The sequence below is a fragment of the Romboutsia sp. genome (assembly GCF_056995035.1).
Window position 1 is genome coordinate 1 of the sequence record NZ_JBXKIW010000074.1, and the last position, 115343, is coordinate 115343.

The window sequence follows — 115343 nt, forward strand, 5'->3', positions numbered from 1 at the left end:
CACATTTCTCAGCTATACAAACTGATGGATTCAAATCATTAGAAGAAGGACAAAGAGTAAGCTTTAATATAGTTAAAGGTGCTAGAGGACCTCAAGCAGAAAACATAACTGTATTATAATATATAGACTGTTTTAAAAAGACCTTCGGGTCTTTTTTTTGATACAAGGATATTATATTGTTTAATATATATTTCTATTTAATATAATGTTAAACTTAATAAATATAATGTTTTATAGAATAGACTGCATAATCTTAGAGGTGTAAATCTAAATTATGCGGTTTTTATATGGTTGAATCAAATATTATAAAATGTATTTGATAAAATATTACAAGTAGAAATGAATAAACCTCCAATTGCTTAAATTTTAATAATATATCTAAAAATTGAAATATTTAATTTAAATTGAATCATATTGTAATATAAATTTAACAATGTTATTCTTAAAACGGGATATATAAAAGAATAGCAAGAAATTAGGTATATTACTAACAAGGGGGATTCAAAATGTCACAAAACAGCAGTAATGCAAAAAAATTAACGTTAGGACCATTAATACTTATGATATTCACATCAGTATTTGGTTTTTCTAACATGCCAAGAGCATTCTATTTAATGGGGTATTCAGCAATACCTTGGTATGTATTCAGTGCAATATTCTTCTTCATACCATATGCATTTATGATGGCAGAATATGGTTCAGCTTTTAAGAAAGAAAAAGGTGGAATGTATTCATGGATGGAAAAATCAGTAGGTGCTAAATATGCATTTATAGGAACTTTCATGTGGTACGCTTCTTATTTAATATGGATGGTAAGTGTATCTTCAAGTATATGGATACCTTTATCAAATGCAATAATGGGTTCTGACGTAACTGGAACATGGTCAATATTTGGATTAGGTTCAGTTAAGACATTAGGTTTATTAGGGGTAATTTGGATTGCAATAGTTACATATGTATCAACAAAGGGTATAGATAAGATAAGTAAAATAACTTCAATAGGTGGTACTGCTGTTACATTGCTTAACGTAGTATTATTAGGTGGAGGTATTTTAGTAGTGGCTTTAACTGGAGGATTAGCAGAACCTATAACAAATATAGCTGCTTCATTCACAACTTCACCAAGTCCATCATATCAAGGTTCATTAGCAGTTTTATCATTCTTAACATTTGCAGTATTTGCATTTGGAGGATTAGAAGTGTTGGGAGGTCTTGTTGACCAAACTGAAAATGCTGAGAAAACGTTCCCTAAAGGATTGGTTATATCAGCAATAGTAATATCTTTAGGATATGCATTTGGTATATTCGCTTGTGGAATGTTTACTAACTGGAATGAAGTTTTATCTGGAGATAATGTTAATATGGCAAATGCTACTTACCTATTAATGAGTAACTTAGGACTTCAAATAGGACATGGATTAGGATTAAGCGAAGCGATATCTTTAACAATGGGTGCATGGGCAGCGAGATTTGTAGGTTTATCAATGTTCTTAGCATTAACAGGAGCATTCTTCGCATTAACTTATTCACCACTTAAGACATTAATCCAAGGTGCACCAAAAGAACTATGGCCTGGAAAATTAGGTGAAGTAAAAGATGGAATGCCAATAAATGCTATGAAAGTACAAGCAGGTATAGTTATATTTATGATACTTTTAGTGTCATTTGGAGGAAAAAATGCAGCTGAATTCTTCGCTATATTAACTCTTATGACTAACGTTGCAATGACAATACCATATATGTTCTTATCAGCAGCTTTCCCAGCGTTTAAGAAAAAACAATTAAATGGTGAGTTAGATAAGCCGTTTGTTGTTTATAAGTCTTACGGTTTATCTTTAACAATAGCGATAGTAGTAACGTCAGTAATAGGAGTTGCAAATGTATTTACAATAATAGAGCCAGCATTATCATCAGCAGATGGAATATCTAAGACTTTAACAATGGTAGGTGGACCACTAGCATTCTCTATAATAGGATTTATACTATATACAGTATATGAAAATAAGTATGGTAAAAAGAAAAATAATGAAGGTAAAGCTATAAGTTAAATATGATTTAAATTAAATATAGAAATATATATAGAAAAAATAGGTAGTCTAAAAAATAGATTACCTATTTTTTCTATATATATTTAAAAGTTCTGTGCCACGTGTATTGTAAAATAACGAACAAATATGTAAAATTTTAATAAAAAATATGTTAAAAAAATACTTTATATAGTAAAAAAATATTTTATATAGTATAATTTATTTTGCGACAATAAAGAAAAGGGAGAGAGCGTTATGTTAAAAGCACTTTTAGGTTTATTAGCAATTATAACAGTAGCATTTACTAAAGTCTATGCAATCGATTTCAAAAATAATAAGAATAGCAAAAAGAAAGGTATGTTTGGTGCAGGAATAATTATAGGATTTATAACGGATTTCTTAGACGCAATAGGCGTTGGTTCATTTGCAACAACTACAGGAATACTAAAGTTGAATAATAAAATAAATATATCCGATAAATTATTACCAGGAACATTAAATGTAGCACATACGCTACCAATGATAGTGGAAGCATTCATGTCATTAACTGTAATAAGTGTAGATATGACAACACTTATATGTATGATAGTAGCAGCAGTATTAGGTTCATGGATAGGGGCAGGAGTAATATCCAAGTTACCAGAAAAGAAAGTACAAATAACTATGGGGATAGCTCTTATTGGAACAGCTATATTAATACTACTTGGTCAATTTAAGTTAATGCCAGCAGGTGGAGATGCAATAGCTCTTACAGGCGTTAAATTAATAGTAGGTATGGTAGGAAACTTTATACTAGGAGCATTAATGACAGCAGGAATAGGTTTATATGCACCATGTATGGCTATGGTAGCATTGCTTGGAATGGACCCTAAAGCAGCATTTCCTATAATGATGGGAGCATGTGCATTTCTTGGACCAATAGCAAGTATAAAGTTTGTTAAAGAAGGTGCTTACGAAAGAGAGATATCTATGGGTATAACTATAGGTGGAGTAGTAGGTGCTGTATTAGCATTATCATTTGTTACTAGTATGCCAACATACTGGTTAAAGTGGTTAGTAGTAGCGGTTGTAATTTATACAGCTGTAACTATGTTAGCTGCAGGTTTAAAGAAAGATGATGCTAACCTAGGAGAAAGTGATAAGGTATCCGCTTAAAATAAGTTTAATATAAAAAAAATTATAATGTAACCTATAGAATAGACTCTTTAAAAGAGTTTAATTTATAGGTCATTTTTAATAAGTTACATAGATCCTATATCATATATATTCTTTAGAGTAATATTTTTAAGTGAACCACATTTATTAGCCAAAACAAAGAAAAGAAGAATTATGTATTTAAGTGTAGTCATAGAAGTATTAATGTATAATATATATATAATGAAAGAAAGAAGGATAATATTTTGAGTGATTTACTAATACTATTAGACAAAGATATAAAAAGATGTGAAGATGTACTAAAATTAAATAACTATTTAGAAATAGTTATAGCGGTTGAAGAGTTAATGGATAAGTATAGAGACCATATTGAAGGTTTGGGAAGTGATAATGACAGAGTTTGGAATTATTCTAAAAAAGACCTTGAAAATATAATGGAAAAGTTAAAGTTACATAGAGATAATTTAATAGAAGATTACAATGAAACTAGAATTAATAATATTAGCATTGATATAGAAACAATAATTAAAAATACTAAAGATGAAGTACAGCACAGTGAAGAATTGAGTATAGATAAAAGAAGAGAAATTATAGAGATACTAAATGGTATAGGTGAAATTATAAATGAGAAAATAAGTGCAAATGAAAAATGGGTTAAGTTAAGAATATATATGAATTATTTAAGTACAGAAGATATAAATATTGCCACTAAGATTATTTATATTATAAATATAGTATTACAAAATAAATAATAAAAGATAAAGAGCATTATTTAGTAAATAAATACTAAATGATAGAAAATTAGTAGATTAAGACAAATTTAATATAAAAAATATGTTTTATTATAACCTATAAAATGAACAAGGTAAAAAAATTCATTCTATAGGTTATTTTTGTATTAAAAATAAACTTATGTAAATTGAATAAATAAAAATTGGATGTCGAAAATATTAATAAGTAAAATGTTTATGGAGGAGTTTTTATGAACTTAAACAGGATAATATTAATAGGAGCCATGTTATTTATGATTTTAACAATAGGATATATAAACAACAGTAAAGCTGATGATACTTATGAAAATCAACATGAAAATAATATAGCAGTTTTATTTAACGATGAAAAAAATAAGAAAATAAATGAAAAAGAAGCTGTACAAAAAGTTAAAGAGTATATGCATCAAACAGGAGCATATTTGCCACCTATTATAGAAGTAGACAGTATAAATGGAAACTATTACGTAGTTCATGCGTATGAAATAGTAACCAATGGAGATGAAAATCATACAGCTACAACTGGGTGGTTTCATGTAAATATAAATACAGGTGAAGTTAGTGACATAATGAATTGATAATAAATAATATAATAACAGACAATTATATGAAAAATATAAAAAAATTTATAGTAGTAAAACTATTATATATGGACAAATTAAATATAGAGCAAAATAAAAAAGAAAGGAAACAATTATGAAAAATAACAGAGAAGATTTAGACAATAATAAAGAAATGAAAAAATTATTAAAAGAAAATGCTAATAAAATGGAGATAGCTAAGGAAATACAATCAAATAAAAAAATAAGTGATATAGTTGGAGATAGACTATCTAAAAAGCATCGTTTTCCGCCTTGCTAAAATTATAATAAAATGCTAGAGGAGTGAATTAAATGAGCGATAGCAGATTTTCACATGGACACTATGAAGACGCCCTACAATATACGAAAGAAGTACTTTCGAGTAGTTCCTCTATTGACGAAATAATTACTAATGCAAATATAATTGAAGAAAGTGACGAAGAAATGGAAGAAAGAAAAATTCAAAATAAATAGTTATAAATAGAAAAGAGATGATAATTAAATCATCTCTTTTCTATTTATAACTATTTAAGAGAATATATAATAGAAAAGAAAATTTTATAACAAAAATTTAAAGAAAATACTATAATTAAATCAAGGTGTAAATGAATTCACGAGTAAAGGGGGGATTAATATGAAGAATTTACTGAGTCCATATAAAGGGCTACCTAGAGAAATATATATATTATTCATAGGTAAAATAGTCAATAGCATAGGTGCATTTGTACATCCGCTGATGTCCTTAATTTTAACTCAAAAAATAGGTATGTCAGCATCGCAGGCAGGTCAATTTGTTACTATATTAGCAATTTGCCAAGTGCCATGTATGATATTAGGAGGGAAATTAAGTGATAGTATTGGACGTAGGAAAGTTATAATAATTTTTCAAGTATTAGGTGCTAGTATGTTTGTAATTTGTGGCCTCATTCCAACTACAATATTAACTGCTATAATAATGATATTATCATCATGTTTTTATTCTATATCATCTCCATCCTATGATGCGTTAAATGCAGATTTAACACATGAAGGTAATAGAAAAGAAGCTTATTCACTATTATATATGGGAATGAATATAGGATTTGCTATAGGCCCTATTTTAGGAGGTTTCTTATATAAAAATTATTTACCTTTAATATTTATAGGAGATGCATTAACGACTACTATAGCTTTAGTATTGTTTATTGCATATGTAAAACCATCTAAAGAAAATATAAGTACAGAAGTAGTTAATGAAAAAGAATATAAGATAGATAAATATGCAAGTACTTCGACAGCTAAAGTTTTATTTAAAATTCCAATTCTTATTTTATTTCCAATAATGATGCTTTTAGAGCAATTTGCATATTCACAATGGGGATTTTCTCTTCCACTTCAAATGGCAGAGTTATTTGGAGATAATGGTGCTAAATTATATGGATTTTTAGGAGCATTTAATGCGATTATAGTTATAACATTAACTCCATTATTAACTCATAAAACTAGAAAACATAATTCTTTAAATATTATGTCCTTAGGTGGAGTACTATATGGTCTTTGTTTTTTAGTTATAGGTTTTTCAAAAGCTATGCCTTTATTTTTCATAGCTGTATTTTTATTGACGCTAGGAGAAATTTTACTTGCTATAAATAGTTCTGCTTTCATAGCTAATAATACACCTCCTTCTCATAGAGGAAGAATTAGTTCTATAGTGCCAATAATATCAGGAGCAGGATATGCCCTAGGGCCTATGATAATGGGAAATATTATAGATTCAAATGGTATTTTTATGGCATGGATGATAGTTACGGGTGTATCTTTTATTGGAGCAGGAGGGTTAATTTTACTTAAAAAGGTAAAAATTAATGAAATTAAATATGAGACAGCTTTAAACAGAACAGATAATGTAAAATAAAGAAAATGTCTTAGAGATTCTACCTATTTATACTTAATATGTTTTCTATTTGTATTTTAATATACTCTGGGATATCTTGTATTTTATATAACATCATAGTAGAGTATTAAAAAGTATATAAAAATGGCATGAGTCCAGTTGAATACCGGATTCATGCCATTTCATATTATGCTATACTTTTATTTACAGTTTTTATAACTTGTTGAGCTATATTTACTGAATGGTCAGAGATTCTTTCTAAGTTGCTTATTACATCTAAATACACAACTCCATTATCTATAGTACATGAACTTTCGTTTAATCTTCTCATATGATTTTCACGACATGATTTTTCCATCATATCTATTTTTTCTTCCATTTTTATTACCTGACAAGCTAAGTCTATATCTAAATTTTCCATAGCTTTTAGTGCATAAGTATAATTATCAACAACTTTGTTGTACATTTGAATTAATTCTTCGCTACCTTCTTTAGATAAACTTAAATCTTTTTCTACAAGTATTTGTGCTAACTCTGCTATATTTTCAGCATGGTCACCAATTCTTTCTATATCATTTACAGTGTTAAATAATGCATCAACACTTTCTCTAGATTCATTGTTTAAAGATGTCTTAGATAATTTTAATAAGTAATTTAAGATTGTCTTTTGTAAAATGTTTATTGTTTGTTCTTCTGCAAAACATTTTTTAATTTTAGCGTCTGACTTTTCTAATAAGCCATCCATTGAGTTAGTAAGTGATTTTTTAGCTTTGTCACCCATTCTTAAAATTTCTTTAACAGTGTTAGATAAAGCTATTGATGGAGTTTCCATCATTCTTTCATCTATATATTTAACAATTTTTCTATCTTCTATTTCATCTTCTTTTTCTGGTATAAGTTTCATAGTAAGTTTAACTATTAACTTAGAGAATGGAAGAAGTATTATAACATTTATTACATTAAATAATGTATGTGAATTCGCTATTTGTCTACTTATATCATTTGGATCAAAATGATTTACTATCATAGCTATTGGTTTAGTTAAAACTACCATAAATATTATTGTACCTATTACGTTGAATGCCAAATGCATTACTGCTGCTCTTCTAGCATTTTTTGTAGCACCTATACTAGATAATAAAGAAGTAACGCAAGTTCCGATATTATCACCATATAATATTGGAAGTGCTGCTGATAATGGTATTAATCCTTGCGATGCAAGTGCAAGTAACATACCCATTGATGCACTCGAACTTTGAATTACTGCTGTTATACCAAATCCTAATAATACTCCAAGGAATGGTTTATCTGCAACTGCAACTATTGCGTCTGTAAATCCTTTAAATTCTGCTAAAGGAACTACTGCTTCCTTCATAAATTCCATACCTGTAAATAATATACCAAATCCTATTAATATCTCAGCTGAATGTTTAACGTTAGGCTTAGATGAGAATAAATAAAATACTATACCTATACCTATAGATATTGGCGCTAATCCAACTAAATCAAGTGATACTAATTGAGCTGTCATAGTTGTTCCTATGTTAGCACCCATTATAACACCTATTGCTTGAGGTAATGTCATTATACCTGCATTAACAAATCCAACTACCATTACTGTAGTTGCACTACTACTTTGTATAATTGCTGTAACTAAAGCTCCTACTATAACTCCCATAAGAACGTTGCTAGTTAGAAGTTCGATTATTTTCTTTAATTTAGATCCTGCTGATTTTTGAAGTCCATCTCCCATAAGGTTCATACCATATAGGAAAAGTCCAAGACCCCCCATTAAGTTAATTGCGATTTCCACTTTTGTTTCCTCCTTAAATATAAGCATATCTTTTTTCTTCATTTATTAGTACAGACTAATTTTATCAAAAAGAATATTATCTTGTGTTAAATTTGTGTTAAGTTGTTAAATTTTGTGTTAAAAACATGTTAAATTTCAGTTAAATATTAAGTTAATATTAATAAAATTTTAAATTTATGTTAATTTTATATATAAAAAGCTTGAACCAAATCTGATTCAAGCTTTTTATTATGCTAAAATTACTACTGCCATAAATTCTAAATCCTCATCACCTGTATTTTCTATTGAATGAGTAGCTCCATTAGCAGTGTAAATAGTATCACCTTGTGATACTTTTACTATTGTTCCATCGTCGTCTACTACACCTTCACCTTTTAATATGTAATATACTTCAAAATCATCACTATGATCATGATATCCTATAGATCCCCCTGGAGGGAGTGATATTTTTGAAAACATTTTAGCTTTTTCTTTAAGTTCATCACCTTGTATTAGATGAGTTATCGTAGCAGTTTTTTTACCATTTCTTAAATTTTCTACTTTAGATATTGTTAAATCTTTTGGTTTCTTTATCATGTTTTATCTCCTTTGAGTCATATTTGTACGAAGTATTTAACTTTATTTATTCTATTTTTATGTTTATTTATCCTTTTATTTTTTCGCCTTTTTTAATTATATTAATAGAAAACCCTTTTTCAGACAATATTTAATGATTCAATAGTAGCAGAGTAAGGGTATAATTGAAGTAATATATAGTTGTAATAAGTTCAAAATTGAATTTAATGATATAAAAATATAAATTTGGGTCAAGGAAGGAATATATGAATATGCAATTTTATAATTTTTCAGTAAAAAAGATGAATGGACAAGAATTTAACATGGAGAATAATTAAATGAAAAAGATAGTTAAAGTAAGAAACTTAAAAATAGGAGAAGGAATTCCTAAAATTTGTGTACCACTAGTAGGAAAAACAAGAGAAGATATAATATCAGTGGCAAGAGATTTAAAAATAATTAAACTAGACCTAGTGGAATGGCGTGTTGATTACTATGAAGATGTTGAAGATATAGAAAAAGTTAAAGAAACTTTATCAAAACTTAGAGAGACTTTAGGGGACTTGATAATTTTATTTACATTCAGAAGTTTAAAAGAGGGTGGAGATAAAGAAGTTTCTACAGAATACTATGCAAAACTAAACAAAGAAGTTTGCTTAACTAAGGACATAGATTTAATAGATGTAGAGTTATTTACAGGTGAAGAAGTTGTAGCTGATATTGTTGAGTATGCAAATAAACATAACGTAAAAGTTGTAATGTCTAATCATGATTTTGATAAAACTCCTAGTCAAGATGAAATAGTTAATATTCTTTGTAAGATGCAAGACTTAAAAGCTGATTTACCTAAAATAGCAGTTATGCCACAAAATACAACAGATGTATTAACATTGTTATGTGCTACAAATGAAATGGTAACAAAATATGCAAAGACTCCGATAATAACAATTTCTATGGGAGGTTTAGGTGCGGTAAGTCGTTTATCAGGAGAAACGTTTGGATCCGCTCTTACATTTGGATCAGCGAAGGTAGCATCAGCACCTGGACAAATACAAGTAAATGAATTGTATAAAGTACTTAATCTTCTTCATGAAATTAAATAATAAAATTAAGGATCAAGTGAGTACTTGATCCTTTTTCTAATATAATTAATTAAGTTGTAATTAAATTTTTATTTTTATAAGAGGCAATAAACCCTATAAGTCTTCCACTTATACTAACCGCAATTAATGATAAAGCTATTTGCGATGTAGATAAGTAGACTAAAGACAACCCAAGTACAATAATATCAGTTATCATATACACCCTACCTATATTTAAAGATGTAGTCTTAGAAATTACTAATGCTAAAGCGTCATCTCCACCTGCAGCTCCTCCTGCTCTAACAACTAACCCTGAACCAACTCCTACAAATATACCGGAAAAAATACTTCCAAGTAGAACGTTATCGAATTTTGGAATTAAAGGTCCTATACTTTCAAAGAATCCAAATAAAATAGAGAAACTGAAAGTAGCTAATAATGAATACATAATAAATTTTTTACCGAAAAATTTATACCCAACTAGAAGTAAGAGAGAGTCGATAACAAGATTTGCTAAAGAGAGTCTAATATCGAATAAGTTTTTAAGCAGTAGTAAAAGTCCTAACACTCCACCTTCCGTAATATTATTTTGGTAGTTTAAATTATAAACTCCAAATGATAAAATTAATGATCCCATTAATACAAGTAAAATCTGCCTTAAAGATTGCCGACTGGCCATAAAATCCCTTCCTTTTTTCTTTGATTTACTATTATTATATAGAGTTAAAAGGAATTTGTATACCCAAAAAACCGGAACTAATTATTATATAAAAAAATGAAAGAATTTGCAACTGTTTTTACGAAAAAAAAACGATTAAAAAAAATATTGCTTTAAACTTAGTGTTTTCAATGGTTTGAATAAGAACTTATTTTTGAATAATTTATATTAATTTTTATTAAGTTTAGTGATTCTAATCTTTAGTTTATATTAATTTTTGTTTTGTTTAGTAATACTAAGTAAAACGAGAAAAAAACACCTTTTTACTAAACTTTTGTAAAGGTTAAAATTATGAATAGCAATTAATAAAATAGTAACTAATAAAATAGTACTAAGCTAATATATAATCTTTATTTTAAGTTGTTTTTCATTTGTAATTTTATAATTGAATTAATAATTTAGATAGTTTAAACTTATTAATTGTAACTATTAAAAATAAACAATGCTAGAAAGGGTGATAAATATAGAAATAAAAAGAAATAGTATTACTGTAAAGCTATTCTTACTAATATTTATACTTATATTGTTAATATCAGGATTAATAGGTGTGTGGATAATTAGTGATACTAATAAAATAATACAAAAAGAAATGCATGAAATGAGAAGTCAAGTTTTAGATGAGGTAGCCAATAATATTTCTATATTATTATCTAATGTAGAAACCATAGGAAATAATATTGTAGTAGACAGTAAGCTAATAGATATATTAGGGACACCAGAAAACGAACTTCCTAATAATAAAGAATCAAATAAAGAAATGAATTCATATGTAGAAGGTTTATTAGTTGATCAAGTTTGGAAGTATGGCAAATTCAATATGAAGCCAGAATTATACATTATAGGTGAAAATGGATTGAAATATAGTACTTATTCTGAAACCAAATATGATATGGAAAGTATAAAAAATGAAGATTGGTATGAGAAACTTGTAAAGGCAGATGGAAAAACAGTACTTATAAACACATATAAAGATGAAAATGGAATAGGTCCATATAAAAATATATTTAAAATGGGGAGACTTATAAAAGATTTAATAACTAAAGAAACTCTAGGAGTCTTAATAATGGATATAAGTGAAACTATGCTCTATGATAGATATTCAGATATGTTAAACTATGGAACATTTATTTATATTGCAGATTCACAAGGGAAAATAATATCTAGCAAAGATAAACGACTTATAGGTGAAAACTATGACCAAGTTATAGTAGAGAAAATAGAAGAAGATAATCTTAGTAAAAACAACATGCAAATAATATCTAATATTGAGGAATATGGATGGAAGATAATACAAGAAATACCTTTAAATATAATAATGCAGTTATCAAATCAAATAACTCAGAGGACAGTATTTATAATATTATTAGTAAGTATCATGGCCTTAATTACTACCTATAAACTTTCAGCATGGATTACAAAACCAATAATTAATATAAAAAATAAAATGGGTGAAGTAATGGATGGGAATCTAAAGGTTGAGGTGAAAGTAGATAGTAGTGATGAAATAGGACAACTACAAACGTCTTTTAATAGCATGGTAAACTGGCTAGGTTATTCAATAGAAAATATAAAGAAATATGAAAAACAAAAAAGGGTAGCGGAGTTAAGTTTCCTACAAGCACAAATAAATCCTCATTTTCTATACAATACCTTAAGTGGGATAAGGTTTTTAATGTCAATGAATAAAACCGAGCAAGCAGAAGAGATGCTTTATAGATTTACAAAATTATTAAGAAGTATACTACCAAAATCCAGTGAAATGATTAGACTAGAAGAAGAAATAGAAAACATTAAAAACTATGTAGAACTTCAAAAGATGAGATATCCTAATTGTTTTGAAATTAGTTATCAAGTAGATTCAATAATAAACGATTTCAATGTTCCTTCTTTTATTTTGCAACCAATTGTAGAAAATGCTATTTTATACAGTATGGAAAAAGAAAATAATGAAGGAATTATAAGCGTGGTTGGATATAAAAATGAAGATGGAATAAGGATAATCATAGAAGATAATGGTATAGGTATGTCTAAAGATAAAGTACAAAGCGTATTAAAAAAAGAAGCAAGTATAAATAGAGTAGGCGTTATAAATGTACATGAAAGAATACAGCTAAACTATGGACAAGATTATGGACTGCAAATAGATAGTATAGAAGGAAAAGGAACCAAAGTTACATTTATACTACCAAATTAGAGGGAGGAAAATATGTTAAATATATTAGTAGTAGAAGATGAAGCACCTATAAGAGATTGGATAGTATATACTGTTTCAAATATTTCTAAAGATTTTAATGTATTAGCTAGTGCGTCAAATGGTAAAGAGGCATATGAATTAGCAGTTAAACTTAAACCACAGGTTATTATAAGTGATATAAAAATGCCTATAATGGATGGAATAGAGCTTACAAGAGAAATAAAAAAAATAATTCCAAATATTTTTATTGTACTGTTAACTAATTATGCAGAGTTTTCTTATGCAAAGGAAGCTATAAGCTGTGGTGTTTATGAATATCTAGTAAAGTCAGATATAAGACCAAAAGAATTAAATGAAGTTCTTAGTAGAATTCATCAAAATATAAAGGGAAATGAAAAAATAATAATAGAACAAGAAAAAAATATAAATGACAGAGAAGAAAATTTAAAAATTAATGATACAAAAAATATAAGCAGTAAATATTCAAAGGCAGTAAAAAAAGCTATAGAATATATTGAATTAAATTATAAAGAGCATATTTCTTTAAATGACATATCAAAGAGTGTATATTTATCCCATGAGTATTTTTCAAGATTATTTAAAGAAGAGGTAGGCGAAAACTTTAGTACCTATCTTACAAATTATAGAATGAAGAAAGCGGAATATTTTATTAAAAATACAGATATGAAAATATCTCAAATATCAACAGAAGTAGGGTATGTTAATGCTAGTTATTTTTCGAAAAGTTATAAAAAATATAAGGGAGTATCTCCAGATGAGGATAGATACTAATGTTAGAAATGCGAATAATGTCAAAATAATTCGAAAATATCAAAATTTTTGCATTGGACAAGGTTTTCAAACACAAAAATATCAATATTGTTGCAACACTTATCAATAGAATCTATAGAATGAAAACGTTCAACCTAATATAATGTTATTAAAGAGTTAAGCAAGTTATTAATACATTATATGTTTTACTAAGGGTTAACCTAGGAGGCAAATAATGAAACTAAGTAAAGGTAAAAGAATAACATTAATAACAGTTATTTTGTTATTATTTACAACAACTGCTTGTTCATCACAATATATCAAAACTAAATCAAACAGTGACATTGAGGAAACTATAAAGGTTGCAATTATTTTTAATGAAGCTGGATTAGGAGATAAATCCTTCAATGATTTATGCTATGATGGTTTATTAAGGGCACAGGATGAATTAGGAATTGAATTTGATTACTCTCAATCTAAATCCACAGATGATTATGAAAACTTATGTAGAGAATATGCAAAAGTTGAAGAATATGATCTTATTATATCTGTTGGAGCAGAACAAGAGGAAGCTGTAGAGAGAATTTCAAAAGAATTTCCAAATCAAAAATTTACATTGATGGATTCTAAATTAGAACTACCAAATGTAAGTACAATATACACGAATTGGCCAGAACAAACTTTTCTAAATGGAGTTATAGCAGGATTAGCTATTTCAAATCATAAAGATGAGAATGAAAATAAAGAAGTTGTAGGTGTTATACTAGGAAAAGACCTTGAGTATCTTAGGAAAGGTGCAGTTGGATTTGAGGCAGGAGTTAGATATGTAAATCCTGATGTTGAAACAATTGTAGGAACAGTTGATGATTTTTCAGACCCAGCTAAAGCAAAAGAAATTGCACTTTTAATGTACAACAAAGGTGCAACTTATATTCAACAAATAGCAGGGGAATCGGGTCTTGGAGTATTTGCAGCTGCTAAAGAAGCTGATAAATATGCATTTGGAGTTGATGATAATCAAAATTTCCTTGACCCAGATTATATAGTATCAACAGCAACTAGATATGCAAATGAAATAATTTATGAAGAAATAAAGTCTCTTATAAATAATACCTGGTCTCCAGGAGTACACAAACGAGGTCTTAAGGAAAATGTTATTGGTTATACAAGAGAAGGCTCTAATGTAGAAATAGACAACTCCATAATTGAAAGCGTTGAAAGTATAAAGAAATCTATAATAGATAAAGAGATTTCAATACCTTCAACTTACGAAGAATTAGAGATATGGATTAAATCAAATCAATATAAAAATTAATATATAAGGGGCAATTAATATGAGACTATACGATATTATATCTAAAAAAAGAGATAAAAAAGAATTATCTAAACAAGAAATAGAATTTTTTATAGAAAAATATACTAATGAAGAAATACCTGATTATCAGGCATCTGCATTATTAATGGCAATATATTTAAATGGATTCACTAAAGAAGAAACATCAAATCTTACTATGGCTATGGTAAATTCAGGGGACGTTGTAGACCTTAGTATGATAGATGGAATAAAGCTTGATAAGCACAGTACTGGAGGGGTAGGAGATAAAACTTCTCTTATATTAGTACCAATGGTTGCTGCAGCTGGTGGAAAAGTTGCTAAATTATCAGGTAGAGGATTAGGCCACACTGGTGGAACATTAGATAAATTAGAAGCTATACCAGGTTTTGATATATCAGTAGAAGAAGATAAATTTAAAGATATGGTTAAAAATGCAGGATTAGTTATAGCAGGTCAAACTCAAAACTTAGTTCCAGCAGATAAAAAGATATATGCACTAAGAGATGTTACTGCAACAGTAGATAGTATACCTTTAATAGCTGCAAGTATAATGAGTAAAAAAATAGCATCAGGTGCAGATGCAATATTATTAGATGTAAAATATGGTGAAGGTGCATTTATGAAAACTGCAGAAGATGCGGAAGAATTAGCAACAGCTATGGTAAACATAGGAAAGAGCTTAAATAGAAATACATCTGCTGCAATAACTTTAAATGGAGAGCCATTAGGATATGCAATAGGTAATGCTCTTGAATTAAAAGAAGTTATAGAAATATTAAAAGGTGAAGGCCCAGAAGATTTAAGAGAATTATGCTTAGAATTAGGATCTCAAATGCTTAAGCTAGGAAACATAGAGCCTGATGTTAAAAAAGGAAGAGAAAAATTAGAAGAAATATTACAAAATGGAACTGCATTAGCTAAGTTAAGAGAAATGACAGTACTTCAAGGTGGAGATCCAAGTGTTATAGATAATCCAGAATTATTTAACCTATCACCATTAACTCATGAAGTTAAAGCAACTAAAGAAGGATATGTATATGGATTAAATGCAGAAAAAGTAGGTATATCATCATTACTTACAGGAGCTGGAAGACATACAAAAGCTGATAGCTTAGATTATGGTGCAGGAATAATACTTAAAAAGAAAATGGGCGACTATGTAAAAGTAGGAGATGTATTGGCAACTCTATACTCAAGTGATGAATCTAAGTTTGAAAAGGCTGAAGAAGAATTACAAAGCGCATATAATATACAAAATGAAAAGCCTGAAAAAAGCTCTATAATACACAAAATAATATAAAATTCACTTCGCTTGTGTCATAAACGACCTACAAATTAGGTTCGTTGCTCAAATTTAGCGATTAAGATATAAAATTAAAATACATGAAATATAGGAGATAAATTATGGATAATAAAACAATTTTAAGCACAGTAGACCACACTTTATTAAAGCAAACAGCTACTTGGGCAGATATAAAGGTAATATGTGAAGATGCAATGAAATATGAAGTAGCATCTGTTTGTATACCACCATCATTTGTAAAACAAGCAAAAGAATTTGTTGGTGAAAATATGCAAGTTTGTACAGTAATAGGATTCCCAAATGGATATAACACTACAGTTGTAAAAATATTTGAAACTAAAGATGCAATAGAAAATGGCGCAGATGAAATAGATATGGTAATCAACTTAAGCCACTTAAAAGATGGTAAATTTGAAGAAATAACTGAAGAAATAAGAGCTATAAAAGAAGCTTGTAAAGATAAAATATTAAAAGTTATAATAGAAACTTGTTTATTAACTGAAGAAGAAAAAGTTGAAATGTGTAAGTGTGTAACAAATGCTAAAGCTGATTTTATAAAGACTTCTACAGGATTTAGCACAGGTGGAGCAACTGCTGAGGATATAGTATTATTCAAAGAAAACATAGGCAAAGATGTTTTAATAAAAGCAGCAGGTGGAATAAAAGACCTTGATACAGCTAGAGATTTTATAAGAAAAGGCTCAGTAAGACTTGGTACTAGTTCAATAATAAAAATGATAAACAACGAAGAAGTAACAGGGTACTAATATGAAAAAATTCAACAGAGTATTTTTAATTGTATTAGACTCTGTAGGAATTGGAGCTTTAGAGGATGCAAACGAGTATGGCGATATAGGTGCTAATACTCTTTGCAACTTAGCTCAAAAGACAGGAGGGCTTAGCCTTCCTAACCTACAAAAAATGGGTCTAGGAAATATAGCAGATATCAAAGGTGTAAAACGTATAAAAAATCAAATAGCTTATAGTACTAAATGTGGAGAATTATCAAAAGGAAAAGATACTATAACTGGTCACTGGGAAATGGCAGGGATACTTATAAAAGAGCCTTTTAAAGTATTTACAGAAAATGGATTTCCTAAAGAACTTATAGATGAACTACAAGAAAAGACGGGTCATAAATTTATAGGAAATATATCAGCATCAGGAACTGAAATCATAACTAATCTTGGTGAAGAGCATGTAAAAACTAAGAGCTTAATATTATATACATCAGCAGATAGTGTTCTTCAAATTGCTGCAAATGAAGAAATAATACCACTAGATGAACTGTATAGAGTGTGTGAAATGGCAAGAGAAATCACACTAAAAGAAGAGTATAAAGTTGGTAGAATAATAGCAAGACCATTTGTAGGAAGTAATAAAGAAAACTTTAAACGTACTTCAAATAGAAAAGATTATGCTTTAAAGCCACCAACTAAAACAGTATTAGATGCTATGAGTGATAAAAACTTAGATGTCGTAGGAATAGGTAAAATAGGTGATATATATTCTTACCAAGGAATTACTAAAAGCATAAAAAGTAAAAGTAATGAAGCTGGTATGAATGAAACTATAGCTATAGCAAAAGAAGGATTATACAACGGTTTAGTATTTTTAAACCTAGTAGATTTTGATGCTTTATATGGTCATAGAAGAGATGTTAATGGATATAAGGGAGAGCTAGAAGCATTTGATTATCAATTAGGAAATCTTATCAAGGAACTTAAAGAAGATGATTTATTAATTATAACAGCAGATCATGGTAATGATCCAACATTTAAAGGAACTGATCATACGAGAGAGTATGTACCGGTATTAGTTTACAATAATTCTTTAAAAGAAGCTAAAGAAATGCCAATACTTAAAACAATGGCAGATATAGGCATTACTATTTTAGATAACTTTAATGAAGAAAATGAAAAATATAATTTTGAAATAGGAAAATCGTTCTTACAAAATATAAAATAATAACTATGAGGTGGATAATATGAATAATTTATTTGATAAAATACAAGAAAGTGCAAGTTATATAAAATCTAAAACAGATATTATACCTACTATAGGGCTTATATTAGGATCGGGATTAGGAGTTTTAGCTGACGAAATAGAAAACCCAGTACAAATAAGCTATGATGAAATACCTAATTTCCCAGTATCAACAGTTGAAGGGCATAAGGGTCAATTAGTTATAGGACAATTACAAGGAAAAAATGTAATTGCTATGCAAGGAAGATTCCATTACTACGAAGGATACGCTATGCAAGAAGCAACTTTCCCGGTAAGAGTAATGAAAGCATTAGGAGTAGAAACTGTATTTGTAACTAATGCAGCTGGTGGAGCTAATAAAGATTTTAAACCTGGAGATTTAATGATAATAACAGATCATATAAACTTCGGTGGATACAATCCTTTAATAGGTGCAAATGATGATAGATTAGGAGTTAGATTCCCAGATATGTCTAAAGCATATACTCCAGAGTATATAGAAATTGCTAGACAATGTGCAAAAGATTTAGATATTAATATAAAAGAAGGTATATATACATTCTTTACAGGACCTACGTATGAGACTCCTGCAGAAATAAGAATGGCTAGAATTATGGGGACGGATGCAGTAGGAATGTCTACAGTACCAGAAGTAATTGTAGCATCTCACAGTAATCTTAAAGTTGTAGGTATATCATGTATAACTAACATGGCAGCAGGGATACTTGATCAACCTTTAAATCATGAAGAAGTTATAGAAACTACACAAAAAGTAAAACAAGAATTCTTAAACTTAGTAAAGAGTATAGTTAAGGCAATATAATATTTTATTGACATTAAAATCTAATTAATATGTTGTACTAGTTCATTCAATTAGTACAACATGTTAGTTAAGGAAAATACTAATATGAAAATAGAGGGTGAAAACGTGAAAATAGTATTAAATATATTCGGAATAATAATTTTATTAGGAACTCTATACTTATTATCATCTAACAAAAAAGATGTTAACAAAAAAATGATACTAAAAGCATTTGTACTTCAGTTTGTAGTAGCATTTTTATTAGTAAAGTTTCCACTTGGAAGATTTGCTTTACAAAAAGTGTCTGATGTTGTAACTAACATATTAAGTTACGGAGCACAAGGATTAACATTTATATTTGGTTCATTAGAAAATGCAGGAGCTCCAACAGGATTTATATTTGGTATACAAATTCTAGGTAATATAATATTTATATCATCATTAGTAGCTGCCCTATATTATCTTGGTGTTTTAGGAGCTGTAGTTAAAGTAATAGGTGGAGTAATAGGAAAAACACTTGGAACTAGTAATGTAGAAAGCTTTGTTGCTGTTGCGAACGTGTTTTTAGGTCAAACAGAATCTCCTATACTTGTATCTAAGTACTTAAAAGGTATGACTGAAAGTGAAATAATGTTAGTTTTAATATCAGGTATGGGGAGTATGTCTGCAACTGTACTTATGGGATATGCAGGAATGGGTATACCTATGGAGTATCTTTTAATAGCTGGGGCATTAGTTCCACTTGGAAGTATAATAGTATCAAAATTAATACTACCAGAAGTTGTAAAAGAAGTTGCTACTGAAGAAAATACAGTAGTAGATAATAATGGAGTTGCTTCTTTAGCAGTCGCTGAATGTGCTGTAGCAGTTGATACTATTGAAGAAGTAAGTATAGATAATAAAGGTGATAATGCAAACCTTATATCTGCAATATCTCAAGGAGCTAATGAGGGTCTTCAAATGGCTTTAGGGATAGGTGCATCACTTATTGCTATAATATCTTTAGTTGCGCTAGTTAATGGTATATTAGGAGTAGTTGGGTTATCTTTAGAACAAATTTTATCATATGTATTTGCACCTATAGGATTCTTAATGGGTCTAGCAAAGGAAGATGTATTTACTGCAGGTCAATTACTTGGAAGTAAGTTAATATTAAATGAGTTTGTTGCTTTTGGTCAATTAGGTAAAATATTAAATACACTAGATTATAGAACAGGATTAATGATGTCAATATCTCTGTCAGGATTTGCAAATATAGCTAGTATGGGTATATGTATATCAGGTATATCAGTATTCTGTCCAGAAAAAAGAGATGTATTATCAAAACTAGCATTCAGAGGAATGTTAGGTGGATTCTGCGTAAGTTTATTAAGTGCTTTAATAGTAGGTTTAATAATAGCTATATAATTTATAGCTATTCTAAGAGTCAATATTTAATATAGGGGGAGAAGAAAATATGAAAATATTTATAGATACAGCAAACATAAGTGAAATAGTAGAAGCAAATAGTTGGGGAATAATAGATGGTGTTACTACAAATCCATCACTTATAGCTAAAGAAGGAAGAGATCTTCAAGAAGTTATAAATGAAATATGTGGGATAGTAGATGGACCAATAAGTGCAGAGGTTATAAGTTTAGAAGCTGATAAAATGGTTGAAGAAGCTATGGAATTAGTTAAATTGCATAAAAACATAGTTATAAAACTACCCATGTGTATAGAAGGATTAAAGGCAGTTAAAGTATTATCAGAAAGAGATATAAAAACTAATGTAACTTTAATATTCTCATCTCAACAAGCATTACTTGCAGCAAAAGCTGGAGCTACATATGTTAGTCCTTTTGTTGGAAGAGTTGATGATATAGGTGCTAGAGGTACAGAATTAATAGGTGAGATAGCAAGTATATTTGAAATACATGATATACAAACAGAAATAATATCAGCTAGTATAAGAAACCCAATACATGTATCAGAATGTGCTTTAGCTGGGTCAGATATAGCTACAATACCATTTGGAGTATTAAGTCAAATGGCTAAACACCCTCTTACTGATATAGGAATAGAGAAGTTTTTAAGTGATTACAATACAAGTAAATAGTACCAAACAATAAAGGCGTCGTGAAAACGGCGCCTTTTATTATTATATCTAAAATCATTAGTCTATAAATTGTATTATATTGTATAGAATAAAATAAGTTGTCACAAATATAATATTTTTCAATAATATAATAATAGTAAAATTTGATTAGTATCACATCTTTTATAAATAGATAGTGATACTATAATATATATAATAAGTTATGAAAGAAAATGGAGGAAGTTATTTTGTTTGAATTAGAAGAAGACATTTTATTATTTAAACCAATAGATATAAATGCAAAAAAAGTATTAGATCCATATTTTGAATTAGTCGATTATGAGGCATGTGAATACTGCTTTGTGACTTTATATATGTGGCAAAATTTATACAGTACTGTGTATTATATAGAAGATGACTTTGCCATAGTATCAGGTGAATACGAAGGAAATAGCTTTGTAGTGCTACCTCTAGCAACTAAGGAAAATATGCCTAAAGCTATTGATTTTATATTAAGACATTTTAAAGATGAAAATAAGAAAGTACATTTAAGAGCAATAACAAAAGAAATCGTGGATTTTATGAAAGAAAATTACCCAGGAAAATTTGAATATATCGAAGAAAGAGATTACTTTGACTATGTATATGATGGAGAAAGCCTAAGAACTTTAGCTGGTAAAAAAAATCAAAAGAAAAGAAACCATTTAAATTACTTCTTAAAAGAATATGCAAATAGATTTGAATATAAAAGATTAGAAGAAAATAACCAATTTGAAGAGTGTATAAAACTTTTAAATGAGTGGGCAGATGGTAAAGAAGATAGTGATGATTTTAAAGATGAATTTGCAGCTATACAAAGAATATTTAATCATTATGATAAGTTAAAAGATAAAATAAAAATTGGTGGAATATATGTAGATTCTAAGTTAGAGGCATTTTCAATAGGTGAAAATTTAAATCACAATATGGCAGTTATTCATATAGAAAAAGCAAACCCAGACATAAGGGGATTATATCCATATATAAATCAACAATTTTTAATAAATGAATTTAGTGATATAGAATTTATAAACAGAGAAGAAGATTTAGGAATTGAAGGATTAAGGAAAGCAAAGCTTTCATATCACCCATCTAGATTTGTTCAAAAATACACAGTAGTAGAAAAATAAATAGAAATCAAAAAAGGGTGGTAAATTTCCCCCCTTTTTTTTAATTATAAGAATATCATAATTTTGAAATATTTTAATGTTACTCTACAAACTTTTTCATTTTATCTAGGTCTTTGATTATTAACTGCTTAGTTCCTTTAAGTTCGAAAAGTCCATCTTGTTCAAATTTAGATAACTTCCTGCTTATACTTTCTCTAGTAACTCCGGCATAATTTGCCATGCCCTCCCTACTTAAAGGAAGATCAACTTCTAAAATACCATTTTCATAAATACCATATTTATCCACGAATTCTAGTAGCATACATATTATTCGATGCTCAATATCATTAGTAGCTAAACTTGTAGCAAGATTTTCAGTTTCCATTAATTTTTTACTGACTTCATTTAAAATTTTTAAAGTTATATTACAATTTTGAGCTAAAACAGTATGCATATTTTTCTTTGATATAATGCAAATACATACATCACCAACCGCAGTAGCAGCGAAATTAGTAACATAGTTATCATTGAATAAGCTAAGTTCACCGAAAAATTCACCTGCTGAGAGTATGCGCATTATTTGCTCTTTACCTTCATGAGTTGTTTTTGATAATTTTATAGTTCCATGACTTACTATAATAAGATTAGATAAATGAGACCCTTCTAAACATATTATATCGTCTTTCTTAAAACAATGATGTTCTATATCATTTAATATTTCTTCTAATTCATCTTCTGACAAAGAAGAAAATATAGGAATTTCTTTAGCATATAATCTACTTTTACATTGAGTATTCGAATTTATAATGAATCACTCCTAACCCGTCTTTATATTCAAATATAATTGTAACATATATAACAAAATTGATTAAGTATAATTTAATTTTAATATAATACTATCTACATATATATAGTGACTATTATAACTAATACTACATATATGTTAAATAGTATTAACATATATAAAGGATATATTTAACATTTGTTTAATATAAATGATAGAAAGATTTAATATAAATAATAAAGGAGATATTTTATGGAGAACTCTATTCAAACAATAGCAAGTAATAACTTGCTTGTAATTTTCGCTGTAGTAGCTATGACAGGTATTATTTGTAGTAAACTAAGTGAAATAGTAAAAATACCAGATGTAGTATTATTTTTAATAGCGGGGATTTTAATAGGTCCTTCAATTTTGAAATTTATAGATATAAGTCAATATCAAGTTGAAAATCAATTGATCTTAACATTTGGTTCAGCTTTTATATTATATCTAGGCGGAAAAGAAATAAGTTTGAAGGTTTTAAAAGATGTACGAGTAACTGTATTTTTATTATCAACAGTAGGAGTAGTTATATCAGCGCTTATAGTATCTAAAGTGGTTGGGCTGACATTTGAAGTATCAGCTATGACAGCTTTATTGATTGGTGCAATAATAGCATCTACAGACCCAGCTACATTAGTTCCAATATTTAATCAAGTAAAAATAAAAGATAGAGTAAAGCAGACCGTCATAAGTGAATCTGCATTTAATGATGCGACAGGTGCAATACTTACATCAGCAGTACTTTCAATAATATTATCTGGTAAATTTTCATTAGGTGAGAATATATATGAATTAGGTATAATGGTTGTAGTTGGTGCAGTAGTAGGAATTGCAACTGGAATAGTTCTTTTAAAATTAGTAAACGATAAACCTTATGGAATCTTTAAAGATTATGCACCTATTATCTCAATACTTTCAGTAGTAATTGCCTATGAAGTAGCTACAAAGTTTGGTGGAAGCGGATACATGGCTTGTTTTATAGTCGGTATAATAACAGGTAATAAGAAAAACTTTAAAGTATGGTTATCACAAAAATCTTATGATGCAGATTTTTATGTTGCAGAAACCCTAGGTAATATTTCTCGTATGTCAATATTTATAATACTAGGTAGTCAAGTTGACTTAGCTATGTTAGGAAAATACTTTGTACCAGCACTTTTAGTAGTACTTAGTTTAATGTTTATAGCAAGACCTATATGTGTAATTGTTTGTACTATATTTGATAGAAATGCAAAATGGGATAAAAAAGAAATGCTATTTATGATGTGGGTTAGAGAAACCGGAGTAATACCAGCAGCTCTATGCGGTATAATAGCATCCATGAAAATACCAGGATATGAAATAATTTCATCAATAGTATTTATGGCAATATTAATCACTTTAATAATTCAAGGAAGTACTACTAAGTTGGTAGCTAGAAAACTAGGATTATTAGAGGAAAATAGTCAAGAAAAACAAATTATAAATTAAGTACAATGAATTATAAAACATGATTTTCAATGTGTATTTATAATTTAAATTTTATATATAAGTTTTTATACTATTAACAACTATAAACATGTAGATGCATAGTATTTAAGTATAATGGGAAAAAGGGGGAGAGTGAAAGTGAAGAAAATACGCATATTTGTACTGACATTACTGATGGTATTTATACTGTCAATAACCGTATTTGCAGATGAAATAAAAAGTTCATCAAATCTATTTTTATTTAATGAGAGAATAAATAGCACTGATGAAGTAAAAGGTGATTTGTATGGGTTTGCTCAAGATATAAATATCAAGAGTATTGTAGGTGGAGATATTATTTCATTTGGTCAACAAATAGACATTAATTCAAAACAAGTACTAGGCAATATTAGGGGAGCAGGGCAAAGTATAGATATTGACGTTAAAAATACAAGAAATATAACTGTAGCAGGTCAAGAAATAAATATAGGAAAAAATACAAATGCAAATGCAATATATGCATCAGGTCAAAGTATTGATTTTAAAGGGAATACAAATGATTTATATATAGCAGGTCAAGATATTGTTATAGATGGGACTGTAAATGGAAATCTTGGAATAGAAGGAGAAAACATAACTATAACAGATAACGCAAATGTTTTAGGTAGTGTAAATATTAAATCTCCTAATGAACCAGTTATAAGTGGGAATATAGATTCAAAGGACATAAATTATGAAAAAATAGTACATGAAAAAAGTTTTAAACAAGAAGATAAATTTAACTTAATGGCTACAGTAATGAGCATAATAACAGCCATTATAGTAGCGTTATTACTATTTGTAATATTTAAAAATTATTTTTATGAAGTAGAAAAAAATCTTAATTCATCTTTAGGTAAATATATTTTAGTAGGTTTAGGAGTGTTGATAGTAGTCCCTATAGTTGTAGTACTTTTATGTTTAACATTTATAGGAATTCCTATAGGATTGATATTACTAATTTTATACATTTTATCAATCTATCTATGCCCAATGATTACAGGTATTACCTTAGGTCAAAGAATTCTTAAAGGTCAAAATCAATATTTACAGGTAGCGTGTGGAGTTGTAGCAATAAAATTACTGCTATTAGTTCCATTTATTCACCCTATAATATGGTTTGTTTGTATAATGTTTACATTAGGAAGTATAACTATGAGAATCGTAAATAAAGTTAGTTCAAAATCTCACCAAATTTAAATAAATTTTAGTATATAGTTTTTATATAAATAGTAATCATTTATATATGCACACATATAAATTTAACATAATCTAGAAGTAACTTATACAAGTAAAATTCATATTATGTAGTATAGATTAAATTGATTTACTTAGTCTTATATGATATAATTATTTTAAAATTATTTTTAAGGAGAAAAATATGAACACATTAGAACCTGAACCCGAAAGGACCATTTCACAATCACATTTCAAAAAAATATTAAAAGCATCAACGACAGTATTTTCTAAATTAATAGGAACTAAAGAAATTAATGCGCAGGAAAAAGAATCCACTCAATCAAATAATAAATCCGCAGCAAATAGAAAATTTGAACTTAACGATAAAATGCTTAGAGAAATAATGACATCAAGAAAAGATACATTTACTCTAAATATAGAAGATGATATAGATAGTATTTTAGAAAGCTTAGCAGATGTTAAACATGCAAAAGTGCCTGTGTATGAAAAGAATATAGATAATATAATTGGTATTTTGAATGTAAAAGATTTAATTATTAAAGCTAAAGAAGTAGGATTTAAATCTTCAGATATAAGAGAAATTCTACAAACACCATACTTTATTCCAGAAACTAAAAAAGTAAGTGAATTGTTTAATTCATTAGACCCACAAAGCGATAATATATTTATATTAGTAGATGAATATGGTGGATTTGCAGGCATAGTAACTATGGAAGATTTAATCTACGAAATTAAGGGTGTAACCTATGATAAATGTGATTTAAAACATCATAAAATAAAGAAAATAGATGATAAAAATTATATGGTTAAGGGTTTTTTAACGGTAAGTGAATTTAATGAAATATTTGAAGCCAATATAGAACAAGGGGATTATGATACTTTAAATGGGTATATAATAAATCAACTTGGACAGATACCAAAACCAAATAGTAATGAAGACATACAACTTGATTTAGGCAAATTAATGCTTAAGTTAATAAATATAAATAACAGAAGAATAGAAGATATCCAGATTAGCATATTGTATTAATTTGATTTTAATAGATTAATAATCATTTGATAAAGTTCATCGAGAATGTAGGTAGATTTGTAAAAACAAATTTACCTACATTCTTTTGCTTATTTAATAAATCTTCACTAAGACTTGTCATTATTGCTTTTTTCTAAAATCAGATAGTTTAGCATTATGAGGCACTTCAATCAGCCTACTCTTACTTATACCAACTTTTTGAGAAGTATAAATACCAGTATGACCTGAAAAGATGTAGCTAATAACACAGGTCATGAACATAAATATAATTCCCTCAGAGCCAAACATTTCTATACTCAATATGAATGATGCAAGCGGCGTATTAGTTGCACCTGCAAATACTCCAATAAGACCAAGTGCTGCTAAAAATGAAGGTGAAATATGGAGCATATTTGATAAAGAATTTCCTAGCGTAGAACCTATTACAAATAATGGAGTTACTTCGCCACCTTGGAAACCTGTACCTAAAGTTAATGATGTAAATAATATTTTCCCTAAAAATGCAAAAGGATGGACATGACCATCAAAGGATTCTGAAATAAGAGGAATACTTAACCCTAAAAAATCTCTAGTTCCAATTATATAAACCAAAGCAATAACAATAATTCCCCCAACCATGCTCTTTATTACTGGATTTTCAAATCTTTCGGTAAAGACTTCCTTTAATTTATGAGTTAATTCACTAAACAGTTTACTTGTAAATCCAAATAAAATTGCAGCTAAAGCTATTTTTATTATTATTATATAAGATAAATCTGGAACTCCAACAACTTTATAATGAGTATGATGAACTCCCAAAGCAGATACCACAATATCTCCAACAATACTTGCTGTAAAACATGGGATTAAAGCCTCATAGCTCATTATACCTAATGCAGCAACTTCCAATCCAAATACAGTACCTGCAAGAGGAGTTCCAAATACAGAAGCAAATCCACTACTTATTCCAGCCATAAGAATTAGTTTATTATCTACCTTATCTAATTTAAATAATTGTCCTATCCTTTCTGCTATACTTGAACCAATCTGTACACCTGTACCCTCTCTTCCAGCAGATCCTCCAAATAGATGTGTAACAAAGGTTCCAAAGAAAACTAGTGGAGCCATACGTAAAGGTACTTTACCACTATTGTCGTTAATCTTATCTATTATTAGATTATTACCCTTTGAGGAATTCTTTCCATACTTTGAATATAGGAAGCTTACAAAAGCTCCTCCAAATGGAAGAAGGAATATCAACCAGGTGTGCTTCATACGAACATCTGTAGCTAGCTCCAAACTTTTTAAAAATAACGCACAGGCAGAACCTGTGAAAATACCTACTATAGTTCCAATAAAAATCCATTTTGCAAATGAAAATCCAAGGACTATACTATTATTTTTATATCTAAAATTAATTACGTCGTTTCCTATATCTTTTTTATATTCTTTCATTTAATTTTTAATCTCCCTTCTTTTATTTTTATAAATTAACTCTTATATAGAATTAGTGGCTAGTTCTTTCCATTAGCCAACAAAAAAGACTCCCACAAAGTAACAATTATATAAATTGCTATTTTGTAGGAGTCATCAGCTTTATGCGTTTAATGGCGAACTCCATCGCCTAAAATTTTACTTAATTATATTAACATAAGTTTATATGATTGTCAATAATTTACCTTTTTCCATAGGATTTTCATTAAAAACCTATTTATATTATATGCGAAACAAACTCACCTACCAAAACACCAATAAAACTTAAAAATAAATTTAAGCAAGTATTTAAAGTACCTAACATATAACTCCCATTACTAAAAAGGCCTATTGTCTCATAACTAAATGTAGAAAAGGTAGTAAGACCACCCATAATGCCAGTTGTAAGCAATAATCTTAAATTAGGCGAAATTAAATCAGTTGTTAAACTTAATTCCATTATAAAACCAATTAGAATTCCACCAATTACATTGACAATTAATGTTCCGTATGGCAATTGAGTTCCAAAGAATTTAGATGAATTTATAGATATAATATATCGTAAACAAGCACCGATAAAACCACCGATTCCCACATAAAGTAACCTTTCCATCTCTATCTCCTCCTAAGAAATATACCTCTCGCGTTTAATGTAAAGAGGGAGTCATCAGCATAAAGCATTTGAAGACGAACTCCATAATATATATATATGATTTATCTTTTCTAAAATTTCTTCATTACAGTATCACTTCTATTATCATAGGAATAGTTATTGAAAATAGAAACGCTGAAGTAATGTTATAAGTATTGTAATATTGGACATTATTTATAATTGTAGTATACTTAACATTAATCTTAATAAACAAACTATAATATAATAATTTATAGTGTAGAGGAGGTATATAATTATGGTTACCAATGAATATGAAAACATATTCAAAGCATTATCAGATGAGAAAAGACTTAAAATACTTGCTTATTTAAATCAAAATGGTCATACATGTGTTTGTAAGCTTGTAGAAACTTTTGATTTATCACAGTCTAAGTTATCATATCATTTAAAGTTATTATTAACTGCTGACTTAATAACTAAAACATCTGAGGGTAAATGGAACTTTTATGATGCTAATTTAAATCAGTTAAAAAATATTTTGTCAGAAGAAGCTATAAATAGATTATTAGAAAAGTAAAAATAGAGTGGGATTTTATTTTGTCGAAACTATAATATCAATTTTTTTTGATATTATAGTTGCCAAATCAAATTTTTTCAATATAATAATAAGTATAGAATAACTTTAATTATATTTTATACATTCAATATAAAAATTTGATAAGGAGTGATGTATGTGTTTTTCGATTGGATTAATAATCAAATTTTAAAAATGACCTGGTTATCTGATTTACTTACATTATTTGTTGAAAAAATACTAAAATTAGATATGAACAGTAGAATTGGTGGGAGTGTTCAATTTTTCTTATATGACACTATAAAAATATTTATACTTTTATCAGTATTGATATTTTTAATATCATACATACAAAGTTATTTCCCCCCAGAAAGAACCAAAAAAATACTTTCAAGATTTAAAGGAATAACAGGAAATACAATAGGTGCTCTTTTAGGTACTATAACTCCATTTTGTTCATGTTCAAGTATTCCTATATTTATAGGATTTACAAATGCAGGGTTACCACTTGGTATTACTTTTTCATTCTTAATATCATCTCCATTAGTTGATATAGGTTCATTACTTATACTTATGTCTTTCTTTGGAACTAAGATAGCTGTAGCTTATGTCGTTATAGGATTAATTCTTGCTATAGTTGGGGGAACTATTATAAATAGTATGAAATTAGAGGATGAAATACAATCTTATGTAAGAGAAATGCCTAATGTAGATGGAGAAATAGAATCTCTTACAAGAAAACAAAGAATCGATTATTCAACTGAAGAAGTAAAAAACATAATAAAGAAAGTATGGGTATATATACTAATAGGAGTAGGTATAGGAGCTATTATTCATAACTGGATACCTCAAAGTATAATAGAGCGTATATTAGGTAATGATAATCCGTTTGCTCCAATACTTGCAACACTAGTTGGAATTCCAATGTATGCAGATATATTTGGAACTATTCCAATAGCAGAAGCTTTATTTTTAAAAGGTGTTCCTGTAGGGACAATATTAGCATTTATGATGGGAGTAACTGCATTGTCACTACCATCTATGATAATGCTATCTAAGGTTGTAAAACCTAAACTATTAGGAATATTTATAGCGATAATAACTGTAGGAATAATTATTATTGGATATGTATTTAATTATTTTTCATATCTATTAGTATAATAAAGTATTAATAAAAATATATAGGAGGTATGTATTATGGAAATTAAAATATTAGGATCAGGATGTTCAAGTTGTAATGATTTATTAAAAAGAACAGAGCAAGCAGTTAAAGAATTAGGAATCGAAGCAAGCTTTGAAAAGGTAACTGACATGATGCAAATAATGTCTTTTGGAGTAATGAAAACTCCTGGATTAGTTGTAGATGGTAAAGTTAAAGCTAGTGGAAGAGTTCCATCAGTTGAAGATATAAAAAATTTATTAAAGTAATATAAATAAATAAAAAACTTAAATATGCACAATATATAATAGTAAGTATTAAAGTGTATAAATACCAATATCATTGGTATTTATACACTTTTTTATAGCACATAGGAAATTATATTCGTTTTAAAACTGTAGATAAATATAATTTTCGTATATGTGCTTCAAAAAAGTCTTCCTTATAAATATTCAATTGAAGGCTTTTTTATATTTAATAAAAGTAAAATTAAAAATATGAACAATAAGTTTAACTAAGGTTAAGAATTTAGTCGAACGATAAATCAATTTTTTTTGATTTAGTGGTTTACAAAATATATAAACTAGCATATCATATGATTATAAGTGAATATGATAATTTAATTAAGGAGACAATATGGAATTAATACAAATGTTAAAAGCGTTGGGTGATGAAACACGAATTAGGATAGTCAATATTTTAAGAGAAGGATCCTTGTGTGTATGTGAAATAGAGTCAATACTTGAACTTACGCAGTCTAATGCATCTAGACACTTAAACAAACTAATGAATGCTAAGATAGTTACTTACTACAAAGAAGCAAAGTATGTTTATTATAAGTTAGATGAAGATGCTATAAACAAACATAGTTTTATCAAGGAACTTTTGGATAATGAGTTGGAAAAAGAAGAAAAATTAAAATATGACTATAATATTTTAATGGAGTATAAAGAAGAAGGATTAACTTGCGATAATGTATCTCAAGTTAAAGATATAATTTGTAAAATAAACAAAAGATAATTAATTAAATAGGAGGCAGCAACATGAGGATAGCAGTAATATCAGATATACATAGCAATGTATATGCACTTGATGAGGTTTTAGCAGATATACAAAAAAGAAATGTAGATTTAACAGTTTGTACAGGAGATTTAGTAGGCTATGCAACAACACCAAATGAAGTTATAGAAACTATCAAAAAAGAAAAGATACTTACTATAATGGGTAATTATGATGATGCAATAGGAAATTATAGATTAATATGTGGATGTGATTACCCAGATACTAAAGATGCTGAGAAAGCTGGAGCATCAATGAGTTTTACACTTCAAAATACAAGTGATGAAAATAAAGCTTATTTAAGAAATTTACCAAAAGATGCAACTTTAACTTTTAATAATAAAACTATAAGATTTGTTCATGGAAGCACAAGAATAATAAATGAATATTTAAAAGAAAACTCTAAAGAAGCAGACGAAGTTATGAATGAACTTGTTGAAGATATATTAGTTTGTGGTCATACTCATATACCATATGCTAAGTATTATGGGGAAAAGCTACTTGTAAATGCAGGAAGTGTAGGAAAGCCAAAGGCAGGAAGTCCTGATGCAAACTATATAATTATAGATATAAATAATGGTGATGAAATAGCTAAAAAAGATTCAAGTGTAGAAGTTGAAATAATAGAAGTATCTTATGACTATGAAAAAATAGCAAAGGAAATAGAAGAAAATGAAATACTTCCAAGTGATTTTGCAAGACTAATAAGAGAAGGTAGTTCAAAATAGTAAAAAGTATTAGGAGGGATAATAATGAGTAATAAAAAAAATAAAGCTGGAATAGCTGCAAATATTTCAGCAAATGAAAAAGAAAAAAGCGATGGATTAGGTGTATTTGAAAGGTACTTAACAATATGGGTTGCACTTTGCATAATAGTTGGGGTTTTAATAGGTGTTTACTTACCTCAAATACCTCAAACTCTAGATAAATTCACTTATGCTCAAGTATCTATACCAGTAGCTTTACTTATATGGCTAATGATTTATCCAATGATGTTAAAGATAGATTTCACAGCTATAAAAAATGCTGCAAAGCAAAAGAAAGGTTTAGTTGTTACTTGTGGAACTAACTGGTTAATAAAGCCTTTTACAATGTATGTGATATCATATTTCTTTTTAATTATAGTATTTAAAAGTTTAATACCAGCAGACTTAGCTAAAGAATATTTAGCAGGAGCAGTGCTTTTAGGAGCTGCACCATGTACAGCTATGGTTTTCGTTTGGAGTCATTTAACAGATGGAGATCCAGCTTACACATTAGTTCAAGTTGCAGTTAATGATCTTATATTATTAGTAGGATTTGCTCCGATAGTTGCTTTCTTACTTGGAGTTACAGATGTATCAGTTCCTATGGATACATTATTATTATCAGTTGTATTATTTGTTATAATTCCATTTGTAGCAGGATATTTTTCAAGAACTATGATAATAAAGAAAAAAGGTTTAGATTACTTTGAAAATGTATTTTTAGCTAAGTTTAATGGAGTAACTGTAGTTGGTTTATTATTAACTTTAGTAATATTATTTGCTTTCCAAGGTCAAAAGATAATAGACAATCCAACTCATATAGCACTAATTGCTATACCACTTACAATACAAACATTCTTCATATTCTTCTTAGCTTATGGATGGTGTAAGGTATGGAAGTTACCTCATAACGTTGCAGCTCCAGCTGGTATGATAGGTGCTAGTAACTTCTTTGAACTTGCAGTTGCTGTAGCTATAGCTTTATTTGGACTTAACTCAGGAGCAGCTTTAGCTACTGTTGTTGGAGTACTTGTTGAAGTTCCAGTTATGCTTGCACTTGTTGGAATAGCTAATAAAACTAAGCATTGGTTTACAAATTAATTATTAATAACAAAACAAAAATTTATCGATAAAAGGTATAGGAAGTCACAATTTAGCAATTTGTTATTAGGCTTCCTATAACTTTATATAAAATTAAAATTATAAGGAGTAAAATTATGAAAATAGAAATATTCGAAGCTACTATGTGTTGTTCTTCTGGGATTTGTGGTCCTAGTGTAGATGAAAGTTTAGTTAAGATAAGTGAAGATATAGAAGTACTTAAAAATGAATTTGAAGGTATAGTTGTTGAAAGATACCAACCACAAACTCATTCTATGAAATTTATGGTAAATATGGAAGTTGGAAAACTTGTAAGAGAAAATGGTCAAAAGATACTTCCTATAACTGTTATAGATGGAAAGGTAATAAAAAGTGGCGCATACCCAACTTTAGAAGAGTTAAAATCAAACTTAAGAGGTGAGTAACATGACACAGTTTTTATTTTTCTCAGGTAAAGGTGGAGTTGGAAAAACTTCAATGGCTTGCACTACAGGAGTTTATAATGCGGATAAAGGTTTAAAAACTTTAATAGTAACAACAGATCCTGCTGCCAATTTATCTGATGTATTTGAACAAGAAATAGGTCATAAAATAACTAAAATAAATAATATAGAAAATCTTTATGCTATGGAAATAGATCCTGATGAATCTACTAATGAGTATAAAGAAAGATTACTTGCTCCAATGAGAGAAATCTTTGATGAAGAAATGATAAGAATAGCTGATGAGCAATTAAGTGGTCCTTGTACTGAAGAAATGGCATCATTTGATAGATTTATCGATTTTATGGAAGTTGATGAGTATGACATTATAATCTTTGATACAGCACCAACTGGGCATACCATAAGACTTTTAGAACTTCCTATAGATTGGTCTAGACACATAGAAGAAAGTGCACAAGGAAGTGGACAAACTTGTATGGGACCTGTATCTATGATACAAGAGAGCAAAGATAAGTTTGATCGTGCAATAGCAAAACTTAGAGACATATCTCAAACTGATTTTATATTTGTTATGCAACCTGAACAAACTTCATTAGATGAAACGATAAGAGCATCACATGAACTTAATGAACTTGGTATATCTACAACTAAGATTATAATCAATGGATTTATACCAGAGGATGAAGCGGTAATACCTTTCTTTAAATCAAGATATGAAATGCAACAAAAATATTTAACTAGAGCAAGTAAAATATTCAAGGACTTACCAATTGACACTATGGAGCTATTTGATAGTGAGCTTAAAGGTGTAGATAGGTTTAGAATAAGTGCATCTATATTATTTGAAGGAAAGAAAGTAGAAAAAACTAGTAATGTAGAATATAAAAATATAGATGAAATAAGCATACAAAGAAATGAAGATGCAAAATCACTTATTTTACCTAAGGTCAATTCTATGAAAAATGTATTTTTCTCAGGTAAAGGTGGAGTTGGAAAAACTGTAATGGCTTGTATTACAGCTGTTAAAGCCGCTAATGAAGGATTTAAAACTCTGTTATTAACAACAGATCCAGCAGCTCATATAGGAAAAGTTTTAGATAAGCCTATAGAAGATAATCCAAAGGCAATAGATGGATGCCCTAATTTATATGCAGCAAAAATTGATCCTAAAGTAGCTTTTGAAGAATATAAAGAAATGGTTTTAAAAGATGCTAAATCTAAGTTTAGTGGACCTACAATAGCTACTATGGAAGAAGAATTAAATTCTCCATGTACTGAGGAAATGGCAGCTTTCCAAAAGTTTATATCATATGCATCAGAAGAAGAATATGACGTTATAGTATTTGATACAGCGCCAACTGGACATACTTTAAGACTTTTAGAACTTCCTATGGACTGGTCTAAGCAAATTCAAATGAAAGCTGGAGTTACTGCAAAAATAAGTGAAGAAGATAAAAAACAAAAAGAAAAATTTGATAGAGTTATAGCTACTATGAAGGATAAGGATAAAACTACTTTTAGTTTTGTTATGTATCCTGAAAAAACTCCTATAATAGAAGCATATAGAGCTAGTGAAGAACTTAAAACTGTTGGAATTGAAACGCAAATGGTTATAGCAAATCTTATAATACCAGAGGAACAAGCTACTACACCATTCTTTAGAAATAGAAGAAATATGCAAGAGAAGTATTTACAAGAAATAAAGAGTGATTTTAAAAATTCTGAGGTAGTTAGAGTACCTATGTATGATAAAGAAATAAAAGGAATAGATATGTTAACTAAGATAGGAGATAGTATATTCTAAACTAAAATAGATATAAAGTTATATATTCTATTTCAAATAGATTTAAATATATGAAATAGAATAGGGGGGATAGATATGGATAAATTGAAAAAAGTAATAATACTATGTACTATTTTTTTTGTAATAGGGGGAATTTGGTTTTATAAAAATAAATCAATTGAAAATGATAATATAGATGAGTTTAAATTAGATGCAACCTATGATTTTGACATGGAAAAACTTAAATCTTATGAACTACCAATAATAGTCGATTTTGGTTCTGATTCATGTATTCCATGTAAAGAGATGGCTCCAGTACTAGAAGATTTGAATGAAGAATATAGAGGAAAAGTAATAGTAAAATTTGTAGATATATCAAAAAATGGTGATGCAGTTAAAGATTTTCCTTTAAAAGTAATACCAACACAGTTTTTTTTCAATGCAGATGGAACTCCATTTAAGCCTAAAAATGCACAGCAAAATAATTTAATGATGTACTCATCAGAAGAAAACGAAGAACATATTTTTACAGCACATGAAGGTCAATTAGATAAGGATGATTTTAAAAACATATTAAATGAGATGGGAGTTAATTAATGGAAAACTTGATTAATACAATATCTCAAACTATGACATCAAATTTATGGTTAGCTCCTATATTAGCTTTAGTTGCAGGTATACTTACATCTTTATCTCCATGTTGTTTATCTAGTATACCCTTAGTAATTGGATATGTAGGTAAATATAATAATGATACTAAAAAATCATTTAAATTATCAATTCTATTTTCTTTAGGAATGGCAACTACATTTACTATTTTAGGAGTTTTAGCATCTTTATTTGGAAGGCTATTTAATATTAATTCATCTTTATGGTACATAATTTTAGGAACTATTATGGTTTTAATGGCACTTCAAGTGTGGGGAATATTTGATTTTGTTCCTTCTAGTTATGCGGGAAGTAAAAATAAAAAAGTTGGATACATAGGAGCTTTTGTAGCAGGGATTTTAGGTGGATTATTTTCATCACCTTGTTCTACACCAGTACTTGTAGTTATATTAGCAGTTGTAGCTAAAGAAGGAAGTTTGATTTATGGAATAATATTATTATTGTTGTATTCTATAGGTCATAGTGTACTAGTAGTTATAGCAGGAACATCTACATCTACACTAAGAAAAATTACTAATTCAAATAATTATGGGATGCTAAGTAATACTTTAAAAGTTGTAACAGGTTTAATTATTTTAGTCTTAGGATTTTATATGTTTTATTTAGGATTTTAAAAGCACTATTTATAGTAATGGCAATTAAAATTATAAAAGCAAAGATATGTATTAGGGGGAAGTACTATGTATTTAGAAGAAATAAATTTAAAGTTTATACAACCTTGTACAACAGGAGGGTCTAAAATTAAAATAAGAGCTGATTTATCAAGAGATATATGTGAAGTATTTCCTTATTTAAATTCTGATATAAAGTCAGCTATGTATAACAAAAAAGCACAGACTATAACATTTAAAGTAGAGCAAAAAGTAGTCACGTTTTTTGCTAAGGAAGTTGCTATTACAAAGTTACTTAATGAAACTGATGCATATGAAATGATGGATTATGTGAAGGGAATAGTAAATGAAGTTTATGAAAATAAAGATAATATAACACCTTCTGATGAAATGAAAAAATTACCTAGCCCTATTGAAATATACAAAAATTTGCCTAAATTAAATTGTAAAACGTGTGGAGAAATGACTTGTATGGCTTTTGCCAGCAAATTATTAAGTGGAGAAAAAAGTATAAAAGCTTGTAGACCATTGTACGAAGATAGTAATATAGATAAACTAGAAAATTTAGAAGTAAGTGTCTTACTTTTAGGATATGAAATCTAAAATTTAAGTGGGGGGATTATTAATGAAAAATTGTGGGAATTGTGGAATAGGCAAAAAAAAGATGATGGAACTATTGAATGTGTTAAATATAAAAAGATAAAAAATGAGCTAGACAATAGTGAAAATTGTTTGTATTATACAGAGTTTAGATTTGAAGATGGAGAGCTTATGAATCCATTGCAACATTTACTTTTGAAGGAGCAAGATTTAAAATCTAAGCATATGAAAAATACTATATAGCACATATACAATAGTGGATAGATATAACACCTTATTTAGAAAAATGCTAGATGAGGTGTTTTTAGTGTTTCAGATATACAATACTTATAAAGTTAAAAAATACAAATCTAATCAATAAAAAACATATTGGTTATATTTGTGTTTTTTTATTTCTTAAAAATACTAATAACGTTATCTTATATCTAAACATTATTGTTAGTTGAGCTAAAGTAGAGGACCAAGAAATATAGTACTATGTTTAAAACTAGATTTAACTTTACTATTTAAATTCTTTAGAAAATCTTTAGATTTATATACAATATATCTTTAAAAAGCAAAGGTATTATATAAATATAGAAAATCTAATTAAGGAGGTGGAAAATTTGACAATAAAAAAAGTAACCTATGATATTATATAAATAGGAAAAAAATGTAATATAGTGGGGGAAAAAATGAACAAGTATAATATTGTAGTAGTAGAAGATGAAAAAGATATAGCAATTGCAATAGAAGCATACTTAATAAATCAAGGGTATAAGGTGTTTATTGGAAATAACGGTATTGAAGGGCTAGAGATATTAGAAAAAGAAAATATACATTTAGCAATAGTAGATATAATGATGCCGAAGATGGATGGAATAACTTTTACTATGAAAGTTAGACAAACTTATGATTTTCCAATAATAATGCTATCAGCTAAATCAGAGGAAATAGACAAAATAACGGGACTTAATATTGGAGCTGACGATTATGTAAGTAAACCATTTAAGCCTTTTGAACTTTTAGCTAGAGTGAACTCACAACTTAGAAGATATAGTAAATTTTTAAACATGGTACAAAAAAGTGATGAAAATAAAAATGTATTTGCTATAGGTGGCTTAGAATTAGATATAAGTACTAAAGAAGTAAGTGTAGACGGAAATGTAATAAAAACTACTCCTATAGAGTTTAAGATATTAACTTTACTTATTAAAAATCCAGGAAGAGTATTTTGTGCAGATGAAATATATGAAAAAGTTTGGAAAGAAAGAGCAGTAAATACGGATACAATAATGGTTCATGTAAGAAATATAAGAGAAAAAATAGAAGTGAATCCTAAAAATCCTAAATATTTAAAGGTGGTGTGGGGTGTTGGATACAAAATTGAAAAGCAATAATTACATAATAAATATAATAGTAGCAATATTAATTTTAATAGCATCTATAGGAATGTGTTTAGTATATCCTAAAATAGAAAAAGATAGTGAAAAGTTTGGGTATAATGTTTTTAAAAAATATAGTTTTTTAAGTGATATTAGTAAAACAAACTATTCTTTATATTATCAAACGTATGAACAAAACGGGGATAAAAAATTAAAACCATCAGATATTATGTTAGACTTGGATTCCTCAAAAATTCAAAATCATGAAGAATATAATTATTCTAAAGAAAATCTTGATAATGGAATAGAGGGTTGGTATGAAACTATAAGCTCTAATTTAGGAAATTTAGATTATTATGCAATAAATAAAGATAATGATGAAGTTAAATCAAGAAAAAGAGGAAAAATAGATGCTTTAATAAGTAAAGACAATACTAGCGATACAATAAATGAATTAAAAGAATTATATAGCTTTTATATGGTTATAGACTATGATGATAAAGGTAATATAAAAATAGAAAAAATATATGGTGCTAATAAAGAAAGTGTATTAAACTCAATGCAAGGTATGCAAGGTCAGACCCTTAGAGACATAGGATACCTACCAGAGGGATGTGATATTAAGCCTATAACAAATATGAAGTTTGTATATGCAGTTCCTAAAAATATAAGCGCATCTGATAATATATCTAATTACATGCAAATAGAAGAAAATCATTCGTATTCAAGTGCAGCTATATTATATATAAATATAGCTATGGTATTTATAGTATTAGCAGGAATACTAATTCCATATAAAGCGTTAAAAGGATCAGCTGGATTTAAAAAAATATTTAAAACACCTTTAGAAATAGTAATAATATTAGTAAGTTTAGGGGTTGCTTTTATATATCAAGGTCCAGAGATTATAATGACTAGCTCTATAAAAGGAGAGCTTATAAACTTTGCACAACTACAATTGAGTAAAGATACTATAAATATATTAACCTATTTAATAAATGTTGTTTATTGGTTTATATGCTTTGGAATAACATTTGGAGCAATTATCATATTAAAACATATATACAAAAGCGGATGTAAAACTTATATAAAAGAAAATTCTTTAATTTATAAAACTTTTGAATATATATTTAAATATACAATAAAGAAAATAAAAAAAATATTTAAATGGTGTACTAATATACAACTTAATCAAAAAGATGATAAAAAGATTCTAGCTATATTAGGCATAAACTTGATAATTTTAGTTTTAATGTGTAGTATGTGGTTATTTGGTATAATGCTTGCTTTAATTTATAGTGTAGCTTTATTTGTAATAATAAGAAAAAAATACAATAAAATTGAAGATGATTACAACAAGTTATTAAATGTAACTAATGAAATAAGCAAAGGTAATTTAGATGTGAATACAGAAGAAGACTTAGGAAACTTTAATGTATTGAAGAATGAAATAGGAAATATACAAAAAGGGTTTAAAAAAGCAGTAAATGAAGAAGTTAAAAGTCAAAAGATGAAAACAGAGCTTATATCAAATGTAAGTCACGACTTAAAAACTCCTTTAACATCAATAATAACTTATGTAGACTTATTAAAAGATGAAAATTTAAGTGATGAAAAGCGTGTACAATATTTAGATACTTTAGATAGAAAATCTCAAAGATTACAAGAATTAATAGAAGATTTATTTGAAGTAAGTAAAGTTAATAGCGGTAATGTGAATTTAAATATTGTAGATGTAGACGTTGTATCTCTTATGAAACAAACTTTGCTTGAAGTAGATGATAAAATTAAAAATTCATCATTAACGATAAGAAATAACTTCCCAAGTGATAAGGTGATACTCAAATTAGATAGTCAGCGTATGTTTAGAGTATTTGAAAATCTTTTAATAAATATAACTAAGTATGCTATGGATGGTTCTAGAGTATATATTGATATATTAGATAAAGAAGATTGTGTAGAAATAGCTTTAAAAAATATGACAGCAGATGAGATAAGTTTTAATGTAAATGAATTAGTTGAAAGATTTGTAAGGGGAGATAAGTCAAGAAATACAGAAGGTAGTGGACTAGGTCTTGCAATAGCAAAGAGCTTTATTGAGTTGCAAGGTGGAGAGTTTGATGTAAGTATTGATGGTGATTTATTTAAGGTTGTTATAAAGTTTAATAAATAATAGATATTGAATTAATACAAAAAGCTACATTCAAAAGGATGTAGTTTTTTTGTATACTGATTGTAAATAGTTGAGAAAAAAACTTATGCTATAATTTATATAAGATCTAAAAATATATGCTACACTAATCGAGAGGGGAGATGAGTTGTATTTATAGTTTTATTGAGTACATGATGGAAAGTGGCGCATTATATATAATTATACTTATTATTATAATAGGTATGCTAATATATATTACAAATAAAAAAGAAGAGATTGAAAATAATTTAGGGTTAAAAGTAATTGGATTTTATTTATTAGGTGCCTTTAGCATAAATTTTAAAATTAAAGATTTTTCAATGGTAATTCCAATAGGTTTTTTAATATATTATGTTTGGATGAAAAATAAGCCACGATTAAATCCAAATACGAAGAAAAAGGCGGCTTTATTTGGTTTGATTATTCTTTGTTTAGGATGGATAAACAGCGGTATTTATAATTTTATAGAATATAGAGATAGAAGTATAAATACAGATAATAAAAATATTGAATATATAAAAAAAGACTGGAAATTAATAAAAAAAGAAATGGAAATGGATTCGCCTATAGTAGAAGAGTTTACATTAGATTATAAGAAAAATAAGAATATAGAATCTTTAAAATTTAAAGCAATTGAAAATGATAAAATTTACAATATTTACTATGATAATGGTATCTACGAAATAGATGTAAATAAAATAGATGATAGTTATATTTATACAGAATATAATAATGGATTAAATAATATAGATATTAATAAAATAATGAATATAGTGAACAATGTGAAATTTGAAGATAATACCAATGCTAGTAGATATAATATTAGTTATAGTAGTAATTTAGATAAACAATATGGTGGAAATATGTATGGAATTGAGGATGATTATTCAGTTAGGAAAATACCAAAACATTATGAAATACAAGGTGCAGGCATAATATACTCTCCTATGAAAGAAATAGATGATAATTCATGGGAAAGTATAAGAAGTGATGCATATCTTCTAGAATATACCTATGATTCTAATAATTATGATGATAAAACTATCACGATAGAAGATAGTAAAAATAGTCAAACTAAAGTTTTTGAAGATAATTATGATGTGTCATGTATAATGGATATGCTAGAAAGTGGAAATTGGGTAGAAGCAAAAGATATTGACATAAATATTGAACCTGATTTGTTTGTGAAAGATAACGAAGGAAATGTTATAGGATTATGTGAAAATGAAGCTCTTGCAAGACGTGATTTAGAGGGTTGTAGTGTGTGGTATTTTGTTTCAAGTGACTTATACAAGAATATAAGTTCAGTCATGTTTAAATAACAATTAATATTCAAAGTAAATATGGATATTAGTTCAAATATTAAATATAAACAATAATAGTTATAGAAAATTCACGAAAATGAAGATTATATTTAAAAGATAATAGTAAATAAAAAGATTACTGATATTAATTCATCAGTAATCTTTTTTTGATATTAAATGGTATATAATGTAAAATAAATACTAACATAAGATAGTGGGGAGAAATATTATGAACAAAAAAACAATACTAATAATTGAAGATGATATAACTTTAAATAAAGGAATAATGCTGACCCTTAAACAAGATGATTTAAGTATAAAACAAGCATTTGATATAAATGAAGGAAGAAAAATATTTAAGGAAGACAATATTGATTTAATAATACTAGATGTAAATTTACCTGATGGAAGTGGCTTTGACTTATGCAAAGAAATTAGAAAAAATTCAAGTGTACCTATAATATTTTTAACGGCTTGTGATATGGAAATAGATGTAGTAACAGGCTTGCAATTAGGAGCTGATGATTATATAACGAAGCCATTTAGTTTGATGATTTTAAGAGCTAGGGTTATGGTTGCATTAAGAAGATTAAATAATAATGCTAGCAATAAATTTACTATAGATAATATGATATTTGACTTTGATAAAATGGAATTTACTAAAGATAATAAAGAAATAACTTTAAGCAAAACTGAAGTAAAATTACTTAAGATATTAGTGACCAATAAAGGGCAAGTACTAACAAGAGAACAATTAATTGATAGTGTATGGAGTGATGGGGGAGAGTATGTAGATGAAAATGCTTTAACAGTTAGTGTAAAGAGGTTAAGACAAAAAATAGAAGATAAAAATTCAAATCATAAATATATAAAAACTGTATATGGAATAGGATATAGCTTTGTTAGAGGTGGAAAAAATGATTAGTACTAGTTACTTCAATAAAATATATTTGAGATTTTTGTGTGTGTTAGTATTAATATCTTTGATTTTTATGGCTTTTATAAGCTTTTCAGATATGTATGGTACAGGTATAACTATAATTGTAAGTTTAGTTTTTGTAGTTTTAGTAATTATTATGGGAATTTTGTTTATTTATACTATTAAAAAACAATTAATTAAAATTATAAATAATTTAGAAAATATAGTAAGTAGTGCTATAAATGAAGAAAGTATGGTCACAGGATATACAGATAATATATTATCATCCTTTGAAAATAAGATACATAGATATGTAAAAATAAATAAAGCAAGTAAAGAAGGTATAGAAAAAGAAAGAAATAAAATAAAAACTTTAGTAGCAGATATATCACATCAAACTAAAACTCCAATATCAAATATACTTTTATATAGTCAGCTTATACTAGAAAATAAAAATATAGATGAACATAGTAAAATGATGCTTAATGATATAAAAAAGCAATCAGAAAGACTTAATTTCTTAATACAATCCTTGATAAAGATGTCTAGATTAGAAAGTGGAGTAATTGAACTAAGTAAAAGCAATTCACAAATATACAAGACTATATATAAGAGTGTGCAAGAAGTTTATTTAAGTGCAGATAATAAAAATATTGATATAAAAGTAGATATAGATAAAAAAATAAGTGCAAATTATGATAGTAAGTGGACAATAGAAGCTATAGTAAATATCTTAGAAAATGCTATAAAGTACAGTAAAGAAAATTCACAAATTGAAATATCTGTAAAAAGCTATGAATTATTTAAAAGAATAGATATAAAAGATAATGGAATTGGTATAGAAGAAAGTGAAATTAATAACATTTTTAAAAGATTTTATAGATGTAAAAATGCTAAACAACATGAAGGGGTAGGTATAGGACTATATCTTACAAGAACAATAATTTCTAAGCAAGGTGGCTACATAAAGGTACAATCTGAAATTGGACAAGGCTCTACTTTTTCCATATATTTACCAACTTAAAAATATTAATTATATATATGTTCTAATAAATAATCTACACTAATTAAATCAATTAATTATAGTTAACTATTTAATTTTAAGTGTCACGATATCGTGAAAGTGTAGATGCTCAATTAGAATATATATTTATCAATTTAAATGAAATATGTCACAACTGTTATATTTGAGACAGTAGTTTGTTAGAATTGATTGATATATTTATGGTATAGAAAATCAATTAAATAAAAAGTAATCATAATAATTACTAAATTGATAAATATTTTGATATGGATAAACTTTAGGGGGAGAAAGAGATGTTAATAGTACAAGCTAAGAATTTAAAAAAATATTATGGAAAAGATGAAAATCTTGTAAAAGCACTAGATGGAGTAGATTTTGAAGTTCAAGAAGGCGAGTTTGTTTCAATTGTTGGAACTTCAGGAAGTGGTAAAAGTACATTGCTACATATGATAGGTGGGCTTGATATGCCTAGCGAGGGTAGCGTTTTGATAAGTGGCAATGACATATTTAAATTAAATGATGATGAATTAACTATCTTTAGACGTAGGGAGATAGGATTTATATTTCAGCAGTTTAATTTAATACCAATTTTAAATGTGTATGAAAATATAGTTCTTCCAATAGAACTTGATGGAAATAAGATAGATAATGATTATGTAGATACTGTTATAAATACACTTGGGTTAAAAAGCAAAATAAATAACCTACCAAATAACTTATCAGGAGGTCAACAACAAAGAGTGGCAATAGCAAGAGCTTTAGCTACTAAACCAAGTATAATACTTGCCGATGAGCCAACAGGGAACTTAGACAGTAAAACTAGCCAAGATGTAGTTGGACTTTTAAAAACTATGAGTGAAAGATTCAATCAAACTATTGTTATGATTACTCACAATGAAGAAATCGCACAGATGAGTGATAGAATAATAAGAATTGAAGACGGAAAGATTGTATCTGGGGCGGTGAGTAAGTAATGATAGGTAATACTAACAAAGAAGTAATAAATAAAATATCTAAAAAATCTTTTAAAGCTAATAAAAGTAGAAATCTATTTGCCATTATTTCAATAGTGCTTACAACCTTACTTTTTACATCATTGTTTACTATAGGAATGAGTAACTTAAAATCAACTGAATATAGTAAAATGCGTGTAGCTGGAACTACTTTTCATGGTGGATTTAAGGATTTAACTAAGCAAGAATATGAAAAAATTAAAGAGCACAAATTAATTAAAGAATACATATCATCTGTATTTTTTACAGCAGCAGAAAACAAAGAGTTTGCAAAAAGGTCAGTTGAAATTAATTATGGTGATAAAAAATATGTAGATGGCTGCTTTGCAAGTCCTATTAAAGGTGATATGCCTAATAAAGAAAATGAAATATTAGTTGATACGTTTGTACTTGATATGTTAGGAAAACCACATGAAATAAATCAAAGTATAAATTTAACTTACAAAATAGATGAAAAAACTTATAATAAGGACTTTATTGTAAGTGGAATATACAAAGGTGATACTGTAATTGATGCAAGTAGAGTATACATATCAAAAGAATTTTTAAATACTAATCTTAAGAATATAAATGAAGAAGAACTCAAAAAACAAAATGCACAATGGGGGCTAATAAATTTAGAAGTTAATTTTTCTAACTCATTTGACATAGAAGGTAAATTATTAAAAATAATAAAAGAAAGTGGATATGATATTGAAAGTATTGATATAGGAGTAAACTGGGCTTATGCTAGCACTAGTATGTCAGGTGAAATTGGACCTATAATAGGCGCTATTTCACTACTTGGAATTATAGGATTAGCAGGTTATTTAATAATATACAATATATTTTATATATGTGTAGTAAAAGATACTAAGTTTTATGGATTACTAAGAACAATAGGTTCTACTAAAAAGCAAATAAAAAAAATAGTATTAAAGCAAGCATTAATACTAGCTATTATAGGAATTCCAATAGGTTCGATTTTAGGATATGGAGTAGGAGTAGTTTTAGCTCCATTAGTTATAGGTAATACAACACTAGAATTTACAAAAGTATCTGCAAGTCCAATAATATTTATAGGTACTTTTATATTTTCATTAATAACAGTACTTATAAGTGCTTACAAACCAGCTAAAATAGCGTCAAAAACATTGCCAATAGAAGCTGTAAGATATAGTGGAGTAAATACAGTATCTAAAAAGAAGTTTAAGAAATCTTCTAACGGAGCAAAGATTCATAAAATGGCACTATGCAATATCTTTAGAAATAAAAGCAAAGCAATAATAGTTATAGCTTCTTTGTCACTTAGTATAATAGTTTTAAATGTTGTATATACAGTAGTATCTGGATTTGATAGCGATAAATATTTAAAAGATTTTATAGGAACTGATTTTACAATAGGAGATACAAGTTTTTATAGATGGCGTGCTTATGAGGGAAATTTAAATGCAGTTACTGAAGATTTATGTAAGGAAATAGAAAGTATAAAAGGTGTTGAAACAGTAAATAAGATGTATTATAGAATAGATGAAAATACATTAGAAATACCACTTACTCATTCAATGCAAGCAAATATAGATAAGAATATTGATTCAATTGATAAAGATAATATAGATTCAGTTAATAGAATGAAAGAAAGTAAAAAAATATCAGCGGATTATTATGGAATAGATGAAGGTATATATAAAATTCTTGATAAATTTGTAGTTGAAGGTAAATTTGATTATGAAAAATTTAAAACTGGAAACTATATAATATCATTGAGTAATTTTCAATTAGGAAATATAGCCAAGGTAGGCGATAAGGTAGAAATACCATTTAAAGATGGAAGTAGTAAAGAATATGAAGTTATGGCTGTAGTAGATTATTTACCGCTATACTTATATGCAGGATACTCATTTGCAGGATTTTCAGGATATTTACCATCTGAAGAATTTAAAAAAACAACAGATGACCACTCTATAATGACTGCTATGTTTGATGTAGATGATAAAAATGTAGAAGAAGTAGAAAATTACTTAGAAGGACTAGATAGTAATAATCCATCATTTGATTATAGAGCTAAATCAACTTACATGAAAGAGTTTAATGAAATGATTAGAAGTTATGAAAGTGTTGGATATGGTCTTAGTTTTGTAGTAGGTATAATAGGGGTGCTTAACTTTATAAATGTTATAGCTACAAGTATTATATCTCGTAAAAAAGAATTAGCGATGCTAAATAGTATAGGAATGACTAAAAAACAAATTAAGAAGATGCTTGTTTTAGAAGGCATAGACTATGTTTTACTTACAATGGGTGTTATTTTAGTTATTGGAACACCTATAACGTACTTTGGAGTGGATTTAGTTGCAGGAGCTATGAGTTTCTTTAGTTATAGCTTTAGAATATTACCAATAGTATTATCATTACCAATACTCTTGATAATGGCAGTAGCTATACCTTGTATATGCTTTAAGAAAATAAATAAACAAAGTGTAGTTGAAGAATTGAGAGAAAACATATAGAAATTATACCCTCTTCTTTAAGTGTTTATGATTTTGAGTGCAAAAACTTACTAAATCATAATTTATAAGAAGAGGGTATTTTTTTTATATAGCAAATAAAATTATAGATATTACAATGAGTGAGAAAAAGGCTATGTTTATTCATGAAATTGCAATAAAAAATATAAAAAATGCCCAGTTTTGCATAGTTAACGACCAGTTTTGCACAATCTATTGATTTTTAAAATAGAAGATGTTATTTTAAATGTGTAAAAGATTTAAGGAGGGGAATATGTCTAAATCGTGTGATGATAAGGTAGTATCTTTTTTAGTTTCAAATAAAGAAATAGATAAAAATAGATTCAAGGTATTAATTGCGTTTTTAGTAAATATATCTATTGTAATTGGGGTGGGAATAGTTTTTGATACATTGCTTCATTCAATAATATTTTTATTATGTTATTGTGTAATAAGGAAGTTTGCAGGAGGGTACCATGCTGATAATAATAGGAAACGTCTAGTTATATTTGTATGTGTATTTATAATTACAACCTTGTTTAGTAAATACATATATATAAAATCATATAAACTTATAGTAGCTTTAATATCAGTTATAAGTTTTATAGGAATTTACATTTTATCTCCTGTAGAACCTAGAAATAAACCATTGAGCGATGAGAAAATAAGTAAATATAAAAAAGTGTCAAGATTTATAGCAATTATAGTTATTATTTGTAATTTAATTATTTTAAACAACGATAGGTTATTTAACTATTCAATTTATATTAGTAGTGCATTATTTTGGATTTTTATAATGTTATTTTTAGGGATTATTAAAAATAGTATGGAGAGAGGATATTAAAAAACTAGAAGCTAAGTATAGAATACAGAATTAATCTTTTATAATCCATAGTAATCATCTCTTTTTATTTAAATTACACCCCTGATAAGTAAAGTATAGTAATAATTTTGTTTAAATTCAGTAAATAATTGAATAATGAGTTTAAAAAGGATTATATAAAGCCTACACTCTTTAATTATAGGGCGAAAAGAATATATATCTGATATAATTAACTTATCAAAGAGGAAGGTGTATAAAAATGGTAAAAGGAACAATATTAAGATTTATAAGATTATTCATAGGTTTATTTATATGCTCACTATCCATAGCATTTATGATAAATGCAAACTTAGGTTTATCACCATGGGATGTACTTCACCAAGGAATAGCAAATAAAATGGGTATAACAATAGGAACAGCTACAATTGGCGTAGGTTTTATAGTAGTAGTACTTGATGCTATATTAGGGGAAAATGTAGGATGGGGTACTGTGTTTAATATGATGTTTATAGGAACTTTCCTAGACATGATATTATTCAGTAATATGATTCCTATATCTAATAGCTTACTAGTAGGTATTGTAATGTTATGCGTGGGTATGATATTAATGTCATTTGGAATGATACTTTATATTGGAAGTGGATTAGGTAGCGGACCTAGAGATGGTATGATGGTTGCTTTTCAAAAGAGGACTAATAAATCGGTAAAATTAATAAGAGGTGTAATGGAATTAGGGGCATTAATCGTAGGTTATTTATTAGGTGGTAAAGCTGGGATAGGTACGGTTATAACTGCTTTAGGTTTAGGATATTTTATACAAATGATATTTAAATTATGTAATTTTAAAACTGAGAATGTAGTCCATAGGTCTATATTAGATGATATAAATTATGTTAGATTATGTATGACTAAAGATATAGATCCAAAACCACAAGAAAATAAAAAAATTGAAGAAATGCTATAAGCAGAATAAACCTTGGTGCTACACCAAGGTTTATTTTATTTATAGAGGTGATACAATGAATTAATAAAAAATATAGCTAATATAATATATGCAATCACATAAATACTACCTTTTGGTGTGTGCCACACCAAAAAGTGCCTCCTTTTTTTTAGACTAGAAACTATCTATACTAATAAATGAGGTTACCAATAAACAAAATAAATAAAATATAGGAGGAATAAATATGAATAGATTTACAATACCAAGAGATTTATACTTTGGAGATAATGCAATAGATTATTTAAAAGAAGTAAAAGGAAACAAAGCAATGCTTGTAATAGGATCTGAAAGATTAATAAATGATGGAACAGTTCCTAAAATACAAGAAAACTTAAAGGTGGCTAATATAGAAACTATAGTTTTCACAGGTGTAGAAAATGACCCATCAGTAGCAACTGTTAGAAAAGGTGTTGAAATGATGAATGAATTCAACCCAGATTTAATAATTGGTATAGGAGGAGGGTCTCCAATAGATGCAGCAAAGGCTATGTGGATATTCTATGAGTACCCAGAATTTACTTTTGAAGAAGCTGCAAAGCCATTTAACTTACCAGAACTTAGACAAAAAGCTAAGTTCATAGCAATATCAACAACGAGTGGAACAGCAACAGAAGTAACTTCATTTGCTGTAATAACAGACAATGAAACTGGAGTAAAATATCCAATAGCAGACTACAACATAACACCAGATGTAGCTATAGTAGATACAAATTTAGTCCAAACAATGTCTAAGACATTAGTAGCAAATACAGGAATGGATGCATTAACACATGCAATAGAAGCATATGTATCTAATGCTAGAAATCCTATAACAGATGCATTAGCTATGAAATCAATGGAAATGATATATTCAAACTTAGTTAATTCTTATAATGGACAAGACCAAGCTAGAAGAGATATGCATATAGCTCAAAACTTAGCAGGGATGGCATTCTCAAATGCTATATTAGGTATAGTGCACTCTATGGCACATAAGACAGGTAAAATATTTAACATACCTCATGGATTAGCAAATGCTATATACCTATCAGCTGCTATACAATTCAATGCAAAGACAGCAAAAAGCTTATATGCAGACATAGCTAGTAGATTAGAATTACAAGGAAATACTGAAGATGAATTAGTTAATTCATTAGTAAATCTTGTAAAACAATTAAGAGCAGATATGGGAATGGTTAATTCATTACAAGAGTTCGGAATATCTGAAGAAATGTTTATGGAAAACCTACAAGCGATATCAGAAACAGCAGTAGCTGATCCATGTACAGGGACGAATCCAAGAGAAATTTCAGTAGAAGAAATGAAAGAATTATTTAAAGCAGTTTACTATGGAGAAGACGTGAATTTCTAAACTAAATATAAAAAATTAATAAAAATAAAATCATCTATAAAATTAGATGGTTTTATTTTTAAGTAAGTTAAAAGTAGTAGATAAGCTTAAAGAAGAGATATCAAATGAATTTTAAAGAAATATAAAGCTAAAACTAGTTAAAAAAGATGGTAAAAAAGTTGTATGTTCTATAGATAAGTATTCAAGTCAATAAAAATTTGAAAATTGATTCTACTTAAAGTAGAATATCAGGATAGATTTTAGAAGAAAAGAAAGGAGTTTATATTTATGGAAAACTCAATATCACAAAATTTTAAATTATCATCACTTATAAGATTCACAATGCCATCAATAGTTATGTTAATATTTATGTCTTTATATAGTATAGTTGATGGAGTTTTTGTATCGAGATTTATAAATACAGATGCTCTTTCAGCATTTAATGTAATATATCCATTTATAAATACTGTAATTGGAGTAGGTGTAATGTTAGCTAGTGGAGGAAGTGCAGTCATAGCTAAAAAACTAGGTGAAAGTAGAAATGATGAAGCAAGGCAAAATTTTACGTTAATAATTATAACAGGACTTGTGATTGGAATTATAATTGGAATTATAGGATATATTTTCTCAGATAAAATAATATATTTATTAGGTTCGACAGATGAACTGTACAAGTATTGTAGAGATTATCTTATGATGTCGTTAATATTTGTATCTTCATATATTATTAACTTGTTGTATCAAATTCTTACAATAACAGCAGGTAAGCCTAAAGTAGGGCTAATATTAACAGTAATAGGTGGAGTTTCTAATATGCTTTTAGATTACATATTCATAGTACTGATGGATATGGGAATTTTAGGAGCGGCACTGGCAACAGGAATGGGAAATTTAATACCTTCTATATTAGGGACTTTATATTTTATAAAAAATAAAGAGACACTTTATTTCGTGAAACCTAAATTTGACTTAGATATGTTAATAAAAACATGCATAAATGGTTCGTCTGAAATGATTACAAATTTAGCTACAGGAGTAACTACAATGCTTTTTAATATTATTATGATGAAATATTTAGGATCTGATGGAGTAGCAGCCATGAGTATTGTGTTATATGGTCAGTTTTTAGTAACAGCTATTTATATAGGATTTTCATCGGGTGTGGCGCCAGTTATAAGTTATAGCTATGGCGAACAAAATAAAAAACAAACAAGGAAAATAATAAAATATAGTGCTATATTTATAGCTGTAAGTTCTATATCTTCATATATAATATTTATGATATCAGCATCAAGCATAGTTGAAATATTTTTTTCTAAAGGAAGCAATGTATATGATATAGGATATAATGGACTTATTATATTCGGGACAAGTTTCTTAATTACAGGTGTTAATATTTTTACATCATCAATGTTTACAGCATTCTCAAATGGTAAAGTATCTGCAATAATATCATTTTTTAGAACCTTTATATTTATAGTAGGAGGTATATTGATATTACCTAAAATTATAGGTGTAAATGGAATTTGGATTTCTGTACCACTAGCAGAAGTTCTATCTATTGTTATATCTATTAATTACATTTACAAATACAAGGATGATTATGGATATGGAAAAGATATAGCATTAAATATATTTAAATAAAGAAAAATAGAAAGTTTAACTTTCTATTTTTCTTTTGAAAATTCATTAACAAATTCCTTACCCCAAATATCCATTTCATTTAAGATAGGTAATAGCTTTTTACCTAAATTAGTAAGTGAATATTCAACCATAGGGGGAACTTGATTATAGATTTTTCTATTTATAAGCAGATTCTTTTCTAGAAATCTTAGCTGTTGAGTTAACATCTTTTGGCTTATATCAGGTATCATATTTCTAAATTCATTGTAGCGAATAGATTCATGAATACCTAAGTTCCATAGTATAAGGGATTTCCATTTACCACCAATAACTTCAAGAGTAACTTCAATTTCACATCTATAGCTATCACAACTAACCTTATTTGTTCTAAGTGAAGGCAAAAAATCACATCCTAACATTTATGATATATATAATTTTACCATGGATTGTAGATAATAATCAAAATTTATATTCAATATATAAATTTAGAAAAGAGATAACGTATGAAAATTAAATTATTTAAATTTATTAGATTAATGAGTGTTTTTAATATGCATGGAAATTGGTTAGTGAAAACTATTCATTTGATTTAATAAATAGTTTTAAATACATTTGTAAATCATCTATAGCAAGCTTTAATAAGTCCTCGCAAGAATTACTTATAAGCCAATTAAATACAATACCTCTTGTAAAAATATGTATTTTCCAAGTTAATTTTTTTATATCTAGATCAACTAGCAACAAATTATTTTCACTGCAATAACAAATTATTTGATAAATTGATTTAAATAATACTCTATCTTCAGATAAAAAATATTCATTTTTGGAAGATAAATGAATTCGATAAATTTCTTTTAATATAGTTTTATCAAATTTTAAAATCGTATTAGAAATTGTATAAGAAGCAATATCTAATATAGCATCTGTTGGGGAGATTGAATTTAAATCATAAGTATGAAGTAAGTTATCAGATAATCTATACATCTCTAATAAAATATCGTCCTTTGAAGAGAAATATATATAAAAAGTTCCAACAGACACACCAGCCTTTTTACATATAGCACGAATAGTTACTTTGCTAAATTCTAACTCATTTATCAAATTAATTGTAGCATTAAAAATATTTTGCCTTGTTAGTATAGCTTGCTCTTGGCGAGCTGTTAATTGTGGATTTTCCATATTAAAACTCCTTTTTTATATACTAAGGTATTAGTACATGATTAATTAGATTCTTTATCTAAACCAATATATTCTTAATATTTAATCGAAATTATACGGTTAAGTTATTGTAATTATAGCAGAAAAATATAGAAAATAAAAATATTGACAAAGGATTTAGAAACGTTTATCATTCAATTAATAAACATGTTCAGTGAATGAGTTTATTAATTGAATGATAGGGGGAAGTAAAATTAAAAACGAGCACAAAATATTATTCAGGGGAGTTGATAAAAATGGTAAAACAAACGATATTAAGATTTATAAAATTATTCATAGGGCTATTTATATGCTCACTATCGATAGCATTTATGATAAATGCTAACTTAGGTTTATCACCATGGGATGTACTTCACCAAGGAATAGCAAATAAAATGGGTATAACAATAGGAACAGCTACAATCGGGGTAGGTTTTATAGTAGTAGTACTTGATGCTATACTAGGGGAAAATGTAGGATGGGGTACTGTATTTAATATGATATTTATAGGAACTTTCCTAGACATGATATTATTCAGTAATATGATTCCTATATCTAATAGCTTACTAGGAGGTATTGTAATGCTATGCGTAGGTATGATATTAATGTCATTTGGAATGATACTTTATATTGGAAGTGGATTAGGTAGCGGACCTAGAGATGGCATGATGGTTGCTTTCCAAAAAAGGACTAATAAATCTGTAAAATTAATAAGAGGTGTAATGGAATTAGGGGCACTAATCGTAGGTTATTTATTAGGTGGTAAAGCTGGAATAGGTACGGTTATAACTGCTTTAGGTTTAGGATATTTTATACAAATGATATTTAAATTATGCAATTTTAAAACTGAGAATGTAGTCCATAGGTCTATATTAGATGATATAAATTATCTTAGAGTATGTATGACTAAAGATATAGATGAAAAACTACAAGAAAATAAATAAATTCAAGAAATTATATAAGCAGTATAAACATTGATCTAGATCAATGTTTATACTGCTTATATAGGTGATACAATGAATTAGTAATCATGCTGACATACTCATTTTTATAACCACTTTTTACCTTTATATGAAAATTAGTCCCTATATTTGTTAGTTGATTTATGGTAAAATGATTAAAAGACATTTTATGAATACTGCTTAGTTTTCTTAGCGATGAATTAAGTGTATCATATATGTTTTTTTTGCGTTCACTGATGTGAGATTTAATTATATAATTTAGGACAAAATAAAATACTCAGATAATAAATTTTATTTTTGCAAATAGTTTTAAGTAAAACTATGTTATGTAAAATTTTTATATAAATGAAGGAGGAGTAAAAAAATGAGTTCACAACAAATGCTAGGGACAGAATCGGTTTATAAATTATTGTTAAAATACTCCATACCGGCGATAATAGGTATGATGGTTAATGGTTTATACAATGTAGTAGATAGAATATTTATAGGAAATATACCAGGTGTAGGTCCTTTAGCTATCACAGGGCTAGGAGTTACAATGCCTATTGCAACTATAATATTGGCGTTTGGTATGCTAATAGGATTAGGAACGACAACTAATATATCTATAAAATTAGGTCAAGGAAAAAAAGAAGAAGCACAAAAATTAATAGGAAATGCAATTACGTTATGTATAGTAATAGGTAGTATACTTACAATCATAGGACTAATATTTTCTGATAAAATACTTATGTTATTCGGAGCAAGTGAAAATACTTTAGTTTATGCTAAATCATATATTAACATAATACTTATGGGAACTATAGTGAACTTACTTGCATTTTCACTAAATCATTCAATAAGAGCTGATGGAAGTCCTAAAATATCAGCAGGAATTATGATAATAGGATGTATAACAAATATAATACTAGATGCACTATTTATATTTACATTTAATATGGGAATACAAGGAGCAGCGATTGCAACAGTTTTATCACAAGCACTTACAGCAATTTTGACAATGGCATATTATTTATGTGGGAAATCTAATTTAAAGTTTACTAAAAGTAGTTTAAAGTTAGATAAAAATTTAGTCTTAGGTGTATTTGCCATAGGATTATCACCATTTTCTATGCAAATTGCAGCTAGTATGGTTTTAGTAATATCTAATCTTGTACTAAAAGTATATGGTGGAGATTTAGCAATAGGTGCAATGACCACAATATCTTCAATAGCTATGATTTTTTTAATGCCTATATTTGGACTAAATCAGGGAGCACAGCCAATAATAGGATTTAATTATGGAGCGAAACAATATGATAGAGCGAAAAAAGCATATTTAGCATCAGTTACAGTAGCTACGATTATATTATGTATAGGAGCATTTATAATACAAATTTTCCCAGAGGTGATTATAGGTTTATTTAATAAAGATGAAAAATTCATGAAAGTATCTGTAGAGGGCATAAGAATTTACTTATTTATGCTTCCTATAATAGGTATATCTATAACAGGAAGTAACTATGTACAATCTATAGGAAAAGCTAAAATAGCAATGTTTTTAAGTTTACTAAGACAAGTGATACTATTAATACCAGCTATACTTATATTACCTAGATTTTTACAACTAAAAGGAGTTTGGTTAGCACAACCTATTTCAGACTTTATAGCAACTTCTGTTACTGTAATAATCTTAGTTAGAGAATTAAAAAGCTATAAAAAAGTATCAAATAACAAAGAAGCTTATAATAAAGATATGCAAGATAAAAATATGAACACAGAGTTTGCAATTGAAAAAGATAGTGAAAAATTAATATAAAGATAAGATAAGCCTAGATTCAAATAATCTAGGCTTATTTTTAATGTTGTAAGGTGTAACCCTTTTGTATTTAAATCCATATTTTATAATGAAATATAAATGGTAATATGTAAGAATAAACTATAACAATTATTTACCGTTTATATAACATAAATGTATTTTATATAAAAGGATGATATATTATGAATGAAAATTTAAACTTAGTACCTTTTACTATAGAAAGTGAAGTAACTGACTTAGCATATACTATTCCTTATGGTATTAATATGATTAATGCAACAAATTTATGGTCGAAAGGCTATACAGGAAAAGGAGTAGTTGTAGCTATTATAGATACGGGTTGTGATACAAAGCATCCAGCTTTAACAGGAAGAATAATTGGAGGTAGAAATTTTACTACTGATGATAATTCAAATCCTAATATATATAAAGATTATCAAGGTCATGGAACTCATGTAGCAGGAACTATAGCAGGAAATACTACTAAAGTTGGAGTTACAGGTGTAGCACCTGATGCGAAATTATTAATTTTAAAAGCATTAGATAAAAATGGTAGTGGTCGTATAGAGTGGATTATAAATGCTATAAATTATGCAGTAGCTCAAAGAGTAGATATTATATCAATGTCTCTAGGAGGTCCACAAGATAGTAAAGAGTTACACAATGCAGTTACTAAAGCCGTAAATAATAATATATTAGTAGTATGTGCAGCGGGAAATAGAGGAGATAATGCAAATGCAAATACAGATGAGTTGGATTATCCAGGTGCTTATGATGAAGTTATAGTAGTAGGAGCAATAGATTCTAACAAAAATATTGCAACATTTACTAATTCAAATAAATATGTAGATATAGTAGCCCCTGGTGTTAACATTTTATCTACTTATAAAAATCAAACTTATGCAACTTTAAGTGGTACAAGTATGGCAACACCGCATGTAAGTGGTGCTTTAGCTCTTTTAATAGAATGGGCAAATAAAGAGTTTGGCAGAAAGATAACAGAATCAGAATACTATTCTCAACTTATAAAATGTACAGTACCGTTGAAGTTTTCAAGAAAACTTCAAGGAAATGGGTATTTATATTTAGATGTATATAATGCAAAATAAATATATTTAAACTTAATACTAGATTTAAAAAGTCTTCATTATAAATCTTCAAATGAAGACTTTTTTATAAAAATAAAATTATAAAGATAAGTATTACTACATTATAGATCAAATAGTGTAATGTGGTTACTCACCATATAATAATTGAAAAAGAAAGTAATTTAATGAACAAAAATATATAAATAAATCACCTAATAAATACTAATAATATCTATAAGGTTGCAAATTAGAGAGGTATAAACTTATGATAAGCGAAGATATAAAATCAAAAATTCTAGAAATAGAAAAGAAGTTAAATAAAGAGTTAATAGGGCAAGAAAAATTTTTAAATAAATTATGTACATACTTTGAAGAGAAGCTTTCAAAACAAGAAAAAGGAATACTGTTTGTAATAGGAGAAAAAGAAACCTCTAAAAAAACTAGTATTAGATTGTTATTTAATAACCTTGAAGAACTAGATTTAGCAAATAACAAAGAGGTAGATGAAATAGACTTATCATCTTATGATTTTAACTTAGGCTACAATGCTTTTTTAACGGATTTGTATGAAAAACTTAATAGTTCTTCACAGTGTGTATTATTTAAAAATATAGAACAAGCTAGCGAAGAAATGTTAAATACTATAAGAGACCTTTATCCAAATACGTGTATAACTTTAAAAAATGATTATGTAATAAAGAATGCATTTTTAGTAGATGCAGATAAAGATGATAAAAATAGAATAAATGAAATTATATGCCATAATAAATTTTTAATATTTACTTCTACTGATGAAAATCTTGATATAGAAAAATTATTAGGAAAAGAGTTTAAAGATAAGGTAGATGATATATTACATACCAAGAAACTAGATAAACACGAAAGAAATAGAATAATAAAAAAAGAGATATTACAAACTATCAAAAAAATAGAAAATAAATTAAAAATAAACGTCATATTAGATTTAGATGAAAATGATAGTGAAAATGAATATTTTGGAATTTGTAAATTCCTTCAAGATAACTATAAAAAAGATAGTAATTTTGGAATATATGAATATGTATCATACAAATTATGCAAGCCTGTAGAAAACTTAATAAGAGAAGAAGAAATAGAGCCCAAAAGCACGATAATGATATATATAGAAAATAATGATATATACTGGAAAAGTGATATAGGAACATTTAATTTAAGTGAATATTCAATATCAACACTAGAAGAAGTAAAATACAAGTTAAACTCTATAATAGGTATGAGGGAACTCAAAGAATTTATAGGCAATATAAAAAATAACTATAAAGTACAAAAAATAAGACAGAGATTAGGTCTTAAAACTTCAAATATATCTATGAATATGATTTTTGCAGGTAATGCAGGTACTGGAAAAACTAATGCAGCTAGAGTAACTTATGAATATCTAAATGCTTTAGGTATATTGACAAAAGGCATATATAAAGAAGTTAGCAAAGCAGATTTCATTACTGATAATTTAAATGATATAGCAAAAAGAACTAATGATATTATAAATTCTGCAGTAGGTGGGTTACTGTTTATAGATGAAGCATACTCTTTATGTGAAAGTAATGAAGATAAATTAGGAAAAGAAATAGTAGACGCATTACTTAAAGGAGTTGAAGACAATCGTGATGATTTAGTAGTAATACTTGCAGGTTATGAAAAAGATATGGAGGAATTTTTATCTTTTAACCCAGGTCTTAAATCAAGATTTCCAAACGTAATACATTTTGAAGATTATGGACCTTCAGAAATGTATGAAATAGCAGTAAATATTGCTAAATCTAAAGGATACAAGATAGCTAAAAATGTAAAATATGATTTAATAGATTTGTTTACCAGAAATCAAATAATTGGGAAAAATGATTTAGGAAATGCTAGATTTGTAAGAAACATAGTTGAAAATGCAATACTAGATGCATCTAAAGAATATTTAACTTCAACTTCAAAACAAATAGATTTATTAGAAAGAGATAACTTTAACTTTAAAGCTAAGGCTCAATTTAACTTAGAAGAAAAGTTAAGTGAAATAATAGGTCTTTCTGATGTTAAAGAGCTTTTAAGAAGCCAATATAAATTAATAGTAGCTCAAGAAAAAAGAAAATCAGTAGGTGTAAATACAAAAATAGACCAAAACTTAAACATGGTGTTTACAGGTAATCCAGGTACAGGAAAAACAAGTATAGCAAGACTTGTAGCAGAAATGCTAAATAGTATGGGTCTTTTAAAAGTAGGTCAACTTATAGAAACAGATAGGTCAAGCTTTGTATCAGAAATACCAGGGGAGACTTCAAAGAAAACTGAAGAAAAGTTCAAGGAAGCTATAGGCGGAATACTATTTATAGATGAAGCTTATACCCTTGCAAATGATTCATTAGGGAGGGAAGTTGTAGAAACATTACTTAAGCTTATAGAAGACTATTCAAAAGATGTTATAGTTATCCTTGCAGGCTATGAAGAGGAAATGGAAAATTTCTTTGATGTAAACATTGGGCTTAAATCAAGATTTCCACTATGGACTAATTTTGAAGATTACAACCCAAATGAATTATTTGAAATGTCTATAAAAATAATAGAATCAAAAGGCTTTAAGTTATCTAAAAATGCATATGCAGCTCTTAAAAAGAGTTTTGTAGATATTTATGAAAAATCAGATTCTCAATCAGGAAATGGAAGAATGGTTAGAAACTACGTTGAAAATCTAATTAGAAACCAAAGTATAAGAATTGCCGAAAATGATATAAGTGTTTATGAAATGAATTTAATAACTATTAAGGATATAGAAAAAATAAATGTATCAGAATATGAAAATGAATTTGATTTAGAGGAAAAACTAAATAAATTGATTTACAATGATAAAGCAAAGGAATTTTTAAAAAATCAATATAAGCTTGTAAAAACTCAAGAGAGAAGAGAAAAAGCGGGTATAAGAAGCGATATAAATAAGTATAGAAATATGATTTTCACAGGTGAAATTGGTACTGGGAAAAAGACTATTCTAAATATATTATCAGAAATGTATTATAGCATGGGAATAGTAAAAGCGAAAAGTATTGTACAAATAGACACTAATGAACTTATATCAATGCTTAACTCAGGCATGAAACTAGAGGATGTTTTTAATAAATTTTTAGAAAAGACAGTATTAATAGACAAGGCTGATTTATTGGCGAAACAAGAGAATTATAGCGAAATAGTTTCTTCTTTAATAAAGTTTTTAGATCAAAATAAAAATAAAATATTTATAGTTTTAAGTGGAGAAAGAGATGGTATAAGAAAATTAATGCTTTCTAATCCTTCTTTAAATTATAGATTCCCATTACATTTTGACTTTGAAGATTACAGCGAAAAAGAACTTTTCAATATTGCTATAAATATCTTAACTGATAAAAAATTTACTTTAACCGACGGTGCAAATGACTTATTAAACAATACTATAATAGAGTTTTATAATAATAAAAACTTAAGTTTAAGAAATGGTTTAATGATAAAAAGTTATTTAGATAAACTTATAAGAGCTCAAAGCGTTAGAGTATATGATGAAAAAGTTGCCCAAAAGGAAATAAATATAATAAAGGTAGAGGATATTTATTTAAGTAAAGAGGAACTTTTAAAAAGTAATAATTTCATATTAGATAATAATCAGTAAAATTAAATAATCATTGGTGTAGTAAATAAAATATACTTCAACTATATTAAAAGAGTATATGGATAGAATGAAAAATGTATTTGAAGTCTTATAATAATATGTTAGAATGGAATTATTAAACAAAAGTAAATTATTATATGTATGAAATAAGTAAAACAAAATACAATTTTCAGTAAAGTTAAATCTTATAAGCGTTAATTTAATAGGATTTATGTATTATAAGGGGAGATAAATATGAAAATAGCAGAAGCTTTAATGCTTAGAGCAGATTATCAAAATAAGACTTATGGATTAAAAACTCGTATAATCAACAACGTAAAAGTTCAAGAAGGTGAAGAATGCTTAGAAAAACCTAGTGAGCTTTTAAAAGAGTTAGATAAAGTACTAGAAGAACTTGAAAGTTTAGTAAAGAGAATAAATAAAACTAATTCTTTGGCAATGTTTGATGAAGAAATGTCATTAATGGATGCTATTTCAACAAGAGATAACATAAAAAGAAAAAGAAATATATTAGTTTCAGCAGTTGAAGAAGCTACTATAAAGCAGGATAGATATAGTCAATCAGAAGTTAAGTTTGTTACAGTTGTAAATGTATCAAATTTACAAAAGGAAATCGACTTATTGGCTAAAAAATATAGAGAATTAGATATAAAAATACAAGAAAAAAATTGGACAACTGAATTAATATAAAATATATAGGAAACTTTTCTAAAGGTGAACATTAAACCTATAATAAGCGGGTTAAAGTTTATTAATTGTTTTAGACTGAGGAGTATTAAAAGCGATACAAATTAATTAATATTTAGCTTAATACAATTAATGTAAGTCCTACCAAGTTTGTAGGCATAACAAAATTACATTTGACTATTTACTACCAGATGTTAATTTAGAAAAGTAAGGGTGGGCTTGGGGTAAAAGAGTACATTAAAATTATTTATATAATTTTAACGTACTCTTTTTTTAATACAAGGACTTTATATTAAATGAAAATCTGTCGAGAGCTTGTGAAACAAAGTAATTGTAATGTTTGAAGAAAATATAAAAGTGACAAAATTATAAATAAAATATTAGAAAATCACTTTAATGAATTTAAATAAAGAGTCTTTATACATCAAAAGTATATTTAGTTTTTGAATATACCTGCGATGTATTTTTTTAAAAGTAAATAAAAATATTATTATAAATGTTAATCATATAGAGAGAATTAATTATTTGTGTTTTTAAACTTTAAAATGAGAATAATAAGGTTACTAAAACAAAAAGGAGATTAACATATGATAAAGACAAAAATGACAACTTTGATTTTAGTAGCTTTAATGGCAACAAAAGTAATATCAAATGCCAATGAAAGTAATAAACAAGATTTAATATTAGGTGGACACCATTTAAAACAGTGTGAAGTAAAATACGATAAAAGAAATGATGAGTACAATCAGACCGAGATGATAGAGCGATATTTTAGGCCATCAAAGTTACCTATATTAAATGATAAGATTGAAACTTCACTATATGATATGGTGTATGGAAATGAAAAATTAAACTTAAAAATACCTAATGAACTTTTAAAAACTCCAGAAGATACTATAATAAATTACTTTAGCGTCTTAAGAGAAGCTGCAAATCCAATTGATGAAACTAAAACAGGGTGTGGAACTTTAGGTTATGCAACAGTGCCTTATCCTGTAGCTTACAACTTTTTATCAAATTCATACAAGAAAAATCATAGCTATGAGGAATATTTAAAATCATTTGAAAATAAGTTGCATATTAATTTAATTAAACTAAAGGAAGTTCCTAAAGATGAAAATAATCCAGAAGATCTTAAATATTTTGTTGAGCTAGAAATAATAGAAGGTACTAATGAAAAAAAAGGTGTTTTTGCTTATTATTATGGATATATATATATGACTGAAGAAAATGGAGTATATAAGATAAAAGATATGCAATATGGACCTGAAAATTATTTATGTGCACCTTATCATGGTTGGAATTATGATGCTGAGTTTGTTGTAGAAATTAAATATAAAGATTGGTGTTCTTTAGTAGAGGGTGATGTAGATGTCAAGCAAGATGGATACGAGAAAAAGGTATATTTTAAAGACAAAAGTGGGAATGAATACTATGTTCTTTTCTATCAACTAACTAATGGATATGATATAAAGATAGCTGATTACAAGAAAAATAAAGATGGTAAATGGGAACTCATATATTTCACTCCTGAAAACTGTTTAGAAAAGAAAAATTAACTATACTGGTAAAACTCTTATGGTATATAATTATACAAATTATATACCATATTTATTTAAATATAAACTATGTGCTTCAAAAAAGTATTCCTTATAAATCTTCAATTGAAGACTTTTTTATAAAAATTATATTTTATAGTTCAAATATAGAGATTAAGTGATACTATATTTAGAGTAGAGATTTAAGTACTTAACTTATAATTAAATTGTATTATATAAAGAAAGGGGATATATATGATAGAAGTAGATAGTTTATGTAAAAGCTTTACCCGTGTAGTAAAGGATAAAAATAAGTCAAAACTGAAAAGATTAAAAACTAAAAAAGAAGAATTTCTAGCAGTTGATAATATTTCATTTTCAGTAAAAGAGGGAGAGATATTAGGCATTTTAGGACCAAATGGAGCAGGAAAAACGACTTTACTTAGAATGTTAGCAGGAATACTAACTCCAAGTAGCGGTAGTATTAAAATTGCAGGGCATGATTATAATATCGATAAAAATACTGCTAAATGTGAGATAGGATATTTATCGGGAAATACTAAGTTATATGGAAGAATTTCTCCAAGAGAGCTTTTAACCACATTCGGTAATTTATATGAAATGCCAGAAGATAAAATAGAAAAAAGTATCGAAGAAGTAATTAAAGTAATGGATATGGAAAACTTTATAGATAATCGTATAGAAAACTTATCAACAGGCCAAACACAGCGTACTTCTATAGCTAGATGTCTTATACACTCACCTAAAGTATACATCTTTGATGAACCAACCCTAGGATTAGACGTAATCAGTAGCCAATCAATAATAGAATTTATGAGAAATGAAAAGAAAAATGGAAAAACAGTTCTTTACTCAACTCATTACATGGAAGAAGCTGAAACCCTATGTGACAAGATACTAATGATACATCAAGGCAGGATAATAGCAAATGGAACTTCAAATAGTTTAAAAGAGCAAACACAAACTACAAATTTAAGGGATGCTTTTATAAAACTTGCAAGTGAGATAGGAGGATTATATGAGAACTAAAATAGTTAAAAGTATCTTTAAAAAAGAGATGTTAGATATACTAAGAGATAAAAAGACATTATTTATGATGATAGTTCTTCCTGTTATTTTATACCCAGTTATGATGATTTTATTTACTCAAGTTATGATGATGTCTGCAAATAGTATGGAAACAAAAGAAATGCCAATAGCAATTAAAGGAAACGTAGATTCACAGTTAATATCAATGATTAATGAAGGCAAAGAAAATGAAAAAACTGGAAAGCTGAAAATAGTAGAAGTTAAAAATTATAAAAAAGCAATAGAGGATGAAACTATAGTTGCATATATAGAAGCAAAAGAAGGTAATAAAAAGTATAATATATATTCAAATTCATCAATTTCAGATTATAGTACTGCAATAGATAGAATAGAGCAAATTTTAAATGATTATAAACAAGAAAAAATAGATAAAAACTTAATATCAAAAGGGTTAGATATAAAAGAAACCCTACAACCAATAACCTATAAAACTATAGATATTGCTAAAAATGAAGAAATAGCGGGTCATATGTTAGGTCAAATACTTCCATTTATATTAATAACAGGTATTTTAATGGGTGCTATATATCCTGCAATAGATGTTATGGCTGGTGAAAAAGAAAGAGGGACTTTAGAAACTTTATTAACTCTTCCTATATCAAATCTAGAACTTGTTATGGGGAAATATATGGCGGTATCCTTTAGTGCTATTGTAACTGCAATTTTCAACGTGATTTCAATACTATTTACCCTAGTTTATTTAGTTACAAGTGCGGGACTTAGTACTAGTGAGTTAGGAATAGCAAGTTTTGATTTTAATAAGTTGATATTCCCACTTATAATAACTGTGATATGTGTATGTTTATTTGCAATGGTAGTATCGGCAATAAGTATGTGCGTGTGTTCATTAGCAAAAAGTTTTAAGGATGCGCAAAACTATATGACGCCAATAACGCTATTTGTTATGATGCCATCTTATGTTTCAATGGTTCCAAATGTAGTGTTAGATAAGTTTACAGCAACAATACCTGTAGTAAATATATCTTTACTTATAAAAAGTGTGCTATCTTTTAATAGTGATTTAGAATTAATTTCATTAGTTTTAATATCAAATTTTGTATTTGTAATTTTATCAGTAGTACTTTTATCTAAGATGTTTAATTCAGAAGATATATTATTTGGAAGTAGTGCAAGTTTTTCATTCTTAGAAAAAAGATGCGATATGAAAAAAGGAAGTATGCCAAGTGTAAGTGATGGTATAATTTTATACGCACTAAGTGTAGTACTTCTTATATATGTTGGTTCTACTATTCAGCTTAAATTTGGAATGGGTGGAATTGCACTTACTCAAGTTATGATAATAGGATTACCACTGTTACTTGCATATTATATAAAAGTAGATTTCAAAAAAGTATTCAATATAAAAATGCCTAAAGTAAGACACCTTATAGGAGCTGTAGTACTTTGGATTGGTGGATATATTTTAGTTAGTATAAGTAGTCAAACACTGCTTAATATGTTCCCACAAAATATGGAAGTGTTAGAAAATTTAAATCATGCATTATATGAAGATAAGTTTTTAATTAACTTATTAGTTATAGCTCTTATGCCAGCTATATGTGAGGAAATGCTATTTAGAGGATTCATATTTACATCTTTTAAAAGCAAGAAAAACGCAAATATGGCTATAATAGGAAGTGCAATACTATTTGGATTTATGCATATAGATTTCATAAGAATAATACCAACGGGTATACTAGGAGTAATTTTAGCTTATGTTGTTTATAAAACTGGATCTATATTTGTTGCAATGCTTATACATTTTATAAACAATGGCTTAGCAGTTTTGATGATGCATTATCCAAAAAGTAATATAGCAAATGTGGTAGAGTATGTAAATATATATAGTCCTAATTTTGATATTGGAAGATTTGCAATACTTATTGTTTTAAGTGCAATACTTTTAAGAATAGGTTCATTATTACTTAAAAATAGTGCTAAAGATGATAAAGAAAAAATACTTAACACATATTAAGAATAATAAAGCAAAGCCCTCTACAATGAGGGCTTTACTTTGTTGTTCCATACACTATATATCCGAAGGTAATAGGTAGGCTTATATAAGTTCTATATCAAACAGATTCAATTAGAACTTATATAAGAGATAACAAAACTTATTGAGTAAGAAATAGAAAAAATCAAATGTGAAATAAATTAGAATATAGATATTAAAATAAATCCAGGTATAATATGATGATTTCTCTTAAAAATTGACCAGTTTGGCATAGTTAACGACCAGTTACGCACAATCTATTGAAATTTCAAATAGAATATGTTAATTTTACTGTTAGATTTTCCGTATTAGTAAATAGATTTTAATTAGCACAATAGATTATATTAAATTTTGCTATGTTAGATATAATTGTGATAAGTTGAATGTATTTAATGCAAAAGAATTAAATCTACTTTGACATAGATTTATTTATTCACTAATTCTATAGTTAAGCAAGGAGTTAATTATTATATATTATGATTGAATATGCAACTACAATATTCAATATAACTCAAAGAGAAAATATAAGGGGGGAGAAAATGCAAATTATTAATTTAGCAGTAAGCTCATTTTTGCAAGTCATTTTATTTTCAATTATTCCATTTATTTGGTGGTCTATAAGTGGTAAAAAACAATCAAGTTTTTTTAGATGGCTGGGGTTTAAAAAACCAATAATAAACGATAAGAAAAAATATATATTAAGTTTTTTGTTGACAATACTTTTTTTATCTATACCAGGATTCATTGTTATTCCAATGTTTGTAGATACATCTAATATGGCAATTTCACAATTTTCTGGACAAGGTAGTTCTGCATTAATTCCTGCATTAATTTATTCTATTATTCAAACAGGACTTTCCGAAGAGATTTTTTTCAGAGGTTTTCTAGGAAAAAGACTTATCAATAAATTTGGGTATACTTTTGGAAATGCTATTCAAGGGTTATTATTTGGACTAATGCATGGAGTTATGTTTATATCAATGATAGGTATAATAGGTACAATAATCATTATTGTATTTACTGGTGTGGCTGGATGGTTAATGGGATGGATTAATGAAAAGTTATCAGAAGGTTCTATTATATCAAGTTGGTTATTACATAGTTGTGCTAATATTCTTGCTTCTGTAGTAGCAATGTTTAACTTAATTTAATAAAAAAATTACACTATAATCTTTATGGAAAATAATAGTATAATTTAAATATGATTTAGTGCCAATTGTTATAGATTGCATACTATAGTTATATTATTAAAAAATGAGGAGGTAACTTTATGTCTGTTACATATGAGCTTTTCTTTCAAATATTAAATACAGCAATATCGATAGCAATTCCAATTGTTATATATAGCTTTATAAAGAAGTATATAAAAAATAAAACTTCGATACAGAATAGAATTTCTAATCTCGAAAATAAAGTTAATGATTTAGAGGATAGATAGGTATTCTTAGAATTGAATACTTCATAAATTTATATCCATATTAGATTTAGGTAGAATATATGATATAGCAATTGTGAAATATTTTACTTAAAATAGCTTTGGTTATGTTAATATGAATATAGGATTGCCAAAAGAGATAAGGTAACTAAAATACTTAAAGAGTTTGAGTAATTTTTTTATAAAAGCTAAATAATTTATTGGGAGAGATATTATGTTAGAAAATGGAACAACTGTATGTAGTTGTAAAAACACAAAATGTGTAAGAAATGGAAAATGTAAGGAATGTATAGAACATCATAAAACTCATAGTAACAACAAATTGCCCCACTGTAAAAGACCTGAAAATATAGAGGCGGCTAAAAAAATCAGTAGTTTTTCTCACATTATTTGCTAGTAAAAAAATCAAAAGATATATATTCATATAAAATGGATATATATCTTTTGATTTTTTAATTACAAGGAAATTATAATAGTTTAAAATCTGTAGAAAACTTGTTAACTAAAGTGATTTTAAGAAATATGAAAATAAAAAACGTAACATAACACATATAATTCAATTATTTTAATGCTACTGTTATAATTTAACTATAGTTAACAATTGTTATAAATTACGAATAAATAAAAAATGAGGGCTATTAATAAACAATCATAGAATTAATAGGTCATGACTTAGAAAAATCACTATAAATATTGGCTTAGGGGAGATAAAAATGAAGTTAGACGAAAAAGACAAACAGAGAATTATAAGAGGGATAATAGTTGCTGCAATAGTAAGTATATTTATAAATAAGGCTATGGATATAGCTGTTATCCTTGGAATAATGTACTTTATTCATAAGTATTTAGGTAATGCAGATAAATATGATGATACGGTTAAGGATAATATAGTCTATATAGACAAAGAAAAATATTATCAAGGTATTAAAAGAATAGTACCTTTTTTAGATGTATATTTAGTTATTAGGATATTGATTATCTTAGCAACTAACGCCTATGGATTTATAGGCGTTGAGATAATGCTAGTTATTGAAGTTTTGAAAATATATGTTGAGGATCTGAGTCGTAAATATATAAAATCTATAAACGGAGAAGAGATTGTTAGAAAGAGAAAGTTAGTTAACAATAAGATATTAACAGCCACTGTACTTATATTATTCATAGGATATAGCTACACTTACTTTAGCAATGTTAAGATGGATACTGATTACATAAAGTCAAATAAATATGAATACAGTTTAACTTATGCTGAAGGTGGAAAGAAAATAGTTGAAGTAAAAGGAAAGAATGATTTTTATCAAAGAGCAGAGGTAAGTAAAGAAAATGCTGAGTATATGGACAAGTATATAAGAGATAGTAAGATTCTTACATATATGAATATACTTAAAGATTATTCTATTATAGCTATGATTTTTATGTTTGTACTTGCATTTACTCAAGTTAATTTTAAAGACAAAAGGAATAACCCTGTGCTAGTTGATATATTCCTGATACTAGCGATATTATTTGGTATGATATGGTCTAATTATAGTCACGATTTAGAGTACAATTTGAGGACATATTTTCATGAGTATATAAGTAATTATTAATATCTAAGGATTATTTAAGATTAGTTTAACGATACTGAAAAATGATTCATAATATTATTAAATTGCGAAGAATAAGGTAGGAGAATATGCTCCTATTTTTTTATAGAGTGCGTTAGTTTTTAATAAGTATATATAGCTAAATTGAAATAAAAGTAGCTTATAGATATAATTCAAATAACAACATAGAGAAGGGGCAGAGATTATGAAAATAAAGAAGGGCATAATAATTGCTACAATACTAACTACAGTAGCAGTGTTTTGTTATTGGCAAAACAATGATATTAGTATCACAAATATAGATTTCACAAATAGTAAAGTACCTGATAATTTTAATGATTATAAAATATTGCAAGTTTCAGATCTTCACAATAAGGAATTTGGGAAAAATCAAAATAAACTAGTTGAACTAACTAAAAAAATAAATCCTGATATTATAGTTGTTACCGGAGATCTAATAGATAGTAGAAGAACAAATATAGATATAGCAGTTAATTATATGAGTCAAGCAGTTAAAATAGCTCCAATATATTACGTACCAGGTAATCATGAAAGTAGAATTGATGAATATGATAAACTTGAAAAGATGCTATCAAAAGAAGGCATAAAGATTTTAAGTAATGATAGTGAAAATATAAAAATAAATAATCAAGAACTAACATTGTTAGGAATGGAAGACATTTCTTTTATGAATTCAAAGAATAGAAAAAAAGAATTTTCATCTATATTGAGCAATCTTAAACATGAAAGTAAGAAGAATTTAACAATTTTATTATCTCATAGACCAGACCTTATAGATATTTATGCAAAGCAAAACATAGACCTAGTTTTTACAGGTCATGCTCATGGAGGTCAAATTAGACTACCTTTTATTGGTGGACTCTGTTCACCAAATCAAGGGTTTTTACCAAAATACACTAGTGGAATTTATGAAAAAGATAATACAAAAATGATTGTTAGCAGAGGCTTAGGAAATAGTCTATTTCCATTTAGAATATTTAATAGGCCAGAATTAATAGTAACAACCTTATATTCAATATAGATAGTTATTAAGGTTTCATAATTCTTGTTGAGCATAGAGATCATTCCCTCCATGGGTTTGTGTGCAACCCTATGCTTTTTTATTTTGTAAAAAAATAAATAACTAAATGTCAACGAAACATTATACTATCAGTATGTTAGGTTTATTAAAAAACTGTATATAATTTGTGAACTAAAATAGTACCAATTTATATTTAATAAAAATGAAATATTTAATATATTATTAAGATTGAAAAATAAGGATTACTCGTATAAGATATATACGTTTTTAAAATATAATAAAGTTGAAACCGTTTATAAGATATAATTGTCTAATTAGTGTAAGGTAATTACCGAGACACAATTGAAAGGAATAATTAAATACAAATGTTAAAAGAATTGAAAGTCAAAAGAGCCATAAATGGTGATGAAAAAGCATTTATAGAGCTAATAGAGCAACAAAAAGAAAAATTATATAAGATAGCATATGCATATGTAAAAAATGAACAAGATGCTTTAGATATAGTTCAAGAAACTGTATATAAGGCTTACATATCAATAGATACATTAAAAAAGCCTAAATATTTTAATACTTGGTTAACTAGAATACTTATAAATATATCTATAAGTACTTTGAATAAAAATAAAAACATTATATATCTAGAGCAAGAATCAATAGCGAAGGACTGCGTTACTTTAGAACATAGAGAAGAAAAAATGGACATATTAAATGAGATTGATAAGTTGGATAAAAAATATAAAGATGTAATAGTTCTAAAATATTTTGATGATTTAACTATAAAACAAATATCACAGATTTTAGAAATTCCAATAGGAACAGCTAAAACATATTTAAATAGAGGTTTATCAAGTTTAAGAGTCTCTATAGGAAAGGAGAATTTCTAAGATGAATAAAAAAGATATAAGAGATAGCATAGAAATATCAGATAAATTAGATGACAATATATTAAAAGGAATAGAAAGAGGAAGACAAGAAAAACAATTTATAAAAAGGAAAAATAAAATGGGTACTTTAGCTAAGGTTTCAAGTATATTAATTATAGGAACATTAGGGATAGGTGTTGTAAATACAGATATAATTAGAGCAATACCTATAATAGGCAAGGTAATAGAAGGATTTGATAGTAGTAATTTTGGAGTTCCGACAGATAAATATTTGAAATATTCTCAAGGGGTAGAACTTGTATCGCAAAATAAGAAGGCTACAGTTACCTTAAATGATGTCATTATAGATGAAAATATGTGTATGTTTGGACTTGTAATTGAAAGTGATGCACTTAAAGGATATAAAGGTAAAAATTCAGCAGATTTTATAAATATAGATTCAGATATAACTTTAAATGGAAAACATGTAGATGGTGTTGGTCATAGAGCTAGAAAAATAGATAATAGAACTGGAGCAGTTGTAATTAGTGCAAATATAGCAGAATTAGATTTAGAAAATGATGTAAAAGTAGATTTGAAAATAAGTAGTATCAGAGGTGAAAAAGAGGTTAGAGGAAATTGGAATTTCAAATTAAAAACAAATAAAATTGAAGGTTCAAAGAGAAAAATTATTGGAGAAAGCTATGATATAAAGGGTCAAAAACTTATTGTAGATGAGATAGTTACTTCTCCACTTGCAAATACTGTTATGCTTAGTGGAATAGATGATATAGAAAACTATACACTTCAAAGTACAAGATTTAAGGTAATTGATGATAATGGAAATATATTAAGGTCAGATATGGGTTCAAGTAGTGTAGATAATAAAACAGGAAAATTTTTTAGTAAGCTAGAGATATCAAGCGACTTATCAAATTCAAAATATATAGAACTAATTCCATATTGGGGAATGGATGTTATAGATAAGGAAGTAGAAGGTATTTATGTTAATTTACTTACAACAACAGGTAGTGGAGAAAGAGAAGAAGTACTTATATCAAGAAAGCCAACAAAAGAAGAATTAAAGAGTAGATATGCATTGTCTAAGGTATATTACAATTTAAATATGGATAAAGCTAAAGAGTTTTTATCAATAGAAGAGCTAAAAGGTTATGAAATACCAGTTAATAATAAAGATAAGGTAATGATTCAAGATATAAAAGTAAGTGAAGAAAATACTAAAATAATCATGAAAAAACATGGAGACTATGACCACCTAAGTCAGCTAGTTTTATTTGATGAGAAAATGAACGATACTGCTATATGGGAAGGGCATATTGGAGCAGTTCTAGAAGATGAAAAAGAAGGCATTTATAGCATTATACTAGATAAAATAGATGCTTCTAAAAAATATAAAATAGCAATACCAATGACAAAAGATATAGATTTGAATAGTAAAGATAAAATTAAAATTAATTTAGATTAATAATAAAAGCTACTGTATTAAGCTGTTTAAAATATACCCTATAGAGTAGACACTTGAAAAAGTCTATCCTATAAGGTATTTTTAGGTATAATTAAAGAAATATAATCGAAGGATTAAAGAATACTAAACTATTTATTACTATCAGCAGGGTAATATAATCCAATTTGATTACGTATATTGTCCATGACATTCATAACAGAAAGGGAATTTTCTAAAGTATTTAAATCAGAACAGGTCTTATTAGATTTTATTAAATCAACAAAATGATTAATTTCATAGTACATATCATTTTCATATTGACTTAAAGATAAGTCTTCAGTGCTACCATCTGTATAAATTATTTTAACCGAGCTAAAATTATTTATTTTTTCTATTATAATACTTCCATTTTCACCTTGAATTTCAGATGGAAGATGAGAATTAGATACTTTAGAGAACATAATAACTCCATCCATATCATCATATTTAAATATAGCACTACCTTGAGCATCAACACCACTTTCGAGCATGAACGCATTACAAAGAATGTTTTTAGGAACACCAAATAAATTAATCATTGGAGCTATACAGTAAACACCTATATCCATTAAAGATCCATTAGAAAGTTCATTTTTAAAGGCATTTAATATTATTCCTTCTTTATATTTATCATACCTAGAAGAATATTGACAATAGCTTGCAAAGTATCTTCTTATTTTACCTATTTTATGTAAATTATTTTTTATTTGTAAAAAGTTTGGAAGTACAGTAAGTCTCATAGCTTCCATAAGCAATACATTGTTTTCTTTAGCGGTTTTAATCATATCTTCAACTTCATTAGAATTAGAAGCGAAGGCTTTTTCACATAGTACATGTTTTTTATTTTTTAGAAATTTTGTGGCTTGTAAGTGATGTATTGAATTAGGAGAAGCTATGTATATTGCATCTAATTCTTTATCATTTGCCATATCATCTAAATTAGTATATGTTTTAGTGAAATTATATTCATTTTTAAATTTTGTAGCAGTATCTATATTTCTAGAATAAAAGGCATGTAAATTTACATCATCGATTAATTTTGATGCTTGTAGGAAGCTTTCAACTATAAATCCACTTCCTATTATCCCTAAATTTATTTTTGAGCTCATAAAAACCCTCCTTTATATTAATAATTTATAACATATTTACAACGTTAGATAAAACTTTTCCAATAGAATCATTAATAACTAAAGAAGCTTTATCATCATAAGATGTAGAACTTTTATTTATAAGAACAACATCATTTCCTCTAAAATAATTAATAAAGCTAGCAGCAGGATATACAACTAAAGAAGTGCCACCTATAATTAGCAAATCAGCATTTCTTATATGATTAATAGCTCGTGATACAACATTATCATCTAATCCTTCTTCATATAGAACAACATCAGGTTTAACAATAGAACCACACTCATCACAATGAGGGATTATTCCTTCTAAAGCTAAGAATGAGTTTAAATCAAAAAACTTATTACAATTAATACAATAATTTCTTTGAACAGCTCCGTGAAGCTCAAATACATTTTTGCTTCCAGCCATTTGGTGAAGTCCATCAATATTTTGAGTGATAACAGCTTTTAGCTTTTTAGATTTTTCAAGAGATGCTAAAGCTATATGAGCATTGTTTGGTTTGGCATCTTGATAAATAAGTTTATCTTTATAAAAATTGAAAAATTCTTCTGGATATTTAGTGAAGAATGTATGTGAAACTAATTGTTCAGGTGTAAAGTTTTTATTAAGTTTTTGACTAAATAATCCAGATGAACTTCTAAAATCAGGAATATTAGACTCTGTAGACACACCTGCACCTCCAAAAAATACTATGTAGTTAGATTTATCGATAAGTTGTTTTAATTTATTTATACCCATGAAAGACCTCCTAAAAATATAATATATTATAAAAATATATCATAACCTATAATTTTAATAAATGTATACAATATATTTATTTTTATAGTATCTAAAAATTTATAAAAAAATAAGTAATAATTGCTATAAAAAAAAATATATATATATTATAGAGTATTTATAAGCAAGTCCAGAGTAGTTAAATCTTTAAAATAGATACTACAAACATTTATAAGGGGGATTTTATAATGGATTTACAACAAAAGTATTTTGATTTTCTAGGGGATATGGCTAATTCACAAAAGAAAATATTTGAAGATTGGCAAAAGAGTTTCAAGGTTGATGGTAAGGATGATAAATTTGATTATTTTGGAATGTGGTCAAAGTTTAATCCGAAGATGGATAATATGGATTTAGTAGAGAAATACGGTGATGTTTCTAAGATATACACTGGATTATATGGATTTTGGACTGATATGAACGAGAAGATAATTGGTAGTGCAGAAGATCAAGTAGAAAATTTGGTCAATGAATGGAAAGAAAACTATACTAATATGGTTGTAGATAATTTTATTAGTTGTTTACCAGAACCTACTAAGAGTATATATAAAAAACAAAATGAGATATGGTCAGTTTATAAAGGGGATTTTGATAGAATAAATAAATTATGCATAGATAGTTACAATGATTATTTTAAATATATAAATAAATCAGCATCAGGAGATAAAAATGCCTATCTAGAATTAGCAAAATCATGGACTAGCACTTATGAGGAAACTATAGGGAAATTATTAAATGTACCTCTTTTAGGAATAAATAGAGAAGATTATAAATTACAATTTGAAAGTATGGATACATGCTATAAATTTATAAATACTTTAAATGAATACAATGCTAGTATATATAAAGTTACTGCTGATACGATGGAAGAAATGGTAAAAGAATATACAAGTATGGTAAAAGAAGATAAACAGCCTAAGACTTTTAAAGAATTTTATGAATATTGGTGGGTAAAAAATGAAAATGCATTTATAAGTTTATTTAATACGGAACACTACTCAAAGCTTCAAGGACAAGTAGTTGATAATGGAATGTCATTTAAAAAGAGTCTTGATAGTTTATTAGAAAAACAATTAGAAATGTTACCAATACCAAACCAAAGTGATATGAACAGTTTATATAAGACTGTATATGAATTAAAGAAAGAAGTTAAAAAATTAAAAAGAGAAGTAGAAGATTTAAAAGAGGAAATGAAATAGGGGGACGAAATTATGATTTTCAATGGGATAGATTATGAAAAAAATTTAGATGAAATTTTAAAATTTCAAGATAAGATATTAAAAGGAATAAATGTTATACAAGAAGTTAAAGTTTCAGGATTTGATACTACTCCAAAAGATCTTGTTTATAGTGAAGATAAGATGAATCTTTATCACTATCAACCTACTGATGAAACTAAAGTTAAAATACCAACTTTAATAATTTATGCTTTAGTAAATAAACAGTATATGATGGATATACAAGAAGATAGAAGTATGATAAAAAACCTACAAAATAAAGGACTTGATTTATATATAGTAGATTGGGGATATCCAGCTAAAGAGGATATGTACTTAACTATGGATGACTATATAAATGGATATATAAATAACTGTGTTGATCATATAAGAAAAGAAAAAGGAGTAGATAAAGTAAATTTATTAGGAGTATGTCAGGGTGGTACTTACTCAGCTATATACTCATCTATATACCCTCAAAAGGTAAATACATTAACTACAATGGTTACTCCTATAGACTTTGATGTAGAAACAGATGCATTATTATTTAAATGGAGTAAACACTTAAATATAGATAGTATGGTAGATGCATTTGGTGTAATTCCAGGAAGTTTTATGAATAGTGGATACATGGCACTAAAACCATTCCAATTAGCTTTAGATAAGTATATTGACTTATTAGATGATATAGATAATCCAGAGAAATTTGAAAACTTTTTAAGAATGGAGCAATGGATATTCGATAGTCCAGGTCAAGCTGGAGAAGCTATAAGACAATTTGTAAATGATTTATATAAAGAAAATAAGTTAGTTAAAGGAGAATTGGTAATAGGAGATAAAAAAGTTGATTTGAAGAATATAACTATGCCAATTTTAAATATATATGCTGAGTTTGACCATTTAGTACCTCCAGTATCTAGTAGAAGATTAAATGATTTAGTATCATCTAAAGATAAAGAACTAGTTTCATTTAAAACTGGGCATATAGGAATGTATGTAAGTTCTAAGTCTCAAACTCAAGTAGCTCCAAAAATAGCGCAATTTATAAGCACAAGAGACTAATTAGGGGGATTAAATAATGAAGGGAAAAACTATAAGTGAAATAAATATAGGGGATAGCGCATCAGTTCAAAAAACTATAACAGAAACAGATGTATATTTATATGCTGGTATAACTGGAGATCTAAATCCAGCACATATAAATGAGGAAATGAGTAAGGAAACTATGTTTAAAGGAAGAATAGCTCATGGAATGCTTACGGCTGGGCTTATATCAGCAGTTCTAGGAATGTACTTACCAGGACCTGGAACGATATATTTAGGTCAAGAATTAAGCTTTAAGGCTCCTGTTAAATTTGGAGATACAATAAAGGCAGAAGCTGTAGTTGAAGAAATTATAAAAAATAAAATTATAAAATTAAAAACTGTATGTACAAATCAAGATGGGGTAGTTGTACTTGATGGTTATGCAACAGTAATGCCTCCAAAGTAGTAAAAAATATAAAATAATAGTCTATATATATTTATAGCCTATTGTAGAAAGTATTTATATTGGGAATATTAACAAATGGATGTTTATTATAAAATTAGTGGATAGAGATTAATTTCTTTATCCATTAATTTTTTACGTACAAGGATTTTATATTCATTAAAAAATTGCGAATAGCCTCTGAATGACAGTAATACTAATATATTTGGAAACGTAAAAAATGACATTTTGAGCAACGGATGTATCTGAAGCGGGAGCGAAGATATATCGTTGGCGACATGAAATGGTTCGCCGACACGTCGCTCAAGCGAAGCGAATTTTTTATTTTAATTATAACATAGAGGGAAATTATTTAGATAGAATGTATATGTATTTAATTGTAGTTAAATAGTATAGATATTAAAGATATAAAAAATAAGATGCAAAATAAATGGCATAATTTTGGTAAAAACTTACAACTATGATATAATCTATATAGAAAAATATATTATAAAATGGGGGAGTTTTATGAAACTAAAGAAAAGTATATATGCAGCTATAGTTGTTAGTGCTATGGCTATTAATAGTGTGGTACCGATAGCTTATGCAAATGAATCAAAAGAATATGAAACATACACAAAGTCTACACCTAAGACATTCAGTCAAATATATAATATGCCTGAAGAAGTTCAAAAAGACTTATCAGAATTAGATAATATAAAATATTTAAAATTAAAAACTAATTCAGATTATGAGGTAGCACTTGCTCATGCAGATGGAACATATACATTTGTAAAAGATACTAACACAATAGAAGAAGCAGTAAGTATGGCAAAGAGTTTAGAAAATGGGTATAGTGAACAAAATATTATACCAACGGTTATAAATAATAAAGGGATGGTAGCATACACAACAAATTCGATAGGTCGTATTGTAAAGATAGGGGGAGGCATATCTGAGGGTTCTATAAATTATACTACTAACTTATATAAAGATTCTAATAAATCGCAAGCTTATACATACATTAATCATGGATTTATAGATGATGTGCCAGTTATAGAAGAAACGGAAACTATGGTAAAGGTAGAGGCATCAGGACTTACAGGTTGGATTGAAAAAAGTGATGCAAGCGGGGCTAATATAGTACTTTTACCTATAAATCAAGCGACTAATTTAAGTTACTATGAAAATGTAGGCGGGCAATTAATTCACTACATAAGTTCTAACGTGCAAGGAAACATAGGAACTAAAAGAAGTATAGGAAGAGCACCATCTTTTATGAATAAAGGGACAAGATATTATAGTTATGATGGAAATTATTATTACAACGATATAAATAAATTAATAAGTGATGCTAAAGCAGATAATCATAATAATGCTTTAAATAGCAATTCTCCATATTATAATTATTATCAATATTTATCAGCAAGAAGCAAAGTTTCATATAAGGCTAGTGATATTGACAAATATTTTGAAGCTAAAACACCAATAGATAGTGTATTAAGGGGAACAGGAAAAATATTTATAAAAGCTCAAAATAAATATGGAGTTAATGCATCTTTTATTGCAGGTATTGCAATGAATGAATCTGGAAGAGGAATATCTACATTAGCAAAAACTAAAAATAATATTTTTGGTATAGATGCTGTAGATAGTGATCCACAACATGCAAAAGGATTTAAAAATATAGAAGAATGTATAAATAAATTTGCAAAAGACTATATGACCAATAGATATTTAAATCCGAATAGCGCTAATTACTATGGTAGTAGTTTAGGAAATAAGAGCATAGGTTGTAATGTTAAATATGCATCAGATCCTTTCTGGGGAGAAAAGGCATCTAGCTTTATGAATGAGATGGACGTTTATTTATCATCTCAAGGAAAAGGTGATGACTATAATAGATATAAGTTAGGAATAGTTAATAAAGCATCATATGTAAAAGATAAAAAAGGAACTAGCTTATATAGTGCATCTAAAGATCAGGCTGTGATTATATCAGACAATAGAGGTACAGATACGGAGATAAATCCAGATAGAATAACACCTCAAAATATAATTAACCCAATACCAGGAAGTTATAATTGGGGTATGAAGGGATATATAACTAAAGGTAATATAGACATAATAAACCAACAAAAGTCTAATGTAGTGGTAGACACAATAACAGGTGAAAATAGATATGAAACAGCGAGTATGATAGCAGATAATCAAAACTACACTACGGCTATACTTGTTAATGCAGATAAAACTTTAGCAGATGGACTTAGTGCTAGTGGATTATCAGGAGCTACTAATGCCCCAATACTTTTAACTAAAAAAGATTCTCTGCCTAAGGATACAAAGGAAAGACTCGAAGGTGTAAAGAAAGTTTATATTATAGGAAGTGCAGATGTTGTAAATAAATCAATAGAAGACGAGTTAAAATCAAATAAAATACAAGTAACAAGACTTGGTGGAGATGATAGATTTAAAACTAGCTATGAAGTGGCTAAAGAAATAAATAAAATAAAACCTATACACAAGGTATTTTTAGTAAATGGATACAAAGGTGAAGCAGATGCTATGAGTGTATCGCCTGTAGCAAGTCGTGATGCAGCTCCAATAATATTAACAGATGGTAAAAATATACCGCTTACTACTAACAGTTTGGAAAGTTATGTTAAAAATGTAGAGAGTTATGTTATAGGGGATAGTTCTGCTATGAATGAAAAGATAGTTCAAAAAACTAATGCAACAAGATTAGGTGGTATAGATAGATTTGCTACTAATAAATTAGTTATAGAAAAATTCTATAAAAATACAAATGAATTTTATATTTCTAAGGGATATACATTAGTAGATGCACTTACAGTATCTCCATTAGCTAAAAATTATCCAGTTGTTTTAGCTAATATTGGTAGTAATAAATCTGTAGTTAAAAATGCTACGAAGCTTATTCAGGTAGGTGGAATGGATAAAAAAATTATGGATGAATGTATACAGGCCGCTAAATAAAGCAATGAATATACAAGATATTTAGAAAATGTATAAGGACTGTAGATAAATAAAAAAAATATCTACAGTCCTTTATAGTATAAAAATTATTTTAACTCTTTAACTTAATTTATATACTCCTACTGAAAATTTCAACAAAAAAATTAACCATCTGCAATATAATATATACTAAAAAATAAAGTTAAATATAAAATATTGAAATTCTCAAAATTATGACAATTTAATATAAAAAATTCCATTTTTACATTATATATAATATAATGTATATATAGTGTAGGGATAATAGGAGGAATTATGTTAGGGAAAGAGGCGTATTTAAATATAATCTTAGAGAGCCCTGTACCATGCATGTGGGTTAGTTTAGAAAAATCTGAAAATAATAAATCACATAGTATGAGTATTTTAGGCTGTAATAATAAATTAATAGAGGTAAGTAATAAGCAAATTAGGGAAATTTATCAATATAATTTAGATATAAAAAAATATATAAAGCTATGTGCAACAATGGAAAAAACTGATAAAAATAAGAAAATTACATTAGTAGATTTTGTAGACATATTAGGAGCTTTTTATCAAATAGATGTAATTCAAATAGACCATAATATTTATGTAATTTGGTTTACTAAAAAAATAGAGATAGATAAAAGCATTCAGATTTTATTAGATAAGATGGAAATGTATTTATGGTTTAAAGATACATTAGGTAGATATGTATATATGAACAAGGGGTTAGAAGAATATCCAAATGCAACACCTGAGAATATGATAGGCAAAACTGATTTTGAAATATTTCCAGAGGAATTAGCTAATATATTTGTTAATGATAATAAACAATTATTAAATGGAGAAAAAGAGTATATAGATTCTGTAATGTTTTATAACAGAAGGTGTTATGATGGATTAAGCCATGTGGTGAAAGATGATAAAGGTAATATAATAGGAATAGTAGGAACTTTTACAGATGCATTAAGTGACAATGAGTATAGACATGATAAGATAACTGATGCGAACATGTTACAGTTGATAAGCGATACTATACCAGATAGTATATTTTTTAAGGATTGTAGGGGAGTATTTAGACACTGTAATAAAGTTTTTGCAGAAAGTAGAAATTTAAGAAAAGAAGATATTATAGGCAAGACAGAGAAAGGTATAAATACACCAATTAAGAAAATAAAAAAATATGAAATGGAAGAAAAAGAGATAATATTATCAAAACAACCTTCAATATCAAATAATTCACAGATATGTAGTGATGGAAGAACTAGATATTTTGAAACGATAAAGGTACCTTTTTTAGATAAAAATCAAATGGTAGGCGGAGTATTAGGGATATCTAGAGATATATCTCATAGAAAAGAAGCTGAGCTTGAATTTGAAAGACTTAGAATGGAGTTCTTTGCCAACTTATCTCATGAATTTAAAACTCCTCTAAATCTAATTTTCAGTTCAATTCAATTAATTGAATATATGATAGATAAAGGAAAAAATGTTGAAAAATATAGAACTTACACTAAGATAATTAAGCAAAATGGATATAGAATTTTAAAAATGGTAAACAATTTAATAGATAGCACAAGACTTAGTTCAGGTTGTTTAGATTATATGCCACAAAATTATAATATAGTTGAGTTTATTGAAAGCATGTGTGAGTCAGTGCAGTATTATGCAAATGAGGAAACTATAGAATTAATATTTGATACTAATTTAGAGGAAAAAATTATGGCTTTTGATTTAGAAAAAATGGATAGAATAATGCTGAATTTACTTTCTAATGCTATTAAATACAATAAGGAAAATGGAAAAATAGAAGTTATTTTAAATTTTGAAAAAGAAGATTTATATATAAAAGTAAAAGATAGTGGAGTTGGTATACCAGAAAATAAGCTAGATGATGTATTTCTATTATTTAAGCAAGTTAATAATAGAATAACAAAGTTAAGCGAAGGTAGTGGTATAGGATTATCAATAGTTAAGTCATTAGTTAGTTTACACAATGGTACGATAACTGCATATAGTGAAAAAGATGAAGGTAGTGAATTTGTAATAAAGATACCTATAACTATGTGTGAGGAAAAAGAATTTGATAAAAAAATTGTTAAATATAATAAGTATGTAGAAAATATTGATATAGAATTTTCTGATATATATACTTCAATAAAAGTATAGGCAGTATAAAAGTCATAAGTTAGGATAACGTTATGAGAATAACTAAAACAATAAAGAAGAAATAAAAAAAAAATAAATAATTATGATATAGTACTAATATATTTTAGTGAGGAAAATTGAAACTAAAGTAGTGTTGTTTATTAATATACTTATATAAAAAGGCGAAAATTTTAATATAAATATAATTGTAGTATACTTAATTAGACTCAATAAAAAATAAAGGGGTGATGACAATGAAAAAATCAATAATAGTAGTAGGAATAGTATCATTACTAGGGGTAGGTTCATTTACATCTACTGTAAATGCGACTGACTTAAGCCCAAAAGCCAAAGTAGGTACTCAGTATAGTCAGATTAGTAGTTCTGCTAAACAAGAAGTGGAGAAAGCTAGTATTATAGCCAAACAAAATGCAGATAAAGTTAAACAAGGCATAGAAAAAGCTAAAAAAGACGCGCAAAAAGCTAAACAAGACATACAAAACGCTAAACAAGACATAGAAAAAGCTAAAAAAGACATAGATACTGCTAAAAAAGAAATAAAGAAAGTAAAACAAAAGGCACAGGAAGCTAGACGTATAGCTAAGGAAGTATCATATGCATTTAATGATATGATTAATCAATTAAATTTTAAATAAAGCCCTTATATTAAGAGGTAAACATAGTGAAGGTTAATAAATAAAAATATGTTGAGAAATGAAAAGAAACGTGCTACACTTACATTGAACATCAATAGTGTCGACAAAAAAAGAGTATAAGTGCTTTAGAGAATAGGAGTCAAGCGCGAAAACTTAGATAATTAGTATTAATACTACTAATACTATCTAATGTTTTCAGCTTGGCTTTTTTTGTGGAAAAGGGGGAATTATATATGTTAAAATTTTTAAAACCAGCACCTTATATTGAAAGATTACCAGAAGAGAAGATACCTTCAGCTTATAAAAAATATCGTATACAGATGTTTATAAGTATTTATGTGGGATATCTTATTTATTACTTTGTAAGAAGTAATTTTGCATTGTCTAAGGTATATTTTATTGAACAAGGGTTTACAAAAACTGAGATTGGGTTTGTCGCATCAGCTCTAGGGATGGCATATGGAATTAGTAAATTTGTTATGGGAAATTTATCTGATAGATCTAACCCAAGATATTTCTTAGCAATAGGTCTTATATTGTCAGGAATAACAAATTTATTTTTACCAAATGCAACAAACATTGGGTTTATGTTTATATTAATGTTACTTAATGGATGGTTCCAAGGTATGGGATGGCCTCCATGTGGAAGAATAATGACTCACTGGTTTTCAGATAGTGAACGTGGAGTAAAGATGTCTATATGGAATACGGCACATAATATTGGCGGCGGATTTATAGCAACTGTTGTGTTAGTTGGTGTATCTCTATTTGGAACATGGAAAGGTACTTTTTACCTACCAGCAATTATAGCAATTTTAGGTGGAGTAGGATATATGATATTTGCAAGAGATACTCCACAGTCTGTTGGATTACCTCCAATTGAAGAATTTAAAAATGATTATCCAGAATTTGAAGTAGAAGTTGAAGACGCTGAAGCAGAGCTTAGTTCAAAAGAGATATTATTTAAATATGTATTAAATAATAAATTCTTATGGTGTATAGCCTTAGCAAACGTTTTTGTGTATTTGGTTAGATATGGAGTTATAAATTGGGTTCCTACGTATTTACAAGAAGTTAGAAACTTTAATCCAGAAGATTCATCTATAGCATTTGCATTATTTGAATATGCAGCAATTCCTGGAACTATAATAGTTGGTTGGATTAGTGACCGTATTTTCCATGGTAGACGTGCTCCAATAGGAATAATATGCATGGTTGGAGTTACAATAGCAACAGCTGTATATTGGAAGAGTACAACTCCATTTGCTATTAACTGCGCATTAGCATCAATTGGTGCATTAATATATGGGCCTGTTATGCTAATTGGTGTAAGTGCTCTAGATCTTGTACCAAAGAAAGCAGCAGGAACAGCAGCTGGATTTACAGGATTATTCGGATATATGGGTGGACAAGTTTTAGCTGAAATGGCAATGGGTTCTGTAGTAGATAAATTTGGTTGGGACGGAGGATTTATTATGTTACTTATTTCTTCAGTTCTAGCAATATTCTTTTTGTCATTTACATGGAATACTCACAATATAAAAAATAAAGTAAATGCTTAAAATTTAAATAATTATAAAAAAGTTAGGATAATTTATCCTAACTTTTTTTATAAATCAATCCAAGTAGAACTGCTTGTATATATAAATTAATTTCTATAAAATACAAAACCCCGACTATAATAAAACTACTCACCAAACCCCACCTCATTATACTAATTTAACATATCTATTTTTTATAGCATCAAATGCAGCAGGAGGTGGCTGAACTATTAGGTGTTGCACTTACAATAGGACTTGCACATGTTGTTGGAGTAAATACAGATATAATATAAGGTTTGATTAAATGGAACCTTTGACAAGGGTACAGTATAAATATATAATAAGTAACAATAACCTTCGTATAAGTTCAATAATATGGGTTGAGCGTCTCTACCATACTACCGCAAATAGTATGACTATGAAGAATCTATAGTCCATGAAGGTTAAATATTTATAGAAGGTGGATTACTTTAATGAACAAAGAAATCTTTACACAAAACATCAGAGCAGCAGCAAAACATGAAATATGTGATTTAGTTATTAAAAATATAAAAATTATAGATGTATTTCAAAACGATATATTTACTAGTGATGTAGCTATAAAAAATGGTTATATTGTAGGAATTGGAAGTTATGATGGAAAAACAATTATAGATGGTACTAATAAATATATATGTCCAGGTCTTATTGATGCTCATGCCCATATAGAGTCTTCTTTAACAACACCAAATGAATACTATAAAGGGGCACTTATTCATGGAATAACTTCAGTGATTACAGATCCTCATGAAATAGCAAATGTTTTAGGTATTAAAGGAATAAAGCTTATGATGAATTTAAGTGAAAATCTTCCTTTGGATTTTTATTTTATGCTATCTTCATGTGTTCCAGCAACTAGCTTTGAAAGTAGTGGGGCAAAGTTAGAAAGTAATGATTTATTACCTTTATATAGCGATAATAGAGTTTTAGGTCTAGCTGAAGTTATGAGCTATCCAGCTGTATTAAATTGTGAAGAAAACATGATTAATAAAATATGGGATGCAAAAGAAAAAGGATTAGTAATAGATGGTCATGGAGCAGGGTTTGATGAAACTATGATTAATGCCTATACTACAGCTAACATTACAACAGATCATGAATGCCATAATAAAGAGGAAGTTATAGATAGATTAAGAAGAGGGATGTATGTACTTATAAGAGAGGGAACTGTTGCAAAAAATCTTAGAGAGTTAATAAAAGCTACTAGTATAGCTAATTCTAGAAGAGTTTGTTTTTGTACAGATGATAAACATATAGATGATTTAATAAAAAATGGCAGTGTGGATAATTCAATTAAGATGGCTATTAAATATGGGTTAAGACCAGAAATGGCTATACAAATGGCTACATTAAATACAGCAGAGTGTTATAATTTAAAAAATAAAGGTGCTATTGCACCAGGATTTATAGCTGACTTCATAATATTAGATGATTTGGAGAGCTTTAAGATAAATTCTGTTTATAAAAATGGACAGTTAGTAGTAAAAGATAATAAGCTTTTAAATGAAGTTAGAAAAGATAATTATATATTTAATACAGAAAACAGTATTAATATTGCAGATATAAATAAAGAAAATTTAAAAATTGATTTGAAGGATAAAAATAAATTAAATGTTATTGAAATTATACCAAATAAACTGGAGAGCAATCATTTAAAAATAAGCATTGATGAACTAGATTATAATGAAGAATTTATTTCTAATATAGAAAAAGATTTAATTAAAATAGCAGTTATAGAACGTCATAAAGGTAGCAAAAATATTGGATTAGGTATTATTAATGGCCTAGGGATAAAGGAAGGTGCAATAGCAACTACTATAGCACATGATTCTCATAATATTATTGTCAGTGGATGTTCTGATGAAGATATGATTTTTGCAGTAAATGAACTTCAAAAGATAGGTGGAGGGATAATAGTAGTTAAAAATGATAAGGTATTGGCTTCTATACAACTTGAAATTGGGGGACTTATGACAGGAAGAAATTCACAAGAAGTTATTAATGACCTTAATAAATTGCATAAAGCTGTAAATGAAATAGCACCTAATATAAATTTCAATCCATTTTTGACTTTATCTTTCTTGTCATTACCTGTAATTCCAAATTTGAAAATAACTGATAAAGGTTTATTTGATGTTACTAAATTTGATTTTATAGAGGTTGTAGAATAATAAGATAACATGAAAATAAATCTTGAAAGCATAGTTGTAGTTTCTATTATGTTTTGTGTTAGCAAAAAAATTGAAAGAAAAAAATATATAATATAAGCTCGGCTCTAATAGAGTCGAGTTTTTTTATATAAAAATTTTATTTTATAGTTGACTTTTTTGTAATATATGAATACTATATTGATATACGATATATCGATAGGTGATATATTATATGACGATAGAACATAAGACGATATATCAAATTTATATAAATTAGTAAGGAGGATAAATATGAATGAAAAGATAATTAGAAAATACATTCCATTAACAGAGGCAACTTATTACATTCTCCTATCTATGGTAGAACCTATACATGGATATAAGTTAATGCAAAATGTAGAAGAAATGACAAGTGGGAAGGTTAAATTAGGTCCAGGAACTTTGTATGGAGCTACGAGTAAGTTAGTAAAAGATGAGATAATAGAACAGGTAATAACAGAAGATGAAAGAAGAAAAAGCTATAAACTAACAAACCTAGGAAAAGAAATTTTAAAACTAGAATATGAAAGATTAAATTTATTAGTAGAGAATGGTAAAGAAATAATAAATAATTTGGAGGTTTAGCTAATGGAGGGCTATAAGAAAGTATTTAAAATATTTTTAGTAGGTCAAGAAGAAAAAGAAACTGCATGGCTATCAAAAATGTCTAAGGAAGGGTATCACCTAGTAAATATAAAATTTGCAACTTACTATACATTTAAGAAAGGAGAGCCTAAGAACTACACATATTTTATAGATTTAAAAGAAACGTGTAATTTAGATGAGGATGAATATAAGCTTATGTATTCAGATTCGGGTCTTGATTATATAGACAATAGCAATGGTTATTATTACTTTAAGGCAGAGAATAGAGTAGAAACAGATATAATAATAGAAAGTGAACAAGGAAGATATTTAGGGCGATTAAATTCTCAGAAAAAAGTAGTATTGATTGCAGGTATAATGAATATTTTTATCTTTGGAGGAAATTTATTCCATTATATAAGTGCAGATGTATCCTACTATTGGACAGCATATTTAAATTTAGCAGTTGGTTTAGTTTGTTTATTTGCATATTTTGGAGTAAAGTCGAAGATAAAACAATTGAAAGAAAGTGAAGTTATTCAACCTTATAAAACTAAACTTAAGGACTGGAATTCGTTATACGCAATAAGTATTATTTGTATAATCTTTGTAATTATATATAGCATTATAGTGGTAATAGAGAGTTTTATATAAATAAAATGGGTTGCCATCAAGTTATAACATATACATGATAAATAATGAGAAACAGAGAGTAGGATTTTTAGGTTAATAAAACTGATGGATAATAATTATAAAAATATTTAAGGAATAGCTAAATAGTGGTATTTTTTACCACTATTTTTAAATTGTAAGGATATTATATTTAATTCAAATATATAGAAAAAGTATATTTGTTATAAGAAATATGAATTATGTTGGAATAAAAAGCAAACCGCTTTAAAACGGTTTGTTTTTGTGATATATATAAATTGCAAATATTTGCTCTTTATCATCAAAGAAAGCTATTTTATAGTACTCTGTATCTTTTGTATTATATACATTAAATTTAGCATCAAAGTAGCCAACAATAGAGTCATTCTTATGTTCTGTTTTTTTACCTGAAAAATCCAAACAGTCATAACTATTATTTTTGTCATCTATTAATTTTACATCATCAAAGTTTATATCGATATCGCCCTTAATGAATACGGGCACAATTATTTGCTTTTTATCTTGAAGTAGACTCATGTTTTTTATAGAAATATCTCCATTTAACGCTAACTCATAAGTATCAGTCTTATAAGAAGAATTTGAGTTGCTTACAACTTCTTCCTTATAGATAACTTTACTAATTCCAAAAAAAACTAATAATACCACGAACAAATACACTACCATATTACCCAATAATGATTTAAAACTTGTTTTTTTTATTTTAGCTAACAATAATATACCAATTGAAGCTATAATTAACGAATATACTGTTGTTATATGAAATCCCGATTGATTATCTGTCCATGATTTTAGACCTAATGTGTTTAAAATTTCATCTCCAAAGCAAAATCCATTACTAAAAGTTACACCAAAATATATACCAAATATTATTATTAAATGTGGTATTGTATTCTTTAAATTATATTTCATAATGAAATCCCCCCCATACTTATTATATATATATTTCTAATAGCTTCCTTTATTATTTCAAAAATAAGAATATTATATATTAAAACAGTACCTTAATAATGTAAGCAATTATAATAAATGAACCTAAAATTATAGATACTATTCCTAAAGTTTTATTTCCGTTGTGAGTTCCTTTTGAATCTATGAGTTGTGACATTTTAATTTGATTTAAACCACTAAATAATTGAGTAAATCCCAAAACTAACATCACCGTATCAATGCTCACGTAATTGGCGAAGTAAAGAACTGCCGAACTAATTGTAAATATGCCAAAGATAATGCTTATTACAGAATATATTTTATTGTTCCTCATATTAAATCCCCCTAAAATTATTTGTATTTTTATATTATACTATATAATATATTTTTAAAGCATAATTTCATGATTATGCAGTAGAATTTGTTGCTTTCTTTGGTGGGATTTTATACATAGTTGTGTAAGGTGGTATGTCAAGTAATTCTCGACTAACTTGACATATATAGTTAAATTAAAATTATAAAGTTAACCTATCATATTTTAGAAAAAAAGTCATAAAAGCTTAACATAAGCTTTGGTATTACCGAAGTTGAAGTATATTTGGTGAAAAAATTCGTAAAAACGAAGCTAGGTCTAGAGTGATATAATAAAAATAGTTTGACATAAAACCATTTCTATTATATGATTAGTTTGTCGTAAAACTAATCGAAGCACTTGGAGGAAATTCATGAAATATAATGATGGAAAATATATAGGGATAGCAAAAGGATATGGTGGAAATATAGAACTTGAAGTTGATATAGTAAATGGTTATATAAAAAATATAAATATCATAAATCACAATGAAACTAATATTATATCAGACCCAGCATTTGAGCATATCATAAAAAACATAATAAAAGAAAATACGATACTAGTTCCTAATGTTTCTGGATGTTCAATAAGTTCAAGAGGAATTAGAAATGCTGTAAAAAATGCATTGGTAAAATCAGGTTCGGATGAAATGCAATTAAATGAATTAGTATTAGAATCTGAGACACTTGAAAAAATAATTTCTAGCAAAGTAAATAAAATAAGAGACAACCAAACTTATGATGTAGTAATAGTTGGAAGTGGAGGAGCTGGATTATCAGCCGCAATATCAGCTGCAAGTAATGGAGCTAAGGTAGTAGTCTTAGAAAAAAGGAACACTTTAGGTGGAAATACGCTAGTATCAATGGGTGGGGTGAATATTCCAGGTAATGATGCACAAATAGATACAAGTGTACAAGATAGTAAAGAAAGTTTCTATGAGGATATAATAATCGGTGGAGATAAAGAAAATGATGTAAATCAAGTTAATATACTTGTTGAAAATGTACTAGAAACATATAAATGGTTAAAAGAATTTGTAGAAGTCGAATTTAAAGATAAAAAACTTATACACTTTGGTGGTCATAAAGTACCAAGAGCAGCTGTATTTAAAGGTAAATATGCAATCGAGCTTATAAATAAATTAAGAGAAAAAGCATTATCTCTCGGGGTAGTAATATTAAATGGAGTAGATTGTAAATCATTAATTAGTGATGAAGACAGTAGAGTAGTTGGAGTAAAGGCATTAGCAGATAAGAAAGAAGTTACCTTTAATGCTAAGTTTGGAGTTATACTTGCAACAGGTGGATTTAGTGGTAATGTAGAAATGAGAAAAAAATATGATCCTAGCTTAGATGAAAGATATAAAACTACTAATGTTAGTGGAATTACAGGACAAGGTCATGTAATGTGTGAAGAAGTAGGAGCGAAGTTTGTTCATATGAATTATATTCAAACATTCCCTATATGTAATCCTAATACTGGAGAACTTTCGCATGTTGGAGGATCTAGATTTGATGGTGCTATATTAGTAAATAAAGAAGGTAGAAGATTCGTAGAAGAATTAGAAAGAAGAGATGTTGTTTCGGAAGGAATATTAAACCAAGACAATAATGTTGCTTACTTAATATGGGGACAAGAGGTTGAGAGTATAAACTCTGGAGTACAATCAAATAACTCAGAAGTAAATAGACTAAACAAAGATAATTTATTCCAACAGTTTGATAGCATAGAAGAAGGAAGTAAGCATTTCAATATAAATGAAGAAAATTTAAAAAACACTATAATACAATATAATAAGTATGTAGAACAAGGCAAAGATGAAGATTTTAATAGAAGATGAAGTTTGAAAAAGATAAAAGAAGGACCATACTACATACAAGTAGTTGCACCTGCAGTACATCATACTATGGGTGGTGTTAAAATAAATGATAAAAATGAAGTTCAAAATGAAAATGGAGATATAATAAAAGGATTATATGCAGCTGGCGAAATAGTTGGAGGCACGCACGGTACTAATAGATTAGGAGGGAATGCTATTACTGAAATATTAGTATTTGGAAAAAGGGCTGGAGAAAGCATAGTTAAAACTAATTCAACAAAAGGAGAAATAATATAATGACAAATTTAGATTTTATATACAAGCGTAAAAGTGTAAGACAGTTTAAAGATACGGTGGTTCCAAAAGAAGATATACTTGAACTATTAAAGGCGGCAACTTATGCACCATCTCCAAAACATCAACAAAATTGGCACTTTGTTGTACTTCAAAATAAAGATATAATAAATGAAATGGCAGATATAGTAACGAAAAGCCATGAAAATATAGGACAACTTGCAAAGAACGAAAAAGATTTCAAACAACATATGAGTGTAATAAAATACTATACATGCTTCAAAGATGCACCAGTAGTAGTTTTAGTATATTCATGTGAATATAAAATGATAGAATATAAGATATTAAAGCAAAATAATGCACCTCAAGAAGCGCTAGATGTTTTAGTATCATCTCAATCAGCAGCTCAAGGTATAGGTGCGGCTGTAGAAAACTTCTTACTAGCTGCAGCTGAAATGGGTTATGGAACTTGTTATATGACAGGACCAACTCATGCTAAGAGTGAAATAGAAAAGCTAATAGGATTTGAAAAGCAAGGATATGAATTAATGTCTATGATTTCATTAGGTGTTGCCAAGGAAAAAACTCCTGCTCAACCACCTCGTAAACCATTAGAAGACGTTGTAACATTTATAGATTAATACTTATAAAAGGGCTACCGTATTAGAGTAGCCCTTTTATAATATATATAATTTTTAATTATTTGCATTTTTAAAGTTAGAGCTAAGTTTTCTTAGGAGTCTAAGAAATTCTTTTTTTTCATCTTCTGTAAAATTACTATATGCAGTTTCTTTAACCTGAGAAGATATAAAATTAAAACTACCTTCTATATCTCTTGATTTTTGAGTTAAACCTATATAAGTAACACGTTTATCCTTCGTACACTTTTCTTTTTCAACATATCCTAAAGTTATAAGTTTATTTACTAAAGATGTAACTGTGGATTTATCTTTACCTATTTTTTTTGTAATTTCTTTCATGGTAAGTTTTTTATCACTTTCATAAAGCGCTGTTAGGATATTACCGTGTGTTGGTATTAAACCATCTAATTTATTTTCTTTTAATTTATTTTCTATAAATTTTATCATATTAGCTTTAGTTCTGCTAACAAAATAAATAATATATTTGTCGTTCATTGTAATCCTCCAATCTAGGTGAAGTAAAATAATATTTATCTATATGATAACATATTTATAAACAAATATATAACTATATAATATAAAAATTTCATATACCTATAGTCACGATATAGCTATTAGTCAGGATATAGCTATGATTAATCTTACTAAATCAAGGGGACATAATAGAGTTTCTGCCTTGGTGCATTATGGTATAAAACCAAATAAATAAATAATTTAAACTTGATAATAATAAATTATTGTAGTAAAATAGTTTTACGTCAAACTATTTAAAGTTTGACGTAAAACTATTTAAAGAAAGGATACACCTTAATGAAAAAATTATTTGAAAGTACGAAATTAAATGGAATGAATATAAAAAATAGATTTGTAAGAGGTGCAACTTGGGAAAACAAGACTACAGAAGATGGTCATATGACAGAAGAATTATATGGAATATACGAAGAACTTGCACAAAATGAAGTAGGTATGATAATAACTGGATACGCTAATGTAGTAAAAGAAGAACAACCAAATGCAGGAATGATGGGAATATATGATGATTCATTTATAGAAGAGTACAAAAAACTAACAGATTTAGTGCATAAGTATGATTCAAGAATCATATTACAAGTGGCCTATGGAGGAACTAAAACTACATATAATGTAGGTGAACGTATAATATTTGCTCCAAGTTCAGTTGCAGAAAAAGCAAGTAACACAATGGGAAAAGAAATGACTAAGGAAGAAATAAACTATATAATTGAAGCTTTTGCAAAATCAGCTCAAAGAGCTAAAGAAAGTGGATTTGATGGAATTGAAATTCATGCAGCTCATACTTATTTAATTAACCAATTTTTAAGCCCGTACTACAATAGAAGAACGGATGAATATGGTGGAAATCTAGAAAATAGAATGAGATTCTTAAAAGAAATATATTTTGCAATGAGAGAAAAGGTAGGAGACAATTATCCTATAATTGTAAAGATAACGGCAACAGAGTTCTTTGAAGGAGGACAAAGCTTTGAAGATACTAGAGTTATATGTAAAGAACTAGAAAGAATTGGCGTGGATGCAATAGACCTTTCAGGAAATATTCATGGTAAGGCTAAAGGAATGGTTGGTCAAGAATTTGATGGTTATAAAATAGAAAATGAAGGATATTTCTATCAATATGGAAATGTAATAGGTGAAGAGATAAATATACCAGTTATGACAGTTGGTGGATTAAGTGATATTAGCAAAATAGATGAGATACTTAAAAATACTAATATAGAGTACTTCGCAGTGTCAAGACCACTACTTGCAGAACCTAATCTAATAAAGAGATGGAAAGACGGAGATACAACTAAAGCTAAATGTGTAAGATGTTCAAAGTGTAGAACTGCTACAGGTAATTATTGTGTGATTTTTAATAGATAAAAAAATAGCTACTCATATTATATGTATAATATGAGTAGCTATTTTTTACCCCGTTAAATACTATATTATCAGAAAATTCGATAAAATAAAAGACTTTAATTGTAATAATTTTCTAGGTATAATTGGTTTATAAAACTAATTATATACATCAAGGAAATGAAAATACAGCAGATGTTTATTACTTCCATCCAAGTGGATATATGGAGTTAATATAAAAATAATTGTAATAAGTGGAGGAACTCAATATGAAGATGATGATAGTTTCAAAGAAAACAATTATAACAGATGGAATTAAAGAAAAAATTGAAAGTACACTATTAAGATTAGAAAAGTATATTAATGATGATACCGAAGTAAAAATAAAAATAGATGTTAAAAAGAAACACCAAAAAATAGAAGTTACAATATTTGCTAAAGATGGTGTAATAATAAGAGCTGAAGAATCAACAGAAGATTTATATTCAGCAATTGACTTAGTATATGATAAGCTATATAAACAATTAAGAAAATATAAAACACAATTAATAAAAAGAAATAAGAAAAATGAAAGTATTAGATTTGACAATATAGAAGAATATGTAGCATGTGATACTGATGATAATGATATAAAAAGAAGAAAAGTATTTAAAATAGATCCACCTATGACTGAAGAAGAAGCAATCATGCAAATGGATTTACTAGGACATAACTTCTTTGTATTTAGAGACTTAAAAACACAAGAAATAAACATAGTGTATAAGCGACATGATGGATATGGTATCATTGAACAAGTATAATAGATTATAAAAGGACTGTTTTCTTTACAGTCCTTTTTTGTTGGCAACTATTGTTTATAGACATACCTATCATATTTTGAAAAAAGGCATAAAAGTTAGTTAAATATAAGTAATTGTAATGAATTATATTTAAATGTATTTTTACGAAATAGTATTTAATTTACTTTAATTCATAATAAGGTTAAAATTTAATTAAAGTAGATTGTTAATATAAATTTCGAATTAAAAAAAGGATAGGATAAGATTATGATAGAAAATAATATATGTCCAAAATGTGGATGTGTAGAAATAGGCCAAGGAAAACAAATAGGTAATGGGAGAATGTTCCCTATCGACAATTTGCTTATGGCATTTGGTTCAAATATAATAGCTGATATATGTACTGAATGTGGATATATAATAGAAATGCGAGTAGAGAAACCAAAGAAATTTAAATAGTATATCTTACATCACAATAGTTATATATTGAGAGTTAGGATTATAAAAAGGGGTATTTTATTAAAATAGAAATAAGTGAATGGAATAAAAGTCGAAAAATACTAACGATAGTTGTGGGTTTTATATTTCTTCTTGATAGAATGATCACCTCATTTGGAAATATAAATATTTCAGGTATAGGATGTATCGCTACGGGAAATCCGACCAAATTGACGACTCGTGGTTAAAATAAAAAAGATATTATTGAATAATAAATAAATCAGGAGGAATAAAAATGGACATAAGACACGAAAGACCTTCAGCGAAGGAATATATCGATTTAAGAATAAAAACTAATATGGGAGAAAAGAAATTACTAAATACTGAGATAGCCTTAGTAAATTCAGTTTTTATAGTTTCTATATGGGAAGATGACAAACTAATTGGATTTGGAAGAATTATAGGAGATAAAGGAATAAGTTATGCAGTTTCTGATATTATGGTAGATCCAGATTATCAAGGTAAGGGTATAGGAAAAGCTATTATGAAAGAAATTGATGATTATTTAGAAGCAAATACAGACGAAGATGCTTATATTATTTTACTTGCCAAAAAACCAGCAGATAAGTTGTACTCTAAGTTTAATTTTAGATATGCAGAGTCTGAATCTTGTGGTATGAGAAGGAAACGAACAAAGAAATAATGATTTATAAAATGTTAAAATATTACTCTAAATTTATACTATAATTTAATTAGTGATATATATTTTCATTTGATATTATTCTTTAATATCGTGTATTTTACTAATATTGAGAGGTGTTATAATGAAAATTGCAATACTTGGTTATAGCGGAAGTGGAAAATCAACACTTGCTAGGCACCTTGCAGGATATTATAAGATACCTGTTTTATTTCTTGATACAGTAAATTTTTTACCTAATTGGTGTGAACGTGATAGGGATGAAGGACGTTTAATAGTGTGGAATTTTATACAAAATGACTCTTGGGTAGTTGAGGGGAATTATGAGCATTTTTTTCAAAGAGAACGATTAGAACAAGCCGATAAAATAATTTTCATGAATTTTCCTCGCAGAGTTTGTATCTATAGAGCTTTCAAGCGATATTTAAAGTACAAAAATACAACTCGTGAAGATATGGCTAAGGGATGTATAGAGAAAATGGACTTAGAATTTATCTGGTGGATTCTTCATGAAGGGCGTACTAAAAAAAGGCGCAACCATTATAAACAAATAGAAAGAGATTTCAAAAATAAAATAGTAATTTTGAAAAAGCCAAAAGAGGTTGATTTATATTTACAAAAAATAGTCAAACCATAAAACATAGCATTTACTAGACAAGTAGAAAAATGATATAGATTATTTGAAAATCATCAAGACTATAGTAACATTAAAATTGGAAATAGTTTGAAAATTTAATGCTGCTGCTAAGCCTAAAAGAGAGAATTTAGAGGATTTTTATAGAAGGGAGTAAATAATATGGGTAAAGTAGATAGAGATAGTATAAGCAAAAAATTTAATGGCGTAGCACTTATTGGAATTAAAAATGAGATTCAAGATATTATTGTGAATGGGTATGATGATTTTGAACATGGTATTATTCATACAGAGGATTCTAATTTTTGGATATGTTCAATTTCTAAGATGTTTACTTCTATTGCTATTAATCAATTATGTGAGAAGGGTATTTTAAGTAAGGATGATTTACTAAGTAAATATATACCCGAGTACTTTAAAGAACATGAGATTAGACTATATCATCTTCTTACACATACTTCTGGAATTCCAAACTTTATTATGTATAAGAAGGAAATTGAATGGGGAAAACATCATACCTCAGATTATATACTAAGTGTAGTAGATAAGAAACCACTTAAGTTTAAACCAGGTAGTAAGTGGAGTTACTGTAATACAGGTTACTATTTATTAGCTTTAATTGTAGAAAAAATAACAGATATGAAGTATGAGGATTATATTCAAAAATATGTATTTGATGTGGCACAAATGAGTAATTCCTCATTTGCTACAAAACAGGAAATAAATATAGTAAAATCTCATATAAAAAATGTTTGCTGTTCTGATTTTAATCCTAGCATGTTATTTGGTGCAGGGGATATTGTATCAAATGTAAAAGACCTTTATAGCTTTGGAAAGGCTCTTATAGATGGTGTATTAGTAACTAAAGACACGTTAAGAAAAATGTCTACACCAGTATTTAAAGAAAAAAAGATAAAATATGGAGAAGGACTGTTTTTAAGTAATCATTTTGAGACACCTATGATTGGACATTCTGGTTCTATCCCAATAGGATATTCAACTCAATTAAGTATTTATCCTGAACAAGAAATAATCAGTGTAGTATTAACTAATAATAGAAAGATACTTCATCCATTAACTTATGTTGATGCCAATGGTAAATACATTGATTCATGCTTAGCAGAGCAAATTTTTGATAAGAAGATAGGGATAATCAAAAAAGCTTATATATAATTTAGGTAGATATTAATAAATGTGACAATGATAAGGTTCTAATATTGCAGGTAGCCACTTAATGGTTTATGGTATTATAGTATCCTTTCTAGTGTTAAGTTTATTTCGGTATCATTGAATAAATATAATAGATTATAAAAAGGACTGTTTTCTTTACAGTCCTTTTTTTGTTGGCAACTATTCTTTATAGGCATACCTAGCATATTTTTTTTGCCATAATTGAAATTTTGACTGTTCTTGAGAATTTAATTAGTATCTTCTTAAATATTATATGCTTTATACCATTAATCATCTTAATATTATCATCAAAAATTAATAAAAAATTTGGAATTAAAAATAACTAGCTTTAAAATTTTAGTTAGATATATTAAGCAAATAAAAAGCCATCAAAATGTAAATAAATGGATTTAAAGTCATTTTTTACTAGATATATTTAAATATGATTTACTTCAATTATTACTACAGTTATAATTGAACTATAGTTCACAATTGTTAACTATATAATTAAAGTTGGAAAAATGAAGTAGATTATATATTATAATATTTATTAGATTAGGGGAGAGTTAAGATGGAGTTTAAGTTTGAAATAACAGAAGACGATTATATTCAGTTTAATTTATATCATGTTGAGAATTCGCCAGCACATAAAAAAACTTGTAATTTCCTTAGATATGCAATACCTGTATTGTTCTCTGTACCTATATACTATATAGGTCAAAATTTGTTTAAACAACCAAGGGTTTATTGGATTATTATTGCTATATTATTTGCAATAGTATGGATTGTTACTTACCCAAAACAATACAGAAACTTAGTAAAAAGACAAACTAAAAAAATATTGGATGAAGGTGATAACTCATCAATATTTGGTAAAAAGACTATAATATTGAATGAAAATGATATAAAAGTATTTAGTGAATTTACATCTGAAATAATATCAAAGAAAAGTGTAAAAGATGTAAAAGTTTACGATGATATGATACTTATTTATATAAGTGGTTTTATGGCTCAAATAGTGCCAACTAGATATTTAGACGAAGAGTCACAGAAGAATTTTATAAAAGAATTAGGTATATTATAAATAAGTAATTAAGTTTTATGGTTAACAATATTATTAAAATACGAACTGAGAGAGCAATAACATTAAAAAGGGAGATTTACATGAAATTTGAAATGAGTAAATGGAATATATTTATAAAGATAGCTGCTATTGTAGCTTTTGTTGTATCATTACTTGGTTTATTTACAGATATAACTATCCCAGGATTAGCTCTTATTGCTTTAGGATTAACTTTATTTGGTTCAGGATTGAGAGAACTTAATACTTTTAAAGAAAATAAGGAGAAAGTTACATTAATACTAGGAACACTTCTTGTAGCCACTGGAGTCTTTTGTTGGGATGTTGGAATTGGACAGATAATTGCATTTTTACTTTAACTAAATTGTAATTAATTTATCAAATAGCCTATAAATAGGCCATTTATTATGTTCAATAAAACATTAAATTATAAATATATTTTATAGGGGGGATAGATAAATGGAGAGTGTTAAACCACTGATAGGTATATCATGGAGCAATTTAATAATATGTATTTTAGTTATAATTGCGGTTTATTACCTAGGTGTAAAAATCATAAAAAATATATTCAAAAAATAATTAATTAAGTATCTTTACAAAAATAAACTCTAGAAATAGAATTCATTTACAATCCAAGTTGAATATACTGTACTATATAAATAAGATAGTAAAAAATAGTATTTTAAGGGTGGAGTTTGATGGAAAATAAAAAATATAAAAATTGGTTGAAGATAATAATAGGTTTAGCAGTAATTAGTATAGTTATAGCAGTAGCGTATATTTATAGTAATCATTTAGATAGTGAAATATCAGGTATAAAAATGGAAGATAAATTAGAAGTAAGTATTCCTAAGTATTTAGATTTTGAAGAAATAAAGACTAATGATTCTTTGATAGAAAAAGATAGTAAGCACAAATATTCTCAGGTCAAAGTTAAAAACATATCAGATGAAACTATATATGATATATCCATAGACCTTAAACAACAAGCTACTAATGAAAGTGATACCTATATCGTTCCATCATATAACATATATATACTAAAGCCTGGAGAAACAGCTTTGTTAAGTACACAGCATGAAAATACAAAAGATGATAATATGCTTAGAGTTGCGAGCTACCATTATACGGACACTCAAGGAAATTCATTTACAGTAAATAGAGAATCTGTTTTTAATCCTTCTCAACCAAAGAATACCCCTAAAGGGATACTTACAGTTGATGCAGACGAGACCTTTCAATGTAAAAAAATCACAGATGAAATAAGAAGGATAGATATCAAGGATACTAGAATTATAAAAAAGGATGAGGCGCAATATTTAGAGGTTGATGTTGAAAATGTATCTGATAAAAATATACAAAGTGGAAATATAAATTTTGTAGAATCTTATAATGGTAATATCATAGGAAATTTAATCGGGGATACAGGTGAATTGAAGCCTAATCAAATCAAAACAGTGAGAGTTGATTATAAAAATGATGTAGAAATTAAACTTATAGGATATGACTATGAAATATATGACAGTGAAAGTAAAGTTACTTATCTATATGATGTATTTTTAGAGGAAGGACTATATAGAACTTATGACTATAAAGATTTAACTGATTCAAACAATAAAAATGTGATTATAAGTATTTCAAATTTGATTGTAATTTTTATATTTTGGATAATTAAAATTATAGTTGAAAAATTAAAAGAAAAGGGTGTTTCTGAAAACAATGAAGCTTATATAAAGCGTGCCAAATATTTAAATATATTAAAAATTGCAATCTTTATATTGTATACAATATGTATGTTAATATACATTGAATTTTTCATTTAATATATAATTAATAAAATGGTTTTGCAAGGAGGATGAGATGTATTTTATGAGGAAAGAATTGAAAAATAAGTTGAAAATTTTCTTATTAAGGCTTATTAGTATAATCTTCGTTCCAATATTCTCTTTAATACCTAATGATAAAAAAAATCTTATAGTAGATTCATTTCCAAATGAATTTTCAAAAATATTAGCGATAATAATTTTTGTAATATTTATTACCTCATGGTTTATAGCTATTTCTAAAATAATTTATGGAATAGAACAAGAAAAATAAGTAAATTAATAATAGTATATTTATAGATGAAAAATAAAATAAGGGATAACTATTAATGAATAGATTTGCGAGACAAAAAAGCATAGATGAATTATTAAAATCTAAAAAAGAAAATATCATAAAAAAGAGTTAGAAACAAAAGAATGATAGAATTTTTCGGAGGAAATGCCAATTATAGATAATAAATTCATAGTAAAAGTAAATTACAGAATATGTTAGATATAAAAGAAAAAAGATGGGTAAGATGCCCATCTTAAAGTGTATAACATTCTTACTTTGGGGAAAGTAGAATATAGACTAAAAAGTTAACATTTTTAGTCAAAATAGAAATAAAAAAGTCAGAAGACCAAAAAGTCTTCTGACTATATACAGATATTTTCAAATATCTAAATTTCTATTAAATATGTACTTCTTAATATTAAGTATAGGATACAGTAATATATAAGTCAACAAAAAAATTATAAAAAATAACATATCATATCTAAAGATAAAAGTGTTCTCGGCTATTAAATAAAAATTTTTATAAAGTACTTTAATATCTCATAGCGCATTAATTTCCTATACTTGTATCAAGAAGTGAACAAACTTCTAAAAAATTTAAAGGGGGAATTCAAATGGCAGTAGTAGTAACTAAAAATCCATCTGGATTAAAAATGAGATTTGATTGTGGAAAGGATGAAGTGACAGGTAAAACTATAACAAGTAGCAAAACTTACTCACAGGTAAGACCTGACGCCACAGATCAAGAAGTATTTGATGTAGGATCGGCAATAGCATCACTTCAAATAAATACCTTGTTAGAAGTAGCAAAAATTGATAATTCAACATTATCACTATAAAAATCAGATTTAATAATAGCACCAACTATATATATGTAACATACGTTTAGCTACATCCATTGCTTTAAATTAAAATTATAAGGGGGTAACATTTATGGAAATGAAGAAAAGATTATTAATGAATTTCAAAACTATAGGTGATAAAAAGATAGCTATATCAGTAGATTCACCTAAAGAGGATTTAACAGAGACACAGATAAAATCAGTTATGAATCTTATACTTTCAAAGAATATATTTGAACCTGGTGGTGAAGGTTTCGCTGCTTTAGTGGATGCAAAGATTGTTCAAACTGATACTACTGAATATGACTTAGCACTATAATCATAAGATATGGATTCTAATATACAAACTCTAATAGCTAATGTAGGTTTTCCTATAGCCATATCAATGTATTTATTGATAAGAATAGAAGGTAAACTTTCAGTTCTTACTGATAGTATTAATGAATTATCTAAAAACATCTTAAATATGAAGTAATCTAGAGGGGGTGCGTAGCACTCCCTTAAATTATTTACCATATAATTCTTCATTATTTATTTATTATAAAAACATCAAAATTAAAAACTTCTATTTCATTAAAGTCTATCATTAATTCATAATTACCATTTTTATCTATTGTATTAGTTGAAATTATATTTTATTCTAGCGTTTTAGTATCGTTGTATATATATTCCTCTGTAGAATTATCTTTTGACATTATTGTAATAGGGTAATTTGTATCAGTTTCTATTTTCAAATATTGACCTTCTTTTAAATCAATATTTTACAAGTTAATAAAGTAATCTTAAGAATACAGTTTTTAGAATAAATAATGATGAATCGTATCATAAATAGAGGAGGTCATTACTTAGATAGAGTCAATAAAGCTAAAGCTTGATAACTATTAATTTCAATGATATACTTACCTAAGTAACTATTACCTAGGTAAACAATTGGAGGTGAAATGAAAATGAATCTATACGGTCATAAAGTAAATCAACTAGCTCGATATTTTAATAAAAAGTTAAATGAAAAAATTTCTCCTCTTGGATTATATACTTCACAATGTGGAATTGTAACATACTTATATGAAAAAAAGCAGTGTACACAAGTTGAATTAAGTAAGTACCTATGTGTAGAGCCGCCAACGATTACTAGGACATTAACTAGGATGGAAAAAATGGGATGGGTAGTACGTCAAGAAGGAAAGGATAAACGTGAAAGATATCTAACATTAACTGAAAAAGCTTATGAGATGTTTCCAAAGTTTCATGAAGCTTTTAGTAATGTGGAAACAAATGCTCTAAAAGATATTACTAAAGAAGAAATAGATATTTTTAATAACATTTTAGAAAAGATGATGACAAACTTAGAAAGAGGATAATGTATATGGAAGAAAAGAATTATGAAATAATAGATAATACAGTAGGAATGAATTTTATCTATATTATTAGAGTTTTAGTATTTATATTAGGAATATTTGTTTTGGCTTTAGGAGTAGCAACTGTTATTACAGCAAGACTAGGAGTAGCAACATGGGATGTTTTGCATATTGGACTAGCTAACTTGACTGGTTTATCTTTAGGTACTTGGGTTCAAATCGTAGGGGTTGTTATGGTTTTAATGACATGTTTTTTTGAAAAAAAGAGACCCGCTATTGGGAGTGTATTAAATATACTATTAGTTGGCTTTTTCCTTAATAGTATTTTAGATTTAAACATAATACCATCTTTTAAAGGATTAACATCACAAATTATATTGTTAATAGTAGGTATTGTACTTATGGGAATTGGTTCAGGAATGTATGTGGCATCTAAAGTAGGGGCTGGACCTAGAGATGGTATGACTTTATTCATAGCCAAAAGATTTTCGATTTCTGTTAGACTATCTAGAACCTTACTTGAAATAATGGCATTAACAACTGGATGGTTAATTGGTGGTCCTGTTTCCATTGGTACATTTATTTCAATACCTTTAATTGGACCTGTTATGCAGGCTTCATTGAAATTTTGGACAATACAATTAAATAAACTATCTAACTTATATTATTATAAAAAAGCCCTTCTATAAAACTAACAGAATCTGAAATAAGAGTGAATTTCGAACAAAGATGGTATAAAATAGATTAATATATTTACCCATTGTTCAAAAAAATATTACTTTTTACATACAAAAAAACTACAGTTGGGGTACTGTAGTTTTAAACCTAAATGGGGGAGGTAGGTTGTATTTTTATATCCGCATCATATTTTTATTATTGGCCTTTTTTTAAAAAATATACATCCATTTTAAGAAATATACACACAACAATAAGTTTACTTAACTCTGATTGTTATATATAACTACTTTGTTTCCACCAGTTCGCTTGGCTTCATACAACAACTTTGAAGTACATTATCAAAAACTGTAGTGTTTTCAAATTCTCAGAACTTATCAAAGTAAAAACATAGTAAATTCAATATATTCAGCTATTGAATGTTAAGAATTGGGATTTAGTTTGCACCTGTAACAGCTACACTAACATTGCCTCAATATCTAACTTTAATCCAAGTTTAATATCATTCACAAGATTTTCTATATCTTTTTGGGTAGTATCAAATGACGTTACAAATCTTATTGACCCATCATTTTCATCTATTGTATAAAACTCATATTTATTTTCAATATGTTTTATAATATTTTTAGGTATTTTCATAAATATCATATTCGATTGAACAGGATAAATAATTTCTATTTCTTTTATATCTTTTAGTTCATTATTTAATAACATAGCCATGTCATTAGCTTGTTTAGCATTTTTATAATATAAATCATTTTCTAGGTATTCTAAAAATTGAGCCGATATATATCTCATTTTCGAAATTAATTGCATACCTTGTTTTCTTATATATTTAAGATCTTTACTTATATTAGGATTTAAAATAACTATGGCTTCACCAAACATAAGCCCATTTTTAGTTCCTCCAAAGGATAATATATCTACTCCTGCTTCAGTTATCATTTCTTTAAAATTAGTATTAAGAGAGACAGCTGCATTTGAAATTCTAGATCCATCTACATGTAAATATAAGTCATTTTCACGTGCAAACTTTGATATTTCTTTTATTTCTTCTACCGTATATACTGTTCCAAATTCACTACATTGACTTATAGAAATCATTTTTGGTTGGGTTCTATGAAAATTCCCCTTAAGTATAAGCATTTTTTTTATATCATCTACAGATATTTTTCCATTTACATTAGGTACTTGTAATAATTTTGAACCAGTAAATCTTTCTACAGCTCCACATTCATCACCATTTATATGAGCACTGTCTGTACATATAATACTTTCATAAGGTCTTAAAGCAGCACTTAACGCAATAATATTAGCTGCTGTTCCGTTTAATACAAAGTATACCTCTGTATTTTGTCCAAATAGTTCTTTAAACTTCAATTCAGCTTTTTTTGTATATGCATCATTACCGTAAGGAAAAACATGTCCTTCATTTGCTTTTACCATAGCCTCCAAAATATTATGGTGCACACCTGAGTTATTATCACTTAAAAACATCTTCATAAAAACATCTCCTTATTGTTATATTAGATTTAATTTAATTTATCTCTATTTTTATAAGGATATAAAAAACAAATATAAATTTTGTTTTTTAATAATAAAAGCCAAATCAATATGATCTGGCCTCTAGTTAGAAATATATCATCAATTTTGATATATATTAGAAATATATCATTAACTATGATATATCTTTGAAATATATCATAGGCTTTGATATATCCCCTGTCCTTTTACCTGAGAGTTTGGTTGATTAAAAATTGTATTTAACCAACTTTGCCCCTTCGGTGCTCTAAATAGAGTCTCTCCAGAGGTTCGTCCAGTAATAGTTTTAATCCTACTACCTTCATCCGAGTATATTAAATTATAAATTGTATTATATGCCATTATTATTTATTTGTAAAGTTAATTTCATTTTTTTTCATAACATTCTAAATCTTTCATAAATATAACGATTTCCTTAGATACGAAAAAAAGATATATAACTATCATTTATATATCATCTCATACATTAACTGTGCAGGATCAAGAATAGGAATATCGGTATATTTTTTCAATTCATTATATAAATAAGGAAAGTGAGTACATCCCAAGATAACTACATCGACTTTTATAGAATTATAAAATTCCATCACATTTCTTAATGCAAATTTTTCAACTATTTTTTTAGCCGATATGCCTTTTTCTATATCTATAACTAAAGGAAGTATTCCTATTCCAATAACATTACAATCAGAATTTACACTTTGTACAACTTTTTCAATACCTGCGCAACTTTTATTGTTAGCTGTTAGTACACCAATATTTTTAAAGTTGTAAGCAATTTTTTTATAAACGCTAAGTGGAGTAATAATTCTTATATCTTCTTCGATAGACAGTTTATCCATATCAACTGCAGCACTTAGAGAATTACAATATATTATTATTGTATCAATACTTTCAGATTTTATTTTTCTTATTATCTTTCTAATTTCATCCGCAAGTTCAAAAGGAGATAATATTTGAAATTTTGATTGTTCTTGAGGACATGAAGATACGCAATATCCACGTGCATTAATCCCTTTTGATATTAAAAAATCTACCCCCATTTGAGTATCTACAGGAGTTCCTGCAATAACGCCAACTTTAACACAATTCATACATATCACCTCCTATGATTTGTAGCATATTTTTCGGATTTAATTATTATATTGTTCTATATTTTCAGTCCAATTCCTTCTGGTTGTAAATATAAAACGAGCAATAGTTTTAGCACTATTGCCCTCTTTTTATATTTTTAAATAATTATTTTATTTCTTTTTCAAAAACAATTTGATAACAATATGCTGTTGAATATGGTGATATACCAGTATTTTCACATACTGGAATAATAACTTGATTTAATCTCCATCCATTTTTTGCTTCTTCTTGAACAATATCTTTACATTCCTCAAAAGTGTCACCAGTTTTAACTTTAAATCCTTTCTTTAATCGCACCTCTATAAATTTATACTCATACATATAACTTCCACAAAACAATAAACTTAGTTAATAGTTAATAGTTAATAGTTAATAGTTAATAGTTAATAGTTAATAGTTAATAGTTAATAGTTAAAATTCAAAGATAAATAATTCTTCAATCGGAGTATTTAACTCCTTTGAAATCCTAACAGCTAATTCAAGTGAAGGATTGTATTTTGCATTCTCTAATACAAAATTAGGTTTAGACAAATGGCTTAAATACTGCGAATTAATGATATTAGGATTATCTATAAGACAATGTGCAGAAGAAGTTGGTGTAGATGTTAAAACATCTTTTTATATGCGTCATAGAATTTTGGATGTTATCAATTTATCACTTAAAAACGATACTGTAGAAGGCGCTGTAGAGGTTGACGAAGTTTTTGTTCGTCGTTCGTACAAAGGGAATCATTGCAAAAGCACTACTTTTAAGATGCCTAGAGAACCTAGAAAAAGAGGTAAAAGCAAAAAGGATAAGAAGAAAAGAGGAATTTTTAACGACCAACTGTGCATTGAAACTGGAATTGACCGTAATTGAGCTAACTTAAAATAAGGAATTACACTTCAATTTAATGAAACTATTTTGTAATTGGAAAATAATTTAATATTATGTATAATATAATCAAAGTACGCAATTGTTAACATAATATGAAGTAAAGACTAAATAAATTTATAGATAAAGAAATTATGGATAGCTCATCAGTATATACTCTAGGTATATCTATAATTATAGCAGGATATTTAATTAAGAATAGCATGAGAAATAGATTAACTTATTTCAACAGATGTCAAGTAGATAAAGATGAAACGTGCATTTATAGGGGGGAACTTATGGATAAAAAAATTGTAGGAATAATAGTTAAAAATGATTATGATGATATACTCTACCATGAAAATAACTTTTTTATAAAAATAGAAATTGATAAAAAAGATGATTTAAGGTTTACACTAGAAGATAAGCTTAGTGAAATGCTAGATAAAAAAGCATTTAGAATAGATAAGGTCTCTAAAAAATTTCCTACGCTTGATTTATCAAGCACAGGCAATAATACTGAAAATATTGTTATGTACATAGTTAAGGTTTATATGTATAGTGATAATTCAAAGTTTTTGACTAAAGAAGATATTCTAGATAATCTATCTACACCTTTGGACAAAGACTATTATGTAAAATACATTATAAGATATGATAAGTATCGCTACCTAGCAGAATTATATGTGGGTATGCTTATTTATCTATTTTGGACCATAGCTACACTTGTTTTTCCTGCTGAAATTAGATCTAAATTTTTACTCGATACTTTATTTTATAACTTTTGGTTTGCTATTATCATATACATAGCACTTCCAGTATTTATTTTATATAAATTTATTGTACCTAGTATTGTAAATAATTTAGTAAAGTATGATATCAGTGAAAAAACTATTAAGATAAGTAGATGGATATATGGTATAGCCATTCTTGTATTTTATTTTGCTTTTTTAAAAGACATATGGAGTAAATAATACTTAAAGTATGCTTAAAAATATTGACCGAAATCTTCACAATTTTAATATATTACGAACAATTTATAGTAAATTAGATAGATAACCACATCTTAGGTTTCAATACATTGAAAATACTAAGGTATGGTTATTTTTATGCTCTAATTATCACGAAGTAAGCTAACATAGCCTAACTTTACAGTTGTGACATTTTTATTTTTATATAGTATTTTAAAGGTCGAAAGAGGTGTCATTACTTATGTTCAAAAATGTTCGAAAAAGAATTTCTTTTCTTATACATATTCAAAAGAGCAGAACTATATCTAAAAGGATTTAGACTTATATCAAAACTTTTTATGAAATTGCAAATACCTTTTCACTTACACTTGGAAGGTTAAAATTTAAAAGAAAAATGAAATAAGAATAGGAAATTTTGTTCATATTTTTTATACTACACAAGTTAATATTCATATCTTAATTATCAAATATGTTATATATATATTCTGCATTCTCTTGGCTGAATGGAGCAATATTTAATTCATAAAATTATCTTTAATAAATCCACTAAATATATATTTTTTTTGGACAAAATAATTACTAATACTCAATAATGGATCCTAAAACAACAAGTTAATATCATTAAATAATGGAGGAATTGATTTATGAATAATAAAGAGAAAAATTCAATAAAAATATATTTCTTGTGTGTAGCTTGTATATTAGCTGCTATTGCATCATTTACTATGAATAATACTTATATGGGAGCAAAAATAAATTTAGCACCAATAGAAAAACAGAAATTAGTACCAAAAGTTGAAGTCCCTGTTAATTTAAAAATAGAAGAAAATTCTCAGAAAAGTGTTGATGGGGGGCATTCTCCATGGAGACTAGACCCTGTTTTTGTAGCTCAAGTTTTTGTAAGTCTAAAAATTTCTCCTGAAGGTATCAAGGGAGATTATCCTATTAAGTATGAAGAGTTAAAAGTAATTAAAGAAAATGAAAAAGAGGCAGTGATAGAAGTAACTGCGAGTAAGACTCCTATAAAAAGAGTATATTTAAAACGACTTATAAGGCAAGATGATACAGGAATATGGACTGTAGTTGGGTATGATACAAACTTATAGTAGTGAAACATTTTAAAATTAATAGTAAGTGTCTTATGCTCTACATTAATTAGGCAATAAAAAAAGACTGTTTCCGTTACAGTCTTTATCAAAAGGGGATATGGGATTATAAATATTATTTATGGGGGATAATATTTATATTTTTAATATTCAAAGGGGATTGAAGAATATTAATTTTATTTTAAAATTAAGTCAACGCCTAATGCTTATCATTTTATGTCATTTATTGTTGTCTATGTATACAATATACCAGCATTCTACATATAAGTCTATAATATAAAAAAAGTTTTACATAAAATTTATATTTTATTTTATTTTTTTTATAAATTTTGTATTACAAGTATTAATTTATATTATATTAAAATGTATTTTAAAATATCAATTAAATTATAGTGTAAAATTAGAGTGCGCTTTATTTTTATACATAATAAAAGTACATAGTTTTTATATTTATCCTAATATGGTGTTTTGTTTATACAGGTATATTATTAGTTGGAATGCTTATTGCAGATTTAATTCTTAAATACAAGAAAGAATCGACGATATAACCTTCTTATATTAAGAAACAAAACCAGTAATTTTAAATTGCTGGTTTTTATTTAACTAATTACATACTACACTTTTTTATTAATTGCAATTATTAAGCTTGAGCAACGGATATAGTTTGTAGGTAGTTAGCAAAAATTGTACGTATTAGTAAAATAAAATTACAGTGAAATAAAATGGAAAATGCATCTATACGTAGAATATATATATATTCTGAATATTGTAAATGTTAGGGTTTTAAAAGATTTAATCAAGGGGGAATATTATATGTCAGCAACAAAAAAGTCTAAAATTTCATTTCCAACGGCATACACAGTAATACTAATAGTAATGTTACTAGTATTAGGTCTTACGTATGTAATACCTTCAGGTAAATATGCGAAGTTGCAGTATGATGAAGACGCGAATGTATTCAAAATGGAATCACCAACAGGTGAAATATCTGACAAAGAAGCAACACAAAAAACATTAGATGAACTTGGAGTAAAAACTGACTTAAGTAAATTTACAGATGGTTCTATAAGTAAACCAGTAGCAATACCAGGTAGTTATCAAGAATTACCAAAAGAAAAACCAACAATATTTAAAGCGATAACTACATTTTTAAATGCTCCAGTACAAGGATTATATGACTCAGTAGATATAATAGCATTCGTAATTGTAATAGGCGGGATAGTTGGAGTAATAAATAAAACAGGAGCATTTACAGCTGGAATAAGTGCTTTATCTAGAAAATCAAAAGGAAAAGAAGTTTGGTTAATAATTGTTATAACAGTACTTGTAGGGCTAGGTGGTACAACCTTTGGGATGGCAGAAGAGACAATCGCTTTTTATCCTATAATTGTACCAATATTCTTAGCAGCAGGTTATGATGCTTTAGTTGCAATAGCAGCAATATATCTAGGGTCTATAATGGGTACTATGGCATCAACAGTAAACCCATTTGCTACAGTTATAGCATCAAATGCAGCAGGAATAGACTTTACAGGCGGAATGTTGCCAAGATTATTTATGTTAGTAGCAGGTCTTGCTATATGTATAATATACACAATAAAATATGCTGAAAAAGTAAAAAAAGATCCAACAAAATCTTTAATATATTCACAAAAGAAAGAATTAGAAGATCAATTCTTATTAAGACAGGATGAAAATAATGTACCGGAATTCACATTAGGAAGAAAGCTTATGCTACTTATATTTGCATTAGCATTTGGAGTAATGATATATGGGGTTAAGGAGCTTGGATGGTGGTTCCAAGAAATGACTGCACTATTTTTATTTGTAACATTCATATTAGTATTCTTTGCAAATCTTAGTGAAAAAGAATTTGTAGGAGAATTTGTAGCAGGCGGGGCTGAACTATTAGGTGTTGCACTTACAATAGGACTTGCGCGTGGTGTTACTATAATCATGGATGGTGGTATGATAAGTGATACTATATTATATGGACTAAGTGGTGGAGTAGCACATATGAGTGGTGTAATATTCTCAACAGTTATGTTCTTTGTTTACATAATACTAGGTTTCTTCATATCATCATCTTCAGGACTTGCAGTTTTATCAATGCCTATAATGGCACCTCTTGCAGATGTTGTTGGAGTAGATAGAGATATAATAGTAACAGCTTATCAATTTGGGCAAGGTCTTATAGGATTTATAACACCAACAGGATTAATATTAGTATCACTTTCCATGGTAAATATAACTTATGATAAATGGTTAAAATTTGTAACGCCTTTAATGGTTATCATAGCAGTACTTGCTATAGTAGTACTTGGGGTTGGGGTTATTATATAAATTTGAAGTTTAATAAAATTCATCATGTTGCAATAATATAATTAAATAATGAATAAAGCGAGATTAATAATATAAAAAATTATTAGTCTCATTTTTCATGTTCAATAAAACATCTCTTGTACTAAATAAAAGAGTAGGCTAATTATAATGATTCAAAATCTGTGGAAAACTTGGGTATTAAAGTAATATCAATATATTCAAGAAAATAAAAAATGATAAAAAGGTTATAAATACAGTGTGTATATTGAGTGAATGCTATAATAAAGATAAGTTCACAATTGTTATATAATGCGAATTGAATTTTTTTGATAGTGTATAAATAGGGATTATTAGGGGGTGAATGATGTGAATATAGAACAATTTGTTTGTATACTTTTTGTACCTATAGGTTTATTATTATCAGGTATACATACGTGTGAAACAAACTTTTTGTTTGGTATAGAAAATTATCTAACTAAACTTAGTGAAAAACATAATGTAGATATAGATAAAACTACATATTGTAGATTTCAAGGGATACAAACAATTAAAACTGCTACTAGTTTATTAATATTAGATGTAATGTTCTTTTTGTTTGAAGTAAAAGACTTAAAAACTATGATAATAATATTATGTATATGGGGAATAGTTGGTACGGTATTATGTCATAGAAAGAAAAAGAAGTTCATAAATATGCTTATTCCAAAAAAAATATAGTATTAGTCAAATTTATAGGTAGGACTATACATAACAATGTTAATATATTGCGAACTAATGGACATAAAGTTTAATAAATAACTGTATCTTAAAACGTAAAGTATTGGAATTACTAAGATACAGTTATTTTCACAGCGTATTTATCACAAAGTTAGCTAATTAATAGTAAGTGCCTTATGCTCTACATTAATTAGGCAATAAAAAAAGACTGTTTCCGTTACAGTCTTTATCAAAAGGGGTATGGGATTATAAATATTATTTATGGGGGGGATAATATATATATTTTTAATATTCAAAGGGGATTGAAGAATATTAATATACTTGATTTAATATTTAATTTATTTATGGGTATAATTATTCCAGAATTAGGCCCTATTACTTTAGGTATATTTCTATTTGGATTAGGATTGAGAGAGCTTAACCTATTTAAAGAAAACAAAGAAAACAAAGAAAAAAATAAGTCTAATAATAGGAATTGTTCTCATAGTGATGTTTTCAATAGGTTTATATATTGGCATTATGCAGATTCAAAATTACATATTCTCACTAAATTAAAATATAATTATTTACTGTAATTCAAGAGGTGACCTATTTAGAGGTTACTTTTTTAATTACAAGGAAACTATAACACTTTAAAATCTGCGTATAACCTGTAAATTAAAGTAATATCAATGTATTCAAAAAATATAAAAGTGATAAAAACTTATGAAAATAGGTGCTCACAAAAACATCACCTTTACTGCACAAATGGGAAAATACTATATTTTAAATCTATTTTTAGAGTATAGTATTAATTTACTTCAATTCTTAATAAGGTTATAATGTAACTATAATACTCAATTGTAAGTTATTACAAAACTATAGGAGGAAAAATGAAGTTTATTACATATTTTATAATCTTTGCTGTTTTTTATGCTATTTTCAATTGGACAATTGAAAATACTGATATTCATAACAAATTATTTGGTAAATCTAAAAAGCACAAATATGGCAGAACTATTTTGAGTTTTATGCTGATTTTATTTACATTTTCATTTGAGTATTGGAAACAATTGCTGAATGAAAAATATGGTCAACACAACTATTTTAGTCTTATTGTAGGTGCATTTGTAGGTGCTATATGCTTAAACTTTTGCCCAGTCATATTTAAAAGAAATAAGTAAAAACTCAACTTAATATTAGGAACTCTTTTAATAAAGTAATAAAGAATATCTAGTAAAAAACTAGGTGCTTTTTACTGTACAAAAAAACATCTGTTTTAGTGGACACATTTAAAATGTGCGATATCTTAAGTTTGAAATGTATTTTGAGGAAGAGTATTTGATTTACTTAGATTATTACTAAGATTATAATATAACTATAGTTCACAATTGTTATATATTGAGAATAAATGTACTATTACATAAACAATCTAGGGGGGAATGATTTTGGATAAAGATATATTATTATTTTCATTAATTGCAGCTGGGATAATATATACGTTGGTAATATATGCAAAAGAATATATTTATAAGGTTAAACTTAAATTCAAAACTAAGAATATTAAAGAGTCAATAATTGATGTTACTATTGTTAAAAAGGACTATTTGAAGGGTATATCTTATAATACAATCGATGCTCGCCCAAAGTTACCCGATTCATATATTATCGATTGTATTGATAATGATAATAGAAAATATACTATAAATGATAAAGATATATTTGAACTATATGATATAAATGACATTATTCAAATTAAACTAATAGAAAAATTAGATAAAGATAACAAGGTTATATCACATAGAGTTAGCAAACTGTAGTATAAAATATACTTGGGTTAACTAGTTGGCAAATTTATTAAATTACCAATCAAGAGAGCACATCACAATCAATTAAAAATGTAATAGTATTACTCTTATATTTTTAGCTTTATTTACTTAAAATTGTAACTGCTACGTAACCAAATACTATATTATATCAGATACAATATAACTTATAATGGAAAATAAGGGAGATAATATATGTATAAAGAACTTAAATTAATATTATTAACACTTATATCGATAATGCTATTAGTTGGGTGCCAACAAACAACAAAACAAGAAAAAATAGAGATTAAATCCAACGATAAAACAACTATCTCATATGAAGAATTATCAGAGAAAGAACAATATATGATGATGGTAACTGGAAATAATGTGGTTATGTACAATATAAAAAATCTTCCAAAGGATAAAAACTATAAAATTGAATTGTTTTATGAAGAATATAAAAAGGGAAAAAAAATAAGAGAAGACATTATAGCTGGCATATATAGTGATGAGGAAAGCCCTAAAATTGATAGTCAAGTTTTAACTTTAAATTATCAAGAAGATAAAATAAGATTTGTTTTTGGAGAAGATGGAGGATATTATAGTGGACTTTATGAAATAAAGGAAAAATTTGAAGATAGTTCCAAAAGACATTTAACTAATGAAATAAATTTAGAATTAGGAAAAGAAATTTATATTTATCAAGCATCTAAA

At 27.2% G+C, this 115343-nt stretch carries 110 protein-coding genes, 2 pseudogenes and 3 riboswitches (1 of these 115 running past the window's edge); of the genes and pseudogenes, 96 read left to right on the plus strand and 16 right to left on the minus strand.

Annotated features, from left to right (window positions below):
* From AC11VW_RS11380 to AC11VW_RS11415, 8 genes are all read left to right on the plus strand, one after another.
* Positions 1-119: cold shock domain-containing protein (locus tag AC11VW_RS11380; RefSeq protein ID WP_484301731.1), on the plus strand; the 119-nt coding region annotated here is incomplete at its 5' end.
* Positions 120-506: 387 nt separating this feature from the next.
* Positions 507-2048: a glutamate/gamma-aminobutyrate family transporter YjeM gene (yjeM, locus tag AC11VW_RS11385; RefSeq protein WP_484301540.1), complete on the plus strand. Its 1542-nt coding sequence runs from the start codon at positions 507-509 to the stop codon at positions 2046-2048.
* 234 nt (positions 2049-2282) lie between these two features.
* The gene (locus tag AC11VW_RS11390; RefSeq protein WP_484301541.1) at positions 2283-3182 is read left to right on the plus strand and encodes a TSUP family transporter; all 900 of its coding nucleotides are present in this window, start codon (positions 2283-2285) and stop codon (positions 3180-3182) included.
* A 245-nt stretch (positions 3183-3427) separates the two neighbouring features.
* Complete coding sequence (locus AC11VW_RS11395) at positions 3428-3934, plus strand: hypothetical protein (protein WP_484301542.1); 507 nt, start codon at positions 3428-3430, stop codon at positions 3932-3934.
* A gap of 230 nt (positions 3935-4164) precedes the next feature.
* Positions 4165-4530, plus strand: a complete 366-nt coding sequence (locus tag AC11VW_RS11400; RefSeq protein WP_484301543.1) for a hypothetical protein — start codon at positions 4165-4167, stop codon at positions 4528-4530.
* A 118-nt stretch (positions 4531-4648) separates the two neighbouring features.
* Positions 4649-4813 carry a hypothetical protein gene (locus AC11VW_RS11405; RefSeq protein WP_484301544.1) on the plus strand — a complete coding sequence of 55 codons (165 nt, stop codon included), beginning with the start codon at positions 4649-4651 and terminating at the stop codon, positions 4811-4813.
* Between the two features lie 32 nt (positions 4814-4845).
* Positions 4846-5007, plus strand: a complete 162-nt coding sequence (locus AC11VW_RS11410) for a hypothetical protein (RefSeq protein ID WP_484301545.1) — start codon at positions 4846-4848, stop codon at positions 5005-5007.
* 160 nt (positions 5008-5167) lie between these two features.
* Positions 5168-6427, plus strand: a complete 1260-nt coding sequence (locus tag AC11VW_RS11415) for an MDR family MFS transporter (RefSeq protein WP_484301546.1) — start codon at positions 5168-5170, stop codon at positions 6425-6427.
* 166 nt (positions 6428-6593) lie between these two features.
* Here AC11VW_RS11415 and AC11VW_RS11420 read toward each other — a convergent pair whose 3' ends face one another.
* Positions 6594-8219 (minus strand): Na/Pi cotransporter family protein, encoded by a 1626-nt coding sequence (locus AC11VW_RS11420; RefSeq protein ID WP_484301547.1) that lies wholly within the window; start codon positions 8217-8219, stop codon positions 6594-6596.
* Positions 8220-8447: 228 nt separating this feature from the next.
* A complete protein-coding gene (locus AC11VW_RS11425; protein ID WP_484301548.1) occupies positions 8448-8795 on the minus strand; it encodes a cupin domain-containing protein in 348 nt (115 codons plus the stop codon).
* Positions 8796-9112: 317 nt separating this feature from the next.
* On the opposite strand from AC11VW_RS11425, the gene aroD reads away from it, so the two are divergent.
* Entirely contained in the window at positions 9113-9877 is a 765-nt protein-coding gene (gene aroD / locus AC11VW_RS11430; protein ID WP_484301549.1) for a type I 3-dehydroquinate dehydratase, read from the plus strand.
* A gap of 49 nt (positions 9878-9926) precedes the next feature.
* Here the strand turns inward: aroD and AC11VW_RS11435 are convergent, their stop codons facing one another.
* A complete protein-coding gene (locus tag AC11VW_RS11435) occupies positions 9927-10535 on the minus strand; it encodes a DUF6198 family protein (RefSeq protein WP_484301550.1) in 609 nt (202 codons plus the stop codon).
* Between the two features lie 586 nt (positions 10536-11121).
* On the opposite strand from AC11VW_RS11435, the gene AC11VW_RS11440 reads away from it, so the two are divergent.
* The 10 genes from AC11VW_RS11440 (at position 11122) to AC11VW_RS11485 (ending at position 22212) form a co-directional block, all read left to right on the plus strand.
* Positions 11122-12768 (plus strand): cache domain-containing sensor histidine kinase, encoded by a 1647-nt coding sequence (locus AC11VW_RS11440; RefSeq protein WP_484301551.1) that lies wholly within the window; start codon positions 11122-11124, stop codon positions 12766-12768.
* A 12-nt stretch (positions 12769-12780) separates the two neighbouring features.
* A complete protein-coding gene (locus AC11VW_RS11445; RefSeq protein WP_484301552.1) occupies positions 12781-13560 on the plus strand; it encodes a response regulator transcription factor in 780 nt (259 codons plus the stop codon).
* A 214-nt stretch (positions 13561-13774) separates the two neighbouring features.
* The gene (locus AC11VW_RS11450) at positions 13775-14854 is read left to right on the plus strand and encodes a BMP family lipoprotein (RefSeq protein ID WP_484301553.1); all 1080 of its coding nucleotides are present in this window, start codon (positions 13775-13777) and stop codon (positions 14852-14854) included.
* A 19-nt stretch (positions 14855-14873) separates the two neighbouring features.
* Positions 14874-16175 carry a pyrimidine-nucleoside phosphorylase gene (locus tag AC11VW_RS11455; protein ID WP_484301554.1) on the plus strand — a complete coding sequence of 434 codons (1302 nt, stop codon included), beginning with the start codon at positions 14874-14876 and terminating at the stop codon, positions 16173-16175.
* Between the two features lie 104 nt (positions 16176-16279).
* The gene (gene deoC, locus AC11VW_RS11460; protein WP_484301555.1) at positions 16280-16945 is read left to right on the plus strand and encodes a deoxyribose-phosphate aldolase; all 666 of its coding nucleotides are present in this window, start codon (positions 16280-16282) and stop codon (positions 16943-16945) included.
* A 1-nt stretch (position 16946) separates the two neighbouring features.
* The gene (locus AC11VW_RS11465; protein WP_484301556.1) at positions 16947-18146 is read left to right on the plus strand and encodes a phosphopentomutase; all 1200 of its coding nucleotides are present in this window, start codon (positions 16947-16949) and stop codon (positions 18144-18146) included.
* A gap of 19 nt (positions 18147-18165) precedes the next feature.
* Positions 18166-18987 carry a purine-nucleoside phosphorylase gene (locus AC11VW_RS11470; protein ID WP_484301557.1) on the plus strand — a complete coding sequence of 274 codons (822 nt, stop codon included), beginning with the start codon at positions 18166-18168 and terminating at the stop codon, positions 18985-18987.
* A gap of 105 nt (positions 18988-19092) precedes the next feature.
* Entirely contained in the window at positions 19093-20373 is a 1281-nt protein-coding gene (locus tag AC11VW_RS11475) for a NupC/NupG family nucleoside CNT transporter (RefSeq protein WP_484301558.1), read from the plus strand.
* Between the two features lie 49 nt (positions 20374-20422).
* The gene (gene fsa, locus AC11VW_RS11480; protein WP_484301559.1) at positions 20423-21064 is read left to right on the plus strand and encodes a fructose-6-phosphate aldolase; all 642 of its coding nucleotides are present in this window, start codon (positions 20423-20425) and stop codon (positions 21062-21064) included.
* Between the two features lie 212 nt (positions 21065-21276).
* Positions 21277-22212, plus strand: coding sequence for a DUF2156 domain-containing protein (locus AC11VW_RS11485; protein WP_484301560.1), 936 nt, complete (start codon positions 21277-21279; stop codon positions 22210-22212).
* A gap of 79 nt (positions 22213-22291) precedes the next feature.
* Here AC11VW_RS11485 and AC11VW_RS11490 read toward each other — a convergent pair whose 3' ends face one another.
* Positions 22292-22933 carry a Crp/Fnr family transcriptional regulator gene (locus tag AC11VW_RS11490; RefSeq protein WP_484301561.1) on the minus strand — a complete coding sequence of 214 codons (642 nt, stop codon included), beginning with the start codon at positions 22931-22933 and terminating at the stop codon, positions 22292-22294.
* Between the two features lie 294 nt (positions 22934-23227).
* Here AC11VW_RS11490 and AC11VW_RS11495 point away from each other — a divergent pair, with 294 nt between their 5' ends.
* From AC11VW_RS11495 to AC11VW_RS11505, 3 genes are all read left to right on the plus strand, one after another.
* On the plus strand, positions 23228-24487 hold the full coding sequence (locus tag AC11VW_RS11495; protein ID WP_484301562.1) for a cation:proton antiporter: 1260 nt from the start codon (positions 23228-23230) through the stop codon (positions 24485-24487).
* Positions 24488-24625: 138 nt separating this feature from the next.
* Complete coding sequence (locus AC11VW_RS11500) at positions 24626-25705, plus strand: DUF8173 domain-containing protein (RefSeq protein ID WP_484301563.1); 1080 nt, start codon at positions 24626-24628, stop codon at positions 25703-25705.
* 181 nt (positions 25706-25886) lie between these two features.
* Positions 25887-26735, plus strand: a complete 849-nt coding sequence (locus tag AC11VW_RS11505) for a transporter associated domain-containing protein (RefSeq protein ID WP_484301564.1) — start codon at positions 25887-25889, stop codon at positions 26733-26735.
* Between the two features lie 120 nt (positions 26736-26855).
* Here the strand turns inward: AC11VW_RS11505 and AC11VW_RS11510 are convergent, their stop codons facing one another.
* Together AC11VW_RS11510 and crcB are read right to left on the minus strand one after the other, a co-directional pair.
* The gene (locus AC11VW_RS11510; RefSeq protein WP_484301565.1) at positions 26856-28169 is read right to left on the minus strand and encodes a voltage-gated chloride channel family protein; all 1314 of its coding nucleotides are present in this window, start codon (positions 28167-28169) and stop codon (positions 26856-26858) included.
* 119 nt (positions 28170-28288) lie between these two features.
* A riboswitch (Fluoride riboswitch) is annotated at positions 28289-28348 on the minus strand.
* 77 nt (positions 28349-28425) lie between these two features.
* Entirely contained in the window at positions 28426-28800 is a 375-nt protein-coding gene (crcB, locus tag AC11VW_RS11515) for a fluoride efflux transporter CrcB (RefSeq protein WP_484301566.1), read from the minus strand.
* A gap of 295 nt (positions 28801-29095) precedes the next feature.
* Between crcB and AC11VW_RS11520 the strand changes: the two genes are divergently transcribed.
* The 23 genes from AC11VW_RS11520 to AC11VW_RS11630 all read left to right on the plus strand — a co-directional run bounded on the left by AC11VW_RS11520 (position 29096) and on the right by AC11VW_RS11630 (position 52646).
* Positions 29096-29377: an ArsR/SmtB family transcription factor gene (locus AC11VW_RS11520; protein ID WP_484301567.1), complete on the plus strand. Its 282-nt coding sequence runs from the start codon at positions 29096-29098 to the stop codon at positions 29375-29377.
* A gap of 150 nt (positions 29378-29527) precedes the next feature.
* Positions 29528-30535, plus strand: coding sequence for a permease (locus tag AC11VW_RS11525; RefSeq protein WP_484301568.1), 1008 nt, complete (start codon positions 29528-29530; stop codon positions 30533-30535).
* 36 nt (positions 30536-30571) lie between these two features.
* The gene (locus AC11VW_RS11530; RefSeq protein ID WP_484301569.1) at positions 30572-30802 is read left to right on the plus strand and encodes a thioredoxin family protein; all 231 of its coding nucleotides are present in this window, start codon (positions 30572-30574) and stop codon (positions 30800-30802) included.
* 367 nt (positions 30803-31169) lie between these two features.
* Positions 31170-31553: an ArsR/SmtB family transcription factor gene (locus AC11VW_RS11535; RefSeq protein ID WP_484301570.1), complete on the plus strand. Its 384-nt coding sequence runs from the start codon at positions 31170-31172 to the stop codon at positions 31551-31553.
* Positions 31554-31576: 23 nt separating this feature from the next.
* Complete coding sequence (locus AC11VW_RS11540; RefSeq protein WP_484301571.1) at positions 31577-32320, plus strand: metallophosphoesterase family protein; 744 nt, start codon at positions 31577-31579, stop codon at positions 32318-32320.
* A gap of 24 nt (positions 32321-32344) precedes the next feature.
* The gene (arsB, locus tag AC11VW_RS11545; RefSeq protein ID WP_484301572.1) at positions 32345-33439 is read left to right on the plus strand and encodes an ACR3 family arsenite efflux transporter; all 1095 of its coding nucleotides are present in this window, start codon (positions 32345-32347) and stop codon (positions 33437-33439) included.
* Positions 33440-33555: 116 nt separating this feature from the next.
* Positions 33556-33864 (plus strand): arsenite efflux transporter metallochaperone ArsD, encoded by a 309-nt coding sequence (gene arsD / locus AC11VW_RS11550; protein ID WP_484301573.1) that lies wholly within the window; start codon positions 33556-33558, stop codon positions 33862-33864.
* A gap of 1 nt (position 33865) precedes the next feature.
* Positions 33866-35686: a TRC40/GET3/ArsA family transport-energizing ATPase gene (locus AC11VW_RS11555; protein WP_484301574.1), complete on the plus strand. Its 1821-nt coding sequence runs from the start codon at positions 33866-33868 to the stop codon at positions 35684-35686.
* Positions 35687-35761: 75 nt separating this feature from the next.
* Positions 35762-36262 carry a thioredoxin family protein gene (locus AC11VW_RS11560; protein WP_484301575.1) on the plus strand — a complete coding sequence of 167 codons (501 nt, stop codon included), beginning with the start codon at positions 35762-35764 and terminating at the stop codon, positions 36260-36262.
* A complete protein-coding gene (locus tag AC11VW_RS11565; RefSeq protein ID WP_484301576.1) occupies positions 36262-36948 on the plus strand; it encodes a cytochrome c biogenesis CcdA family protein in 687 nt (228 codons plus the stop codon). The genes AC11VW_RS11560 and AC11VW_RS11565 overlap by 1 nt, the downstream gene beginning before the upstream one ends.
* Before the next feature lie 66 nt (positions 36949-37014).
* A complete protein-coding gene (locus tag AC11VW_RS11570) occupies positions 37015-37548 on the plus strand; it encodes a (Fe-S)-binding protein (RefSeq protein WP_484301577.1) in 534 nt (177 codons plus the stop codon).
* Between the two features lie 30 nt (positions 37549-37578).
* Positions 37579-37788 (plus strand): hypothetical protein, encoded by a 210-nt coding sequence (locus AC11VW_RS11575; RefSeq protein ID WP_484301578.1) that lies wholly within the window; start codon positions 37579-37581, stop codon positions 37786-37788.
* A 431-nt stretch (positions 37789-38219) separates the two neighbouring features.
* Positions 38220-38924, plus strand: coding sequence for a response regulator transcription factor (locus tag AC11VW_RS11580; RefSeq protein WP_484301579.1), 705 nt, complete (start codon positions 38220-38222; stop codon positions 38922-38924).
* Positions 38896-41082, plus strand: a complete 2187-nt coding sequence (locus tag AC11VW_RS11585) for a HAMP domain-containing sensor histidine kinase (RefSeq protein WP_484301580.1) — start codon at positions 38896-38898, stop codon at positions 41080-41082. The genes AC11VW_RS11580 and AC11VW_RS11585 overlap by 29 nt, the downstream gene beginning before the upstream one ends.
* A gap of 140 nt (positions 41083-41222) precedes the next feature.
* Positions 41223-42422 carry a hypothetical protein gene (locus AC11VW_RS11590; protein ID WP_484301581.1) on the plus strand — a complete coding sequence of 400 codons (1200 nt, stop codon included), beginning with the start codon at positions 41223-41225 and terminating at the stop codon, positions 42420-42422.
* A gap of 211 nt (positions 42423-42633) precedes the next feature.
* Positions 42634-43329, plus strand: a complete 696-nt coding sequence (locus AC11VW_RS11595; RefSeq protein WP_484301582.1) for a response regulator transcription factor — start codon at positions 42634-42636, stop codon at positions 43327-43329.
* On the plus strand, positions 43322-44347 hold the full coding sequence (locus AC11VW_RS11600) for a sensor histidine kinase (RefSeq protein ID WP_484301583.1): 1026 nt from the start codon (positions 43322-43324) through the stop codon (positions 44345-44347). Before AC11VW_RS11595 ends, AC11VW_RS11600 begins: the two co-directional genes overlap by 8 nt.
* Before the next feature lie 293 nt (positions 44348-44640).
* The gene (locus AC11VW_RS11605; protein WP_484301584.1) at positions 44641-45321 is read left to right on the plus strand and encodes an ABC transporter ATP-binding protein; all 681 of its coding nucleotides are present in this window, start codon (positions 44641-44643) and stop codon (positions 45319-45321) included.
* Positions 45321-47849, plus strand: coding sequence for an FtsX-like permease family protein (locus AC11VW_RS11610; protein WP_484301585.1), 2529 nt, complete (start codon positions 45321-45323; stop codon positions 47847-47849). Before AC11VW_RS11605 ends, AC11VW_RS11610 begins: the two co-directional genes overlap by 1 nt.
* Positions 47850-48120: 271 nt before the next feature.
* A complete protein-coding gene (locus tag AC11VW_RS11615; protein ID WP_484301586.1) occupies positions 48121-48690 on the plus strand; it encodes an accessory gene regulator ArgB-like protein in 570 nt (189 codons plus the stop codon).
* Between the two features lie 238 nt (positions 48691-48928).
* Complete coding sequence (locus AC11VW_RS11620; protein ID WP_484301587.1) at positions 48929-49633, plus strand: YczE/YyaS/YitT family protein; 705 nt, start codon at positions 48929-48931, stop codon at positions 49631-49633.
* A gap of 223 nt (positions 49634-49856) precedes the next feature.
* A complete protein-coding gene (locus AC11VW_RS11625; protein ID WP_484301588.1) occupies positions 49857-51023 on the plus strand; it encodes an iron-containing alcohol dehydrogenase in 1167 nt (388 codons plus the stop codon).
* Between the two features lie 267 nt (positions 51024-51290).
* Positions 51291-52646 (plus strand): MATE family efflux transporter, encoded by a 1356-nt coding sequence (locus AC11VW_RS11630; protein ID WP_484301589.1) that lies wholly within the window; start codon positions 51291-51293, stop codon positions 52644-52646.
* A gap of 23 nt (positions 52647-52669) precedes the next feature.
* On the opposite strand, the gene AC11VW_RS11635 is transcribed toward AC11VW_RS11630, so the two are convergent.
* Both AC11VW_RS11635 and AC11VW_RS11640 read right to left on the minus strand, forming a co-directional pair.
* Complete coding sequence (locus tag AC11VW_RS11635; RefSeq protein ID WP_484301590.1) at positions 52670-53026, minus strand: winged helix-turn-helix transcriptional regulator; 357 nt, start codon at positions 53024-53026, stop codon at positions 52670-52672.
* Between the two features lie 175 nt (positions 53027-53201).
* Entirely contained in the window at positions 53202-53804 is a 603-nt protein-coding gene (locus AC11VW_RS11640; RefSeq protein ID WP_484301591.1) for a TetR family transcriptional regulator, read from the minus strand.
* 275 nt (positions 53805-54079) lie between these two features.
* Between AC11VW_RS11640 and AC11VW_RS11645 the strand changes: the two genes are divergently transcribed.
* The 15 genes from AC11VW_RS11645 (at position 54080) to AC11VW_RS11715 (ending at position 73074) form a co-directional block, all read left to right on the plus strand.
* Complete coding sequence (locus tag AC11VW_RS11645; protein WP_484301592.1) at positions 54080-54766, plus strand: YczE/YyaS/YitT family protein; 687 nt, start codon at positions 54080-54082, stop codon at positions 54764-54766.
* A 382-nt stretch (positions 54767-55148) separates the two neighbouring features.
* Entirely contained in the window at positions 55149-56582 is a 1434-nt protein-coding gene (locus AC11VW_RS11650) for an MATE family efflux transporter (protein ID WP_484301593.1), read from the plus strand.
* Positions 56583-56764: 182 nt separating this feature from the next.
* On the plus strand, positions 56765-57691 hold the full coding sequence (locus tag AC11VW_RS11655) for a S8 family peptidase (protein ID WP_484301594.1): 927 nt from the start codon (positions 56765-56767) through the stop codon (positions 57689-57691).
* A 244-nt stretch (positions 57692-57935) separates the two neighbouring features.
* On the plus strand, positions 57936-61334 hold the full coding sequence (locus tag AC11VW_RS11660; protein WP_484301595.1) for an AAA family ATPase: 3399 nt from the start codon (positions 57936-57938) through the stop codon (positions 61332-61334).
* 234 nt (positions 61335-61568) lie between these two features.
* On the plus strand, positions 61569-62024 hold the full coding sequence (locus AC11VW_RS11665; RefSeq protein WP_484301596.1) for a DIP1984 family protein: 456 nt from the start codon (positions 61569-61571) through the stop codon (positions 62022-62024).
* 584 nt (positions 62025-62608) lie between these two features.
* A complete protein-coding gene (locus AC11VW_RS11670) occupies positions 62609-63580 on the plus strand; it encodes a hypothetical protein (protein ID WP_484301597.1) in 972 nt (323 codons plus the stop codon).
* A gap of 234 nt (positions 63581-63814) precedes the next feature.
* A complete protein-coding gene (locus AC11VW_RS11675) occupies positions 63815-64609 on the plus strand; it encodes an ABC transporter ATP-binding protein (RefSeq protein WP_484301598.1) in 795 nt (264 codons plus the stop codon).
* On the plus strand, positions 64599-66644 hold the full coding sequence (locus AC11VW_RS11680) for an ABC transporter permease subunit/CPBP intramembrane protease (protein ID WP_484301599.1): 2046 nt from the start codon (positions 64599-64601) through the stop codon (positions 66642-66644). The genes AC11VW_RS11675 and AC11VW_RS11680 overlap by 11 nt, the downstream gene beginning before the upstream one ends.
* A gap of 557 nt (positions 66645-67201) precedes the next feature.
* Positions 67202-67813 (plus strand): CPBP family intramembrane glutamic endopeptidase, encoded by a 612-nt coding sequence (locus AC11VW_RS11685; RefSeq protein ID WP_484301600.1) that lies wholly within the window; start codon positions 67202-67204, stop codon positions 67811-67813.
* Positions 67814-67932: 119 nt separating this feature from the next.
* A complete protein-coding gene (locus AC11VW_RS11690; RefSeq protein ID WP_484301601.1) occupies positions 67933-68100 on the plus strand; it encodes a hypothetical protein in 168 nt (55 codons plus the stop codon).
* 211 nt (positions 68101-68311) lie between these two features.
* Positions 68312-68494 carry a hypothetical protein gene (locus AC11VW_RS11695; RefSeq protein ID WP_484301602.1) on the plus strand — a complete coding sequence of 61 codons (183 nt, stop codon included), beginning with the start codon at positions 68312-68314 and terminating at the stop codon, positions 68492-68494.
* 316 nt (positions 68495-68810) lie between these two features.
* Positions 68811-69686 carry a hypothetical protein gene (locus AC11VW_RS11700; RefSeq protein ID WP_484301603.1) on the plus strand — a complete coding sequence of 292 codons (876 nt, stop codon included), beginning with the start codon at positions 68811-68813 and terminating at the stop codon, positions 69684-69686.
* 202 nt (positions 69687-69888) lie between these two features.
* Entirely contained in the window at positions 69889-70725 is an 837-nt protein-coding gene (locus tag AC11VW_RS11705) for a metallophosphoesterase (protein ID WP_484301604.1), read from the plus strand.
* 365 nt (positions 70726-71090) lie between these two features.
* Complete coding sequence (locus AC11VW_RS11710) at positions 71091-71609, plus strand: sigma-70 family RNA polymerase sigma factor (protein WP_484301605.1); 519 nt, start codon at positions 71091-71093, stop codon at positions 71607-71609.
* A 1-nt stretch (position 71610) separates the two neighbouring features.
* Positions 71611-73074: a DUF4179 domain-containing protein gene (locus tag AC11VW_RS11715; RefSeq protein WP_484301606.1), complete on the plus strand. Its 1464-nt coding sequence runs from the start codon at positions 71611-71613 to the stop codon at positions 73072-73074.
* 128 nt (positions 73075-73202) lie between these two features.
* On the opposite strand, the gene AC11VW_RS11720 is transcribed toward AC11VW_RS11715, so the two are convergent.
* Together AC11VW_RS11720 and AC11VW_RS11725 are read right to left on the minus strand one after the other, a co-directional pair.
* Positions 73203-74201 (minus strand): Gfo/Idh/MocA family protein, encoded by a 999-nt coding sequence (locus tag AC11VW_RS11720; protein ID WP_484301607.1) that lies wholly within the window; start codon positions 74199-74201, stop codon positions 73203-73205.
* A gap of 25 nt (positions 74202-74226) precedes the next feature.
* Positions 74227-74961 (minus strand): NAD-dependent protein deacylase, encoded by a 735-nt coding sequence (locus AC11VW_RS11725; RefSeq protein WP_484301608.1) that lies wholly within the window; start codon positions 74959-74961, stop codon positions 74227-74229.
* A 227-nt stretch (positions 74962-75188) separates the two neighbouring features.
* On the opposite strand from AC11VW_RS11725, the gene AC11VW_RS11730 reads away from it, so the two are divergent.
* The 10 genes from AC11VW_RS11730 (at position 75189) to AC11VW_RS11775 (ending at position 88494) form a co-directional block, all read left to right on the plus strand.
* Positions 75189-76199, plus strand: coding sequence for a poly(R)-hydroxyalkanoic acid synthase subunit PhaE (locus AC11VW_RS11730; protein ID WP_484301609.1), 1011 nt, complete (start codon positions 75189-75191; stop codon positions 76197-76199).
* 12 nt (positions 76200-76211) lie between these two features.
* On the plus strand, positions 76212-77279 hold the full coding sequence (gene phaC / locus AC11VW_RS11735; RefSeq protein ID WP_484301610.1) for a class III poly(R)-hydroxyalkanoic acid synthase subunit PhaC: 1068 nt from the start codon (positions 76212-76214) through the stop codon (positions 77277-77279).
* Positions 77280-77295: 16 nt separating this feature from the next.
* Positions 77296-77709 (plus strand): MaoC family dehydratase, encoded by a 414-nt coding sequence (locus tag AC11VW_RS11740; RefSeq protein WP_484301611.1) that lies wholly within the window; start codon positions 77296-77298, stop codon positions 77707-77709.
* 504 nt (positions 77710-78213) lie between these two features.
* Positions 78214-80682: a cell wall-binding repeat-containing protein gene (locus AC11VW_RS11745; protein WP_484301612.1), complete on the plus strand. Its 2469-nt coding sequence runs from the start codon at positions 78214-78216 to the stop codon at positions 80680-80682.
* A gap of 294 nt (positions 80683-80976) precedes the next feature.
* On the plus strand, positions 80977-82851 hold the full coding sequence (locus AC11VW_RS11750; protein WP_484301613.1) for a sensor histidine kinase: 1875 nt from the start codon (positions 80977-80979) through the stop codon (positions 82849-82851).
* A gap of 233 nt (positions 82852-83084) precedes the next feature.
* A complete protein-coding gene (locus AC11VW_RS11755) occupies positions 83085-83486 on the plus strand; it encodes a hypothetical protein (protein ID WP_484301614.1) in 402 nt (133 codons plus the stop codon).
* Between the two features lie 233 nt (positions 83487-83719).
* Positions 83720-85048 carry a phosphoglycerate transporter protein PgtP gene (gene pgtP, locus AC11VW_RS11760; RefSeq protein WP_484301615.1) on the plus strand — a complete coding sequence of 443 codons (1329 nt, stop codon included), beginning with the start codon at positions 83720-83722 and terminating at the stop codon, positions 85046-85048.
* A 316-nt stretch (positions 85049-85364) separates the two neighbouring features.
* Positions 85365-85466, plus strand: a riboswitch (purine riboswitch).
* Positions 85467-85500: 34 nt separating this feature from the next.
* Positions 85501-87237 (plus strand): adenine deaminase, encoded by a 1737-nt coding sequence (gene ade / locus AC11VW_RS11765; RefSeq protein WP_484301616.1) that lies wholly within the window; start codon positions 85501-85503, stop codon positions 87235-87237.
* 270 nt (positions 87238-87507) lie between these two features.
* Positions 87508-87840, plus strand: a complete 333-nt coding sequence (locus AC11VW_RS11770) for a PadR family transcriptional regulator (protein ID WP_484301617.1) — start codon at positions 87508-87510, stop codon at positions 87838-87840.
* Between the two features lie 3 nt (positions 87841-87843).
* The gene (locus AC11VW_RS11775) at positions 87844-88494 is read left to right on the plus strand and encodes a DUF2812 domain-containing protein (RefSeq protein WP_484301618.1); all 651 of its coding nucleotides are present in this window, start codon (positions 87844-87846) and stop codon (positions 88492-88494) included.
* Between the two features lie 243 nt (positions 88495-88737).
* On the opposite strand, the gene AC11VW_RS11780 is transcribed toward AC11VW_RS11775, so the two are convergent.
* On the minus strand, positions 88738-89421 hold the full coding sequence (locus AC11VW_RS11780; RefSeq protein ID WP_484301619.1) for a hypothetical protein: 684 nt from the start codon (positions 89419-89421) through the stop codon (positions 88738-88740).
* Between the two features lie 79 nt (positions 89422-89500).
* Positions 89501-89773, minus strand: coding sequence for a hypothetical protein (locus tag AC11VW_RS11785; RefSeq protein ID WP_484301620.1), 273 nt, complete (start codon positions 89771-89773; stop codon positions 89501-89503).
* A 391-nt stretch (positions 89774-90164) separates the two neighbouring features.
* Here AC11VW_RS11785 and AC11VW_RS11790 point away from each other — a divergent pair.
* Both AC11VW_RS11790 and AC11VW_RS11795 read left to right on the plus strand, forming a co-directional pair.
* Positions 90165-91907, plus strand: a pseudogene (locus tag AC11VW_RS11790) (flavocytochrome c).
* The gene (locus tag AC11VW_RS11795) at positions 91907-92545 is read left to right on the plus strand and encodes a nitroreductase family protein (protein WP_484301621.1); all 639 of its coding nucleotides are present in this window, start codon (positions 91907-91909) and stop codon (positions 92543-92545) included. The pseudogene AC11VW_RS11790 and the gene AC11VW_RS11795 overlap by 1 nt, the downstream one beginning before the upstream one ends.
* 54 nt (positions 92546-92599) lie before the next feature.
* Here AC11VW_RS11795 and AC11VW_RS11800 read toward each other — a convergent pair whose 3' ends face one another.
* Positions 92600-93040: a MarR family winged helix-turn-helix transcriptional regulator gene (locus AC11VW_RS11800; protein ID WP_484301622.1), complete on the minus strand. Its 441-nt coding sequence runs from the start codon at positions 93038-93040 to the stop codon at positions 92600-92602.
* Positions 93041-93355: 315 nt separating this feature from the next.
* Here AC11VW_RS11800 and AC11VW_RS11805 point away from each other — a divergent pair, with 315 nt between their 5' ends.
* The 15 genes from AC11VW_RS11805 to AC11VW_RS11875 all read left to right on the plus strand — a co-directional run bounded on the left by AC11VW_RS11805 (position 93356) and on the right by AC11VW_RS11875 (position 104208).
* Positions 93356-94444, plus strand: coding sequence for an NADH:flavin oxidoreductase (locus AC11VW_RS11805; RefSeq protein WP_484301623.1), 1089 nt, complete (start codon positions 93356-93358; stop codon positions 94442-94444).
* A 245-nt stretch (positions 94445-94689) separates the two neighbouring features.
* Complete coding sequence (gene hpf / locus AC11VW_RS11810) at positions 94690-95220, plus strand: ribosome hibernation-promoting factor, HPF/YfiA family (RefSeq protein WP_484301624.1); 531 nt, start codon at positions 94690-94692, stop codon at positions 95218-95220.
* Positions 95221-95466: 246 nt separating this feature from the next.
* Positions 95467-95658 carry a hypothetical protein gene (locus tag AC11VW_RS11815; RefSeq protein ID WP_484301625.1) on the plus strand — a complete coding sequence of 64 codons (192 nt, stop codon included), beginning with the start codon at positions 95467-95469 and terminating at the stop codon, positions 95656-95658.
* Positions 95659-95932: 274 nt separating this feature from the next.
* Entirely contained in the window at positions 95933-96340 is a 408-nt protein-coding gene (locus AC11VW_RS11820; RefSeq protein WP_484301626.1) for a GNAT family N-acetyltransferase, read from the plus strand.
* A 121-nt stretch (positions 96341-96461) separates the two neighbouring features.
* Positions 96462-96974 carry a DNA topology modulation protein gene (locus tag AC11VW_RS11825; protein WP_484301627.1) on the plus strand — a complete coding sequence of 171 codons (513 nt, stop codon included), beginning with the start codon at positions 96462-96464 and terminating at the stop codon, positions 96972-96974.
* Positions 96975-97133: 159 nt separating this feature from the next.
* Entirely contained in the window at positions 97134-98144 is a 1011-nt protein-coding gene (locus tag AC11VW_RS11830) for a serine hydrolase domain-containing protein (protein WP_484301628.1), read from the plus strand.
* 568 nt (positions 98145-98712) lie between these two features.
* Positions 98713-99225 carry a YcxB family protein gene (locus AC11VW_RS11835; RefSeq protein ID WP_484301629.1) on the plus strand — a complete coding sequence of 171 codons (513 nt, stop codon included), beginning with the start codon at positions 98713-98715 and terminating at the stop codon, positions 99223-99225.
* Positions 99226-99305: 80 nt separating this feature from the next.
* Positions 99306-99581 carry a hypothetical protein gene (locus tag AC11VW_RS11840; protein ID WP_484301630.1) on the plus strand — a complete coding sequence of 92 codons (276 nt, stop codon included), beginning with the start codon at positions 99306-99308 and terminating at the stop codon, positions 99579-99581.
* Positions 99582-99920: 339 nt separating this feature from the next.
* Entirely contained in the window at positions 99921-101045 is a 1125-nt protein-coding gene (locus tag AC11VW_RS11845; RefSeq protein WP_484301631.1) for a hypothetical protein, read from the plus strand.
* A gap of 37 nt (positions 101046-101082) precedes the next feature.
* Complete coding sequence (locus AC11VW_RS11850) at positions 101083-101319, plus strand: hypothetical protein (RefSeq protein WP_484301632.1); 237 nt, start codon at positions 101083-101085, stop codon at positions 101317-101319.
* 614 nt (positions 101320-101933) lie between these two features.
* Positions 101934-102158, plus strand: coding sequence for a DUF1659 domain-containing protein (locus AC11VW_RS11855; RefSeq protein WP_484301633.1), 225 nt, complete (start codon positions 101934-101936; stop codon positions 102156-102158).
* Positions 102159-102252: 94 nt separating this feature from the next.
* A complete protein-coding gene (locus tag AC11VW_RS11860; RefSeq protein WP_484301634.1) occupies positions 102253-102480 on the plus strand; it encodes a DUF2922 domain-containing protein in 228 nt (75 codons plus the stop codon).
* A 9-nt stretch (positions 102481-102489) separates the two neighbouring features.
* Complete coding sequence (locus AC11VW_RS11865) at positions 102490-102636, plus strand: YvrJ family protein (protein ID WP_484301635.1); 147 nt, start codon at positions 102490-102492, stop codon at positions 102634-102636.
* Between the two features lie 466 nt (positions 102637-103102).
* Positions 103103-103522 (plus strand): MarR family winged helix-turn-helix transcriptional regulator, encoded by a 420-nt coding sequence (locus tag AC11VW_RS11870; RefSeq protein WP_484301636.1) that lies wholly within the window; start codon positions 103103-103105, stop codon positions 103520-103522.
* Between the two features lie 5 nt (positions 103523-103527).
* Positions 103528-104208, plus strand: a complete 681-nt coding sequence (locus tag AC11VW_RS11875; protein WP_484301637.1) for a YczE/YyaS/YitT family protein — start codon at positions 103528-103530, stop codon at positions 104206-104208.
* A gap of 442 nt (positions 104209-104650) precedes the next feature.
* Here the strand turns inward: AC11VW_RS11875 and AC11VW_RS11880 are convergent, their stop codons facing one another.
* The 3 genes from AC11VW_RS11880 to AC11VW_RS11890 form a co-directional block, all read right to left on the minus strand.
* Positions 104651-105697, minus strand: coding sequence for a threonine aldolase family protein (locus AC11VW_RS11880; protein ID WP_484301638.1), 1047 nt, complete (start codon positions 105695-105697; stop codon positions 104651-104653).
* A gap of 209 nt (positions 105698-105906) precedes the next feature.
* Positions 105907-106012: riboswitch (glycine riboswitch) on the minus strand.
* A gap of 167 nt (positions 106013-106179) precedes the next feature.
* Entirely contained in the window at positions 106180-106830 is a 651-nt protein-coding gene (locus AC11VW_RS11885) for an aspartate/glutamate racemase family protein (protein WP_484301639.1), read from the minus strand.
* A gap of 145 nt (positions 106831-106975) precedes the next feature.
* Positions 106976-107191, minus strand: a complete 216-nt coding sequence (locus tag AC11VW_RS11890) for a DUF4177 domain-containing protein (protein ID WP_484301640.1) — start codon at positions 107189-107191, stop codon at positions 106976-106978.
* 181 nt (positions 107192-107372) lie between these two features.
* Between AC11VW_RS11890 and AC11VW_RS11895 the strand changes: the two are divergent.
* The 9 genes and pseudogenes from AC11VW_RS11895 to AC11VW_RS11935 all read left to right on the plus strand — a co-directional run.
* Positions 107373-107723 (plus strand): annotated as a pseudogene (locus AC11VW_RS11895) (IS1595 family transposase); the annotation flags it as partial.
* 299 nt (positions 107724-108022) lie between these two features.
* On the plus strand, positions 108023-108697 hold the full coding sequence (locus tag AC11VW_RS11900) for a hypothetical protein (protein WP_484301641.1): 675 nt from the start codon (positions 108023-108025) through the stop codon (positions 108695-108697).
* 641 nt (positions 108698-109338) lie between these two features.
* The gene (locus tag AC11VW_RS11905) at positions 109339-109800 is read left to right on the plus strand and encodes a hypothetical protein (protein ID WP_484301642.1); all 462 of its coding nucleotides are present in this window, start codon (positions 109339-109341) and stop codon (positions 109798-109800) included.
* Between the two features lie 813 nt (positions 109801-110613).
* On the plus strand, positions 110614-112143 hold the full coding sequence (locus AC11VW_RS11910; RefSeq protein WP_484301643.1) for a YfcC family protein: 1530 nt from the start codon (positions 110614-110616) through the stop codon (positions 112141-112143).
* Between the two features lie 345 nt (positions 112144-112488).
* Positions 112489-112839 carry a hypothetical protein gene (locus tag AC11VW_RS11915; protein WP_484301644.1) on the plus strand — a complete coding sequence of 117 codons (351 nt, stop codon included), beginning with the start codon at positions 112489-112491 and terminating at the stop codon, positions 112837-112839.
* A 302-nt stretch (positions 112840-113141) separates the two neighbouring features.
* Entirely contained in the window at positions 113142-113414 is a 273-nt protein-coding gene (locus AC11VW_RS11920; RefSeq protein WP_484301645.1) for a hypothetical protein, read from the plus strand.
* A 297-nt stretch (positions 113415-113711) separates the two neighbouring features.
* A complete protein-coding gene (locus AC11VW_RS11925; protein ID WP_484301646.1) occupies positions 113712-114002 on the plus strand; it encodes a hypothetical protein in 291 nt (96 codons plus the stop codon).
* A gap of 264 nt (positions 114003-114266) precedes the next feature.
* A complete protein-coding gene (locus AC11VW_RS11930; protein WP_484301647.1) occupies positions 114267-114638 on the plus strand; it encodes a hypothetical protein in 372 nt (123 codons plus the stop codon).
* A gap of 201 nt (positions 114639-114839) precedes the next feature.
* On the plus strand, positions 114840-115343 hold the 5' portion of the coding sequence (locus AC11VW_RS11935) for a hypothetical protein (protein WP_484301648.1). The gene runs 141 nt beyond the window's last position; only the first 504 of its 645 coding nucleotides appear in the window; it begins with the start codon at positions 114840-114842; its stop codon lies beyond the right edge, outside the window.

What these genes read in the sequence shown, in the direction of transcription:
- yjeM (WP_484301540.1), top strand. Translation starts at nt 507, where the DNA reads ATGTCACAAAACAGCAGTAATGCAAAAAAATTAACGTTAGGACCATTA.
- AC11VW_RS11390 (WP_484301541.1), top strand. Translation starts at nt 2,283, where the DNA reads ATGTTAAAAGCACTTTTAGGTTTATTAGCAATTATAACAGTAGCATTT.
- AC11VW_RS11400 (WP_484301543.1), top strand. Translation starts at nt 4,165, where the DNA reads ATGAACTTAAACAGGATAATATTAATAGGAGCCATGTTATTTATGATT.
- AC11VW_RS11405 (WP_484301544.1), top strand. Translation starts at nt 4,649, where the DNA reads ATGAAAAATAACAGAGAAGATTTAGACAATAATAAAGAAATGAAAAAA.
- AC11VW_RS11410 (WP_484301545.1), top strand. Translation starts at nt 4,846, where the DNA reads ATGAGCGATAGCAGATTTTCACATGGACACTATGAAGACGCCCTACAA.
- AC11VW_RS11415 (WP_484301546.1), top strand. Translation starts at nt 5,168, where the DNA reads ATGAAGAATTTACTGAGTCCATATAAAGGGCTACCTAGAGAAATATAT.
- AC11VW_RS11425 (WP_484301548.1), bottom strand. Translation starts at nt 8,795, where the DNA reads ATGATAAAGAAACCAAAAGATTTAACAATATCTAAAGTAGAAAATTTA.
- aroD (WP_484301549.1), top strand. Translation starts at nt 9,113, where the DNA reads ATGAAAAAGATAGTTAAAGTAAGAAACTTAAAAATAGGAGAAGGAATT.
- AC11VW_RS11435 (WP_484301550.1), bottom strand. Translation starts at nt 10,535, where the DNA reads ATGGCCAGTCGGCAATCTTTAAGGCAGATTTTACTTGTATTAATGGGA.
- AC11VW_RS11445 (WP_484301552.1), top strand. Translation starts at nt 12,781, where the DNA reads ATGTTAAATATATTAGTAGTAGAAGATGAAGCACCTATAAGAGATTGG.
- AC11VW_RS11450 (WP_484301553.1), top strand. Translation starts at nt 13,775, where the DNA reads ATGAAACTAAGTAAAGGTAAAAGAATAACATTAATAACAGTTATTTTG.
- AC11VW_RS11455 (WP_484301554.1), top strand. Translation starts at nt 14,874, where the DNA reads ATGAGACTATACGATATTATATCTAAAAAAAGAGATAAAAAAGAATTA.
- deoC (WP_484301555.1), top strand. Translation starts at nt 16,280, where the DNA reads ATGGATAATAAAACAATTTTAAGCACAGTAGACCACACTTTATTAAAG.
- AC11VW_RS11465 (WP_484301556.1), top strand. Translation starts at nt 16,947, where the DNA reads ATGAAAAAATTCAACAGAGTATTTTTAATTGTATTAGACTCTGTAGGA.
- AC11VW_RS11470 (WP_484301557.1), top strand. Translation starts at nt 18,166, where the DNA reads ATGAATAATTTATTTGATAAAATACAAGAAAGTGCAAGTTATATAAAA.
- fsa (WP_484301559.1), top strand. Translation starts at nt 20,423, where the DNA reads ATGAAAATATTTATAGATACAGCAAACATAAGTGAAATAGTAGAAGCA.
- AC11VW_RS11485 (WP_484301560.1), top strand. Translation starts at nt 21,277, where the DNA reads ATGGAGGAAGTTATTTTGTTTGAATTAGAAGAAGACATTTTATTATTT.
- AC11VW_RS11495 (WP_484301562.1), top strand. Translation starts at nt 23,228, where the DNA reads ATGGAGAACTCTATTCAAACAATAGCAAGTAATAACTTGCTTGTAATT.
- AC11VW_RS11505 (WP_484301564.1), top strand. Translation starts at nt 25,887, where the DNA reads ATGAACACATTAGAACCTGAACCCGAAAGGACCATTTCACAATCACAT.
- AC11VW_RS11510 (WP_484301565.1), bottom strand. Translation starts at nt 28,169, where the DNA reads ATGAAAGAATATAAAAAAGATATAGGAAACGACGTAATTAATTTTAGA.
- crcB (WP_484301566.1), bottom strand. Translation starts at nt 28,800, where the DNA reads ATGGAAAGGTTACTTTATGTGGGAATCGGTGGTTTTATCGGTGCTTGT.
- AC11VW_RS11520 (WP_484301567.1), top strand. Translation starts at nt 29,096, where the DNA reads ATGGTTACCAATGAATATGAAAACATATTCAAAGCATTATCAGATGAG.
- AC11VW_RS11525 (WP_484301568.1), top strand. Translation starts at nt 29,528, where the DNA reads ATGTATGTGTTTTTCGATTGGATTAATAATCAAATTTTAAAAATGACC.
- AC11VW_RS11530 (WP_484301569.1), top strand. Translation starts at nt 30,572, where the DNA reads ATGGAAATTAAAATATTAGGATCAGGATGTTCAAGTTGTAATGATTTA.
- AC11VW_RS11535 (WP_484301570.1), top strand. Translation starts at nt 31,170, where the DNA reads ATGGAATTAATACAAATGTTAAAAGCGTTGGGTGATGAAACACGAATT.
- AC11VW_RS11540 (WP_484301571.1), top strand. Translation starts at nt 31,577, where the DNA reads ATGAGGATAGCAGTAATATCAGATATACATAGCAATGTATATGCACTT.
- arsB (WP_484301572.1), top strand. Translation starts at nt 32,345, where the DNA reads ATGAGTAATAAAAAAAATAAAGCTGGAATAGCTGCAAATATTTCAGCA.
- arsD (WP_484301573.1), top strand. Translation starts at nt 33,556, where the DNA reads ATGAAAATAGAAATATTCGAAGCTACTATGTGTTGTTCTTCTGGGATT.
- AC11VW_RS11555 (WP_484301574.1), top strand. Translation starts at nt 33,866, where the DNA reads ATGACACAGTTTTTATTTTTCTCAGGTAAAGGTGGAGTTGGAAAAACT.
- AC11VW_RS11560 (WP_484301575.1), top strand. Translation starts at nt 35,762, where the DNA reads ATGGATAAATTGAAAAAAGTAATAATACTATGTACTATTTTTTTTGTA.
- AC11VW_RS11565 (WP_484301576.1), top strand. Translation starts at nt 36,262, where the DNA reads ATGGAAAACTTGATTAATACAATATCTCAAACTATGACATCAAATTTA.
- AC11VW_RS11570 (WP_484301577.1), top strand. Translation starts at nt 37,015, where the DNA reads ATGTATTTAGAAGAAATAAATTTAAAGTTTATACAACCTTGTACAACA.
- AC11VW_RS11580 (WP_484301579.1), top strand. Translation starts at nt 38,220, where the DNA reads ATGAACAAGTATAATATTGTAGTAGTAGAAGATGAAAAAGATATAGCA.
- AC11VW_RS11590 (WP_484301581.1), top strand. Translation starts at nt 41,223, where the DNA reads ATGAGTTGTATTTATAGTTTTATTGAGTACATGATGGAAAGTGGCGCA.
- AC11VW_RS11595 (WP_484301582.1), top strand. Translation starts at nt 42,634, where the DNA reads ATGAACAAAAAAACAATACTAATAATTGAAGATGATATAACTTTAAAT.
- AC11VW_RS11600 (WP_484301583.1), top strand. Translation starts at nt 43,322, where the DNA reads ATGATTAGTACTAGTTACTTCAATAAAATATATTTGAGATTTTTGTGT.
- AC11VW_RS11605 (WP_484301584.1), top strand. Translation starts at nt 44,641, where the DNA reads ATGTTAATAGTACAAGCTAAGAATTTAAAAAAATATTATGGAAAAGAT.
- AC11VW_RS11610 (WP_484301585.1), top strand. Translation starts at nt 45,321, where the DNA reads ATGATAGGTAATACTAACAAAGAAGTAATAAATAAAATATCTAAAAAA.
- AC11VW_RS11615 (WP_484301586.1), top strand. Translation starts at nt 48,121, where the DNA reads ATGTCTAAATCGTGTGATGATAAGGTAGTATCTTTTTTAGTTTCAAAT.
- AC11VW_RS11620 (WP_484301587.1), top strand. Translation starts at nt 48,929, where the DNA reads ATGGTAAAAGGAACAATATTAAGATTTATAAGATTATTCATAGGTTTA.
- AC11VW_RS11625 (WP_484301588.1), top strand. Translation starts at nt 49,857, where the DNA reads ATGAATAGATTTACAATACCAAGAGATTTATACTTTGGAGATAATGCA.
- AC11VW_RS11630 (WP_484301589.1), top strand. Translation starts at nt 51,291, where the DNA reads ATGGAAAACTCAATATCACAAAATTTTAAATTATCATCACTTATAAGA.
- AC11VW_RS11640 (WP_484301591.1), bottom strand. Translation starts at nt 53,804, where the DNA reads ATGGAAAATCCACAATTAACAGCTCGCCAAGAGCAAGCTATACTAACA.
- AC11VW_RS11645 (WP_484301592.1), top strand. Translation starts at nt 54,080, where the DNA reads ATGGTAAAACAAACGATATTAAGATTTATAAAATTATTCATAGGGCTA.
- AC11VW_RS11650 (WP_484301593.1), top strand. Translation starts at nt 55,149, where the DNA reads ATGAGTTCACAACAAATGCTAGGGACAGAATCGGTTTATAAATTATTG.
- AC11VW_RS11655 (WP_484301594.1), top strand. Translation starts at nt 56,765, where the DNA reads ATGAATGAAAATTTAAACTTAGTACCTTTTACTATAGAAAGTGAAGTA.
- AC11VW_RS11660 (WP_484301595.1), top strand. Translation starts at nt 57,936, where the DNA reads ATGATAAGCGAAGATATAAAATCAAAAATTCTAGAAATAGAAAAGAAG.
- AC11VW_RS11665 (WP_484301596.1), top strand. Translation starts at nt 61,569, where the DNA reads ATGAAAATAGCAGAAGCTTTAATGCTTAGAGCAGATTATCAAAATAAG.
- AC11VW_RS11670 (WP_484301597.1), top strand. Translation starts at nt 62,609, where the DNA reads ATGATAAAGACAAAAATGACAACTTTGATTTTAGTAGCTTTAATGGCA.
- AC11VW_RS11675 (WP_484301598.1), top strand. Translation starts at nt 63,815, where the DNA reads ATGATAGAAGTAGATAGTTTATGTAAAAGCTTTACCCGTGTAGTAAAG.
- AC11VW_RS11680 (WP_484301599.1), top strand. Translation starts at nt 64,599, where the DNA reads ATGAGAACTAAAATAGTTAAAAGTATCTTTAAAAAAGAGATGTTAGAT.
- AC11VW_RS11685 (WP_484301600.1), top strand. Translation starts at nt 67,202, where the DNA reads ATGCAAATTATTAATTTAGCAGTAAGCTCATTTTTGCAAGTCATTTTA.
- AC11VW_RS11690 (WP_484301601.1), top strand. Translation starts at nt 67,933, where the DNA reads ATGTCTGTTACATATGAGCTTTTCTTTCAAATATTAAATACAGCAATA.
- AC11VW_RS11695 (WP_484301602.1), top strand. Translation starts at nt 68,312, where the DNA reads ATGTTAGAAAATGGAACAACTGTATGTAGTTGTAAAAACACAAAATGT.
- AC11VW_RS11700 (WP_484301603.1), top strand. Translation starts at nt 68,811, where the DNA reads ATGAAGTTAGACGAAAAAGACAAACAGAGAATTATAAGAGGGATAATA.
- AC11VW_RS11705 (WP_484301604.1), top strand. Translation starts at nt 69,889, where the DNA reads ATGAAAATAAAGAAGGGCATAATAATTGCTACAATACTAACTACAGTA.
- AC11VW_RS11710 (WP_484301605.1), top strand. Translation starts at nt 71,091, where the DNA reads ATGTTAAAAGAATTGAAAGTCAAAAGAGCCATAAATGGTGATGAAAAA.
- AC11VW_RS11715 (WP_484301606.1), top strand. Translation starts at nt 71,611, where the DNA reads ATGAATAAAAAAGATATAAGAGATAGCATAGAAATATCAGATAAATTA.
- AC11VW_RS11720 (WP_484301607.1), bottom strand. Translation starts at nt 74,201, where the DNA reads ATGAGCTCAAAAATAAATTTAGGGATAATAGGAAGTGGATTTATAGTT.
- AC11VW_RS11725 (WP_484301608.1), bottom strand. Translation starts at nt 74,961, where the DNA reads ATGGGTATAAATAAATTAAAACAACTTATCGATAAATCTAACTACATA.
- AC11VW_RS11730 (WP_484301609.1), top strand. Translation starts at nt 75,189, where the DNA reads ATGGATTTACAACAAAAGTATTTTGATTTTCTAGGGGATATGGCTAAT.
- phaC (WP_484301610.1), top strand. Translation starts at nt 76,212, where the DNA reads ATGATTTTCAATGGGATAGATTATGAAAAAAATTTAGATGAAATTTTA.
- AC11VW_RS11740 (WP_484301611.1), top strand. Translation starts at nt 77,296, where the DNA reads ATGAAGGGAAAAACTATAAGTGAAATAAATATAGGGGATAGCGCATCA.
- AC11VW_RS11745 (WP_484301612.1), top strand. Translation starts at nt 78,214, where the DNA reads ATGAAACTAAAGAAAAGTATATATGCAGCTATAGTTGTTAGTGCTATG.
- AC11VW_RS11750 (WP_484301613.1), top strand. Translation starts at nt 80,977, where the DNA reads ATGTTAGGGAAAGAGGCGTATTTAAATATAATCTTAGAGAGCCCTGTA.
- AC11VW_RS11755 (WP_484301614.1), top strand. Translation starts at nt 83,085, where the DNA reads ATGAAAAAATCAATAATAGTAGTAGGAATAGTATCATTACTAGGGGTA.
- pgtP (WP_484301615.1), top strand. Translation starts at nt 83,720, where the DNA reads ATGTTAAAATTTTTAAAACCAGCACCTTATATTGAAAGATTACCAGAA.
- ade (WP_484301616.1), top strand. Translation starts at nt 85,501, where the DNA reads ATGAACAAAGAAATCTTTACACAAAACATCAGAGCAGCAGCAAAACAT.
- AC11VW_RS11770 (WP_484301617.1), top strand. Translation starts at nt 87,508, where the DNA reads ATGAATGAAAAGATAATTAGAAAATACATTCCATTAACAGAGGCAACT.
- AC11VW_RS11775 (WP_484301618.1), top strand. Translation starts at nt 87,844, where the DNA reads ATGGAGGGCTATAAGAAAGTATTTAAAATATTTTTAGTAGGTCAAGAA.
- AC11VW_RS11780 (WP_484301619.1), bottom strand. Translation starts at nt 89,421, where the DNA reads ATGAAATATAATTTAAAGAATACAATACCACATTTAATAATAATATTT.
- AC11VW_RS11785 (WP_484301620.1), bottom strand. Translation starts at nt 89,773, where the DNA reads ATGAGGAACAATAAAATATATTCTGTAATAAGCATTATCTTTGGCATA.
- AC11VW_RS11795 (WP_484301621.1), top strand. Translation starts at nt 91,907, where the DNA reads ATGACAAATTTAGATTTTATATACAAGCGTAAAAGTGTAAGACAGTTT.
- AC11VW_RS11800 (WP_484301622.1), bottom strand. Translation starts at nt 93,040, where the DNA reads ATGAACGACAAATATATTATTTATTTTGTTAGCAGAACTAAAGCTAAT.
- AC11VW_RS11805 (WP_484301623.1), top strand. Translation starts at nt 93,356, where the DNA reads ATGAAAAAATTATTTGAAAGTACGAAATTAAATGGAATGAATATAAAA.
- hpf (WP_484301624.1), top strand. Translation starts at nt 94,690, where the DNA reads ATGAAGATGATGATAGTTTCAAAGAAAACAATTATAACAGATGGAATT.
- AC11VW_RS11815 (WP_484301625.1), top strand. Translation starts at nt 95,467, where the DNA reads ATGATAGAAAATAATATATGTCCAAAATGTGGATGTGTAGAAATAGGC.
- AC11VW_RS11820 (WP_484301626.1), top strand. Translation starts at nt 95,933, where the DNA reads ATGGACATAAGACACGAAAGACCTTCAGCGAAGGAATATATCGATTTA.
- AC11VW_RS11825 (WP_484301627.1), top strand. Translation starts at nt 96,462, where the DNA reads ATGAAAATTGCAATACTTGGTTATAGCGGAAGTGGAAAATCAACACTT.
- AC11VW_RS11830 (WP_484301628.1), top strand. Translation starts at nt 97,134, where the DNA reads ATGGGTAAAGTAGATAGAGATAGTATAAGCAAAAAATTTAATGGCGTA.
- AC11VW_RS11835 (WP_484301629.1), top strand. Translation starts at nt 98,713, where the DNA reads ATGGAGTTTAAGTTTGAAATAACAGAAGACGATTATATTCAGTTTAAT.
- AC11VW_RS11840 (WP_484301630.1), top strand. Translation starts at nt 99,306, where the DNA reads ATGAAATTTGAAATGAGTAAATGGAATATATTTATAAAGATAGCTGCT.
- AC11VW_RS11845 (WP_484301631.1), top strand. Translation starts at nt 99,921, where the DNA reads ATGGAAAATAAAAAATATAAAAATTGGTTGAAGATAATAATAGGTTTA.
- AC11VW_RS11850 (WP_484301632.1), top strand. Translation starts at nt 101,083, where the DNA reads ATGTATTTTATGAGGAAAGAATTGAAAAATAAGTTGAAAATTTTCTTA.
- AC11VW_RS11855 (WP_484301633.1), top strand. Translation starts at nt 101,934, where the DNA reads ATGGCAGTAGTAGTAACTAAAAATCCATCTGGATTAAAAATGAGATTT.
- AC11VW_RS11860 (WP_484301634.1), top strand. Translation starts at nt 102,253, where the DNA reads ATGGAAATGAAGAAAAGATTATTAATGAATTTCAAAACTATAGGTGAT.
- AC11VW_RS11865 (WP_484301635.1), top strand. Translation starts at nt 102,490, where the DNA reads ATGGATTCTAATATACAAACTCTAATAGCTAATGTAGGTTTTCCTATA.
- AC11VW_RS11870 (WP_484301636.1), top strand. Translation starts at nt 103,103, where the DNA reads ATGAAAATGAATCTATACGGTCATAAAGTAAATCAACTAGCTCGATAT.
- AC11VW_RS11875 (WP_484301637.1), top strand. Translation starts at nt 103,528, where the DNA reads ATGGAAGAAAAGAATTATGAAATAATAGATAATACAGTAGGAATGAAT.
- AC11VW_RS11880 (WP_484301638.1), bottom strand. Translation starts at nt 105,697, where the DNA reads ATGAAGATGTTTTTAAGTGATAATAACTCAGGTGTGCACCATAATATT.
- AC11VW_RS11885 (WP_484301639.1), bottom strand. Translation starts at nt 106,830, where the DNA reads ATGAATTGTGTTAAAGTTGGCGTTATTGCAGGAACTCCTGTAGATACT.
- AC11VW_RS11890 (WP_484301640.1), bottom strand. Translation starts at nt 107,191, where the DNA reads ATGTATGAGTATAAATTTATAGAGGTGCGATTAAAGAAAGGATTTAAA.
- AC11VW_RS11900 (WP_484301641.1), top strand. Translation starts at nt 108,023, where the DNA reads ATGGATAAAAAAATTGTAGGAATAATAGTTAAAAATGATTATGATGAT.
- AC11VW_RS11905 (WP_484301642.1), top strand. Translation starts at nt 109,339, where the DNA reads ATGAATAATAAAGAGAAAAATTCAATAAAAATATATTTCTTGTGTGTA.
- AC11VW_RS11910 (WP_484301643.1), top strand. Translation starts at nt 110,614, where the DNA reads ATGTCAGCAACAAAAAAGTCTAAAATTTCATTTCCAACGGCATACACA.
- AC11VW_RS11925 (WP_484301646.1), top strand. Translation starts at nt 113,712, where the DNA reads ATGAAGTTTATTACATATTTTATAATCTTTGCTGTTTTTTATGCTATT.